Origin of the sequence: Micromonospora sp. NPDC126480, from assembly GCF_040302465.1 — a bacterium.
Lineage (GTDB): Bacteria > Actinomycetota > Actinomycetes > Mycobacteriales > Micromonosporaceae > Micromonospora.
This window is the reverse complement of the sequence record NZ_JBEORU010000012.1, coordinates 54889-168879: the sequence shown is the minus strand read 5'-3', so window position 1 is coordinate 168879 and position 113991 is coordinate 54889. Positions and strand designations below refer to the sequence as shown.

106 protein-coding genes, 1 pseudogene and 1 riboswitch (2 of these 108 cut by a window edge) are annotated in these 113991 nt (G+C 73.3%); of the genes and pseudogenes, 48 read left to right on the top strand and 59 right to left on the bottom strand.

Annotated features, from left to right (window positions below; translation table 11 throughout):
• Positions 1 to 42 carry the 3' portion of an ABC transporter ATP-binding protein gene (locus tag ABTW87_RS14295; protein ID WP_350651239.1) on the top strand. 981 nt of this gene lie to the left of the window's left edge, so 42 of the gene's 1023 nt are visible here — the last part of the coding sequence; the start codon falls outside the window, past its left edge; its stop codon occupies positions 40 to 42.
• 55 nt (positions 43 to 97) lie between these two features.
• On the opposite strand, the gene purH is transcribed toward ABTW87_RS14295, so the two are convergent.
• On the bottom strand, positions 98 to 1666 hold the full coding sequence (gene purH / locus ABTW87_RS14290; RefSeq protein WP_350651238.1) for a bifunctional phosphoribosylaminoimidazolecarboxamide formyltransferase/IMP cyclohydrolase: 1569 nt from the start codon (positions 1664 to 1666) through the stop codon (positions 98 to 100).
• The gene (gene purN, locus ABTW87_RS14285; RefSeq protein WP_350651237.1) at positions 1663 to 2283 is read right to left on the bottom strand and encodes a phosphoribosylglycinamide formyltransferase; all 621 of its coding nucleotides are present in this window, start codon (positions 2281 to 2283) and stop codon (positions 1663 to 1665) included. Before purN ends, purH begins: the two co-directional genes overlap by 4 nt.
• Positions 2284 to 2453: 170 nt before the next feature.
• Here purN and ABTW87_RS14280 point away from each other — a divergent pair, with 170 nt between their 5' ends.
• Positions 2454 to 2741 carry a CD225/dispanin family protein gene (locus tag ABTW87_RS14280; RefSeq protein ID WP_350651236.1) on the top strand — a complete coding sequence of 96 codons (288 nt, stop codon included), beginning with the start codon at positions 2454 to 2456 and terminating at the stop codon, positions 2739 to 2741.
• Positions 2742 to 2752: 11 nt separating this feature from the next.
• Entirely contained in the window at positions 2753 to 3274 is a 522-nt protein-coding gene (locus tag ABTW87_RS14275; RefSeq protein ID WP_350651235.1) for a DUF4190 domain-containing protein, read from the top strand.
• Between the two features lie 58 nt (positions 3275 to 3332).
• On the opposite strand, the gene ABTW87_RS14270 is transcribed toward ABTW87_RS14275, so the two are convergent.
• Positions 3333 to 4607 carry a cell division protein PerM gene (locus tag ABTW87_RS14270; protein WP_350651234.1) on the bottom strand — a complete coding sequence of 425 codons (1275 nt, stop codon included), beginning with the start codon at positions 4605 to 4607 and terminating at the stop codon, positions 3333 to 3335.
• Positions 4608 to 4811: 204 nt separating this feature from the next.
• Here ABTW87_RS14270 and ABTW87_RS14265 point away from each other — a divergent pair, with 204 nt between their 5' ends.
• On the top strand, positions 4812 to 5084 hold the full coding sequence (locus ABTW87_RS14265) for a DUF4190 domain-containing protein (protein WP_502891580.1): 273 nt from the start codon (positions 4812 to 4814) through the stop codon (positions 5082 to 5084).
• A 54-nt stretch (positions 5085 to 5138) separates the two neighbouring features.
• Here ABTW87_RS14265 and sucD read toward each other — a convergent pair whose 3' ends face one another.
• The 3 genes from sucD to icmB all read right to left on the bottom strand — a co-directional run bounded on the left by sucD (position 5139) and on the right by icmB (position 8042).
• Positions 5139 to 6026, bottom strand: coding sequence for a succinate--CoA ligase subunit alpha (sucD, locus tag ABTW87_RS14260; protein ID WP_350651233.1), 888 nt, complete (start codon positions 6024 to 6026; stop codon positions 5139 to 5141).
• Positions 6027 to 6029: 3 nt separating this feature from the next.
• A complete protein-coding gene (gene sucC / locus ABTW87_RS14255; protein WP_350651232.1) occupies positions 6030 to 7208 on the bottom strand; it encodes an ADP-forming succinate--CoA ligase subunit beta in 1179 nt (392 codons plus the stop codon).
• Between the two features lie 429 nt (positions 7209 to 7637).
• Entirely contained in the window at positions 7638 to 8042 is a 405-nt protein-coding gene (icmB, locus tag ABTW87_RS14250) for a coenzyme B12-dependent isobutyryl CoA mutase small subunit (RefSeq protein WP_350651231.1), read from the bottom strand.
• Positions 8043 to 8464: 422 nt separating this feature from the next.
• Here icmB and ABTW87_RS14245 point away from each other — a divergent pair, with 422 nt between their 5' ends.
• Positions 8465 to 9175, top strand: a complete 711-nt coding sequence (locus ABTW87_RS14245; RefSeq protein ID WP_350651230.1) for a M23 family metallopeptidase — start codon at positions 8465 to 8467, stop codon at positions 9173 to 9175.
• A gap of 273 nt (positions 9176 to 9448) precedes the next feature.
• Positions 9449 to 10216, top strand: coding sequence for a peptidoglycan DD-metalloendopeptidase family protein (locus tag ABTW87_RS14240; RefSeq protein ID WP_350651229.1), 768 nt, complete (start codon positions 9449 to 9451; stop codon positions 10214 to 10216).
• Positions 10217 to 10271: 55 nt separating this feature from the next.
• On the opposite strand, the gene ABTW87_RS14235 is transcribed toward ABTW87_RS14240, so the two are convergent.
• Entirely contained in the window at positions 10272 to 11183 is a 912-nt protein-coding gene (locus ABTW87_RS14235) for an AraC family transcriptional regulator (RefSeq protein WP_350651228.1), read from the bottom strand.
• An 83-nt stretch (positions 11184 to 11266) separates the two neighbouring features.
• On the opposite strand from ABTW87_RS14235, the gene ABTW87_RS14230 reads away from it, so the two are divergent.
• Positions 11267 to 12238, top strand: a complete 972-nt coding sequence (locus ABTW87_RS14230; RefSeq protein ID WP_350651227.1) for an SDR family NAD(P)-dependent oxidoreductase — start codon at positions 11267 to 11269, stop codon at positions 12236 to 12238.
• 2 nt (positions 12239 to 12240) lie between these two features.
• Here ABTW87_RS14230 and pcrA read toward each other — a convergent pair whose 3' ends face one another.
• Positions 12241 to 14637 carry a DNA helicase PcrA gene (gene pcrA / locus ABTW87_RS14225; protein ID WP_350651226.1) on the bottom strand — a complete coding sequence of 799 codons (2397 nt, stop codon included), beginning with the start codon at positions 14635 to 14637 and terminating at the stop codon, positions 12241 to 12243.
• A gap of 314 nt (positions 14638 to 14951) precedes the next feature.
• On the opposite strand from pcrA, the gene ABTW87_RS14220 reads away from it, so the two are divergent.
• Positions 14952 to 15290 (top strand): chorismate mutase, encoded by a 339-nt coding sequence (locus ABTW87_RS14220; protein ID WP_350651225.1) that lies wholly within the window; start codon positions 14952 to 14954, stop codon positions 15288 to 15290.
• A 158-nt stretch (positions 15291 to 15448) separates the two neighbouring features.
• Here ABTW87_RS14220 and ABTW87_RS14215 read toward each other — a convergent pair whose 3' ends face one another.
• The 5 genes from ABTW87_RS14215 to ABTW87_RS14195 form a co-directional block, all read right to left on the bottom strand.
• The gene (locus ABTW87_RS14215) at positions 15449 to 16459 is read right to left on the bottom strand and encodes an ABC transporter ATP-binding protein (protein WP_350651224.1); all 1011 of its coding nucleotides are present in this window, start codon (positions 16457 to 16459) and stop codon (positions 15449 to 15451) included.
• On the bottom strand, positions 16452 to 17489 hold the full coding sequence (locus tag ABTW87_RS14210; protein ID WP_350651223.1) for an ABC transporter ATP-binding protein: 1038 nt from the start codon (positions 17487 to 17489) through the stop codon (positions 16452 to 16454). Before ABTW87_RS14210 ends, ABTW87_RS14215 begins: the two co-directional genes overlap by 8 nt.
• Before the next feature lie 5 nt (positions 17490 to 17494).
• A complete protein-coding gene (locus ABTW87_RS14205) occupies positions 17495 to 18436 on the bottom strand; it encodes an ABC transporter permease (protein ID WP_350651222.1) in 942 nt (313 codons plus the stop codon).
• 75 nt (positions 18437 to 18511) lie between these two features.
• The gene (locus ABTW87_RS14200) at positions 18512 to 19522 is read right to left on the bottom strand and encodes an ABC transporter permease (protein WP_350651221.1); all 1011 of its coding nucleotides are present in this window, start codon (positions 19520 to 19522) and stop codon (positions 18512 to 18514) included.
• 100 nt (positions 19523 to 19622) lie between these two features.
• A complete protein-coding gene (locus tag ABTW87_RS14195) occupies positions 19623 to 21260 on the bottom strand; it encodes a peptide ABC transporter substrate-binding protein (RefSeq protein ID WP_350651220.1) in 1638 nt (545 codons plus the stop codon).
• 221 nt (positions 21261 to 21481) lie between these two features.
• Here ABTW87_RS14195 and ABTW87_RS14190 point away from each other — a divergent pair, with 221 nt between their 5' ends.
• Positions 21482 to 22216 carry a PIG-L deacetylase family protein gene (locus ABTW87_RS14190; RefSeq protein WP_350651219.1) on the top strand — a complete coding sequence of 245 codons (735 nt, stop codon included), beginning with the start codon at positions 21482 to 21484 and terminating at the stop codon, positions 22214 to 22216.
• Positions 22217 to 22252: 36 nt separating this feature from the next.
• Here ABTW87_RS14190 and ABTW87_RS14185 read toward each other — a convergent pair whose 3' ends face one another.
• Together ABTW87_RS14185 and ABTW87_RS14180 are read right to left on the bottom strand one after the other, a co-directional pair.
• Positions 22253 to 22942, bottom strand: coding sequence for a response regulator (locus tag ABTW87_RS14185; RefSeq protein WP_502891579.1), 690 nt, complete (start codon positions 22940 to 22942; stop codon positions 22253 to 22255).
• A complete protein-coding gene (locus ABTW87_RS14180; protein ID WP_350651217.1) occupies positions 22939 to 24204 on the bottom strand; it encodes a PspC domain-containing protein in 1266 nt (421 codons plus the stop codon). The genes ABTW87_RS14185 and ABTW87_RS14180 overlap by 4 nt, the downstream gene beginning before the upstream one ends.
• 172 nt (positions 24205 to 24376) lie before the next feature.
• Between ABTW87_RS14180 and ABTW87_RS14175 the strand changes: the two genes are divergently transcribed.
• The 3 genes and pseudogenes from ABTW87_RS14175 to ABTW87_RS14165 all read left to right on the top strand — a co-directional run bounded on the left by ABTW87_RS14175 (position 24377) and on the right by ABTW87_RS14165 (position 28020).
• Positions 24377 to 25993, top strand: coding sequence for a PspC domain-containing protein (locus ABTW87_RS14175; RefSeq protein WP_350651216.1), 1617 nt, complete (start codon positions 24377 to 24379; stop codon positions 25991 to 25993).
• Positions 25990 to 26235 (top strand): annotated as a pseudogene (locus tag ABTW87_RS14170) (hypothetical protein); the annotation flags it as partial. The gene ABTW87_RS14175 and the pseudogene ABTW87_RS14170, both read left to right, overlap by 4 nt.
• 531 nt (positions 26236 to 26766) lie before the next feature.
• Positions 26767 to 28020 (top strand): phosphatidylserine decarboxylase, encoded by a 1254-nt coding sequence (locus ABTW87_RS14165; protein ID WP_350651215.1) that lies wholly within the window; start codon positions 26767 to 26769, stop codon positions 28018 to 28020.
• A 90-nt stretch (positions 28021 to 28110) separates the two neighbouring features.
• Here the strand turns inward: ABTW87_RS14165 and ABTW87_RS14160 are convergent, their stop codons facing one another.
• The 3 genes from ABTW87_RS14160 to ABTW87_RS14150 form a co-directional block, all read right to left on the bottom strand.
• A complete protein-coding gene (locus tag ABTW87_RS14160; protein WP_350651250.1) occupies positions 28111 to 29013 on the bottom strand; it encodes a CDP-alcohol phosphatidyltransferase family protein in 903 nt (300 codons plus the stop codon).
• A gap of 376 nt (positions 29014 to 29389) precedes the next feature.
• The gene (locus ABTW87_RS14155; RefSeq protein WP_350651214.1) at positions 29390 to 30298 is read right to left on the bottom strand and encodes an NUDIX hydrolase; all 909 of its coding nucleotides are present in this window, start codon (positions 30296 to 30298) and stop codon (positions 29390 to 29392) included.
• 111 nt (positions 30299 to 30409) lie between these two features.
• Entirely contained in the window at positions 30410 to 31357 is a 948-nt protein-coding gene (locus ABTW87_RS14150; protein ID WP_350651213.1) for an NUDIX domain-containing protein, read from the bottom strand.
• 144 nt (positions 31358 to 31501) lie between these two features.
• Here ABTW87_RS14150 and ABTW87_RS14145 point away from each other — a divergent pair, with 144 nt between their 5' ends.
• Positions 31502 to 31810 (top strand): PspC domain-containing protein, encoded by a 309-nt coding sequence (locus tag ABTW87_RS14145; protein ID WP_350651212.1) that lies wholly within the window; start codon positions 31502 to 31504, stop codon positions 31808 to 31810.
• Between the two features lie 7 nt (positions 31811 to 31817).
• Here the strand turns inward: ABTW87_RS14145 and guaA are convergent, their stop codons facing one another.
• Both guaA and ABTW87_RS14135 read right to left on the bottom strand, forming a co-directional pair.
• Positions 31818 to 33371 carry a glutamine-hydrolyzing GMP synthase gene (guaA, locus tag ABTW87_RS14140; protein WP_350651211.1) on the bottom strand — a complete coding sequence of 518 codons (1554 nt, stop codon included), beginning with the start codon at positions 33369 to 33371 and terminating at the stop codon, positions 31818 to 31820.
• Between the two features lie 11 nt (positions 33372 to 33382).
• Complete coding sequence (locus ABTW87_RS14135) at positions 33383 to 34261, bottom strand: bacteriorhodopsin (protein ID WP_350651210.1); 879 nt, start codon at positions 34259 to 34261, stop codon at positions 33383 to 33385.
• Positions 34262 to 34424: 163 nt separating this feature from the next.
• Here ABTW87_RS14135 and ABTW87_RS14130 point away from each other — a divergent pair, with 163 nt between their 5' ends.
• Positions 34425 to 35132, top strand: a complete 708-nt coding sequence (locus ABTW87_RS14130; RefSeq protein WP_350651209.1) for a bacteriorhodopsin — start codon at positions 34425 to 34427, stop codon at positions 35130 to 35132.
• Positions 35129 to 36178, top strand: coding sequence for a Brp/Blh family beta-carotene 15,15'-dioxygenase (locus tag ABTW87_RS14125; protein ID WP_350651208.1), 1050 nt, complete (start codon positions 35129 to 35131; stop codon positions 36176 to 36178). Before ABTW87_RS14130 ends, ABTW87_RS14125 begins: the two co-directional genes overlap by 4 nt.
• 12 nt (positions 36179 to 36190) lie before the next feature.
• On the opposite strand, the gene ABTW87_RS14120 is transcribed toward ABTW87_RS14125, so the two are convergent.
• A complete protein-coding gene (locus ABTW87_RS14120) occupies positions 36191 to 37885 on the bottom strand; it encodes an FAD-dependent oxidoreductase (protein WP_350651207.1) in 1695 nt (564 codons plus the stop codon).
• A 147-nt stretch (positions 37886 to 38032) separates the two neighbouring features.
• On the opposite strand from ABTW87_RS14120, the gene ABTW87_RS14115 reads away from it, so the two are divergent.
• Entirely contained in the window at positions 38033 to 39151 is a 1119-nt protein-coding gene (locus ABTW87_RS14115) for an LCP family protein (protein ID WP_350651206.1), read from the top strand.
• A gap of 15 nt (positions 39152 to 39166) precedes the next feature.
• On the opposite strand, the gene ABTW87_RS14110 is transcribed toward ABTW87_RS14115, so the two are convergent.
• The 4 genes from ABTW87_RS14110 to guaB form a co-directional block, all read right to left on the bottom strand.
• A complete protein-coding gene (locus ABTW87_RS14110) occupies positions 39167 to 40627 on the bottom strand; it encodes a M1 family metallopeptidase (protein ID WP_350651205.1) in 1461 nt (486 codons plus the stop codon).
• Positions 40628 to 40722: 95 nt separating this feature from the next.
• The gene (locus ABTW87_RS14105) at positions 40723 to 42087 is read right to left on the bottom strand and encodes a M1 family metallopeptidase (RefSeq protein ID WP_350651249.1); all 1365 of its coding nucleotides are present in this window, start codon (positions 42085 to 42087) and stop codon (positions 40723 to 40725) included.
• A 57-nt stretch (positions 42088 to 42144) separates the two neighbouring features.
• Positions 42145 to 43263, bottom strand: coding sequence for a GuaB3 family IMP dehydrogenase-related protein (locus ABTW87_RS14100; protein ID WP_350651204.1), 1119 nt, complete (start codon positions 43261 to 43263; stop codon positions 42145 to 42147).
• A gap of 31 nt (positions 43264 to 43294) precedes the next feature.
• Positions 43295 to 44857, bottom strand: a complete 1563-nt coding sequence (guaB, locus tag ABTW87_RS14095) for an IMP dehydrogenase (protein WP_350651203.1) — start codon at positions 44855 to 44857, stop codon at positions 43295 to 43297.
• 184 nt (positions 44858 to 45041) lie between these two features.
• Between guaB and ABTW87_RS14090 the strand changes: the two genes are divergently transcribed.
• Positions 45042 to 45449, top strand: a complete 408-nt coding sequence (locus tag ABTW87_RS14090) for a DUF5319 domain-containing protein (protein ID WP_350651202.1) — start codon at positions 45042 to 45044, stop codon at positions 45447 to 45449.
• A 30-nt stretch (positions 45450 to 45479) separates the two neighbouring features.
• On the opposite strand, the gene ABTW87_RS14085 is transcribed toward ABTW87_RS14090, so the two are convergent.
• Positions 45480 to 46298, bottom strand: coding sequence for a helix-turn-helix transcriptional regulator (locus ABTW87_RS14085; protein ID WP_350651201.1), 819 nt, complete (start codon positions 46296 to 46298; stop codon positions 45480 to 45482).
• 242 nt (positions 46299 to 46540) lie between these two features.
• On the opposite strand from ABTW87_RS14085, the gene ABTW87_RS14080 reads away from it, so the two are divergent.
• A complete protein-coding gene (locus ABTW87_RS14080; RefSeq protein ID WP_350651200.1) occupies positions 46541 to 46924 on the top strand; it encodes a WhiB family transcriptional regulator in 384 nt (127 codons plus the stop codon).
• 234 nt (positions 46925 to 47158) lie between these two features.
• Here ABTW87_RS14080 and ABTW87_RS14075 read toward each other — a convergent pair whose 3' ends face one another.
• The 3 genes from ABTW87_RS14075 to groES all read right to left on the bottom strand — a co-directional run bounded on the left by ABTW87_RS14075 (position 47159) and on the right by groES (position 50881).
• Positions 47159 to 48727 (bottom strand): sulfite oxidase, encoded by a 1569-nt coding sequence (locus tag ABTW87_RS14075; RefSeq protein WP_350651199.1) that lies wholly within the window; start codon positions 48725 to 48727, stop codon positions 47159 to 47161.
• Positions 48728 to 48852: 125 nt separating this feature from the next.
• On the bottom strand, positions 48853 to 50502 hold the full coding sequence (groL, locus tag ABTW87_RS14070) for a chaperonin GroEL (protein ID WP_350651198.1): 1650 nt from the start codon (positions 50500 to 50502) through the stop codon (positions 48853 to 48855).
• A 70-nt stretch (positions 50503 to 50572) separates the two neighbouring features.
• Positions 50573 to 50881 carry a co-chaperone GroES gene (groES, locus tag ABTW87_RS14065; RefSeq protein ID WP_502891578.1) on the bottom strand — a complete coding sequence of 103 codons (309 nt, stop codon included), beginning with the start codon at positions 50879 to 50881 and terminating at the stop codon, positions 50573 to 50575.
• A 335-nt stretch (positions 50882 to 51216) separates the two neighbouring features.
• Between groES and ABTW87_RS14060 the strand changes: the two genes are divergently transcribed.
• The 14 genes from ABTW87_RS14060 (at position 51217) to ABTW87_RS13995 (ending at position 63545) form a co-directional block, all read left to right on the top strand.
• Positions 51217 to 52017 (top strand): helix-turn-helix domain-containing protein, encoded by an 801-nt coding sequence (locus tag ABTW87_RS14060; protein WP_350651196.1) that lies wholly within the window; start codon positions 51217 to 51219, stop codon positions 52015 to 52017.
• Positions 52008 to 52199 (top strand): DUF397 domain-containing protein, encoded by a 192-nt coding sequence (locus ABTW87_RS14055; protein WP_350651195.1) that lies wholly within the window; start codon positions 52008 to 52010, stop codon positions 52197 to 52199. The genes ABTW87_RS14060 and ABTW87_RS14055 overlap by 10 nt, the downstream gene beginning before the upstream one ends.
• 166 nt (positions 52200 to 52365) lie before the next feature.
• Positions 52366 to 53598 (top strand): THUMP-like domain-containing protein, encoded by a 1233-nt coding sequence (locus ABTW87_RS14050; protein ID WP_350651194.1) that lies wholly within the window; start codon positions 52366 to 52368, stop codon positions 53596 to 53598.
• 77 nt (positions 53599 to 53675) lie between these two features.
• Positions 53676 to 54185, top strand: coding sequence for a Cys-tRNA(Pro) deacylase (gene ybaK / locus ABTW87_RS14045; protein WP_350651193.1), 510 nt, complete (start codon positions 53676 to 53678; stop codon positions 54183 to 54185).
• A 147-nt stretch (positions 54186 to 54332) separates the two neighbouring features.
• Entirely contained in the window at positions 54333 to 55433 is a 1101-nt protein-coding gene (locus tag ABTW87_RS14040) for a sugar ABC transporter substrate-binding protein (protein ID WP_350651192.1), read from the top strand.
• A 108-nt stretch (positions 55434 to 55541) separates the two neighbouring features.
• Positions 55542 to 56366, top strand: coding sequence for an ATP-binding cassette domain-containing protein (locus ABTW87_RS14035; protein ID WP_350651191.1), 825 nt, complete (start codon positions 55542 to 55544; stop codon positions 56364 to 56366).
• Positions 56363 to 57622 carry a sugar ABC transporter permease gene (locus ABTW87_RS14030; RefSeq protein WP_350651190.1) on the top strand — a complete coding sequence of 420 codons (1260 nt, stop codon included), beginning with the start codon at positions 56363 to 56365 and terminating at the stop codon, positions 57620 to 57622. Before ABTW87_RS14035 ends, ABTW87_RS14030 begins: the two co-directional genes overlap by 4 nt.
• A 28-nt stretch (positions 57623 to 57650) precedes the next feature.
• Positions 57651 to 58832: an ROK family protein gene (locus ABTW87_RS14025; protein WP_350651189.1), complete on the top strand. Its 1182-nt coding sequence runs from the start codon at positions 57651 to 57653 to the stop codon at positions 58830 to 58832.
• A 121-nt stretch (positions 58833 to 58953) separates the two neighbouring features.
• Entirely contained in the window at positions 58954 to 59688 is a 735-nt protein-coding gene (locus tag ABTW87_RS14020; RefSeq protein WP_350651188.1) for a DUF4142 domain-containing protein, read from the top strand.
• 23 nt (positions 59689 to 59711) lie between these two features.
• Positions 59712 to 61382, top strand: a complete 1671-nt coding sequence (locus tag ABTW87_RS14015; RefSeq protein ID WP_350651187.1) for a copper resistance CopC/CopD family protein — start codon at positions 59712 to 59714, stop codon at positions 61380 to 61382.
• A 101-nt stretch (positions 61383 to 61483) separates the two neighbouring features.
• A complete protein-coding gene (locus tag ABTW87_RS14010; protein WP_350651186.1) occupies positions 61484 to 61846 on the top strand; it encodes a YbaB/EbfC family nucleoid-associated protein in 363 nt (120 codons plus the stop codon).
• Positions 61847 to 61860: 14 nt separating this feature from the next.
• Positions 61861 to 62181 carry a hypothetical protein gene (locus ABTW87_RS14005; RefSeq protein ID WP_350651185.1) on the top strand — a complete coding sequence of 107 codons (321 nt, stop codon included), beginning with the start codon at positions 61861 to 61863 and terminating at the stop codon, positions 62179 to 62181.
• A gap of 3 nt (positions 62182 to 62184) precedes the next feature.
• A complete protein-coding gene (locus ABTW87_RS14000; RefSeq protein WP_350651184.1) occupies positions 62185 to 63237 on the top strand; it encodes a toxin glutamine deamidase domain-containing protein in 1053 nt (350 codons plus the stop codon).
• Between the two features lie 11 nt (positions 63238 to 63248).
• Complete coding sequence (locus ABTW87_RS13995; protein WP_350651183.1) at positions 63249 to 63545, top strand: hypothetical protein; 297 nt, start codon at positions 63249 to 63251, stop codon at positions 63543 to 63545.
• Positions 63546 to 63552: 7 nt separating this feature from the next.
• On the opposite strand, the gene ABTW87_RS13990 is transcribed toward ABTW87_RS13995, so the two are convergent.
• From ABTW87_RS13990 to tsaB, 4 genes are read right to left on the bottom strand one after another with little or no spacing between them, the layout of a single operon-like run.
• Positions 63553 to 63807, bottom strand: a complete 255-nt coding sequence (locus ABTW87_RS13990; protein ID WP_350651182.1) for a hypothetical protein — start codon at positions 63805 to 63807, stop codon at positions 63553 to 63555.
• Positions 63804 to 64868: a tRNA (adenosine(37)-N6)-threonylcarbamoyltransferase complex transferase subunit TsaD gene (gene tsaD, locus ABTW87_RS13985; RefSeq protein ID WP_350651181.1), complete on the bottom strand. Its 1065-nt coding sequence runs from the start codon at positions 64866 to 64868 to the stop codon at positions 63804 to 63806. The genes ABTW87_RS13990 and tsaD overlap by 4 nt, the downstream gene beginning before the upstream one ends.
• Positions 64861 to 65325, bottom strand: a complete 465-nt coding sequence (rimI, locus tag ABTW87_RS13980) for a ribosomal protein S18-alanine N-acetyltransferase (RefSeq protein ID WP_350651180.1) — start codon at positions 65323 to 65325, stop codon at positions 64861 to 64863. The genes tsaD and rimI overlap by 8 nt, the downstream gene beginning before the upstream one ends.
• Positions 65322 to 65999: a tRNA (adenosine(37)-N6)-threonylcarbamoyltransferase complex dimerization subunit type 1 TsaB gene (tsaB, locus tag ABTW87_RS13975; protein WP_350651179.1), complete on the bottom strand. Its 678-nt coding sequence runs from the start codon at positions 65997 to 65999 to the stop codon at positions 65322 to 65324. The genes rimI and tsaB overlap by 4 nt, the downstream gene beginning before the upstream one ends.
• A 198-nt stretch (positions 66000 to 66197) precedes the next feature.
• On the opposite strand from tsaB, the gene ABTW87_RS13970 reads away from it, so the two are divergent.
• Positions 66198 to 66899 carry a helix-turn-helix domain-containing protein gene (locus ABTW87_RS13970; RefSeq protein WP_350651178.1) on the top strand — a complete coding sequence of 234 codons (702 nt, stop codon included), beginning with the start codon at positions 66198 to 66200 and terminating at the stop codon, positions 66897 to 66899.
• Here the strand turns inward: ABTW87_RS13970 and ung are convergent.
• The 6 genes from ung to ABTW87_RS13940 form a co-directional block, all read right to left on the bottom strand.
• Positions 66893 to 67594: a uracil-DNA glycosylase gene (ung, locus tag ABTW87_RS13965; RefSeq protein WP_350651177.1), complete on the bottom strand. Its 702-nt coding sequence runs from the start codon at positions 67592 to 67594 to the stop codon at positions 66893 to 66895. The two genes, ABTW87_RS13970 and ung, sit on opposite strands and share 7 nt — an antisense overlap.
• A gap of 63 nt (positions 67595 to 67657) precedes the next feature.
• A complete protein-coding gene (gene tsaE / locus ABTW87_RS13960) occupies positions 67658 to 68134 on the bottom strand; it encodes a tRNA (adenosine(37)-N6)-threonylcarbamoyltransferase complex ATPase subunit type 1 TsaE (RefSeq protein ID WP_350651176.1) in 477 nt (158 codons plus the stop codon).
• On the bottom strand, positions 68131 to 69225 hold the full coding sequence (locus tag ABTW87_RS13955; RefSeq protein ID WP_350651175.1) for an alpha/beta fold hydrolase: 1095 nt from the start codon (positions 69223 to 69225) through the stop codon (positions 68131 to 68133). Before ABTW87_RS13955 ends, tsaE begins: the two co-directional genes overlap by 4 nt.
• Positions 69222 to 70340, bottom strand: coding sequence for an alanine racemase (gene alr, locus ABTW87_RS13950; protein ID WP_350651174.1), 1119 nt, complete (start codon positions 70338 to 70340; stop codon positions 69222 to 69224). Before alr ends, ABTW87_RS13955 begins: the two co-directional genes overlap by 4 nt.
• Positions 70341 to 70385: 45 nt before the next feature.
• On the bottom strand, positions 70386 to 71855 hold the full coding sequence (locus ABTW87_RS13945) for an NAD(P)H-hydrate dehydratase (protein WP_350651173.1): 1470 nt from the start codon (positions 71853 to 71855) through the stop codon (positions 70386 to 70388).
• 45 nt (positions 71856 to 71900) lie between these two features.
• Positions 71901 to 72269, bottom strand: a complete 369-nt coding sequence (locus ABTW87_RS13940; protein WP_350651172.1) for a holo-ACP synthase — start codon at positions 72267 to 72269, stop codon at positions 71901 to 71903.
• A 174-nt stretch (positions 72270 to 72443) separates the two neighbouring features.
• Between ABTW87_RS13940 and ABTW87_RS13935 the strand changes: the two genes are divergently transcribed.
• Complete coding sequence (locus ABTW87_RS13935) at positions 72444 to 72740, top strand: hypothetical protein (protein ID WP_350651171.1); 297 nt, start codon at positions 72444 to 72446, stop codon at positions 72738 to 72740.
• Positions 72737 to 74341, top strand: coding sequence for an alpha/beta hydrolase (locus ABTW87_RS13930; RefSeq protein WP_350651170.1), 1605 nt, complete (start codon positions 72737 to 72739; stop codon positions 74339 to 74341). Before ABTW87_RS13935 ends, ABTW87_RS13930 begins: the two co-directional genes overlap by 4 nt.
• Positions 74342 to 74390: 49 nt before the next feature.
• On the opposite strand, the gene glmS is transcribed toward ABTW87_RS13930, so the two are convergent.
• Positions 74391 to 76304, bottom strand: coding sequence for a glutamine--fructose-6-phosphate transaminase (isomerizing) (glmS, locus tag ABTW87_RS13925; protein WP_350651169.1), 1914 nt, complete (start codon positions 76302 to 76304; stop codon positions 74391 to 74393).
• A 162-nt stretch (positions 76305 to 76466) separates the two neighbouring features.
• On the opposite strand from glmS, the gene ABTW87_RS13920 reads away from it, so the two are divergent.
• Complete coding sequence (locus ABTW87_RS13920; RefSeq protein ID WP_350651168.1) at positions 76467 to 77660, top strand: pyridoxal phosphate-dependent aminotransferase; 1194 nt, start codon at positions 76467 to 76469, stop codon at positions 77658 to 77660.
• On the top strand, positions 77657 to 78766 hold the full coding sequence (locus tag ABTW87_RS13915) for a threonine aldolase family protein (protein ID WP_350651167.1): 1110 nt from the start codon (positions 77657 to 77659) through the stop codon (positions 78764 to 78766). The genes ABTW87_RS13920 and ABTW87_RS13915 overlap by 4 nt, the downstream gene beginning before the upstream one ends.
• A gap of 80 nt (positions 78767 to 78846) precedes the next feature.
• On the opposite strand, the gene glmM is transcribed toward ABTW87_RS13915, so the two are convergent.
• The 6 genes from glmM to ABTW87_RS13885 form a co-directional block, all read right to left on the bottom strand.
• Positions 78847 to 80202, bottom strand: coding sequence for a phosphoglucosamine mutase (gene glmM / locus ABTW87_RS13910; protein ID WP_350651166.1), 1356 nt, complete (start codon positions 80200 to 80202; stop codon positions 78847 to 78849).
• A 111-nt stretch (positions 80203 to 80313) separates the two neighbouring features.
• The gene (gene rpsI, locus ABTW87_RS13905; RefSeq protein WP_018784602.1) at positions 80314 to 80778 is read right to left on the bottom strand and encodes a 30S ribosomal protein S9; all 465 of its coding nucleotides are present in this window, start codon (positions 80776 to 80778) and stop codon (positions 80314 to 80316) included.
• Positions 80779 to 80798: 20 nt separating this feature from the next.
• The gene (gene rplM, locus ABTW87_RS13900; RefSeq protein ID WP_018720634.1) at positions 80799 to 81242 is read right to left on the bottom strand and encodes a 50S ribosomal protein L13; all 444 of its coding nucleotides are present in this window, start codon (positions 81240 to 81242) and stop codon (positions 80799 to 80801) included.
• Positions 81243 to 81448: 206 nt separating this feature from the next.
• A complete protein-coding gene (locus ABTW87_RS13895) occupies positions 81449 to 82816 on the bottom strand; it encodes a NarK family nitrate/nitrite MFS transporter (RefSeq protein WP_350651165.1) in 1368 nt (455 codons plus the stop codon).
• Positions 82817 to 82992: 176 nt separating this feature from the next.
• On the bottom strand, positions 82993 to 83286 hold the full coding sequence (locus ABTW87_RS13890) for a type II toxin-antitoxin system PemK/MazF family toxin (protein WP_350651164.1): 294 nt from the start codon (positions 83284 to 83286) through the stop codon (positions 82993 to 82995).
• Positions 83276 to 83533, bottom strand: coding sequence for a DUF6364 family protein (locus ABTW87_RS13885; RefSeq protein WP_350651163.1), 258 nt, complete (start codon positions 83531 to 83533; stop codon positions 83276 to 83278). Before ABTW87_RS13885 ends, ABTW87_RS13890 begins: the two co-directional genes overlap by 11 nt.
• Before the next feature lie 256 nt (positions 83534 to 83789).
• On the opposite strand from ABTW87_RS13885, the gene ABTW87_RS13880 reads away from it, so the two are divergent.
• Genes ABTW87_RS13880 through ABTW87_RS13860 form a run of 5 tightly spaced genes read left to right on the top strand, consistent with a single transcriptional unit; the run spans position 83790 to position 91391 of the window.
• Positions 83790 to 85940 carry a molybdopterin oxidoreductase family protein gene (locus ABTW87_RS13880; protein WP_350651162.1) on the top strand — a complete coding sequence of 717 codons (2151 nt, stop codon included), beginning with the start codon at positions 83790 to 83792 and terminating at the stop codon, positions 85938 to 85940.
• On the top strand, positions 85937 to 87376 hold the full coding sequence (locus ABTW87_RS13875) for an FAD-dependent oxidoreductase (protein WP_350651161.1): 1440 nt from the start codon (positions 85937 to 85939) through the stop codon (positions 87374 to 87376). Before ABTW87_RS13880 ends, ABTW87_RS13875 begins: the two co-directional genes overlap by 4 nt.
• Positions 87373 to 89892 carry a nitrite reductase large subunit NirB gene (nirB, locus tag ABTW87_RS13870; protein WP_350651160.1) on the top strand — a complete coding sequence of 840 codons (2520 nt, stop codon included), beginning with the start codon at positions 87373 to 87375 and terminating at the stop codon, positions 89890 to 89892. The genes ABTW87_RS13875 and nirB overlap by 4 nt, the downstream gene beginning before the upstream one ends.
• Before the next feature lie 26 nt (positions 89893 to 89918).
• Positions 89919 to 90296, top strand: coding sequence for a nitrite reductase small subunit NirD (gene nirD, locus ABTW87_RS13865; RefSeq protein WP_350651159.1), 378 nt, complete (start codon positions 89919 to 89921; stop codon positions 90294 to 90296).
• Positions 90297 to 91391, top strand: coding sequence for a uroporphyrinogen-III synthase (locus ABTW87_RS13860; protein ID WP_350651158.1), 1095 nt, complete (start codon positions 90297 to 90299; stop codon positions 91389 to 91391).
• A 70-nt stretch (positions 91392 to 91461) separates the two neighbouring features.
• Here ABTW87_RS13860 and ABTW87_RS13855 read toward each other — a convergent pair whose 3' ends face one another.
• The 4 genes from ABTW87_RS13855 to ABTW87_RS13840 all read right to left on the bottom strand — a co-directional run bounded on the left by ABTW87_RS13855 (position 91462) and on the right by ABTW87_RS13840 (position 96043).
• Entirely contained in the window at positions 91462 to 92085 is a 624-nt protein-coding gene (locus ABTW87_RS13855) for a GTP-binding protein (protein WP_350651157.1), read from the bottom strand.
• Positions 92066 to 92431, bottom strand: a complete 366-nt coding sequence (locus tag ABTW87_RS13850; protein ID WP_350651156.1) for a DUF742 domain-containing protein — start codon at positions 92429 to 92431, stop codon at positions 92066 to 92068. Before ABTW87_RS13850 ends, ABTW87_RS13855 begins: the two co-directional genes overlap by 20 nt.
• 91 nt (positions 92432 to 92522) lie before the next feature.
• The gene (locus ABTW87_RS13845) at positions 92523 to 92930 is read right to left on the bottom strand and encodes a roadblock/LC7 domain-containing protein (RefSeq protein ID WP_030329975.1); all 408 of its coding nucleotides are present in this window, start codon (positions 92928 to 92930) and stop codon (positions 92523 to 92525) included.
• The gene (locus ABTW87_RS13840; RefSeq protein WP_350651155.1) at positions 92927 to 96043 is read right to left on the bottom strand and encodes a sensor histidine kinase; all 3117 of its coding nucleotides are present in this window, start codon (positions 96041 to 96043) and stop codon (positions 92927 to 92929) included. The genes ABTW87_RS13845 and ABTW87_RS13840 overlap by 4 nt, the downstream gene beginning before the upstream one ends.
• A 433-nt stretch (positions 96044 to 96476) precedes the next feature.
• Here ABTW87_RS13840 and ABTW87_RS13835 point away from each other — a divergent pair, with 433 nt between their 5' ends.
• On the top strand, positions 96477 to 97658 hold the full coding sequence (locus ABTW87_RS13835; protein ID WP_350651154.1) for an ABC transporter substrate-binding protein: 1182 nt from the start codon (positions 96477 to 96479) through the stop codon (positions 97656 to 97658).
• Between the two features lie 106 nt (positions 97659 to 97764).
• Here the strand turns inward: ABTW87_RS13835 and ABTW87_RS13830 are convergent, their stop codons facing one another.
• The gene (locus ABTW87_RS13830; RefSeq protein ID WP_350651153.1) at positions 97765 to 98640 is read right to left on the bottom strand and encodes an ABC transporter permease; all 876 of its coding nucleotides are present in this window, start codon (positions 98638 to 98640) and stop codon (positions 97765 to 97767) included.
• An 89-nt stretch (positions 98641 to 98729) separates the two neighbouring features.
• On the bottom strand, positions 98730 to 99761 hold the full coding sequence (locus ABTW87_RS13825; RefSeq protein WP_350651152.1) for an ABC transporter substrate-binding protein: 1032 nt from the start codon (positions 99759 to 99761) through the stop codon (positions 98730 to 98732).
• Between the two features lie 267 nt (positions 99762 to 100028).
• Here ABTW87_RS13825 and ABTW87_RS13820 point away from each other — a divergent pair, with 267 nt between their 5' ends.
• From ABTW87_RS13820 to ABTW87_RS13805, 4 genes are all read left to right on the top strand, one after another.
• A complete protein-coding gene (locus tag ABTW87_RS13820; RefSeq protein WP_350651151.1) occupies positions 100029 to 100808 on the top strand; it encodes an ABC transporter ATP-binding protein in 780 nt (259 codons plus the stop codon).
• A 2-nt stretch (positions 100809 to 100810) separates the two neighbouring features.
• On the top strand, positions 100811 to 101761 hold the full coding sequence (locus ABTW87_RS13815) for an LLM class F420-dependent oxidoreductase (protein ID WP_350651150.1): 951 nt from the start codon (positions 100811 to 100813) through the stop codon (positions 101759 to 101761).
• On the top strand, positions 101758 to 102060 hold the full coding sequence (locus ABTW87_RS13810) for a cupin domain-containing protein (RefSeq protein ID WP_130320408.1): 303 nt from the start codon (positions 101758 to 101760) through the stop codon (positions 102058 to 102060). Before ABTW87_RS13815 ends, ABTW87_RS13810 begins: the two co-directional genes overlap by 4 nt.
• Positions 102061 to 102137: 77 nt before the next feature.
• A complete protein-coding gene (locus ABTW87_RS13805; RefSeq protein ID WP_350651149.1) occupies positions 102138 to 104852 on the top strand; it encodes a hypothetical protein in 2715 nt (904 codons plus the stop codon).
• 134 nt (positions 104853 to 104986) lie between these two features.
• Here the strand turns inward: ABTW87_RS13805 and thiC are convergent, their stop codons facing one another.
• From thiC to thiE, 7 genes are all read right to left on the bottom strand, one after another.
• A complete protein-coding gene (gene thiC, locus ABTW87_RS13800; RefSeq protein ID WP_350651148.1) occupies positions 104987 to 106579 on the bottom strand; it encodes a phosphomethylpyrimidine synthase ThiC in 1593 nt (530 codons plus the stop codon).
• A gap of 17 nt (positions 106580 to 106596) precedes the next feature.
• A complete protein-coding gene (gene thiD / locus ABTW87_RS13795) occupies positions 106597 to 107385 on the bottom strand; it encodes a bifunctional hydroxymethylpyrimidine kinase/phosphomethylpyrimidine kinase (RefSeq protein WP_350651147.1) in 789 nt (262 codons plus the stop codon).
• Positions 107382 to 108020 carry a thiamine phosphate synthase gene (locus ABTW87_RS13790; protein ID WP_350651146.1) on the bottom strand — a complete coding sequence of 213 codons (639 nt, stop codon included), beginning with the start codon at positions 108018 to 108020 and terminating at the stop codon, positions 107382 to 107384. The genes thiD and ABTW87_RS13790 overlap by 4 nt, the downstream gene beginning before the upstream one ends.
• Positions 108017 to 108796, bottom strand: coding sequence for a thiazole synthase (locus ABTW87_RS13785; RefSeq protein WP_350651145.1), 780 nt, complete (start codon positions 108794 to 108796; stop codon positions 108017 to 108019). Before ABTW87_RS13785 ends, ABTW87_RS13790 begins: the two co-directional genes overlap by 4 nt.
• Positions 108793 to 108993: a sulfur carrier protein ThiS gene (gene thiS / locus ABTW87_RS13780; RefSeq protein WP_350651144.1), complete on the bottom strand. Its 201-nt coding sequence runs from the start codon at positions 108991 to 108993 to the stop codon at positions 108793 to 108795. Before thiS ends, ABTW87_RS13785 begins: the two co-directional genes overlap by 4 nt.
• A complete protein-coding gene (thiO, locus tag ABTW87_RS13775; protein ID WP_350651143.1) occupies positions 108977 to 110122 on the bottom strand; it encodes a glycine oxidase ThiO in 1146 nt (381 codons plus the stop codon). Before thiO ends, thiS begins: the two co-directional genes overlap by 17 nt.
• Positions 110116 to 110742: a thiamine phosphate synthase gene (thiE, locus tag ABTW87_RS13770; RefSeq protein ID WP_350651142.1), complete on the bottom strand. Its 627-nt coding sequence runs from the start codon at positions 110740 to 110742 to the stop codon at positions 110116 to 110118. The genes thiO and thiE overlap by 7 nt, the downstream gene beginning before the upstream one ends.
• Positions 110736 to 110845, bottom strand: a riboswitch (TPP riboswitch). (Overlaps the previous gene by 7 nt.)
• Before the next feature lie 273 nt (positions 110846 to 111118).
• Between thiE and ABTW87_RS13765 the strand changes: the two genes are divergently transcribed.
• Positions 111119 to 113991, top strand: partial view of a ThuA domain-containing protein gene (locus ABTW87_RS13765; protein ID WP_350651141.1) — the 5' end (the start) only. Its footprint extends 2950 nt past the window's final position; the window shows 2873 of its 5823 coding nt (coding positions 1-2873); it begins with the start codon at positions 111119 to 111121; its stop codon lies beyond the right edge, outside the window.

The following is a 113991-nucleotide window of genomic DNA, read 5'->3' as shown; positions in this document are numbered from 1 at the left end:
CCGCACCCGTCCGCCTGCCACTTCGCCGAACTCCGCGCGTAAGGAAGGGCCCCTTCTTAACGCCTCGCGTTGTAGAAGGGGCCCCTCTTAACAAGAGTCAGTGGAAGAAGTGGCGGGTCCCGGTCAGGTACATGGTCACGCCGGCCTCCTTGCAGGCCGCGATGGTCTCCTCGTCCCGGATCGAGCCGCCGGGCTGCACGATCGCCCGCACACCCGCGTCGATGAGGATCTTCGGGCCGTCGGCGAACGGGAAGAACGCGTCGGAGGCGCACACCGCCCCGCGCGCCCGCTCGGCGCCGGCCCGCTCCACCGCCAGGCGGGCCGAGTCCACCCGGTTGACCTGGCCCATGCCGACGCCGACGGTCGCACCTTCCCTGGCGAGCAGGATCGCGTTGCTCTTCACCGCCCGGACCGCCCGCCAGGCGAAGGCGAGGTCGTGCAGGGTCGCCTCGTCGGCCGCCTCGCCGGTGGCCAGGCGCCAGGTCGCCGGGTCGTCGCCCGCGGCGTCGACCCGGTCCCGCATCTGCACCAGCACGCCGCCGGTGACCTGCCGCCACTCGGCCGGCAGCGGGGCGTACGCGGGTGCCCGCAGCAGCCGGATGTTCTTCTTCCCCTGGAGGATCTCGGCGGCCCCGGGCTCGAACTCCGGCGCGACGACCACCTCGGTGAAGATCTCCGCCACCTGCCCGGCCAGCTCCACGCTGACCGGGCGGTTCACGGCGATCACGCCGCCGAACGCGGACACCGGGTCGCATGCGTGCGCCTTGCGGTGCGCCTCGGCCACGTCCGCGCCGACCGCGATGCCGCACGGGTTCGCGTGCTTGATGATCGCCACCGCCGGCTGGTCGGCGAAGTCGTTCGCGGCCCGCCACGCGGCGTCGGCGTCGAGGTAGTTGTTGTACGACATCTCCTTGCCGTGCAGCTGCTCGGCCTGGGCGAGACCGGCCGGGCTGGACGGGTCGGCGTAGAGCGCGGCCGGCTGGTGCGGGTTCTCCCCGTACCGCAGCACCGCCTGCCGGCGCAGCGCCAGCCCGGCGAACTCCGGCCAGTCGGCGTCGGCGACCAGTTCCCGGGCGCACCACTCGGCGACCGCCACGTCGTAGTCGGCGATCGCCGCGAAGGCGCGGGCCGCCAGCACCTTGCGCTGCGCCAGCGTGCAACCGCCGGCCCGCACGGCCTCCACCAGCAACGGGTACGCGGACGGGTCGGTCACCACGGCGACGGAGGCGTGGTTCTTGGCGGCGGCCCGGACCATCGCGGGCCCGCCGATGTCGATCTGCTCGACGCACTCGTCCTGGCTCGCGCCGGACGCGACGGTCTCCTGGAACGGGTACAGGTTGGACACCAGCAGGTCGATGCCGGCGATGCCGTGCTCGGCCAGCTGCTCCGCGTGCGACTCCTTGCGCAGGTCGGCGAGGAGGCCCCCGTGGATCTTCGGGTGCAGCGTCTTGACCCGGCCGTCGAGGATCTCCGGGAAGCCGGTCACCGACTCCACCGCGGTCACCGGCACGCCGGCGCCGGCGATGGCGGCCGCGGTGCTCCCGGTCGAGACGATCTCCACGCCGGCGTCGTGCAACGCCCGGGCCAGTTCGACCAGACCGGCCTTGTCGTAGACGCTGACCAGCGCCCGCCGGATCGGGCGGCGCTCGTCCTGACTGGAACTCACGGGACCGTGACCTTTCTTCCGGTGATCGTCCAACCTTCGCGGACCAGGCGACCCACCTGCTCGACGAGCTGGCGCCGCTCGGCCTCCTTGATGCGCTCGGTGAGCGCCTCCTCGTCGTCGTCGTCGAGCACCGGCACGGCGACCTGCGCGACGATCGGGCCGGTGTCCATGCCGGCGTCGACGAAGAAGAGGGTGGCCCCGGTGATCTTCACGCCGTAGGCGAGCGCGTCGCGAGGCCCGTGGATGCCGGGGAACGCCGGCAGCAGGGTGTTGTGCGTATTGAGGTAGCGGTCGCCGAAGGCGGCGAGGAAGTGCGGGCCGACCAGCTTGAGGAACCCGGCGGAGATGACCAGGTCCGGCTTGTGCTCGGCGACCCGCGCGGTCAGCGCGGCGTCCCACTCCTCCCGGGTCGGGTGGTCCCTGACCCGCTCGACGAAGGTGGGCACCCCCACGGCCGCGGCCCGGTCCAGCCCGGCGATGCCGTCCCGGTCCGCGCCGACCGCGACCACCCGCGCCCCGTACGCCTCGTCGGCGCACGCGTCGAGCAGGGCCTGAAGGTTGCTGCCGGAGCCGGAGACGAGGACGACGATGCGGGCGACGGACGCGGGCTCGGTCACCGGACAACCCTATCGGGACGGTCGCCCAGCCCATCCGCTGGGCGGCACGCCGGTCACCCACGCCCGGACTGGCACGAACCGGGTACGCTGCCGCTCCGGCCGGCGAATGCCCGGCCCCACCCGTCAACGACCGACGCAGCGCGTCGCCCCCTTCGAGGAGTAGCGAAGAGATGCAGCCCGGATACCCGCCCCAGCCGCCCCGGATCGACAACAACATGACGATGTCGATCGTCGCCATCTTCCTGTTCTGGCCGCTCGCCATTCCGGCGATCATCAACGCCAGCAAGGTCAACACGCTGCTCCAGCAGGGCGACTACGCCGGCGCCCAGGCGGCGTCCGCCGAGTCCAAGAAGTGGTCCAAGTGGGCGCTCATCATCGGCCTCGTCCTGTGGGCCGTCAGCATCCTGTGCTGCATCGCCTCGTTCGCACTGAGCGCCAGCTCGACGAACACCCTCTGACCTGGAGCGCCGTGCAGCCCAACCCGGATCCGTACGGCCAGCATCCGTCGGACCCGACCGCACCGCCACCGCCGCCGCCGGCCGACCCGTACGCGTCGCCGTACGGGTCGGGACCCGGCCAGCCGTACGACCCGTACGCGCCGCAGCCCGATCCGTACGCCGGCCAGCCGTACCCGACGCCGCCCGGCCAGCCCTACGGCCCGCCGCCGGCACAGCCGTACCAGGATCCGTACGGCGGGACGCCGATGTACCCGAACGCCGGGCCCCCCTTCCCGCAGGGCCAGCAGAACACCCTCGGGTTGGTCGCCATGATCCTCGGGATCGCGTCCGTACCACTGGTCTGCTGTCACCTCGGCCTGCCGCTGGGCGTCGCCGCGGTCGTCACCGGGTGGCTCGGCAAGCAGAAGGCCGACCAGGGTCTCGCGGGCAACGGCGGCCAGGCGCTGGCCGGGCTCGTCTGCGGCGCGATCGGCGCGGTGCTGGGGTTGGGCTGGGGCGGTCTCGCGCTCGTCCGGTTCGTCTTCGGCGGCTGACCGGACCCGCGTCGGAACGCGCGAGGGGCGCCCGGATCCGTCCGGGCGCTCCGGCGCGTCAGGGGCGCGACAGCATCCGGGCGGCCGTGGCGCCGATCAGCACACCGACCGCGGTCACCGCGGTCGCCACCGCCGCAACCTGCCAGGGCACCGGCCCGACCTCGGCCAACCGGCCACCGCCCAGCGGCCCTCCCGAGGCTGCCGCGACGACACCCAGAAGCAGGCCCGCGACAGGGCCGGCGAGCACGGCCGGGCGCAGCAGCGGCGCCCAGCGCACCGGCGCCTTGTCGTCGGTGGCGAGCCGGAGCACCCGGCGGGCCAACAGCCAGCCCGCCACCATCGCCACGAGGACCGGCACCCCGAGCAGCACCGCGCCGAGCCCGTCCACCGGACCGCCGGGGAGGCCGGCCACCAGCGGTACGGCCGGTAGCGCACCCACCGACACCTCGCTGGTCCGTACGGCGGTGTCGGTGCCGACGGCGAACCCGGGGCCGAGCAGGTAGCTGGCCGACCAGACGGCGACGTTCGGGGCGTACGCCAGGCTGACCAGGGTGATGCCGGCCTGCCCGGCCACCCCGGTGCGGTACGCGCCGATCAGGTCTGCGGCGTCCCCGCCGCGGGTCGCCACCGCGAGGCCGGCCGCGCCGGCCCCCGCCGCCAGCAGCAGCAGTCCGGCGACCAGGCCGGCCCGGATCCCCTCCCGCACCGGCAGCGGCGCCCGCTCGGCGAGCACGTCGGTGACCCCGGTCGTACGCGCCGCACCGACCAGGGCGGCGAGCGCGCCGACCACCGCGAGGGTCAGACCCGCCCGCACCACGGACACGTCGGGCCCGCCGGCGGCGACCAGCAGCGCGGCGAGCACGCCGAGGATCGCGTACGCGACGCCGACCGCCCCGGCGGCGACGAGCGCCCGGCGCGGCGAGCGGCTGTCGCGGGCGCCGATGGCCCGGGTGGCGTGCACGCCGGCCCGGGCCAGCCGCCAGACGACGAGCAGGGTCAACGCCAGCGGCACCAGCCCGAGCGGGCCGGCGTCGGTCGCCAGCGGGACGCCGTGCCCGAGCAGCCAGCCGGCGAGCCCGGCGCGGATCGCGCCCGCCACCGTCGCCGTGCCCTCGCTGAGCTGGAAGAGCCAGAGCACCAACGCCACCGGCAGCCACGAGGTGATCGCGGCCCCGACCGCGGCGACCCCGGCGGCGACGGCGAGCGGCGGGCGGCGACGCACCGGCTCGCCCGCGCGCGGCGCGGGGACCCGTCGTGCCGGCCCGGGTCGCCCGGGCGGGCGTGCGCCCGCCGCCGCGGGACGGCTGGGCTGATCGGGGGTGACGAACGACATCGGGTCTACTCTGGCACGCCGCACCGGCGACGGCAGGCCGATAAGCCCCCCGGGCGGCGGCGAGTTCCGTGATCCACCGTCTCCCACCTCCGATCCGGTCTAGCCTCGGCCACAGGACGCGACCGCGGCCGGCTGACGTTAAGAAGGGACCCTTCCGCTACCGGAGGCGTTAACAGGGGGCCCTTCCTTACCCGTGGAGGCACCGTGAACGCTCCCTATCCACCGCCTCCGCCGCCGCCGGGAGCGGCCGGCGGCGGCCAGGACCGGACGATGCTGTGGGGCGTGCTCGGCATCATCCTCGGCCTGCTGTGCTGCGGCCTCCTGGGCATCATCTTCGGCTACCTGTCGATCCGCGACGCCAAGCGGTACGGCCAGTCCCCGGTGCTCGGCTGGCTGGCCATCGCGTTCGGCGTGCTGAACATCGTCGGGAGCGCGTTCCTGCGGGCGAGCGGCAACTACCCGTTCTGGAACGACTGACGGCGAGGGGGCCGACCGCAAGCGGTCGGCCCCCTCGGTACGTCCCGGAGCGGTTCAGCCCGCGGACATGATCTCCCGCATCAGCTTGGCCGTCTCGGTCGGGGTCTTGCCGACCTTGACACCGACCGCCTCCAGCGCCGACTTCTTCGCCTCGGCGGTGCCGGCCGAGCCGGAGATGATCGCGCCGGCGTGACCCATCGTCTTGCCGGGCGGCGCGGTGAAGCCGGCGATGTAGCCGACCACCGGCTTGGTGACGTTCGCCTTGATGAACTCGGCGGCCCGCTCCTCGGCGTCGCCGCCGATCTCACCGATCATGACGATCGCGTCGGTGTCCGGGTCGGCCTCGAACGCGGCGAGCGCGTCGATGTGGGTGGTGCCGATGATCGGGTCACCGCCGATGCCGACGCAGGTGGAGAAGCCGATGTCGCGCAGCTCGTACATCATCTGGTAGGTCAGCGTGCCGCTCTTGCTGACCAGGCCGATGCGGCCGGTGCCGGTGATGTCGGCCGGGATGATGCCGGCGTTGGAGGCGCCCGGCGAGGCGATGCCGGGGCAGTTCGGCCCGATGATCCGGGTCCGCTCCCCCTGCGCCACGTTGTACGCCCAGAAGGCGGCGGTGTCGTGCACCGGCACGCCCTCGGTGATCACCACGGCCAGCGGGATGCCGGCGTCGATCGCCTCGATCACCGCGCCCTTGGTGAACTGCGGCGGCACGAAGATGACCGTCACGTCGGCGCCGGTCTCCTTCATGGCGTCCGCGACGCTCGCGAAGACCGGCAGTTCGGTGCCGTCGAAGTCGACAGTGGTGCCCGCCTTCCGCGGGTTCACGCCACCGACGACGTTCGTGCCCGCGGCCAGCATCCGGCGGGTGTGCTTGGAACCCTCGGAACCGGTCATCCCCTGGACGATGACCTTCGAGTCCTTGGTCAGCCAGATAGCCATGTGTCAGACCCCCGCAGCGGCCAGCTCGGCGGCCCGCTCGGCCGCGCCGTCCATCGTGTCGACCCGCTGGATCAGCGGGTTGTTCGCGCCGTCGAGGATCGCCCGACCGGCCTCGGCGTTGTTGCCGTCCAGGCGGACGACCAGCGGCTTGGTGACCTTCTCGCCACGCTGCTCGAGCAGGGCGAGCGCCTGCACGATGCCGTTGGCGACCGCGTCGCAGGCGGTGATGCCGCCGAAGACGTTCACGAAGACGCTCTTCACCGACGGGTCGGAGAGCACGATCTCCAGGCCGTTCGCCATCACCGCGGCGCTCGCGCCGCCGCCGATGTCGAGGAAGTTGGCCGGCTTGACGCCGCCGTGCCGCTCCCCGGCGTACGCGACCACGTCGAGAGTCGACATGACCAGACCCGCGCCGTTGCCGATGATGCCGACCTCGCCGTCGAGCTTGACGTAGTTGAGGTCCTTCTCCTTGGCGGCCTGCTCCAGCGGGTCCACGGCGGCCTGGTCGACGAGCGCCTCGTGGTCCGGGTGCCGGAACCCGGCGTTCTCGTCGAGGCTGACCTTGGCGTCGAGCAGCAGCAGCTTGCCGTCGCCGGTCTTGGCCAGCGGGTTCACCTCGACAAGCGTCGCGTCCTCGGCGACGAAGGCCTGCCACAGGCCCACCGCGACCTCGACGACCTGCTCGGCCACCTCGGCGGGGAAGCCGGCGGCGGAGACGATCTCGCGCGCCTTGGCCTCGTCGACACCGGTGTTCGCGTCGATCGGGGCCTTGACGACCTTCTCCGGGGTCTCGGCGGCCACCTGCTCGATGTCCATGCCGCCGGCGACGCTGGCAATGCAGAGGAAGGTGCGGTTCGCCCGGTCCAGAAGGTAGGAGAAGTAGTACTCCTCGGCCACGTCCGCGGTCACGGTGATCATGACCTTGTGGACGGTGTGGCCCTTGATGTCCATGCCGAGGATGTCGGTGGCCCGGGCCACCGTCTCCTCCGCGCCCTCGGCCAGCTTCACACCGCCGGCCTTGCCGCGGCCGCCGACCTTCACCTGCGCCTTGACGACCACCCGACCGCCGAGGCGTTCGGCGATCGCGCGGGCCTCCTCCGGGGTCGTGGCGACGCCGCCGGCCAGCACGGGCAACCCGTGCCGCTCGAACAGGTCCCGCCCCTGGTACTCGTACAGGTCCACGATTGCGCGTCCCGTCCCGTCTCCGCGGCGCGCCGTCGCGCCGCCACCAGCGTTATGGAAAACAGTTTGACGCCTGTCATCAGTTGAAGCAGGCCGTTGGGCGCAGCCTAGCGAGGTCGGCACCGCCGGCAACCGAGCGGGTGCGCGGTGTGCGGTAATGCACAACCGGCGGGTCGGGACCCGGCCGTCCGGCGGCCGTCAGCCTTCCGGGCGATGTTCAGAGGGGCGCGTAACCACCGGGAAGGGGCGTCGTTGAGTCAGGTGTCGGCGCGCTGGTTCGGCGCGGCGGCGGGAGACGGCCGATGCCCTGTCGGTCGAGGGGTGGCGGCGGGGCATCGTGCATAGAGGGGCCGGACGTGTGAGGGGTGCGTCCGGCCCCTCCCCCTGTCCGGGACCGCCCCGCCGGCTCCCCGCAGCCGGGGAAGCGGGTCAGCCGACGGGCTGCGCGACGTTCTGCCGGACCCACTCCACGATCGACTGCGTGGTGGCACCCGGCGTGAAGATCTTGGCGACGCCGATCTTCTCCAGCTCGGGGATGTCGGCGTCCGGGATGATGCCGCCGCCGAACACGACGATGTCCCGGGCGTCCCGCTCGGCGAGCAGTTCGAGGACCCGGCGGAAGAGCGTCATGTGCGCCCCGGAGAGGACGGAGAGCCCGACGGCGTCGGCGTCCTCCTGGATCGCGGTCTCCACGATCTGCTCCGGGGTCTGGTGCAGACCGGTGTAGATGACCTCCATGCCGGCGTCCCGGAGGGCACGCGCGACAACCTTGGCGCCGCGGTCGTGGCCGTCCAGGCCCGGCTTGGCGACGACGACCCGAACACGAGAGCTCATCTGCGCATCCCTTTCACCGGCTCCGCGGCTTCACCTGAACGAACGGTAACCCGCCCGGCCCGGGCCCGGAAATCCGGGCCGCGTCACACTCCACGGAGGGAGGACGCCGTGCGTGGTGACGCGATGACGGAAACGGTCTCGGTCGTCAAGCCGGACGACTCCGCCGTTCGGTCACGGTGCGCGACGAACGGTCGATATCGGGGGCACTTCCACCGGGCCACGAGGCATGACAATCAGGTACGCAATCGGACAGAACGCAACACCAATTCGGCGATGCGGCTTGTGACGGACGTGGCAGTTGGCTAACGTGTCCACGGTTGTCATCAGGTCCATGGACGGGTGGCGACGCGGTCAGCGGACGTTCATCGCAGCGTCACAAACGCCCGGGGACCGCTTCGATACCCCGACAACGGAGGGTGTGCGTGCGCCAGCGCCTGTCGTCTGAGCCCGATCGATATCGCGGCCGCCGTCGCGTACCCACCCCGCCGCGGAGCCGCTACGCCGCCGTCGTCACCACCGCGTTCGTCGGTGCCGGCGGGGTCGCACTCCTGGCCGGCGCCCTGCCGGACGCCAAGAGCGTCAACCCGTCGGTCCTCGACGAGTTGAAGGCCGCGTCCACGCTCAGCCAGGACGCCGCCGACCGTGCCAACGCCGGCGAGCGCGCGTCGCGCGGAGACGAGCGCGGCGTCGCCGACGCCGAGTCCGAGGTCTGGCTGCTCCCCCTCCAGGGTTACGACTTCAACTCCCCGTACGGCGTGCGCTGGGGCAAGCTGCACACCGGCGTCGACCTGGTCGCCCCGGAGGGCACTCCCTACGTCGCCATCCACGACGGCACGGTGGAGAAGGCCGGCTGGTTCGGCGGCTACGGCTACACGGTGATCGTCCGCCACGCCGACGGCAGCGAGGCGATCTACGGCCACTCCTCGGCGGTGACCGTGAAGGAGGGCCAGCAGGTCAAGGCCGGCGACCAGCTCGGCCTGGTCGGCAACACCGGCCACTCGTACGGCTCCCACCTGCACCTGGAGATCCATGTCAAGGGCGAACCGCTCGACCCGGTGCCCTGGCTGATGGAGCGCGGAGTGGACATCAAGCTGCAAGTCGAGACGTACTACAACGAGGTAGCCGCCTCCTGACGTTGGGTAACGCCCGTTGACCGCCCGGATCGCACGATCCGGGCGGTTTTCGTTTGCCGTCTGGCCAACAAAGTGACCCGGACCACACCGGGGATTGTGAGCGGACCCACAGCCGGCCGTGATCACTTATGCCGCCAAAGGCGGACGAAGGAGGGCATAGCGCCCGGGACCACATCGGACCCGTCCCGGCCGGCAGGTCCCCCGTACCCGCTCTGACCTGCGCCGACACCACTATTTCCAGGTCACGTGCCCCTCGATCAGTGAAGGTCCGTAGTGCAGGACGACAGCTTCATCCCGAACGAGAACATCGCACCCGTCCGGCACCGGCGGCGGGCCAGCACCCGTACCCGGCTGCTGGTGACCGCCGCGGTCGCGGTGGCCGGGCTCGGCCTCGGCGGCGTCGCGGTCGCCGCCGCCGGAACCGACGACGACGGAACCCCACCGGCCGCCGCCGAGTTCGACGCCCAGGCGCGCGCCGAGGCCGCCAGCCGGGCCGACCGCTCCGCCCGCGACTCGGCCACCCCCACTCCCGCCAGCCCGAGCCCCAGCGTGTCGGCGAGCCCCACCGCGAAGCCCACGGCCAGCGCCAAGCCGAAGGCGACGACCAAGCCGAAGCCGAAGAAGACCACCAAGCCGAAGCCGACCTGGGTGAACCCGATGAAGGGCGCGACGATCACGTCCTGCTACGGCCCCCGCTGGGGCGTGCTGCACGCCGGCATCGACTTCGCCATGCCCGCCGGCACCCCGGTCCGCGCCGCCTTCGGCGGCACCGTGGAGAAGGCCGGTGACGTCGGCGACGGGTACGGCATCTCGGTCGTGGTCAACCACGGCAACGGATACCTGACCCACTACGCGCACCTGAGCACCGCCAAGGTGGGCGTGGGCGACAAGGTCGCCGCCGGCGAGACCATCGGCCTGGAGGGCTCCACCGGTGACTCCACCGGCCCGCACCTGCACTTCGAGGTGCACCAGGGGCAGCTGTGGAACCAGATCGACCCGGCGCCGTTCCTGCGCGCCCGGGGCATCGACGTGGCCTGCTGACGCCCCGGTACGGCGGGTCCGCCGACGGACGGTGCGGCGGCCTGCCGCCCGCGAGTCAGCCCGTCGGGGCGGCTCGGCGGCGGTACGCGCGCGGCGACAGGCCGGTGGTGCGTTTGAACGCCACGCTCAGCGCGCTCTCCGAGCCGTACCCGACTGCCCGGGCGATGCTGGACAGCGTGTCGTCGCCCCGGCGGACCCGGTCGGCGGCGAGTTCGATCCGCCAGCGGGTGAGGTACTCCAGCGGGCCCTGGCCCACGACCTCCCGGAACCGGGCGGCCAGCGTGGACCGGGAGACCGCCGCGACCCGGGCCAGCTCGGCCACGGTCCAGGGGTGGGCCGGGCGGGCGTGCATCGCCCGCAGCGCGGGGGCGAGCACCGGATCGGCCAGGCCGGCCAGCCAGCCGACGCCGCCGCCCCGGGCGAGGTGCAGGCGCAGGATCCGGATCAGCATGACCAGGGCGAGGTGCTCGGCGACCAGCGTGCCACCCAGCGGCACCGCCCGCAGCTCGCTGTCGATCTCGCTGATCGCCCAGCGCACCGTCGCGGCTTCCGGCGTCGTGGCGGGCACGTGGATGACCGGCGGCAGGCCGTCCAGCAGCAGGGCGCGGGCGCGCTCGGTGAAGGTGAACGCGCCGCCGATGAGGAACACGTCGTCGCCGGCCCCGGCCCGGGCCACCCCGTCGACGGCCGCCGTGAAGATGGGCCCGGCCGGTACGGGCGGCGTGTCCGGATCGCTGGCCAGGGTGAAGGCCAGGGGGCGGGTCAGCAGGAAGCAGTCGCCCTCGGCCAGGTCGACCGGCTCGGGCACGCCGTCCACGCGCAGCAGGCAACTGCCGCGTCGGACAGCGTTGAACTTGACGCCGGCCGGCGGGTCGAAGCGGAGCGCCCAGCGACCGCCGGCCGCCATGGCCGTGGACAGGCGGCTGGTCGCGCCGACGAGCGCGAGCACGTCCTCCAACGGATCCACAGCCCTCCCCCTTGGACGCCTACTGAAGAATGCCGGACTCCAGATTACGGAAAGTCCAGGGCAACCGCTATAGCGTGAGGGTCATGACAGACCGCAGCCGCGTCAGCACCCCGTTCACCGCCCGCGCCACCGCCGCCGAGGTCCTCGACGGCGTCGACCTCACCGGTCGCCGGATGATCGTCACCGGCGGCGCCTCCGGCATCGGCGCGGAGACCGTACGGGCCCTGGCCGGGGCCGGGGCCGAGCTCACCGTGGCCACCCGCGACCCGGCGAGCGCCGACGCCCTGGTCGCGGAGTTCGCCGCACCCGGCCCCGGCACCGTACGGGCCGCCGCCCTCGACCTGGCCGACCTCGCCTCGGTCGACGCCTTCGTCGCCGCCTGGACCGGGCCGCTGCACGCGCTGGTCGCCAACGCCGGGATCATGGCGCTCCCGACCCGGCAGCTCACCGCTGAGGGCTGGGAACTTCAGCTCGGCACCAACTACCTCGGCCACTTCGCGCTCGCCAGTGGGCTGCACCCCAACCTGCGCGCCGCCGGAACCGCCCGGGTGGTGGTCGTCAGCTCCGGAGCACACCTGGCGGAGGCGTTCGACTTCGACGACCCGCAGTTCGAGCGGCAGCCGTACGACCCGTGGTCGGCGTACGGCCGGTCGAAGACCGCTGACGTCCTGCTCGCCGTTGGCATCGCCCGGCGCTGGGCCGCCGACGGCGTCACCGCCAACGCGCTCAACCCCGGCTACATCAACACCAACCTGCAGCGTCACCTGGACGACGACGCCTTGCGGGCGTTCGGAGTGCTGGACGAGGCGGGCAACCGCATCGACCTGCCGTACTACAAGACGCCCGCCCAGGGCGCCGCCACCACCGTGCTGCTGGCGGCGTCGCCACTGGTCGAGGGGGTCACCGGTCGGTACTTCGAGGACAACCAGGAGCTCGAGGTGGTGGCCGGGCCGGACGCCACCGGCGGGGTCGGCGCGCACGCGGTCGACCCGGCCGCCGCCGATCGCCTCTGGGCGTACGCGGCACAGGCCCTGGCGTCGCGCGACCGCGGCTGATCTCAGAGCTTGTCGATCGGGGCGTGCCGCAGGACCAGCCACATGGTCTGGTCGCCGAAGTTGATCTGAGCCCGGGCGCCCGGCCCGTGCCCCTCCACGGCGAGCACCCGGCCCAGCCCGTACCGCTGGTGGTTGACCCGGTCCCCGACCGCCACCTTGGGTGCCTGCGGCAGCTCGCTGGCGGTGGCCAACCGGCTGCCGTCGACGCCGAGCCGGCGGGCGAGCTGCGCCGCCTTCGGCGTACCACCGGTGAAGCCGCCGCGCCCGCGGTCGGCCCGGTCCGCGCGGCCGCCCACGCCACCACCGCCGCCGGCCCACGACGTGTACGAGCCCTCGGTGCGCTCCCAGCGCACCAGCTCCGTGGGCAGCTCCTCCAGGAAGCGGGACGGCGCGTTGTAGGCCGGTTGTCCCCACGCCGAGCGGGTCACCGCCCGGGACAGGTAGAGGCGCTGCCGGGCCCGCGTGATCCCCACGTAGGCCAGGCGCCGCTCCTCCTCCAGCTCGTGGTTGTCGCCGAACGTGCGGGCGTGCGGAAAGACGCCGTCCTCCATGCCGGTCAGGAACACCACCGGGAACTCCAGGCCCTTGGCGGTGTGCAGGGTCATCAGCGTGACCACGCCCTGGTGCTCGGGATCGTCGCTGGGCACCTGGTCGGCGTCGGCCACAAGCGCGACCTGCTCCAGGAAGCCGGCGAGGGTCGCCCGCTCCCCCTCGGCGCCCAGCGCCTCGACCCGCTCCGTGTACTCCCGGGCGACGCTGACCAGCTCCTGGAGGTTGTCGACCCGGCCGGCGTCCTGCGGATCGAGGCTCTCCTCCAGCTCGGCCAGGTAGCCCGAGCGGGTCAGCAACGCCTCCAGGACCTCCTCCGGGGTACCGGTCTCGGCCAGCTCCCGGGCACCGTCGAGCAGCGCGACGAACTCGGCGATGCCGTTGGCGGCCCGGGTGGAGATCCCCGGCGCGTCCTTGGCGCGACGCAGGGCCGCCCCGAACGAGATCCGGTCCCGGCCGGCGAGCGCCTCGACGCACGCCTCGGCCCGTTCGCCGATACCCCGGCGGGGGGTGTTCAGGATCCGGCGGAGGCTGACCGTGTCGTCGTCGTTGACCACCGCCCGCAGGTACGCGAGGGCGTCGCGGACCTCCTTGCGCTCGTAGAAGCGCACCCCGCCGACCACCTTGTACGGCAGGCCGACCCGGATGAACACCTCCTCGAAGACCCGGGACTGGGCGTTGGTGCGGTAGAAGACGGCCACGTCCCCGGGACGGGTGTCGCCCTCGTCGACCAGCCGGTCGATCTCCCGGGCCACCCAGTCCGCCTCGGCGTGCTCGGTGTCGGCGACGTAGCCCACGATCGGGTCGCCGGACCCGGCCTCGCTCCACAACCGCTTCGGCTTGCGCGACGTGTTGCGGTCGATGACGGCGTTTGCCGCGTTCAGGATGGTCTGGGTGGAGCGGTAGTTCTGCTCCAGCAGGATCGTCCGGGCGTCGGTGAAGTCCCGCTCGAACTCCAGGATGTTGCGGATGGTCGCGCCGCGGAACGCGTAGATCGACTGGTCCGCGTCGCCCACCACGCACAGCTCGGCCGGGTCGAGCCCCGGGGTGCCCGACACCAACTCCTTGATCAGCACGTACTGCGCGTGGTTGGTGTCCTGGTACTCGTCGACAAGCACGTGCCGGAAGCGGCGGCGGTAGGTCTCCGCGACGTGCGGGTGCGACTGGAGCAGGTGCACCGTCGTCATGATCAGGTCGTCGAAGTCCAGCGCGTGGGCCTCCCGGAGCCTCCGCTGGTACAGCGTGTACGCCTCGGCGAGCGCCCGCTCGTTCGGCCCCTTGGCGCGGGCGGCGAACGCCTCCGGGTCGACCAGCTCGTTCTTCAGGTTGGAGACCTGCGCGGCCAGCCCGCGCGCCGGGTAGCGCTTGGGGTCGAGGTCCAGCTCGCGGGCGACCAGCTGCATGAGGCGGCGCGAGTCGTCCGCGTCGTAGATGGAGAAGGTCGACTTGAGGCCGGCGTGCTCGTGCTCGGCCCGCAGGATGCGGACGCAGGCGGAGTGGAACGTCGACACCCACATCAGCCGGGCGCGCGGCCCGACCAGCTGGGCCACCCGGTCCTTCATCTCACCGGCGGCCTTGTTCGTGAAGGTGATCGCGATGATCTCGCCGGGATGCACGTCGCGTGCCGCGAGCAGGTAGGCGATCCGGTGGGTGAGCACCCGGGTCTTGCCCGACCCGGCGCCGGCGACGATGAGCAGCGGCGACCCGGCGTGGGTGACCGCGTCCCGCTGCGGGCCGTTCAGCCCGTCGAGCAGCGCCTGCGGGTCGAGGCGCGCGGCGGCGGGCCGGCGCGGCGGGGCAGGCTCGGACGGCGCGGGCGAGGACACGGGGATGTCGAAGAGAGGATGCATCGCACGGCGAGTCTATGCCGCCACCCCGACGAATCCCGCCACGCACGGCTGAGGTGTAAGGAAGGGCCCCTTCTTAACGCCCTCGGTAGTAGAAGGGTCCCTTGTTAACAGCTTTCCTTGCGCCGGTCCCGGCACCCACGGCATACTCGACGGCGTGTTCGGTCAGCGCTTCTACTTTTACTACGGCTCCGGGAGTCCGGCAGCCGTAGGTCGCGCCTGATCAACCAGACCTACGAAAGCCCCGGGCTCGGAGAGCCCGGGGCTTTCTCGTCCCGGGATCCGGGCACCGGGCCCGACACCCGAGGGGTACGGCGATGATGACAGACGTGGCGGAGCAGAACGGGAGTTCGTCCGGAGCGGGCGGGGCGGGCGATTCCGTCGATCCCCGCACCGGCACACGGGAGCCGTTGGCCGCCGCCCGGATCGCGGAGATCCGGCAGCGGATCGACGAGATCGACCGGTCGCTGATCGAGCTCTGGCAGGAGCGGGCCCAGCTCTCCCAGCAGATCGGCGCGACCCGGATGGCGTCCGGCGGCACCCGGCTGGTGCTCTCCCGCGAGCAGGAGATCCTGGAGCGGTTCCGGGCCGCGCTCGGCGCGGACGGCACCCAGTTCGCCCTGCTGCTGCTCCGCGCCGGCCGCGGCCCGCTCTGAGCCGCTGAACGCCCCGGCCGGACCGGTCGGGACGGGGTGCCCGGGCACGTACAGGACCGGGGCGCCAGCCGTGGTGCGGCCGGCGCCCCGGATCACTGAGGAGGCACTACCTTCACCGCCGGTCCGGTCAGGGTAGCCGGGCGACGGCGTCTCCGCGGCTACTCGTGCGCGTGCACCACGTCGCGTACCTCAGCGAAGTGGCAGGCGCTCGGGTGCGCCGACTTCTCCCGCACGGCCAGGGCCGGCTCCTGCTGGGCGCAGATGTCCTGGGCCTTCCAGCACCGGGTACGGAACCGGCAGCCGGACGGCGGGTTGGCCGGCGACGGGACGTCACCGGTCAGGACGATCTGGTCCCGCAGGCCGCGCAGCTTCGGGTCCGGCACCGGCACCGCCGACAGCAGCGCCTGGGTGTACGGGTGGGTCGGGTTGTCGTAGATCTGGTCCTCGTTGCCGATCTCGACGATCTTGCCGAGGTACATCACCGCGACCCGGTCGGCGATGTGCCGGACGACGGACAGGTCGTGGGCGATGAAGATGTACGACAGGCCCAGCTCCTTCTGGAGCTTCTCCAGCAGGTTGATCACCTGCGCCTGGATCGACACGTCCAGAGCGGAGACCGGCTCGTCGCACAGGATGATCTCCGGGTTGAGCGCGAGCGCACGGGCGATGCCGATGCGCTGGCGCTGGCCGCCGGAGAACTGGTGCGGGTACCGGTTGATGTGGTCGGGGTTGAGACCGACCAGCTCCAGCAGCTCCTGGACCCGGGCTCGCCGCCTCGACTTCGGCAGCACGTCGGGGTGCACCTCGAAGGGCTCACCGACGATGTCACCGACCGTCATCCGCGGGTTGAGCGAGGTGTACGGGTCCTGCATGACCAGCTGGATGTTGCGCCGGCCGCGGCGCCGCTCGGTGGCGCTGACCCGGGACATGTTCCGGCCCTGGACGAACAGGTCACCGGAGGTGGGGGTCTCCAGGCCCACCAGCATCCGGGCCAGGGTGGACTTGCCGCAGCCGGACTCGCCGACGACCCCGAGCGTCTCACCCCGGCGCAGCTGCAGGTTGATCCCGTCGACCGCCCGGACCGCGCCGATCTGCTTCTTGAAGAGGATCCCCTGGGTCAGCGGGAAGTGCTTCACCAGATCGCGGGTCTCCAGCACGATGTCAGACATCGGCCTTGACCTCCTTCCAGAAGTGGCAGGCGGCGGTCCGGTAGGGCGACACCTGGTACAGCGGCGGCGGCGGGTCCTGACGGCAGACGTCCTGGGCGTACCGGCACCGCGGGTTGAACGCACAACCCTTTGGGATGTTGGTCAGAGCCGGCGGCAGCCCCTTGATGGCGGCGAGCTCCTGGCCCTTGAGGTCGAGGCGCGGGATCGACTCCAGCAGCCCCTTGGTGTACGGGTGGGCGGGGGTCTCGTAGATGTCCCCGACCGGGGCCTCCTCGATGACCCGGCCGGCGTACATCACCGAGATCCGGTCCGCCACGTCGGCGACCACGCCCATGTCGTGTGTGATCAGCAGCAGGCTCATGTTCCGCTCGCGCTGGAGCTCGGCGAGCAGCGCCATGATCTGGGCCTGCACGGTGACGTCCAGCGCGGTGGTCGGCTCGTCGGCGATCAGCACCTCCGGGTCGAGCGCGAGCGCCATCGCGATCATGACGCGCTGGCGCATGCCGCCGGAGAACTGGTGCGGGTAGTCGTTCACCCGCTGCTTCGCCGCCGGGATCCGGACCAGGTCGAGCAGCTCGACGGCGCGCGCCTTGCCCTCGGCCCGGGACATGCCCCGGTGCTTGCGGAACAGCTCACCGAGCTGGAAGCCGACCGTGAAGACCGGGTTCAGCGCGGAGAGGGCGTCCTGGAAGATCATCGCGATCCGGTTGGCCCGGACCTTGCGCCGCTGCGCCTCCGGCAGTTTGAGCAGGTCGACGCCGCGATAGAGGATCTGGCCGCCGGTGACGAACCCGGGCGGGCTGTCCAGGATGCCCATGATCGCCTGGGCGGTGACGCTCTTGCCGCAGCCGGACTCGCCGAGGATCGCCCGGGTCTCGCCCGGCCGCAGGTCGAAGCTCACGCCGTTGACCGCGCGGGCGGTGCCGATGCGGGTGCGGAACTCGACGTGGAGGTCCTTGACCTGAAGCGGCATGGCATTCGGGTCGAGGCCCGGCAGGGCGTCCAGTTTGACGTTCACATCAGTGCTCATGGCGCTCACCGGAACTTCGGGTCGAGGGCGTCACGCAGGGCGTCACCCATGAGGATGAAGGACAGCACTGTGCCGACCAGCAGCCCGCAGGGGAAGAGCAGCAGCCACGGGTCCTCCAGGAAGTAAACCTGGTGGGCCGAGATCATGATGCCCCAGGACTGCGTTGGCGGCTGGAGCCCGACACCGAGGAAGGTCAGCGTGGCCTCCGCGGTGACGAACGCGCCGAGCACGATGGTGGCGTACACCAGCATCGGCGCGATCGCGTTCGGCAGGATGTGCCGGAACATCAACCGGCCGTTGGTGGCGCCCACCGCCTTGGCGGCGTGCACGTAGTCCAGGTCCTTCGAGGAGATGACGCTACCGCGCATGATCCGGGCGATCGTCGGCCAGCTCAGCAGGAAGAGCACCCCGGCGATGGTCCAGATGTTCTGCCGCTTGATGACAGTGAGGAACACGATCGCGCCGAGCAGGAACGGCAGCGAGAAGAAGATGTCCATCAGCCGGGAGATGATCGTGTCGGTCCAGCCGCCGTAGTAGCCGGCGAGCATGCCGAGCACGCCGCCGACGATCACCATGGCGCCGGTGGCCATGATCGCGATGGTCATCGAGGGGCGGGCACCGTAGATGGCGTGCGAGTAGTAGTCGCAGCCCAGCGTGTCGAAGCCGAACGGGTGGTCCCAGCTCGGGGGGATCCGGGACCGGTCGGTGGTGCAGTCCCGCGGGTCCTGGCTGGTCCACAGCTTCGGGAAGGCCGCCATCGAGCCGACCACGAGGACGTACAGGAACGCGATCACGAAGACCGGGTCACGCACCAGCTGCCGGCGGGCGTCCGCCCACAGGCTCGCGCTGCGCTCCTTTCCGCCCGTGGCCGCGGTGTCCGCGCCCGGGCCGTGACCGCCGATGGGGGCGCCGCCGACCGCGGTGCCGGCGCTCGTCAGGTCACTCATGTCCACACCTCGTTTCGCATCGCCCTGCCGTGGGCCGCCGGGGTCGCCGGCGGCCGGTTCCTGACCACGGTGCCGTCACTCATAGCGGATCCTCGGGTCGAGGACGGCGTACAGGAGGTCGACCAGCAGGTTGGCGACCAGGACGACAAGCACCAGCATGGTCACCACGCCGATGACCACGGACGACTCACCGGTACGGGCCGACAGCGTCACCAGCCGGCCGATGCCGGGCACGTTGAAGATCGTCTCGGTGACCACCGCGCCGGCCATGGCCGAGCCGATGTCGACACCGAGGAAGGTGATCACCGGGATCAGCGAGTTGCGCAGCGTGTGTACGCCGATGACCCGCTTGTTCGCCAGGCCCTTGGCCCGCGCCGTCCGGACGTAGTCGGCCCGGATGTTCTCCATGATGCTGGTCCGGGTCAGCCGGGCCGTGGTGGCCAGTGAGACCGCGCCCAGCACCATGCCCGGGATCACCAGGCTGGCGAAGGGATAGTCGGGCTTGAAGCCCGGACTGAAGACGCCGTTCGAGAGGACCTCGGGGATCCACGTCTGGTCACGCAGGACGTTGCCGAACTTGACCCCGACGAACTCCCGCACCACCACACCCAGCACGAAGATCGGCACGGAGATCACGAAGACGGTGCTGATCTTCACCAGGTTGTCCGCGAAGCTCCCACCCCGCAGGCCCGCCCACACACCGGCGGCGATGCCGACGACCGCCTCGAAGACGATCGCGATCACCAGCAGCTTCAAGGTGTACGGGATGGCATCGGCCACCAGGTCGGTGACCTCCCGCTGGCGCAGGTTGATGCCGAAGTCGAACTGGAAGAACACGCCGGTCACCCGGTCGGCGAACAGACCCAGGCAGGGGTTGAACCTCTGGTCGAGGCAGGGGTCGGCGTACCCCAGCCGCTCGGTGACCGCTTCGAGCAGGGCCGGCGGCGGGGTCCGGTCGCCGAACAGCGCCCGGACCGGGTTTCCGCTGAACTGGATCGCCAGCGAGGTGATGTAGTGGAGCAGGAACATGGTGCCCAGCACGGTCGGGATGAACTGGAGCAACCGTCGAATGACGTAGCGCCCCATGTCGGGGTCTCCTCTCGGCGCTGACGTGGCGGCAACGATCACCCTGGTGGGGAGACCGTTGCCGCCACGTCGTGTTACGGCTGGATCAGGATCCTGAAGCTCAGTTCTGCTTCAGCGAGGTCGCACCGTAGTCGGCGTCCGAGACGGCGTTCCAGACGAACTTGTCCACGTTCTCACCGTAGACCGCACCGACCTTGTTGAACCACATCGGGATGACCGGGAGCTCCTCGACCAGGATGTCCTCCGCCTTCTGGTAGAAGGGGATCGCCTCCTCGACGGTCTTGGCCGCGTCACCCTGCTTCAGCAGGCTGTCGAACTCGGGGTTGCTGAAGGTGGAGTTGTTGCTGTCGGCACCGGTGCTGTACAGCGGAGCCAGGTAGGTCTCCAGGAACGGGTAGTCCGGGCCCCAGCCGAGGCGGAACGGACCGGTGAACTTCTTGCTGTCCGCGGTCTCCAGGTACTCGGCGAACTGCAGGTTGACCTTCAGCTCGTAGTCGATGCCCAGAGCGGCCTTGATCTGGTCGCCGACCGCCTGCAGCCACTGGTCGTGACCCGCACCGGCGTTCGCCCACAGGATCAGCTTCTTGCCCGCCGGCCAGCCGCCGGCCTCGGCCAGGAGCTGCTTGGCCTTCTCGACGTCCTTCTTGCAGTACTGGCAGACGTTCTCGCGGGCGCCCTGGAAGGTCGGCGCGACGTAGCCGGTGGCCGGGGTGAACCGGCCGTCGAAGACGGCGTCGATGATGGACTGCCGGTCGATCGACAGCGAGAGCGCCTGGCGGATCCGCTTGTCCTTGAACTCCGGCTGGTACATCGGCATGCCGACGTAGGTGAAGCTGTCACCCGGCTGCTCGTAGAGGCGGTCGCCGTAGGTGGACTTCGCCTCCTTGTACCGGGCCGGCGGCAGGGTGTAGAGCACGTCCAGCTCGCCGGCCTGGAAGGCGGCGTAACCGGCGTCGATGTCAGCGAAAATCCGGTAGGTGATCTTGTCGGGCTTGCCCGGGTCACCCTTCCAGGTGTCGCTGCGGACCAGGTTGATGGCGACGTTGTGCTGCCAGCTGCCCTCGATCTTGTAAGGGCCGTTGCCGATCGGGGTCTCGTTGCACTTGTCCGCGTCGTCGACACAGGCCTGGGCCATCGGGAAGAAGCCCGAGTAGCCGATGGTGGTCGGGAAGCCGGAGAAGGGCTCGCTCAGCTCGACGGTGAAGGTCAGGTCGTCGACCTTCTTCAGGCCGGAGAGCTCCTTGGCCTTCGGCTCCGGGGCCTTCTTCGGGCCCTCGCCGTCCGGGTCCTCCGACGAGACGTCCTTGATGCCGGCGATCCGCTTCATGAAGTAGCCGTTGTTCTGGGCGTTCGGCCCGTAAGCGGCGTAGTTCCACGACCGGATGAAGGCGTCGGCGTTGACCGGCTCACCGTTGTCGAAGGTGTAGCCGCTCTTGATCTTGATCGTCCAGAGCTTCTGGTCGTCCGAGGTGATCGACTCGGCCAGGTCGTTCTCCGGCGCGGCGGTCTCCGCGTTGTACCTGACCAGACCACGGTAGAGCTGACGGATCACGTAGATCGACGGCTCGTCGTCACCGGCGGAGGGCAGCAGGAACGCCGGCTCCGCGTTGTAGACCCGGAGCTCGCCGCCGGCCTGGCCGGCAGCGTCGTCCGGGTTGTCACCGCCGCCGCTGCAGGCGGTGGCCAACATGGCGGTGGCGGTCGCCGCGACCGCCACCTTCAGGAATTTCCCGCGCATGGGAGTGCCTCCTCAGGGCGCTCGGCTCACGAGGGGGTTGTGAGGTGCCTGCCACTGTGACACCCGATGCGCGCTGGCGGGAAGGCGTGTTATCAAGCCGATACCCGGCCGGGACGGTGCGTACACCCACCCGGAGGCGGCTCCACCGCGCCCAGGAAGGCATGGTAGGAGCTGCGGGAACGCTCCCCCCGGCCGCTCCGCGGCCGTAGGCTCGAGCCACGATGACCTTCCCGCCCTCCGCCGCTCCCCTGGCCGACGTCCGCCGGATCCTCGCCATTTTCGCCCATCCGGACGATGTCGACTTCGGCTGTGCGGGCACGGTGGCGGCCTGGACGGACGCCGGGATCGACGTCGCATACCTCCTGGTCACGCTCGGTGACGCCGGAGGCTGCGGCGACACGCCCCGGCCGGACCTCGTCCAACTGCGCGAGGAGGAGCAGCGCGCGGCGGCAGCCGCCGTCGGCGTCCGCCAGGTCGACATGCTTACCGGGTACGCCGACGGGACGCTCGCGCCGACGCCGCGGCTTCGCCGCGACCTCACCGCCGCCATCCGGCGGTTCCGCCCGGACCGGGTCCTGACCAGTTCGCCGCTTCGCCGCTGGGAGCACATCGCCGGCCCCGGACACCCGGATCACCAGGCCGTCGGCGAGGCGGCGACGTGTGCGGTCTACCCGGACGCCCGCAACCCGTCCGCCTTCCCGGACCTGCTCGCGGCCGGGCTGGAGCCGTGGGTGGTTCGGGAGGTCTGGTACGCCGGCGGCCCGTCGCCCGACCACGCCGTCGACGTCACTGAGAGTTACGAACGCAAGGTCGAGGCGATGCGGGCCCACCGGTCGCAGACGGCCCACCTGGACGTGCCCGCCTTCGTACGCGACCAGCTGGGCGCGATCGGGGCGGACGCCGGTCTGCCGCCGGGCCGACTCGCCGAGGCGTTCACCGTCCTACGGACGGAGTGAACGGCCGCCGCACGGCCCGGACGGCGTCGCCGCCCCTCAGACCAGCCGCCGGTCGGCCGCCCAGCGGGACAGCTCGTAGCGGTTGGACATCTGGAGCTTGCGGAGCACGTTCGACACGTGCGTCTCGACCGTCTTGATCGAGATGTACAGCTCCTTGGCGATCTCCTTGTACGCGTACCCCCGGGCGAGCAGGCGCAGCACCTCCCGCTCCCGGTTGGTGAGCTGGTCCAGCTCGGGATCGGACACCGGCGCGTCCGGGCGGGCGGCGAAGGCGTCCAGCACGAACCCGGCCAGCCGGGGACTGAACACCGCGTCGCCGTCGGCCACCCGACGGATCGCCGCCGCCAGCTCGTCCGGCGAGATCGTCTTGGTGACGTAGCCCCGGGCACCGGCCCGGATCAACCCGATCACGTCCTCGGCGGCGTCCGACACGCTGAGCGCCAGGAACCGCACGTGCGGGTGCGAACGCCGCATCGCCTCGAGCACCGCGCGGCCGCCGCCGTCGGGCATGTGCACGTCGAGGAGTACCACGTCGGGTTCGGTGGCGGCGATCCGGCTGACCGCCTCGGCCACCGTGCTCGCCTCGCCCACCACCTCGACGTGCACGCCCAGCTCGGCACGGACACCGGCCCGGAACATCGCGTGGTCATCGACGAGGAACACCCGCAGCCGCTCCGGGGCCCCGCCCGCTTCCTCGACCGGCTCCGTCGTCTGGTCCGCCATCATCTGTCCCTTTCCGCCGTGGACGTGTCGCGGGAGATCGGCAGGATCAACCGGACCTCGGTCCCCTCCCCCGGCTCGGACCGGATCTCCGCCCGGCCACCGTGCCGCTTCATCCGCCCGATGATCGAGCCCCGGACACCGTGCCGGTGGTCCTCCACCGTATCCGGATCGAAGCCCTTCCCCCGGTCCCGGACGAAGACGCTGACCTGTTCGGGCTCCACCTCGGCGTAGAGCGAGACGGTCTGCACCCCGGCGTGCCGGGCCGCGTTGACCAGGGCCTCCCGGGCCGCGGCCACCAGCGCGCCGACCCGCTCGTCGGTGTCCCGGTCACCGACCACCACCGTCTCCACGGTGATCGCGAACGTGTCCTCCACCTCGGCGGCCGCCTGTTCCAGTGCGGCGGCGAAGCGCTCGGCGGGCGAGGCGGTCGGCTTGTAGAGCCAGTTGCGCAGCGAGCGCTCCTGGCCGCGGGCGAGCCGCGTCACCGTCTTCACGTCCCCGGCGTTGCGCTGGATCAGCGCGAGGGTGTGCAGCACCTGGTCGTGCACCATCGCGGCCAGCTCGGCCCGCTCCTGCTCCCGGATGCGCCCCTCGCGCTCCGACCGGAGCTGGTTCCACGTCCGCCACAGCACCGGCGCGGCGACCACCCCGACGCCGGCCAGGCCGACCAGCGCGAAGATCACGCCGTTGAGCACCGCGTCGAAGTTCTGCGCCGGGGAGTAGACCGCCGCGACGCCGATGATGCCCACCGCGACCAGCAGCCCACCGCCGATGAACCGGAGCACGAACGCCCGCCGGTCGCTCTCCTCGACCACCGCGCTCAGCCAGGGCACCGGCATCGCCTCGCCCCACTGCCGCCGCCGCTCGGGCGCGGACTGGTGCCAGATCAGCCCGGCGCCGACCGCGATGATCGCGACGAGCCAGCTGGCGGTGCCGGCGGCGCCCACCGAGTTGAAGAGGGCCATCTGGAGCATCAGCACCACGAGGCCGATCGCCACGAACGGCAGGAGCTGGGCCACGTCCCGGCGCGGCGGTACCGTCGTGTCGCCGGGCCGCAGCGGCACCACGGCCCAGAAGGCGGCGTAGAGCAGCAGGCCGAGACCGCTGAGGCCGAGCAGCACCATGAAGGCGACCCGGACACGGAGCACCGAGACGCCGAGGTGCTCGGCGATGCCCGCGGCGACCCCGGCGGCCATCCGGTGCTCGGGGGCGCGGTAGAGGCGAGGGGGCTGGGTCACGGAACTGATCGGTGGCTCCCTGGTCACGAAGGGTACGGTGTGGGCGACGGTCCGCTGCCGGCGCCGGTTCGATCGTCACACGGCGCACCGCCGCAGGGCCACGGGGACGCCCCGGACATCCGCCCACCCGGGATCTCAGGGTGGGGTCAGGGTCTCCTCCTGAGGTCGTCGGCGCCCCGCCGGGAGCAGGATCGAGGACATGACCGAGGAAGCCGCCCAGCGCCCGACACCCGGGCCGACGCCGCCACCGGCGGCGTCCGCGCCGGCCGGCGGGCCGAACCCGCCGTGGGATCCGACCGGGGTGCCGCCGTACGCGGCGGCCACCGCCCCGCCTCCGCCGGGCGGTGGCACCAGCTTCACCTCCCGGTACGGGCTGGTGCGCCCGCACGACGGCCGCTACCTGGCCGGCGTCTGCGCGGCGATCGGCCGCGCGACAAACACCGACCCGGTGCTCTGGCGGGTGCTGCTCGCGGTGCTGGGCTTCTTCGGCGGCATCGGCATCCTGGTGTACGTCTCCGCCTGGCTGATCATCCCCGGGGAGGGTGACACCGCCTCACCGGTCGAGTCGATGCTGGGCCGGGGCCGGTCCAGCATGTCCCCCGTCACCGTGATCGTGCTCAGCATCCTGGTTGCGGTCAGCTTCGCCTTCATCGTCACCGACGCGTTCCGGGCCGTGCTGCTCGGCGCGGCGATCCTGATCTGCGGGGCGTTGCTGTTGAACCGGGACCGCCCCGGCGGGTCGCCGGTCGGCCCCACACCACCCGGTCCGGCCGGCGCGCCACCCGGTCCGGCCGCCACGCCGGCCGCCCCACCGCCCGGGCCGGTGCCGCCGGTGAGCTACCCGGCCCCGACCGTGCCCCCGACGACCGGTGCCGCCGAGCCGCGGCCCTTCGGCGCGGCGCCGGCCGAGCCCACCCTCGAGATGCCGCCCGCCCCGGCACCGGTGGAGCCGACCGCGGAGCTGCCCCGGCCGGACGCGCCGCCCACCGTTCCGGCGCCGACCGCCTGGCCGGCCACGCCGGCGTGGGCGCCGCCGCCGAGCACGCCGGCGATGCCCTCCGCCGCGCCGCTGCCGGGCGGCTACCGCCCGCCGTTCGCCCCGCACGGCCCGTACGCCGGGTCGGCCGTGCCGGCCGCCGCACCGCCGGTGCCGGCGAAGCCACCGCGCGCGCCGAAGCGGCCGCGCGAACGGTCCGCGCTCGGCGCCGTGACCTTCTCGCTGATCTTCCTCGTCCTCGGTCTGGTGGCCGTCCTCGACCTGGCGGGCGTGTTCCCGGTCGGCGCTTCCGCGTACTTCGCGGCGGCCCTGGCCACCACCGGACTCGGCCTGCTCGTCGGCACCTGGTTCGGCCGGGCCCGCTGGCTCATCGCGCTCGGCCTGGTCACGGCCGCCGCGCTGACGGTGGCGACCGTCGCCGAGTCGTACGACCGGATCCGGGGCGTGGACGGTGCGGTGACCTGGGCACCGGCCAGCCACGCCGAGCTCGCCAACCGGTACGAGAACAGCTTCGGCGACACCGTGCTCGACCTGCGTTCGGTCGATTTCGCCGGTAAGGACACCCAGATCACGCTCGCGGTGAACTTCGGCAACGCGACGGTGGTGGTGCCCCCGGAGGTCGACGTGACGACGGTGTCCGACGTCAACGCCGGTCACGCGATCGTGTTCGGACACCGGTCGGGAACCCTTGACGACCGCGCGGGTGGCCTGGACGGTCCGCTCCGCGATCGCACCGACCTGGGCGCGGACGGCCCGGGCGGCGGGAAACTGCAGCTCTACATCCACGTCAACGCCGGCAACCTGGAGGTGACCCGGTGAGGGCGCACCGCACCGATCTCGTGTCCCTGGCGTTCGGGCTGCTCTTCGTGGGCCTCGCCACCTGGTGGCTGGTCGCCCGGCTGCTCGGGTTCGTCCTTCCGCCGGTCGGCTGGTTCCTGGCCGGGGCGCTGCTGCTGATCGGTGTGCTCGGGCTCGTGGGCGCACTCCGGGCGGCCCGGTCGGCCGGCCCGTCGGAGGCGCCGGCCGGCGCGCCGGAGGGGGCGACCGGAGCCGGGCTGGCGGCCACCGGAGCCGCCCCGGCGGTGCCGGACGCGACCACGCCGGCGGTGTCCGTCCCGCCGGCCGCGTTCGGGGGGTTCGACCGGCGGGAGTGGGACGTGTCCGCCCCGGTGTCGGGTACGCCCGGCACCGGGCCTGCGGAGACCGGACAGCGGCCCGGGGCCACCGGGGCCGGCCGCCGGGACGAGGCTGACGAGTGGCCGGGCGCTCCCACCACCGGCGACGGGCGGGAGGAGGCCGACGAGTGGCCCACCGACGCGGTCACCGACCGCGTCGCCGAGGCCGCCGAGGACCGGCCGGCGGACGTGGCCGCGGATGTCCCGCCGGCACCGCCGGCAGGGGGCGCCCCTCGCTGAGCACGGCTGTGCGCAGCCGGCGCGGCGGCGCATATGCTGACCGGTGGAGCCCGTCCCGGCCGGCCCGCCCCGGGTCTGCCGGCTCGCCCCGCACCCGCCGGCCGGCCCGCGGCCCGCGCCGGCCGTGTCGGATTCCGCCGCACCCGTCGTCCCGACCCTGTCAGGAGCCCGCCCGACATGACCCAGTCCCCCGCCGTGCGCCCCTCCGGCCGGTCCGGTCCGGTCCGCATCGGCGAGCGCGCCGCCCGTACCCTCGTCGCCGAGTTCGCCCGGATCAACGACCCGAAGGCCGCCCTGCTGGTCGGTGCCAGCCCGGAGTCCCCGGTGCTGGCCGCCGCAATCGAGGCGCTGCTGCCCGGCGACACGCTCACCGTCGTGCCGGCCGCGTCGTCGAGTGCCGCGCTGCTGCGCGAGCACGTCATCGCGCAGGGCCGCTGGGTCGCCGACCGGGTCCGGGTCGTCGACGCGCTGGCCGAGGCCGAGGTCGCGGCGGTGGCGATCGCCGGCGAGCCGTTCACCGGAACCGCCGAGGAGACCCGCGCCACGATCGACGGGCTCGGGAAGTACCTCGCCGACGGTGCGGTGCTCAGCGTCGCCGCGCCCGCCACGCCGGGACGCACCGCCGGGGCCGCCGACGAGTTGGACCGCCAGGGCGCCCTGCACGGTGTCGGGAGTGACCTGGTGCTCCGCAACAGTCCGCCGCTGCGGGTGCACCGGCTGCGGTTCACGCCGGCCGACGCCGCGGCGGCCACCGTGCTGGCACCGGCGTACCGGCCCTCCAGCGTGCCGCTGACCCGCACCATGCACATCGACTCCAACGGGGTGGCCGCCGTGGGCATCACGCTCGGCCTGGCGGCGCTGGCCCGGCTGACCCGCCCGACGTCGAAGCTGTGGCTGCTGCCCGCCCTGGCCGCCGCGCCGGTCGCGGCCTTCTTCCGCGACCCGGAGCGGGACGTGCCGGAGGACCCGTCGGCCGTGGTCGCGGCCGCCGACGGCCAGGTGCTCTCCGTGCAGCGGCTGCACGACGAGCGCTTCGGCGACGGCGAGTGGCTGCGGGTCGCGGTCTTCCTGTCGGTGCTCGACGTGCACGTCAACCGCTCCCCGGTGGCCGGGAAGGTGGTCGACTACTTCGTGGCCGACGGCGGCTTCGCGAACGCGATGAAGCCCGAGGCGGAGCACAACGTCGCCGCGTACACGGTGCTGGACACGACGCACGGCACGGTGGTCGTGGCGCAGCGCACCGGGCTGATCGCCCGGCGGATCGTGCAGCGGGCGCCGATCGGGGCGCTGCTGGCGAGGGGCGAGCGGTTCGGGTTGATCCGGTTCGGCTCCCGCACCGACGTCTACCTGCCGGCCGCGGCGGCGGATCCGCTGGTCGGGCCCGGCGACAAGGTGGTCGGGGGGTCGAGCGTCATCGCCCGCTGGCGGTGACCGCGGCAACGGCAACGGGCCGCGGATCTCCGCGGCGAGAACGGGAAGGGGCGCCGCGGAGATCCGCGGCGCCCCTTCGCTCGTACGGGGTCAGACGGTGCGGCGCTGCCGCAGCCAGAGCACCGGCCCGCTGAGCAGGTAGCCCACCACGATCAGGGCGAAGGTGAGCCGGATGTCGACAAGCGCGCCGACCACCGGAGCCAGCCAGACCCACGGCGGCAGCTTCACCAGCCGGGCGAGCTTCGCGTACGGGAAGCTGGAGACCATCGCGAAGGCGAGCAACGCCACGCCGCCCAGCAGCACCTTCCCGGAGACCGGCAGCTCGATCGCGACCGTCAGGGCGAGCACGGCGGCGGCCATGGTCGTCGGCACGCCGCAGAAGAAGCGGCCGTCCTTCGGTGACACGTTGAACCGGGCGAGCCGGATCGCGGCGCAGGCCGCGACGAGAGCGCACGCCACGGCGGCGGCGGCCGGCGGTACCGTGCCGGCCAGTGAGGCGTAGACCACGACCGGGGCGGCGAGCCCGAAGGAGCACATGTCGGCCAGCGAGTCCATCTGGGCGCCGAACGGGCTGGCGACGTTGAGCTTGCGGGCGAGGGCGCCGTCGAGCCCGTCGAACGCGACGCAGGCGATCAGGCAGAGGGCGGCCATCCGGACCTCGCCCTGCATGGCGAGGAAGATCGCCAGCATGCCGAGCATGAGGCTGGCCAGTGTGCAGGCGTTGACCAGCGCGAACTTCATCCGTCGGGTCATCGTCCGCTCGCCGGGGAGCAGCGGGATCGACATCGCCGCCGGCTCGTCGAGCGGGCCCGCCGGGGCGAGCGCGGGACTCACCGGGACGATCGCCTCGATCTCGGCGTCGTACCGGCGGTAGCGGCGGTCCGCGTACGGGTGCTCGACGAGCGACACGTCGGTGCCGGTGCGGAGGTCACCGTCGCGGCGACCCACCCGGACCAGCAGCACCTGGCGGGCGAACGTGCCGCTGCGGCGCAGCCGGCCCGCCCATCGACGCCCTGCGGGGCGCGGACTGTCTGTCGTACGACGCCGGCGCCATGGGGCTCTCGGCACGTTTCCTCCATCACCGGATCGACTCACCGCCTCGGCGGCGGGTGTCCGGCTGTCTCGTGCCGGACCTTGCTGGACCGGCAGCCGTTTTGCGGAGTACACCATCGCATAGGGGAACGGGAGTTGGCGATAGTTGCCGGCGGTAGTTATATCTCCCTTAAACCGCGCGAACCACTCGCTTATTCCCATCACGGGCTGCATCGCCCGTTTCATCGTCAACTCCCATACTCGAATGTACCGGACCCCGCCCATACCGTCGCGGCGAGCGATCTGTCCCGAGGTACGGCCGGGCGGGGCCGACGGTTCAGCGGAGCCGTCCACCGATCGCCCGACCGGCGACGTCGGTGAGCCGGAGCCCGGCCGTCTCGGCCATGGTGAACCAGCCCGCCCGGGCGGTCGACCCACCCGCCAGCTCGGTCACCCGCGGCTCGGTGGGTTCGTCGACCGCCACCCGGTAGACCACCCGGACGGTGTGCCAGTCCAGCGGACGGCCCTCCGGGCCGAGCGCGGCCGGGTTGTGCAGGCTGTCCACGCCGATCAGCTCGACGACCCGCCCCAACTGGCCGGATTCCTCCACCAGTTCACGAAGCAGCGCCGGCTCGGGCGCCTCGCCGTGGTCGGTGCCACCGCCGGGCAGGTGCCAGCTCCCGGCGCCCGGGTAGCCCTCCGCGATCTGGGTCAGCAGCACCCGCCCGTCCGGGTCGCGCACCAGCCCGTACGCCCCGAAGCGCTGCCGCCGGTCGGGCGGGGGCGGGGCGGCCTCGGCGGCCGGCAGGGCGGTGGGCAGCCCGGGCGGCAGGGGGGTGGCGGCCAGGCCGAGCAGTTCGGCGGTGAAGGGCATCAGCGGCACGGTCGCCGGCGCCGCGGGAGCGAACCACCGCAGCTCGTCGCTGCCGCCGGACGGTTCCGGCCGGAGCGCGCCGCCAGGCGCGGTCACGTCGAAGATCAGCCGGTCGGTGTGCACGGCGACACCGGCGAACGCGGCCACGTCGGCCACCGCCGCCCGGACCCCGGTCACCGCCACGACCAGCCCGGTCTCCCCGGCGACCTCGCGGACGACCGCGTCGGCGGGGTGCTCGGCGTGCGCCAGGCCGCCGCCCGGCAGCCGCCAGATCCCCGGGTACGGGCACGCGGCCGAGCCCCGGACGAGCAGCACCCGCCCGTCGGTGTCCCGCAGGACCCCGTACGCCGCCACCCGCCGCCGCTGCTCCACCGGCCAGCTCCCCCGCCCGTCTTCGGTCGATCATGAAGTTATCGCCGTCGACACCGGCGTGTCCCGACAATAACTTCATGATCACCCGTGGCGCGGGCGGGTGGGTGGTGGTCAGGTGAGGCGGGCGGCCTGGACGGCTTCGGCGGTCACCTCGGTCAGGCGGTCTGTCGGGAGAGCACCCAACTCCTCCTTGGCGAACCAGCGGGCCTCACAGGTGGAGCCGCCGACGTCGGCGACCGTGGGCGGGGCGGGCTTGTCGACCACGACCCGGTAGAAGGCACGGACGCCGTGCCAGTCGATCGGGTAGCCCTCCGGGCCGAGCGAGGCCGCATCCCGGTGGCTCGCCACCCCGAGCAGCTCGACCAGGCGCCCGGTCTGCCCGGTCTCCTCGACCAGTTCCCGGATGAGGGCCGCGCCCGGCTGCTCGCCGTAGTCGGTGCCGCCGCCGGGCAGGTGCCAGCAGCCCGCGCCCGGGTACCCGTCGGACACACGGGTGAGCAGCACCCGCCCGTCCGGGTCGGTGACGACCGCGTACGCGGCGAAGCGCTGAGCACGGTGCAGGCCGTCCGGCCCGGGGACCGCGTAGAAGGAGGGGAACTCGGGCGGCTCGTCCGGCACGATGTCCGCCGAGGAGGCCGGCAGGCCGAGGGCCCGCGCGGTGAACGACCGCAGGGGCAGCTCACGGGCCTCCGCGAGGGTGACCCAGCGGGCCAGGTCGGTGGGCCGGTCGACCCGGTCGGTGAGCGTCCCGCCCCGGACCGACACCTGGTAGATCAGGCGGTCGGTGTGGATGGTGATGCCCCGCTCGGGCAGCGCCCGCATGTCGGCAAGCACGTCCTTGAGGCCGGCGACGCTGACCGAGAGCCCGGTCTCGGCCGCGGTCTCCCGGACGACGGTGTGCTGCGGATCCTCACCGTGGTCGACCGCGCCCCCGGGCAGCGACCACGTGCCGGGGGTGCCGGAGCGCTCCGATGCGCGGACCAGCAGGACCCGACCGACTGAATCAGTGGAAACTGCGTATGCCGCGATCCTGCGCAGCGGCTCCAGCATGGTGGTCACGGAGCCAAATTCTCCCTGCAACGGGTTACCGGCATCGAAAAGAGTCGGATTCCTGACTCAATGCTCCCGCATCAGGGGCAGGTCAGGGTATGGATCCGGGCGGTCACCGAGGTCGATCGAACGCCGGGCGTGGACCGTGGAGGTATGACAACCACCGGTATTCCCCAGGCCCCGTACAAGCAGCTCCGCCGCCCCGTCACCGACCGGATGGTCGCCGGGGTGGCCAGTGGAGTCGGTCGCTACTTCGGCGTCGACCCCACCCTGGTCCGGGTGATCTTCGCGGTCGCCGGACTGCTCACCGGCGGGCTCGCGCTGCTCGCGTACCCGATCATGTGGTTCCTGATGCCGGAGGAGCCCGCCAGCGCGCCCGCCTGGCCGCACCCGACGGCGCAGCCGACGCCGGAGGCGACAATCGCGCCGGAGACCCGGACGCCGGAGAGCCCGACCGCGTGAGCCCGGCTCACTCCCACTCGATGGTGCCCGGCGGCTTGCTGGTCACGTCCAGGACCACCCGGTTCACCTCGGCGACCTCGTTGGTGATCCGGGTGGAGATCCGGGCGATCAGCTCGTACGGCAGCCGGGACCAGTCGGCGGTCATCGCGTCCTCGCTGGAGACCGGGCGCAGCACCACGGGATGCCCGTAGCTGCGCCCGTCTCCCTGCACGCCCACGCTGCGCACGTCCGCCAGGAGCACCACCGGGAACTGCCACACCCCCCGGTCCAGGCCGGCGGCGCTCAGCTCCTGCCGGGCGATGAAGTCGGCCCGGCGCAGCACGTCGAGCCGCTCCCGGTCGACCGCGCCGATGATCCGGATGGCGAGGCCGGGCCCCGGGAACGGGTGCCGCCAGACCATCGCCTCGGGCAGGCCGAGCTGGAGGCCGAGCGTGCGGACCTCGTCCTTGAAGAGCGTGCGCAGCGGCTCGACCAGGGCGAACCTCAGGTCCTCCGGAAGGCCGCCGACGTTGTGGTGGCTCTTGATGTTGGCGGTGCCGGTGCCGCCGCCGGACTCGACCACGTCCGGGTAGAGAGTGCCCTGCACCAGGAACTCGACGTCGCCGTGCGCGGCGATCTCCCGGGCGGCGGCCTCGAAGACCCGGATGAACTCCCGGCCGATGATCTTGCGCTTCTGCTCCGGGTCGGTCACGCCGGCCAGCGCCTCGAGGAACCGGTCGGCCGCGTCGACCACCTTGAGCTTGATGCCGGTCGCGGCGACGTAGTCCTTCTCCACCTGCTCGGCCTCGCCCGCGCGCAACAGGCCGTGATCGACGAAGACGCAGGTCAGCTGGTCACCGACGGCCTTGTGCACGAGCGCCGCGGCGACCGCGGAGTCGACGCCGCCGGAGAGGCCGCAGATGATCTCCTTGTCGCCGACCTGCTCGCGGATGCGGGCCACCTGCTCGTCGATGATGTTCTCGGGCGTCCAGGTGGGCTCGATGCCGGCGATGTCGTACAGGAAGCGGGTCAGCATCTCCTGGCCGCGCGCCGTGTGCCCGACCTCGGGGTGGAACTGGACGCCGGCACGGCGGCCGGCGACGTCCTCGAAGGCGGCGACCGGCGCGCCCGCCGACTCGGCGGTCACCGTGAAGCCGGCCGGGGCCTCGGTCACACAGTCGCCGTGACTCATCCAGACCGGCAGGTCGTCGGGGAGGTCACGGAGCAGCACGCCGGCGTCCGCCCGGGGGTGCAGCGGGGTGCCTCCGTACTCCCGGCTGCCCGTCCTGGCGACCGTGCCGCCGAGGGCCTGGGCCATCGCCTGGAAGCCGTAGCAGATGCCGAAGACCGGAACACCCGCCTGGAACATCCCCGCGTCGATCTGCGGGGCGTCCGGGGCGTAGACGCTGGACGGGCCGCCGGACAGGATGATCGCGGCCGGCTCCTTCGCCAGCATCTCGGCGACCGGCATCGTGTGCGGAACGATCTCCGAGTAGACCTTCGCCTCGCGCACCCGGCGCGCGATGAGCTGGGCGTACTGGGCTCCGAAGTCCACCACCAGGACGGGGCGAGGCGTGCTCATGCTCGAGAATCCTACCGACCGGGACCGGCCGGGCCGCGCCGCCCGCCCCCTCCGCGACGGCCCGTGACGCCGCCGGCGTCCGTCATGCCGCCACGGGGTGCGGCCACCTCGTCATCGCCGGCGGGCCCGTACCCCTCGGCCACACTCACCTGCCGCGCGATGATCCCCAGGAGCACCCCGTAGACCACCTTCGAGACGATGTCGGCCACCGTGTAGGTGATCTGTCGGGCCACCACGCCGTCGGCCGAGTCCCACAGAGCCGGCATCAGGTACGCCCCGGGGTACAGCAGCCAGGAGATCAGCACCAGCCACCACACCGCCCGGGCGGTCCCGCGGGCCGATTCGGGCAGCCGGGCCAGGTTGCCGAAGATGATCCGTGCCACCAGGACGAGCAGCAGCCCGAAGAAGGCCGTGCTGACCAGGCCCCACACCCAGTACGGTGCGTCCCGTTCGACCTCGTGGAACTGCCCGACGTACCCGGTGTAGATCATGGCGAGGCCGCCGGCCACGAACGCCACCCAGGCCCGGTGGAACCTACGGCCGGTGACTCCCATGACGACAAGCAGCTGGATCAGCAGCACCGGCACGTCGATGGACCAGTTGACGTACCGGTACCCGTTCGAGAAGAGGGTGCCGGCCTGGACGAAGGCGGTGCCGTCCCAACGGAAGGCGCTGATCCAGCGCTGGTAGAGCAGGAACAGCTCGAAGAAGGCGGAGACCATCACGACGGCGGAGAGCACCGAGGTGAGCCGGTACCGGGGGGCGATGGTGCCGCGGGTGACCAGGAAGTAGACCAGCCCGGCGGCCATCACGGCGAAGCCCAGGCTCAGGACGTGGGAGATCAGGGTGTACTGATCCACGTTGTACGAGAAGGTGTTCTCGAAGTTCACATCCACCTCCGACAGCCATACCGCTTGAGGCAACTTTGCCCCTTAGATCCGTTTACCGTATGTGGTGACAGCCGGGACGCGACCGCGATCGCACATCTGCGACCCGGGCGGCGACGGGTCGGCACCCGTCCGGACACACAGCGGACCGGTGAGGGGCGGGGGCATGACCGGCTGGTGGCAGTGGGGCTACGTCGCCGCCATGGCGGCCGGCGTACTCCTCTTCCTGCGCCTGTGGGCCGACCCGAGAGGCGTGCCGACGGTGGAGTACCTGGTGGCGCTCGCCGTCCCGCTCTGGTCCGGCCTCTGGTACACGTTGCTGTCCCTCGGCGGCGGCCGCGCCGACGGCGGCGACCACACGGTCTACTGGGCGCGGTACGCCGACTGGGCGGTGAGCGCCTCCCTACTGCTCACCGCGCTGGCCCTCACCGCGACGCACGCCCTGCCCCACCGGCACCCCCGGCTGCTGACGGCCCTGGTCGGCGCGAACCTGGCGATGATCCTCAGCGGTCTCCTCGGTGACTTCGCCGCCGAGCCGTGGCCCCGGTACCTGTTTTTCAGCCTCGGCGCCCTGGCCCTGCTCGCCATCTTCGCCGTGATCTACGGACCGCTGCGTGCCATCGCCCGCCGCCAGCCCACCGCGCTGTACCGGGCCTACCGGGAGGCGGCCCTGCTGCTCGGCGTGCTCTGGGTCGGGTATCCCGTGTTCTGGCTGCTCGGACCGTCCGGAGTCGGGCTGCTCGGCGCCACCACCGACACCGCCCTGTTCGTTCTGCTGTCCATCGCGTCGAAGGTGGGCTGGGGCGCCCTCGACCTCGCCCGGCTCCGGGAGTTGGTTGGCCGGGGCGAACTCCCGCTCGGAAACCCCGGGTGACCGCCCCGGCCGCCGACGACGCCACCCGGCCGGAGCCCGGTGTCACCTGCCCACCGGCGGCAGGGCCACCGGACCGGGGCGGCTCGCCACGCCACCCGGCCGGCCGGGTGCTGGCCCGGGTCGGCACGGCGTCCGTGCTTGTCGCGCTCGCCCTGCTCGTGCTGGTCCCGGTCCTGCGCCGGTACGGCCTGGACGACTTCACCCCGTTCCTGGTCGCCGGGCTGCTCCTCGGCGTTCCCCACGGCGCGGTCGACCACCTGGTGCCCGCCTGGCTGTCGACCCGGGCCCGTCCGCTGTCCGTCCGGCTGGCGACCCTGCTCGGCTACGCCATGGTCGCCGGTGCCGCCCTGGTGGCCTTCCACGCCGTGCCGGCCCCGGCCCTGCTCGCCTTCCTCGTCCTGTCGGTCGCCCACTTCGGTGCCGCCGACGAGGCATTCCATGCCGAGCTGGCCGGGCGCCGGATCCGGTACCCGGTCGTCGGGGTGCTCGCCCGCGGCGGCCCGCCGGTGGTCGTACCCCTGCTGCTGTGGCCCGACACGGTCGACCCGCTGCTCGCGTCGGTTGCCCCCGGCGTTCCGGTCCTGCTCACCGCCGAGATCCGGCTGCTGGCGGCGGCCTGCCTGCTCGCGGCCGTCGCGACGACCGCCGTACGGGGACTGCGGGCGTCCCGGGTGACCGAGGCGGTGGAGCCGATCCTCCTGGTCCTGGTGTTCGCCACGGTGCCGCCCACGCTGGCCGTCGGCACCTACTTCGCCACCTGGCACTCCGGACGGCACATCGCCCGGTTGCTGCACGGCGACCCCGCCAACCGGGCCGACCTGGCCGCCGGCCGTCTCGGGCCGCCGTCGCGCCGCTTCGCCCGGCGTGCGGCGCTGCCCACCCTCGCCGCGGTCGCCGTCCTGACGGCGTTGGTCGGCTGGCCGGGCGGGCCGGTCGATCCGCTGCCCGCCACCGTCGCCGTACTGGCGGCGCTCACCGTCCCGCACGCCGCGCTGGTGGCCTGGATGGACCGCGTCGCACCGCCGGCACCCGGCCCGGACCGGTGACGGCCCGGCCGGTCAGCGGAGCGCACCCGGGGCGTCCGCCGGCACCGCCGGGTTGCGCGGGGGCACCGGGTCCAACCGGCGGTACGCCGAGCCGACCGGCGGGCGGGGGTCCTCGTCGCCCTTGTTGGGCCAGAAGGACATGGCGCGTTCGGCCTGGGCGGTGATGGTCAGGCTCGGGTTCACGCCGAGGTTGGCCGAGATCGCCGCGCCGTCGACGACGTGCAGCCCCGGGTGGCCGTACACCCGGTGCCAGGGGTCGACGACGCCCTCGTCGGCGGTCGCGCCGATCGCCGCGCCGCCCAGGATGTGCGCGGTCACCGGGACGTTGAACGGCTCGGTGACCGAACCGCCGGGCACCCCGCCGATCTCCTCGGCGAGCAGCCGCACCGCCTGGTTCCCGGCCGGGATCCAGGTCGGGTTCGGCGCGCCGTGGCCGGGGCCGGAGACGAGCCGCCGGCCGAACAGCCCCCGCCGCACGCGGGTGGTCAGCGAGTTGTCCACCGACTGCATGACCAGGGCGATCACCGTACGCTCCGACCAGTTGCGGACCGAGAGCATCCGGGCCGCCACGACCGGTTGCCGGGCGATGGCGGCGAGCCAGCGGCGCAACCGTCGCGGCCCGCCGTCGACCAGCAGGGACTGGAGCAGGCCCATGGCGTTCGAGCCCCGCCCGTAGCGGACCGGCTCGATGTGCGTCTGTGGGTCGGGGTGGAACGAGCTGGTGATCGCCACGCCCTCGGTGAAGTCGAGCCGCTCCGCCCGCGCCCGTGGGCGGGGCACCGCCGCACCGAGGATGGCCTCCGAGTTGGTCCGGGTCAGCTCGCCCAGGCGGGACGAGAGCCGCGGCAGCGCCCCGGTCGCCTTCATCTCGTGCAGCAGCCGCTGGGTGCCCAGCGCGCCGGCCGCGAAGACCACCTGGTCGGCGTGGAGCACCTGGCGCCGCTTGCGCAGCCAGGCGCCGGTGCGGACGGTGTGCACGGCGTACCCGCCGCCGTCGACCGGCCGCACGGCGGTCACGGTGGTCAGCGGGTGCACCTCGACGCCGAGCTTCTCGGCCAGCCACAGGTAGTTCTTCACAAGCGTGTTCTTCGCCCCCCGCCGGCAGCCCGTCATGCAGGCGCCGCAGTGGGTGCAGCCGGTGCGCTCGGGGCCGGCTCCGCCGAAGTACGGGTCCGCCGCCCGCTGCCCCGGCCGCCCGATGTACACCCCGACCGGGGTGGCGTGGAAGGTGTGCCCGACCCCCATCCGGTCGGCCACCGCGCGCATCGCCCGGTCCGCTCCGGTGGTGCGGGGGTACGTGGTGACGCCGAGCATCCGCTTCGCCTGGGCGTAGTGGCGGGCCAGTTCGTCCCGCCAGTCGGTGATGTCCCGCCACTGGGGGTCGGCGTAGAAGGCGTCGAGCGGTTCGTAGAGGGTGTTGGCGTAGACGAGCGAACCGCCGCCCACCCCGGTGCCGGAGAGCACCAGGACGCCGCCGCCGGACCGCCGGTCCGCCGCCCGCAGCAGGGTGATCCGCTGGAGGCCGTAACAGCCCAGGCGGGGCGCCCAGAGGAAGCGGCGCAACCGCCACGACGTCTCCGGGAACTCGTCGTCGGCGAAGCGCCGGCCCGCCTCCAGGACACCGACCCGGTAGCCCTTCTCGGCGAGTCGCAGCGCGGTGACGCTGCCGCCGAAGCCGGACCCGATGACGAGCACGTCGTACCGCATGAAGGCATCATTACCGGCCGGTAGCCATCGCGCCAGGGCCAGTTTTACCGCGATCATGGACACCCATCGACGGACCGCCGTGCATCGGGAGCAACCCGACGCCCCGGTCAGCGCGTCCCGTCGGGGAACACGGGGAGGGGTGGCCGGATGGTCGACGGATTGCACGGGCGGCACCGATGGCGGTGGGCGCTGATCATGTCCACCGTCGCCGTCCTGCTGACCGCGAGCGCCGTGACGGTGGTCCGCGCGCTCACCGAGGGCGGGCCGGAGCGGACGGTCACCGCGACCGGCGGCACCCCGGCGCCCAGCGCCACACCCTCGCCCAGCCCGAGCGGCCCGCCGCCGGGAGCGAACCTCACCGGGCCGCTGAACCTCCTGCTGGTGGGGGTGGACACCCGGGTCAGCGTGCCCGGGTGGAAACCGCACGCGGACGCCGTCCTCCTCCTGCACGTGCCGCCGGGGCTGGACCGGGCGTACCTCTTCGCGCTCCCCCGCGACCTGCTTGTCGACATCCCGGCGTTCCCGGCGGCCGGCTACCGGGGCGGCCGCACCAAGCTGACCCACGCGATGAGCTACGGCAGCCGGGTGCCGGACGCGCCGAAGCGGCCCGACACCGCCCAGGGGTACGAGCTGCTGCGGGCCACGGTCGCCGGCTACACCGGCCTGAGGATCGACGCCGGCGCGGTGATCACGTTCGGCGGCTTCGACCGGCTGGTGGACACCCTCGGCGGCGTCGACCTGCGGATCGACCAGCGGGTGGTGTCGCAGCACCGCCGGCCCGACGGCCGACACCGCGAACTGAGGCCGGGCGGCGGCGGATACCTCGGCCCGCAGATGGTGTACGAACCGGGCGTGCGCCACCTCAACGGCTGGCAGGCGCTTGACTACGCCCGGCAGCGCTACCTCAGCGGCGGGGCCTACTCCCGCCAGCGCCACCAGCAGCAGCTCCTCAAGGCGCTCGCGACGAAGATCCTCGACGAGGGGCTGGCCCGCGACCCGGACCGCGTCGAGCAGGTGGTGGCCGCGCTCGGGGACACGCTGATCCACGTCGGCGGGCCACGCATCGTGGACATCGCGTACGCCCTCGGCGGCCTGGACCCGGAGCGGCTGGTGCTGGTCGGTCTGCCCGGCGCCTCGGTCGGCCGGGGCAGCGGCTACCGGGGCGAGCAGCTCACCCGGGTCGGCCGGGGATTCCTCACCGAGCTGCGGGCCGGGCGGGTCGAGGCGTACCTCGCCGCCCACCCCGAGCTGCGGTTGGCGAGCTGACCCGGGCCGACCGGCTCAGAGCGGCTCGGGCGCCGCCGGCTTCTCGGTCCCGTACAACCAGGCGTCGAAGAGCTTGTCGAGCTGCCGGCCGGAGATCCGCTCGGCCAGCTCCACGAACTCCGCGGTGGTGCCCGTGGCGTTGCGCTGCTCCTGCGCCCACGTCTTGAGGATCCGGAAGAAGGCCTGGTCGCCGACCGACACCCGAAGCGCGTGCACGGTCATGGCACCGCGCTCGTAGACCGACTCGCTGAACAGGTTCGCCACACCGGGCCGGCCCGGCGGGGTCCGCCACACCGACGCCGGCACCCGCGCCCTCGCCCGGTCGAACGCCGCCTCGGCCGTGCCGTCGCCGCTGTGCTCGGCCCACAGCCACTCCGCGTACGTGGACAGCCCCTCGTTGAGCCAGATGTCCGCCCACTTCTCCAGCGCGACGCTGTTGCCGAACCACTGGTGCGCCAGTTCGTGCGCGACCACGCCGGTGTTCTCGCCCTGCCGGAAGAAGCCCGCCGAGTAGACCGGGCGGCTCTGCGTCTCCAGCGCGTACCGGATGCGGTCGTCCGAGACCACCACGCCGCCGTACGCCTCCACCGGGTACGGGCCGAACACGCTCTCCAGGTAGTCCGCCACCTCGACGGTCCGGGCGATCGACGCGTCGGCGGCGCCCTTGGCCACCTTCGTGGTCACCGCGTGGAACACCGGGCGGCCCTTGTGTTCGCCCTGGGTCAGCCGGAACTTCCCGATCGCCACGGTGCTCAGGTAGCTGGCCATCGGCGTGTTCTCGGCCCACTTCCAGGTGGTCCAGCCACCGGTGCTGCTCTTTCCGCCCGGCACCCCGTTGCTGACCGCGGTCAGGCCGTCCGGGACGGTGATCTCGAACTGGTAGGTGGCCTTGTCCGAAGGGTGGTCGTTGACCGGGAACCAGGTGCTCGCCGACTCCGGCTGCCCCAGCGCGATGGCGCCGTCGCCGGTGTGCAGCCACCCGCCCTCGCCGAGCACCTCGTTCTTCAGCGCCTTCGGCACGCCCGCGTAGGTGATCTCGGCGACGAACCCGTTGCCCGACACCAGCCCGGCGGCCGGCGTCACGACCAGCTCGTTCTTCTCCCGCCGGTGCTTCGCGGCGGCGCCGTCGACCGTCACCTCGCTGACCGTCAGCCCGGCCAGGTCCAGATTGAACGACGACAGGTCCGTCGTGGCGGTGGCCCGCACGGTCGTCACGCCGCTGAGCCGGTCCTTCGCCGGGTCGTAGCGGACCTTCACGGTGTACGCCGTGACGTCGTACCCGCCGTTGCCGTAGCTGGGGAAGTACTCGTCGCCGACCCCGGCCGCCCCGGGCTTGAAGCTCCGCGCCGACGTCGCCACCGCCGGTGAGTCGAGGGGTGCCGCCTCCGGGGTGGACGATTCACAGGCGACCAGACCCAGTGAGCCCACCATCAGCAGGCCGAGGGCCAATCCCGTACCTGGACGCACGCGTACCATCCCTAGTCCTCTCCCCCGCGCTGGACCGGCGGGCCGACACCCGGTGTCGGGACCGGTCGCAGGCCGGAGCCTACCGATCGACGATCACGACCCCGTCACGGGCGCGCGGGAGCGGTGGCTCCGGTGAGCCAGGCGTCGAAGAAGGCCCTCAGCGGCTTCCCGGAAACCCGCTCGGCGAGCGCCACGAAATCGTCGGTGGTGGCGTTCCCGCCCCGCCGCTCGGCCGTCCAGGTGCGCAGGATGGTGAAGAAGGCGTCGTCGCCGACGGTACGCCGCAACGCGTGCACGGCCAGCGCCCCGCGCTGGTAGACGGCGTCGCCGAACATGCGGTCGCGCCCCGGGTCCAGCGTCGGCCGCGACCAGTCCGTCGCCGCGTACCGGAGGTCGAAGGTGCGCTGCGCCGTCCGACCGCCCTCGTGCTCCTCCCACAGCCACTCCGCGTACGTCGCGAACCCCTCGTTCAGCCAGATGTCCCGCCAGCGGTGCACCGCCACGGTGTTGCCGAACCACTGGTGCGCCAGCTCGTGGGCCACCACGGCGAGGTTGGGCCGCCCGCCTCGGAAGAAGCCGGGACCGTACACCGGGCGCGACTGCGTCTCCAGCGCGTACCCCACCCGCCGGTCGGTGACCACGACCCCGCCGTAGGAGTCGAACGGGTACGGCCCGAAGCGGCTGGCCAGGAAGTCGGCGATCTCGCCGGTGCGGGCCAGTGAGGCGGCCTCCGGGCCGGTCGGCGCCAGCCGCTGCGGGACCGCGGTGACCATCGGCTTCCCGCCGTGGCTGCCGGTCTCCACACGGTAGCGTCCGATCACGAGCATGCTCAGGTAGCTGGCCATCGGGGCGCGCTCGGTCCAGCGCCACGTGGTCCGGCCGCCGGCGCTGGTCCGCTCGCCCGGCACTCCGTTGCTGAGCGCGGCGAGCCCGTCCGGGACGGTGACCTCGATGTCGTACGTGGCCTTGTCGCTGGGGTGGTCGTTGACCGGGAACCAGGTGGCGGCCGAGTACGGCTGCCCGAGCGCGATCGCGCCGTCCTCGGTGTGCAGGAAACCGCCGCTGCCCAGCTGGCCGTCCGGGCGGGCGGACGGGATGCCCGCGTACTCCACCGTGACGTTGAACCGGCGGCCCCGGTCGAGCCCTCGCTCCGGGGTCACCACCAGCTCGTCGCCGTCGTGGCGGTGCCGGGCCCGGTCGCCGTCGACGGTCACCGCGCCCACGTCGAGGCCGCTCAGGTCCAGGTTGAAGCGGGACAGCGGCTGGGTGGCGGTGGCGGAGACCACCGCCCGGCCGGAGAGCCGGTCGCCGGCCGGGTCGTAGTCGACGGCGAGCCGGTAGTTGTCCACGTCGTACCCGCCGTTGCCGGCGCCCGGCACGTACGGGTCACCCGCGTCGGCCGCACCCGGACGGAAGCCGCCGGTGTCCCCGGTGCAGCCGGCGACGACAAGCACGGCGAGAGCCGCCACGCAGGCCGGCCCGCGCCGCCACCCAACCCACCGCACCCGCCGAGCCTAGTCCGCAGGTCAGCGGTCCAGGACCAAACCGACCTTCTGGAACTCCTTCAGGTCGCGGTAGCCGCACTTGGCCATCGCGCGGCGCAGCCCGCCGAACAGGTTGAGCTGGCCGTCGGGCTCGTCGGCCGGGCCGAAGAGGAGCTGCTCCATCGAGCCGAGCGGCTCGCCGGCCACCTCGAAGGCGCCGCGGGGCAGGGAGGGGTGGCTGGCGGCCGAGTGCCACCAGGCGCCCCCGGCCGGCGCCTCCGCGCACAGCGACAGCGGCTCGCCCAGCATGACCGCGTCCGCGCCGCAGCCGAGCGCCTTGGCGATGTCGCCCGACGTCTGCATGTCGCCGTCGGCGATGAGGTGCACGTACCGGCCGCCGGTCTCGTCCAGGTAGTCACGGCGGGCGGCGGCCGCGTCGGCGATCGCGGTGGCCATCGGCACCCGGATGCCGAGCACCGACTCGGTCGTCGACCAGTCGTCGCCGCCGATGCCGACGATCACCCCGGCGGCGCCGGTGCGCATCAGGTGCAGGGCGGTCTTGTAGTCGGTGCAGCCGCCGACGATGACCGGCAGGTCGAGGTCCGCGATGAACTCCTTGAGGTTCAGCGGCTCGTCGGTGGTGGAGACGTGCTCGGCGGAGACGATCGTGCCCTGGATGACCAGGATGTCGACGCCGGCGTCGAGGATGACCGGGGCGAGCGCCAGGGTGTGCTGCGGGGAGACCCGCACAGCCACCGTGCCGCCGCCGGCACGCAGCTCGCGGACCCGCTCGGCGATCAGGTCCGGGCGGATCGGCTCGGCGTACACCTCCTGGAGCCGCTTGGTGTGGCGCGCGTCCTCGTCGAGGCCGGCCAGCTCCTCCAGCACCTTTGCCGGGTTCTCGTAGCGGGTCCACAGACCCTCCACGTTGAGCACGCCGAGGCCGCCGAGCTGGCTGAGCCGCACCGCCGAGGACGGGCTCATCGTCGCGTCGGAGGGGTGGCCGACGCAGGGGATGTCGAATTGGTACGCGTCGAGCTGCCAGGCCGTGGAGACGTCGTCGACGTCCCGGGTACGGCGACTCGGCACGATCGCGATGTCGTCCAGGTGGTAACCGCGCTGCGCGGTCTTGCCCAGCCCGATCTCGACCACGTCACGCATGGGGGACTCCAGGTGGTTTGGGGGTGGTGGGTCAGCGGGTGTGGTAGTTGGGCGCCTCGACGGTCATCTGGATGTCGTGCGGGTGGCTCTCCTTGAGCCCGGCCGCGGTGATCCGGATGAGCTGGCCGCGCTGGTGCAGCTCGGCGATGCTCTCCGCACCGGCGTACCCCATGGCGAGCCGCAGCCCGCCGACCAGCTGGTGGGCGACCCGGGCCAACGGGCCGCGGTACGGCACCTGACCCTCGACGCCCTCGGGGACCAGCTTCTCGTCGCTTGTCACGTCCTGCTGGAAGTAGCGGTCCTTCGAGTACGACTTGGCCTGGCCACGGGACTGCATGGCGCCCAGCGAGCCCATCCCCCGGTAGGCCTTGAACTGCTTGCCGTTGACGAAGATCAGCTCGCCCGGGCTCTCCTCGCAGCCGGCCAGCAGGCTGCCCAGCATCACCGTGTCGGCGCCGGCGACGAGGGCCTTGGCGATGTCGCCCGAGTACTGGATGCCGCCGTCCCCGATGACCGGGACGCCGGCCGGCCGCGCCGCCCGGGCGGCCTCCATGATCGCGGTGATCTGCGGTACGCCGACCCCGGCCACGATGCGCGTGGTGCAGATCGCGCCCGGGCCGACGCCGACCTTGACGCCGTCCGCCCCGGCGTCGACGAGCGCCTTCGCCCCGGCGTACGTGGCGATGTTGCCGCCGACGATGTCGACGGAGGTGTCCTTCTTCAGCCGGGCGACCATCTCCAGCACGGCCCGCTGGTGCCCGTGCGCGGTGTCCACGATCAGCACGTCCACGCCGGCGTCCACCAGGGTGCGCGCCCGCTTGTACGAGTCCTCCCCGACGCCGATCGCGGCGGCGACGCGGAGCCGGCCCGCCGGGTCCTTGGTGGCGTCCGGGTACTGCTCGCTCTTGGTGAAGTCCTTGACGGTGATGAGCCCGCGCAGCTTGCCGGAGCCGTCGACGATCGGCAGCTTCTCCACCTTGTGCTGGCGCAGCAGGCCCAGCGCCTCCTCCTTGCTGACCCCGACGGGCGCGGTGACCAGCGGGGTCCGCGTCATGATCTCGCGGACCGGGGTGGCCGGGTCGGACACGAAGCGCATGTCGCGGTTGGTGACGATGCCGACCAGTTCACCGGCGCCGTCCACCACCGGCACGCCCGAGATGCGGTACCGCCCGCAGAGCGCGTCGACATCCCGCAGGGTGTCGTCCGGGCTCGCCGTGACCGGGTTGGTGATCATGCCGGACTCGGAGCGCTTCACCAGGTCGACCTGGAGCGCCTGGTCCTCCACCGAGAGGTTGCGGTGCAGCACGCCGATGCCGCCCTGGCGGGCCATCGCGATCGCCATCCGCGCCTCGGTCACCGTGTCCATCGCGCTGGACAGCAGGGGGATGCTCAGCTCGATCGAGCGGGTCAGCTTCGTGCGGGTGTTCACCCGGCTCGGCACCACGTCCGACTCGCCCGGCTGGAGCAGCACGTCGTCGAAGGTGAGCCCGAGCGGCACCACCCGGGCGGAGCCGGCGGGCAGCTCCGGCAGGTGACCGCCCAGCTCGCCGTTGTCGGCGCCGGTCGGCTGAGCGGTGCTGGGCGAAATTTCCACGATTGCTCCCCTGAGCTGCTCGGACGGGCTTCAGCGAGGTGGCGCGGGCGGGCACCGGCGCACGCCGGGTGACGGCGTGTCGCCCCATCGTACCCAGTGGCCCGCCTCGCCCCCGCTGGTGGCGGGGCAGGTCACGCACGCCCGGGGGCGGGCGTCGGCGAGGCGTTGGGTCTACGGTGAGGGGGTGCACGACGAGCCCATCGACCCCTTCAACGGTGACCCGGCCGATCCGGCAGCGGGCCTGCACGATTCCGGCGACGCGTCGCTCGACCCACTGACTGACGTCGAGCGGCAGGACGTGCTGGAGGACCTCGCCGACCTGGAGATCTACCAGGCGCTGCTGGCGCCGATCGGGGTCCGCGGGTTGGTGATCGAGTGCGAGGACTGCCGGGAGCCCCACTACTTCGACTGGGACCTGCTCCGGGGCAACCTGCGCCACCTGCTCAGCTCGGGCCGCCCCCGGGTCCACGAGCCGGCGTACGACCCGGACCCGGACCACTACGTCACGTGGGACTACGCGCGGGGTTACGCCGACGGGGTGCACGACACGCTGAGTGAGGGCTCGGACGAGGAGCCGAGCGCCGAGCGCTGACCCGGGCCGCCGGCACCGTACCGGTGAGGGTCAGGCGACCAACCCGGCGCGGAAGCCGGCGGCGACGGCGTGGGCCCGGTCCCGGGCGCCGAGCTTGCGGAACAGCCGCCGGGCGTGGGTCTTGACCGTGTCCTCGGACACGAACAGCTCCCGCCCGATCTCGGCGTTGCTCTTGCCCTCGGCCATGCCCAGCAGCACCTGCAGTTCGCGCTCGGTCAGCCCGACGGGCGGCCGGCCGTCCCGCCCGGGCGTCGCCGCGCGCTGGCCCGTGACCGCGGCCTCCGGCTCCCCGGTCGGCTCGGCGGGGTCGTCGCCGCGCTGCACCGGCACCATCGCCGGATGTCCCGAACCGTCGGCGGCGCCGGCCGGCCAGGCCGGTGCCGGGTCGGCGGGAGCCCGGCCAGCCGGTGTGGAGCGGACCGGACCGCCCACGGAGGCGGCGTCCCGCGCCGGGTCGGTCACCCGGTGCCGGTTGGCCCGCCCGGGGGCGGAGAGCAGCAGCAGGGCCTTCGCCACCGCGCTGGTCAGGTCGTGGTCGGTGCCCTGGATGAGACCCCGGGCGCCGGCGCTGATCGTCGCGGCGGCGGCCTCGGACTCCTCGGCGCCGAGCAGCACCACCGCGGCCTGTGGCGCCCGGGCGAGCACCCGGCGGACGAACCCGGCGCTGTCCGGCCGGGTGAGCGCCGTGTCGGCGAGCACCACGTCGGCGGGACGCTCCGCCAGCCGCAACATCACCTCGGGATCGGAGACGGCGGTGCGCACCGCCCCGGACAGTCCAAGCCGCGCTGCCGCGGAGGTCAGGTGCTGGGCCGCCAAGGGCGTCCGAACGCACACGAGAACCGTACGCACTGTGGTCTCCTCTCCGCCAACGAGCAGACCATGACGGGGTCCCGTCGGGAGGAGGTTCCGCCCAATCCTTCGAACTTTTCCGACAGTTGGGGCATATGCCGCGAGTTGTCCGACGTTTTCGATCACAGACGTGTGAGTCGCGCCGAGCCCGGGTACCGGTGACCTCGAGCCGGACACGGCGCGCCAGCGCGGACGCCGGTAACACAGGAACTCCGCGGTGCCGCGCGGAAGGAGGGGTGCTGATGTCGAACGTACGCAGACTTCCCGGACCTATCGTCGACCTCTGGGACTGGCAGCGCCTGGGCGCCTGCCGAGGTCGGGACAGCGCCCAGTTCTTCCACCCGGACGGCGAGCGGGGTTCGTCCCGGCTGCGCCGGGAGTCGGGCGCCAAGGCGGTCTGCCGCACCTGCCCGGTCCGCGCCGAGTGCGCGGCGCACGCGCTCTCCGTCCGCGAGCCGTACGGCGTGTGGGGCGGCTTCAGCGAGTCGGAGCGGCTGCGGCTGCTGGCCATGGGCTGGGAGGACCTGGCCGACCGCCGGAAGAGCCGGGTGGACGTGGCGCGCCTGGAGGCCCGCCTGGGCCGTCCGCACAAGTCCGCCGTGCCCGAGCAACGCAAGATCGCCTGACCAGGCCGTACGACTTCATCGTGACGCCGCGCCCCCTGTTGCGGGGCGCGGCGTCACGCGTCGGGGGACCCCGCCCGCTACCCGCGTCTCGGTACCCGCAGGGACCTCCGCGATCCCCTTTGCTCTGCTTCAACGGACGCACCGGAACAGCGTCGGAATCGTTGCGTGGGTTGAAGCAGAGCAAAGGGGAGCCGGCACAGGTGGCGGCGTGGTGAGGTGGGGCGGGCCGTTCGGTCAGCGGACGGTCACGCGTACCGTGTGCCAGCCGGTCGCGCCGTCCGGGGCCACCGCCGTCCGCCGGGCCGGCTGGGTCGCACCGGTCGAGTCGGTGGCCCGGACCTGGAGCGTGTGCTCCCCCGGCGTCGCGTCCCACCGCCACGACCACTGCACCCAGGTGTCCACCGAGACGGCCGGCGCGAGGACCACCTCCCGCCAGGGGCCCTCGTCCACGCGGACCTCCACCCGGCGGATGCCGCGGTGCTGCGCCCAGGCCACCCCGGCGACGACCACCTGGCCGGCGCTCAGCCGGTTGCGGGGGCGCGGCGTGTCGATCCGCGACTGCGTCTTCACCGGGCCCTGCGCCGACCAGCCGCGCGGCACCCAGTACGCGTCGAAGTCCGCGAAGCTCGTCAGCTCCAGCTCGGTCACCCACTTGCAGGCCGACACGTAGCCGTACAGCCCCGGCACCACCACCCGGGCCGGGAAGCCGTGCTCGACCGGCAGCGGCTCACCGTTCATACCCACCGCCAGCAGCGCGTCCCGCCCGTCCCGCAGCACCGTGGTGGGGGTGCCGCAGGTCCAGCCGTCGACCGACCGCCCGACCACCTGGTCCGCGCCCTCCTCCGGATCCGCCTCGTCCAGCAGGTCCTTGAGCGGCACGCCGAGCCAGCGCGCGTTGCCGATCAGGTCACCGCCGACCTCGTTGGAGACGCAGGCCAGGGTGACGTACCGCTCCACCAGTGGCCGGGCCAGCAGGTCGTCGAAAGTGAGCGTGACCGGGTTGCGGACCCGGCCGTGAATGCGCAGCCGCCAGGTGGCGGGGTCCACCTGCGGCACCACCAGGGCGGTGTCGATCCGGTAGAAGCCGGAGTTCGGCGTGACGTAGGGGGCGAGCTGCGGCACGTTCAGGTCGGCGCCCGGCGGGACGGCGGGCGCCGGAGAGGCCGGGGGCGGCAGTGCGATCGCGTCGCGGGCCGCCGAGACGCCGCGCCGGCCGGCCAGCCACCGGCCGCCGAGGCCGGCCACGCCGGCCGCCCCGAGCAGCAGCCCGCTCGCGGCGAGGAACCGCCGCCGCGACTCCGGGTCCGGGCCGGTCGCCTCCTCGTCGTGCTCCGGCTCCGGCGTGGGTGACCGCCAGGGCCAGGGGTCCAGCTCCAGCGGGCCGGCGATGAACGCCCACAGCACAAGCGCGCCGAGGCCACCGCCGACCAGCGCCGGCAGGGCGTCGCCGGCGTCCGCGCCGGCCCGGGTCAGCGCCGCGGCGATCCCCAGGGCCGTGAAGGCCGCGACGCCGGCCAGACCGTACGTCATCCGGCGCCGGGACAGGACACCGAGCAGCGCGGCGAACGCGGCCAGCAGCAGCGCCGTGCCCACCAGCAGAGCGATCTTGTCGTACGTGCCGAAGAGCGCGATGCCGAGCTGCTTGAGCGGCTCGGGCACGGTGTCGACCACCAGCCCTCCGACGGCCACCAGCGGCGCGGATCGCGGACCGCTCAGCACCGCCACCAGTTCGGCCGAGCCGATCGCCACGGCGGCGGCGGTCACCCCGGCCAGGGCAGCGTGGCGGCGCGTCGTGGTGGTCACGCGGACCAGTCTTTCCGATCGGGGCGGGAGCCGGTAGGCACGTCAGAGTTCCGTAAGCACCCGGGAATGCGTCGGGGCGCACCGCCGCGTACGACGGTGCGCCCCGGACGGGCCTGCGGCGTGGGTCAGAAGCCCGGGCCGTGCTGGTGGCTGTGGCCGTGGCCGTGCGAGTGACCGTGGCCGCCCGCGGCCGGCTCCGGCTCCGCCGGCTTCTCCACCACGAGGCTCTCCGTGGTGAGCAGCAGGCCGGCGATGGACGCGGCGTTGGCGACCGCGTTGCGGGTCACCTTCACCGGGTCGAGGATGCCGGACTTGGCCAGGTCCACGTACTCGCCGGTGGCCGCGTCGAGGCCGTGGCCCCAGTCCTTGCCGACGACCTTCTGCACCACCACGTAGCCGTCGTGGCCGGCGTTCTGCGCGATCCAGCGCAGCGGCTCGACAAGTGCCTTGCGCACGATCGAGACGCCCACCTTCTCGTCACCGGTGAAGCCGAGGTCGTCGTCGAGCACCGGCAGGATCTGGGCCAGGGCGGCACCGCCGCCGGGGACCGTACCCTCCTCGACCGCTGCCTTGGTCGCGGCGATCGCGTCCTCGATGCGGTGCTTGCGCTCCTTCATCTCGACCTCGGTCGCGGCGCCCACCTTGATGACGGCAACGCCGCCGGAGAGCTTGGCCAGCCGCTCGGAGAGCTTCTCCCGGTCCCACTCGGAGTCCGAGGCCTCGATCTCCTTGCGGATCTGGGCGACCCGGTCGGTGACGTCGGAAGCCTGGCCGCCGCCTTCGACGATCGTGGTGTTCTCCTTGTCGACCACCACGCGCCGGGCGGTGCCGAGCACCTCCAGGCCGACCTGGTCGAGCTTGTAGCCCAGCTCGGGCGCGACCAGCTCCGCGCCGGTGAGGATCGCCATGTCCTGCAGCATCGCCTTGCGGCGGTCCCCGAAGCCCGGGGCCTTCACCGCGCAGACCTTGATGGTCTTGCGGAGCGAGTTGACCACCAGGGTGGACAGGGCCTGACCCTCGACGTCCTCGGCGATGATGAGCAGCGGCTTGCTGTTCTGCAGGACCTTCTCCAGCAGCGGCAGCAGCTCCTCGATCGCCGAGATCTTCTGCGTGGTGATCAGGATGTACGGGTCCTCCAGGACCGCCTCCTGCGCCTCCACGTCGGTGACGAAGTTCGGCGAGATGAAGCCCTTGTCGAACTGGAGACCCTCGGTCACGTCCAGCTCGGTGGCGAGGGTGGAGCCCTCCTCGACGGTGATGACGCCGTCGCGGCCGACCTTCTCCATCGCCTCGGCGATCAGCTCGCCGATCGTCGCGTCCTGCGCGGAGACGGTCGCCACGTGCGCGATCGCCGCCTTGTCGGACACCTCGACGGCCTTGCCGAGCAGCGCCTCGGAGACCTTCGCGGCCGCCGAGTCGATGCCCCGCTTGAGGCCGGTCGGGTTGGCGCCGGCCGCGACGTTGCGCAGGCCCTCGCGGACCATCGCCTGGGCCAGCACGGTCGCGGTGGTGGTCCCGTCGCCGGCGACGTCGTTGGTCTTGGTCGCCACCTCCTTGACCAGCTGCGCGCCGAGGTTCTCGTACGGGTTGGTGAGCTCGATCTCCTTGGCGATGGTCACGCCGTCGTTGGTGATCGTGGGCGCACCAAACTTCTTGTCCAGGACGACGTTGCGCCCGCGGGGGCCGAGGGTGACCTTGACCGCGTCCGCGAGGGCGTTGACACCGTGCTCCAGCAGGTGCCGCGCGTCGTCCGAGAAGCTCAGGATCTTCGCCATGAATGTCCCTTCGAAGCGACGTCGCCCCGGCCCGGCGAGCCGGACCGGGGCAACGACACTGCTCGGTTGCTTACTTCTCGATGACCGCGAGGACGTCGCGGGCGGAGAGCACCAGGTACTCCTCGCCGGCGTACTTGACCTCGGTGCCGCCGTACTTCGAGTAGAGGACGGTGTCGCCGACGGCTACGTCGAGCGGCACGCGGTTGCCCTTGTCGTCGATCCGGCCCGGGCCGACAGCGAGGACGGTGCCCTCCTGCGGCTTCTCCTTGGCGGTGTCGGGGATCACGATGCCCGACGCCGTGGTGGTCTCAGCCTCGTTCGCCTGGACCACGATCCGGTCCTCGAGCGGCTTGATCGCAACCTTGGTCGCGGTAGTCACGGGCATACCCTCCTGGGGTACTGGTTTCGTTACCGGCCGGGCGTGCCGACCAGCGTCAATCTGCCACATGCCACCGGGCGGGGCCGTCGTCGCGGGTGCCGGTCCGCCTGGCGTCAACCCCCGGACGCCAACGCCCGGAGATTGGCACCCTCAGGGTGAGAGTGCTAATCGCAGGTTATTCCTCGGCTAGCACTCCGTCAAGGAGAGTGCCAACGGGACACCCCGGCGCGTCGCCACTCTTCCGCCAGGGATTACCGCAACACGCCGGCACTCACTTCCCCGCCGACCGGCCGGCCCTTACTGTCCGGCGCCAACACATCACGGAGGGCGGACGGATGGCCGAGGTACCAACCCTTGAGTTCCTGCGCGACCAGCTGCGCCGGGCCCGCAAGACGCGCGGGCTCAGCCAGGAGGAGCTGGGCAGGTTGCTCAACTATTCAGCGTCGTCGGTGAGCGCGATGGAGATCGGCCCGCACCAGCTCAGCGCCGACTACCTGGCCCGGTTCGACAAGGTGCTGGAGACCGGTGGCCTCTTCGTCGGGCTGCTCGAGTTGATCCGGCAGCAGGCCGAGCCGGACTGGTTCCGGCCGTGGGGCGAGATCGAGCGGGAGGCCGTCGCGCTGCGCTGGTACGACCCGGCCGTCGTGCCGGGACTGCTCCAGACCGAGGCGTACGCGCGGGCGATGCTCCAGGCCGGTCCGCCGCTGGCCGAGGCGCAGATCGAGAAGCGGGTGCTGGCCCGGATGGCCCGGCAGGAGATTCTCGCCCGCGAGGAGCCGCCGCAACTGGTCGCGGTGCTCGACGAGCAGGTGCTGCGCCGGCAGGTCGGCGACCGGGCCACCATGCACGGGCAGGTGGAGCACCTGCGTGGCCTTGCCGACCATTCGCACGTGCAGGTGCGGATCGTGCCGGCCGAGACCCCGTGGTACGGCGGGCTCGCCGGCCCGTTCGTGCTGGCCCGGCTCGCCGAGGGCACCGAGGTGGCCCACCTGGACAACCAGCTCCGGGGGCACACCGTGGACGGCCCGAACGACCTTGCCAGCCTCGGGCGGCGTTGGGAGACTGTGGCCGGTGAGGCGCTGCCGCGCCGGCAGTCCGCCCGCCTGATCGAGGAAGTGGCGAAGTCATGGATTTGACCCGCGCCGCCTGGCGCAAGTCCTCCCGCAGCAACCAGAATGGCGGCGCCTGCGTCGAGGTGGCCGACAACCTGCCCGGCGTGGTCGCCGTCCGGGACAGCAAGGACCCCGCCGGGCCGGTTCTCGCCTTCACCCCGGCGAGCTGGCGGGCGTTCGTCGCCGCCTGCCCGACACCACGCTGACGCCGCGCACCCGAACGCCCGGTGTGGCGTTGCCACTCAGTTTCATTGATGTCGGGGTGTCCGGGCGGGCGGGACACCCCGAGTTCATGAATCTCGAGTCGATCAGGCAAGGGTCGCCGGGCTCCCCCGGCCCGTCCGGTCCGGCACCGGCCGGAAGAATGGCCGGGTGGACCTGGAGAAGCTGGCGGAGCTGCGTACCCCCGAGGGGTCGGCGGCGCTCGCCGCGGCGGCCGAGGTGGCCGGCGGCGATCCGCTGGCCGCGGCGGCGGCGCTCCGCTCCGCCGGGGTGCCGGCCGGGCTGGCCGCGGCGGCGCTGACGCAGGCCGAACTGCGGCGGCGGGCGGTCGGCAAGTTCGGTCCGGTGGCGGCCGGGATGTTCTTCACCCGGGCCGGCCTCGAGCAGGCCACCCGGGGAGTGGTGGCGCGGCGCCGGGCCGACCGGCTCCGCACCGCCGGCGTCACGACCCTGGCCGATCTCGGCTGCGGCCTCGGCGCCGACGCGCTCGCCGCCGCTCGGGCGGGCAGCCGGGTGTACGGGGTGGAGGCCGACCCGTTGACCGCCGCGATGGCCGCCGCGAACGCCGAGGCCAACGGGCTGGCCGACCGGTTCACGGTGGAGTGCGGTGACGCGACCGCGTTCGACGTGAGCCGGGTCGACGGCGTCTTCTGCGACCCCGCGCGCCGGGCGTCCGGCCGGCGGATCTTCGACCCGAACGCCTACTCGCCCCCGTGGGACTTCGTGGTCGGGCTGGCGGAACGCGTGCCGCGCACGGTGGTGAAGGTCGCGCCCGGCCTGGACCACGGGCTGATCCCGGCGGGCGCCGAGGCGGAGTGGGTGAGTGTCGACGGCGACCTGGTCGAGGCCGCCCTGTGGTGCGGCGAGCTGGCGCAGGTCCCCCGCCGCGCCACCGTGCTGAAGGAAGGGCCCCTTGTTAACGCCTCCGGTAGAGAAGGGTTCCCTTCTCACACCGTGACCGCACACGAGCTGACCGGCTCCGGCGGGCTTGAGGCGCCGGTCGGGCCGGTACGGCGGTACGTGTACGACCCGGACCCGGCCGTGGTGCGCGCGCACTTCGTCGCCGAGCTGGCCGGCGAACTCGAAGCGAACCTGGCCGACCCGACGATCGCCTACCTGTACGCCGACACGCGGTCGCCGACCCCCTTCGCGCGCTGCCTGGAGATCACCGACGTGCTGCCGTTCTCCCTGAAGCGGCTGCGCGCGCTGCTGCGCGAACGCCGCGTCGGCCGGGTCGAGATCCTCAAACGCGGCTCCGCCCTCGAGCCGGAGAAGCTCCGCCGCGACCTGAAGCTGACCGGCGACGAGCCGGCCAGCGTCGTGCTGACCCGGGTGGCCGGATCCCCGACGGTCCTGATCGCCCGCCCGGTCACACCCGCCTGATCCCGTCGACCGGGTGCGGCGCGGGCGGCCGACTGAACCGGCTGGCCCGGGCGGGATGGGGCGGCTAGCGTGGCGGCGTGGCGGGACAGGGGACTCCGGCGACCGCGTTGCTGGCCAAGCGGAAGGTCGCGCACCGCACCCATCCGTACGACGTCTCCCCCGATGCCCCGAACTACGGTGCCCTGGTGGCGGAGGCGCTCGGCGTGCCCCCGGAGCGCGTGTTCAAGTCGCTGGTGACCGAGGTCGACGGCACGCTCACCGTGGCGGTCGTTCCGGTGACCGGTGAGCTGGACCTGAAGGCCCTCGCCGCGGCGGTGGGCGGCAAGCGGGCCGCGCTGGCCGACCGGGCGTCCGCGGAGCGCGCCACCGGCTACGTGCGGGGCGGGATCAGCCCGCTCGGCCAGCGACGCCGCCTGCCCACCGTGCTCGACGAGACGGCGCTGCGGCACGACACCGTGTACGTCTCGGCCGGCCGCCGGGGCCTGCAGGTCGAACTGTCTCCGCGTGACCTCGTCATCCTCACCGACGCCGCGACCGCACGGATCGCCGCGGTCCGACCCGCGCCGCGCTCGGTTGCTGGCGGGTGACGGCGGGACTTCGGTGGCGTTGCCGAATTGTTACTGCCCACAACAAACTCGCGACCTCGGTGGTCTTGTGCCGGCGGTGAAGCGCGGAATACGTTGCCGGGCACAACAAAACAACACCATCCCCCACCTTCCGAAAGGACCCTGCACATGCGCAAGGGCTTCCTCGCCGCCGCCGCCGCGGGCCTGCTGGCCACCGGCAGCATGGCGGCCTGTGGTGACAACTCCGGCGGCGGCGACCAGGCCGGCGGCAGCGACAAGAAGCCGAAGATCGGCGTGATCCTGCCGGACAGCAAGTCCTCCGCCCGCTGGGAGGGCGCGGACCGCAAGTTCCTGGAGGAGGCCTTCAAGGCCGCCGACGTCGACTACGACATCCAGAACGCCCAGGGCGACAAGTCCCAGTTCCAGACCATCGCCGACCAGATGATCACGCAGGGCGTCACCGCCCTGATGATCGTCAACCTCGACTCCGGCACCGGCAAGGCCGTCCTCGACAAGGCCAAGTCGCAGGGTGTCGCCACCATCGACTACGACCGCCTCACCCTCGGCGGCTCGGCCGAGTACTACGTCAGCTTCGACAACGAGGCCGTCGGCAAGCTCCAGGGCGAGGGCCTGAGCAAGTGCCTCACCGACAAGGGTGTGAAGAACCCGGTCGTGGCGTACCTGAACGGCTCCCCCACCGACAACAACGCCACCCTGTTCAAGAACGGGTACGACTCGATCCTCAAGCCGAAGTTCGACGCGGGCGAGTACACGAAGGGCCCGGACCAGGCCGTGCCGGACTGGGACAACGCCCAGGCCGCCACGATCTTCGAGCAGATGCTGACCCAGACCGGCGGCAAGATCGACGGCGTGCTCGCGGCGAACGACGGCCTCGGCAACGCGGCGATCTCGGTGCTGAAGAAGAACAAGCTCAACGGCAAGGTCCCGGTGACCGGCCAGGACGCGACCCCGCAGGGCCTGCAGAACATCCTCGCCGGTGACCAGTGCATGACCGTCTACAAGGCGATCAAGGAGGAGGCCAAGGCGGCCGCCGACCTGGCCATCGCACTCGCCAAGGGCGAGCGCAAGGAGACCGGCCAGACCGTCAAGGACCCGGAGGGTGGCCGCGACGTGGACGCCGTCCTGCTCACCCCGAAGGCGATCTACAAGGAGAACGTCAAGGACGTCATCGCCGACGGCTTCGTGACCAAGGAAGAGGTCTGCACCGACGCGTACGCCAAGCTCTGCGCGGACGCCGGCATCAGCTGAAACCCGCCGAGGTGAACGCCGCCCGGCACGGGCCGACCCCGTGCCGGGCGGCGTGCCGCCGCCACCGACGGCTGGCGGGACCTCCCGTTCCTGCGTAAGGAGACCTCCGTGTCCGCGACCCCTCTGCTGGAGCTACGCGGGATCGACAAGAGCTTCGGTCCCGTCCAGGTCCTGCGCGACGTCGCCTTCGCCGCCTACCCGGGCGAGGTGACCGCGCTTGTCGGCGACAACGGCGCCGGCAAGTCCACCCTGGTCAAGTGCATCAGCGGCATCTACCCGACCGACGCCGGGGAGTTCCTCTTCGACGGCCGCCCGGTGACCATCCACAGCCCGCGCGACGCCGCCGCGCTCGGCATCGAGGTCGTCTACCAGGATCTCGCGCTCTGCGACAACCTGGACATCGTCCAGAACATGTTCCTCGGCCGGGAGAAGCGCAGCGGGATCGTGCTCGACGAGCCGACCATGGAGCAGATGGCGGCGGAGACGCTCGCCGGGCTCTCCGTCCGCACGGTGAAGTCCCTGCGCCAGCACGTCTCCAGCCTCTCCGGCGGCCAGCGCCAGACGGTGGCGATCGCCAAGGCCGTGCTCTGGAACAGCAAGGTGGTCATCCTCGACGAGCCCACCGCCGCGCTCGGCGTCGCCCAGACCGCCCAGGTGCTCGAACTGGTCCGCCGGCTGGCCGACAACGGTCTGGCCGTCGTCCTCATCTCGCACAACATGAACGACGTCTTCGCCGTCTCCGACCGGGTCGCCGCGCTCTACCTCGGCCAGATGGTCGCCCAGGTGAAGACCACCGACATCACCCACGCCCAGGTGGTCGAGCTGATCACCGCCGGTCGGTCCGGCGGGCTCGGACTCGCCGCCGAACCGGCCAACGGCGGCAACGGTAACGGCGCGGAGCCGGCCGACAGCACAACAGGAGGGGTCCGATGACCACCACCGCCGTCCAACAGGAAGGTCCCGCCGCAGTCGCCCCGACGCCGACGGCCGCCAGCCACCTCCGCGACTACTGGCGCCGCGTCCGAGGGGGCGACATCGGCTCCCTGCCCGCAGTGGCCATGCTGGTCGTGCTCTGCATCGGCTTTGCGGTCGTCCGCCCGTCGTTCTTCTCGGCCGCCAACTTCGCCAACCTGTTCACCCAGGGGGCGGCGGTCACGCTGATCGCCATGGGCCTGGTCTTCGTCCTGCTGCTCGGCGAGATCGATCTGTCCGCCGGTTTCGCCAGCGGCGTCTGCGCCGCGGTGCTCGCCAACGTGGTGACCGTGCTCGGCCACCCCTGGTACGTCGCGGTCCTCGCCGCCGTCGCGACCGGCATGTTGATCGGCACGACGCTCGGTTTCCTGGTCGCCAAGGTCGGCATCCCGTCGTTCGTGGTCACTCTCGCAGCCTTCCTCGCGTTCCAGGGCGTGGTGCTGCTGCTGATGGAAGAGGGAACCAACATCTCGGTGCGCGACTCGGTGCTGGTCGCGATCGCCAACCGCAACCTGCCCCCGGCGCTCGGCTGGGCGCTGGCCGCGCTCGCCGTCGGCGGGTTCACCGCCGTTCAACTGGTGCGTCACCGCAAACGAGCGGCACGGGGCCTGGTCAACGATCCGCTCGCCGTGGTGCTGGCCCGGATCGGCGTCTTGGCGCTGGTTCTCGGCGCCGCCGTCTACGTGCTCAATCTGGAGCGCAGCTTCAACGTCCTGATCAACTCGCTCAAGGGCGTGCCGATCGTGGTGCCGATCATCGGCATTCTCCTGGTGGTCTGGACCTTCGTGCTGCAACGCACCAGCTACGGCCGGCACATCTACGCGGTCGGCGGCAACCGGGAGGCGGCCCGCCGGGCGGGCATCAACGTCGACCGGATCCGCATCTCGGTCTTCGTGATCTGCTCCTCGATGGCCGCGATCGGCGGCATCGTGGCCGCCAGCCGGGCCAACTCGGTCGACCCCAACACCGGTGGCAGTAACGTACTGCTCTACGCCGTCGGGGCCGCGGTCATCGGCGGCACGAGCCTCTTCGGCGGCAAGGGCCGGGTGCTCGACGCGGTGATCGGTGGTGCGGTGGTGGCGGTGATCGACAACGGCATGGGGCTGATGGGCTTCAGCGCAGGTGAGAAGTACGTGGCCACCGGTCTCATCCTGCTGTTCGCAGCCACCATTGACGCGTTGCTGTCCCGGCGCCGTGCCGCCAGCGGAAGCCGTTGACGCTCCGCCCGGGGAGCAGCACACCGCCATGCGCGTAGGACCGAGCCAGGACGAGATCCGCCGGCAGAACCTCGGGGCGCTGCTGCGGTACGTCCACGTACGCGGCGCCACGTCCCGCGCGGAGCTGACCAACGCGCTCGGGTTGAACCGCAGCACCATCGGCGCACTCACCACCGACCTCGCCGCGGCCGGCCTGGTGAGCGAGGGGGCGCCGAAGGAAACCGGCCGGGCCGGACGACCCTCGCTGGTCGTCCGGCCCGAGTCGGCCCGGATCTACGCGTACGCGTACAGCATCGAGGTGGACCGGCTGCGGGCCGCACGGATCGGGCTCGGCGGTGAGGTGCTCGACCGCCGGGAACTGGAGCGGCCCCGCGGGATTACGGCCGCGGAGGCCGCACCGCTGCTGGCCGGCGTCGCCAAGCGGATGCACGAGGCGGTACCGGACGACGCGATCTGCGTCGGCGCGGGCGTCGCCGTCTGCGGCATGGTGCGCCGCGACGACGGGCTGGTCCGGCTCGGCCCGACGATGGGCTGGGTGGACGAGCCGATCGGCGCGGCGCTCCGCGCCGAGCTGGGCACCAACGCGCGGATCGCGGTCGGCAACGTCGCCGACGTGGCGGCCTTCGCCGAGCACGCCCGGGGCGCCGCGGCCGGCTGCGACAACGTGATCTACCTGTACGGGGACGTCGGCGTGGGTGCCGGCATCATCGCCGGTGGGCGACGGCTGACCGGGCACGGCGGGTACAGCGGCGAGGTCGGGCACATGGTGGTGGTCCCCGACGGCACCCGCTGCGAGTGCGGCTCCCGGGGCTGCTGGGAGACCGAGATCGGCGAGTACGGCCTGCTGCGGGCCGCCGGCCGGTCCGACGCCCGCGGCCGGGAGGCGCTGCTGGCCGTCTTCGACGCCGCGGACCGGGGCGACGCCCGGGCGCAGACGGCGGTACGCAAGGCCGGCGACTGGCTCGGCTTCGGCGTGGCCAACCTGGTCAACATCTTCAACCCGGAGATGGTCATCTTCGGCGGCACGATGCGTGACCTGTACCTGGCGGCGGCGGCCCAGGTCCGCAGCCGGCTCAACTCCATCGCGCTGCCGGCCTGCGTGGAGCACGTCCGGCTGCGCACGCCGAAGCTCGGCGAGGACGCCGCCCTGATCGGCGCCGCCGAGCTGGCCTTCGAACGCCTCCTCGCCGATCCGCTGGACGTCGGCTGATTCGCGATTCCCGGTGAACTGATCCGGCGCTCAATCCGTACCTGAGAGCGGACGGGCGGCCGGCGGGGTGCGGCCACCCGGCCCAGACGTACCGGCCCGGACCTCAGGAGGCACCGCAGACATGGCACCGCGCAGATCCGCCCGTCGCCAGGGCCACCGGACCCGTCGTTTGGCGGTCCTGCTCATCGCGTTCGTCGCCGGGCTCGGTGTGCTGCCCGGCGTCGCCCTCGCCGCCCCGGCCGGCCAGCAGCTCAACGCCGCCGACGCCGCGCTGCTGGCCGGTGTCCGGCTGGCCGGGCTGTGGGAGATGCCCGCCGGCCAGATGGCCGCCGAGAAGGGACGGTCGCCGCGGGTACGGGAGATCGGCGCGGAGATCGCCAAGCAGCACGAGGAGCTGGACCGGCTGACCGTCGAGGCGGCGAACAAGCTCGGCGCGACCATCCCCACCGACCCGACCCCGGAGCAGAAGGGGTGGCTGACGGAGATGAAGAACGCGCGTGGGACGCAGTTCGACCAGATCTTCGTCACCCGGCTACGGGTCGCCCACGGCAACATCTTCCCGGTGATCGGCGCGGTGCGGGCCACCACTCGCGACCCGATCATCCGGGAACTCGCCGAGGCGGCCAACACGTTCGTCAACGACCACATGGCCATGCTGGAGAGCACCGGCCTGGTCCGTTGGGCCGAGCTGCCGCCGGCCGCACTGCCCGCGCCGGGCGACGACGGCCTGCTCGCCGCCGCCTCGGCCAACACCGCGCCGAGCTTCGGGGTCAGCAGCGCGCTGGTCTGGCTGGTGTTCCTCGGTGCCCTCGCCACCGGCGGCATCGCCACCTGGCGCATGGTCCGCCGCACCTGAAGCCGGTCGAGCCCGGACCCGTCATGCGGACGACGACGTCCTCCGCCGGACCGCGACCGCCGCACGGGCGTACCCGTGCGGCGGTCCTTTTCGGGCTGCTCGTGGGGGCGCTGTTCGCCGCCGTGGCCCCGGCGGCCCCGGCGGCCGCGCACGCCGTCGTGGTCGCCACGACCCCGCAGCGCGACGGGGTGGTCGGCTACGCGCCCCGCGAGGTGGTGATCACCTTCAGTGAACCCGTGGCACCGGTCCCCGGCCGGGTCCAGGTGCTCGCCCCGGACGGCCGACGGATCACCGCCGGGGAGCCGCAGATGCGGGGCACCACGATGCGCATCCCGGTCCGCGTGCCCGCCCGGCCGCTCGGCACGTACCTGGTCAGCTACCGGGTCGTCTCCGCGGACAGCCACCCGGTCGCCGGCAGCTTCACCTACTCCGCGGGCGCGCCCTCAGTCGCCCCGCCGCAACCCGCCGCCGACGAGGCGGCACCCGGTGGGCCGCTGGTCCCGGCCGCCAAGTACGCCGGCTACCTGGGACTTGTCGCGGCGGTGGGTCCGCCACTGCTCGCGGTCACGATGTGGCCCCGTCGGCGGTCCCGCCGCGGTGTCCTCGTCGTGGCGTGGGCCGGGCTCGGCCTGGTCGCCGCCGCCACGGTCGCGACGTGGGTCGGGCAGGCCGCCGAGGCGGTCGGCGTACCGGTCGGTGAGCTGACCGTCGCGGACCTGTCGGCGGCGGGCGGTGTCAGCACGGTGTTCGCCGTGCGGCTGGCGCTGGTCTGCGCCGCCGCGGCGCTGCTGCCGGCCGTCCTCCGCCCGGCTCCCGGCCGGTGGCGCGTCGCGGCGCTGGCGCTGGTGGGGCTCGCGGGGCTGGCCACCTGGCCGTTCGCCGGGCACCCGGTCGCCTCTCCCCTGCCGCCGGTGAGCGTCGCGCTGGGCACCATCCACGTCGCCGGCGTGACCGTCTGGCTCGGTGGGCTGCTCGCCCTGACGGCGTTCCTCCTGCCCCGGACCCACCCACGGGTCCTCGCCCGGATCCTCCCCGCCTGGTCCCGGTGCGCCACTCTCGCCGTGTGCTGGCTCGTCGTCGCCGGCCTGGGCCAGGCCGCGATCGAACTCGGCCGGCCGTCGGCGCTGCTGGCCAGCCCGTACGGGCGGTTGCTGTGCGCGAAGGCCGCTCTGCTCACCGTCGTCCTCGCGGTCGCCGCCGGACAGCGTCACCTCGTGCGGGCCCGGCTGGCCGCCGGCCGTCCCCGCTGGGTGTCCCGCGCGGCCGGCGTCGAGCTGGCGGTGACCGCGGTCGTGCTGGCCCTCACCGCGGCGCTCGTGCAGACCCCGCCGGGCCGCACCGCCGGGACGGAGGCCGCCGCGGCGACCCGGGAGGGGGTCGCCCGCTCCGTCGACACCGACCTGCTGACCGTGCAGTTCGACGTCTATCCCGCACGCGCCGGCGAGCTGAACAGCCTGCACGCCTACGTCTACACACCGGCCGGAAAGCCGCTACCGGTGGTCGAGTGGACCGTCACCGCCGCCCTCCCGGCCGCCGGCGTCGAGCCGATCGCCGTCCCGGTCGAGACACCGGAGCCGCACCACGGCAGCGCCGCGCTGCGCTTTCCGGTCCCCGGCGACTGGCTGCTGCGCATCACGACGCGGATCTCCGACATCGACCAGTCCACCGTCACCGCCACCGTGACCGTCCGCTGAGCGCGGCCGGGGCCGACGCGGGTGGCGGCGGGTCGTTAAGCTGCTCCGGACTGTGGATCACCCCGCGCTCCACAGCGGACGAACGGAATCGAGGTGTCCGGGTGACCGACCTGCCCAGCCAGTTCCTCGGCCGGTTCACCGGCACCCGGGCCACCGCCGAGGCGGCGGACGGGCTGGTGCGCCTCGTGGTCGACGGCACCGGCGACCTGCTCGAGCTGGACCTCGACCCGCGTGCGATGCGGCTGCCCGCGGTGGATCTGGCCGCGGCGATCCGGGCGGCGTTCGCGACCGCCCGGGCCGAGGTGCAGGCCGCCCTCCAGGAGCAGCTCGCCGCGGCGCCGCCGGCGCTCCCGGACGGGCTCGGCCCGCTGCTCGACGAGGTCGGCACCGGCGCGCAGCGCCGGCTCGACGATCTCACCGCCACCGCCCAGCAGCTGGCCGACCGGCTGAACCGCCTCGGCTGAGGGGAGACGACGGCATGCAGCCGATGCAGACCGAGCCGGAGGTGCTGGCCGGCGCCGCCCAGCAGATCGCGGGCGTCGCGGTGGAGCTGGACGACGGTCTCACCGCCCTGACCGCCACGGTCACCACCGACAACCCGTGGGGCGCCGACGAACCGGGGACCGTGTTCGGTGCCGCGTACACCGAGGTGCTCTCGCACGCCCTCGAGACGTACGGATCGCACGTGCAGCAGCTGTTGACGGCGGCGGAGAACCTGGCCGGCTGGGCCCGGGAGGTGGTGGAGGCGGACGAACGCTCGGACGCGCTCTTCCGTTCCATCGGCGGGTCGGGCGGCTGACGGATGGGTCTGGAACTTCCCGCCGAGCTGACCGAGCCGCTCAGCTGGATCGGCCTGGAGTGGCCACAGGCCGACGAGGAGCTGCTCTTCGCCGCCGGCCAGCAGTGGCTGGCCTTCGGTGGCCGGCTGCAGGCCGCCGCCGACCGCGCCAACGGCGCCGCCGACGCGGTCCGCCGGCACAACGCCGGCGCCACCGTCGACGCCTTCGAGCAGTGGTGGAACCGGGACGACGGCCCACGTACGCGGTTGCTGGAAGACGCCATCGCCGCCCAGCTCATCGGCACGGTGCTGATCATCTTCGCGGCGATGACACTCGCGCTGAAGATCGCCTTCATCGTCCAGCTGATCATCCTGCTGGTGCAGGTCACCATCGCGATCGCGTCCGCCGTGGCCACCTTCGGCGCGTCCACCGCGACCGTGCCCGGCTTCATCGCCGCCACCCGGATCGTCTGCCAACGCCTCGTCAAACAGATCGTCAAGCAGGTCCAGACCCTGCTCAAGCAGATCCTCGAACAGGCGAAGAAGCTGCTCAAGCTGGTCCGTACGGCCGGCGCGAAGCGGGCCGCCCGCAAGGTCGAGAAGCAGATCGCGGCCGACCTGAGGCGGGTCAACCCGAAGTTCGACACCAGCACCCCGCACTACTCCGCCAACTGCACCCACTGCGTGCAGGCGTACGAGTTGCGCCGCCGGGGCATCGACGTCGAGGCGACCGCCCTGCCCGACAAGTTCCACCCGTGGCGGGGCCGTCCCCTCGCCGACGTCGAGAACACGTGGGGGCGACGGTTCAGCGACGGCAGCCAGGCCGACATCGAGAAGGCGTTCGACGGGTACGGCCCCGGTTCCCGTGGTGTCGTCTACATCGAGTGGCAGAACGGTCAGGGCGCCCACGTGTTCAATGTGGAGAACGTGGGCGGCAAGGTCCGCTTCATCGACGGCCAGAACGCCGGCCGGGACGTGGCCGACTACTTCGGCCAGGGGCAGAACACGTCCTTCCTCCGCCTGGACGACATACCGATGCCCGGAGGGCTCACCGAGTTCGTCCGGCCGCCCGGATAGGATCACCCGCCATGGCTGTGAGCTACGAGCAGGCCCGCGAGATCGTCCGTCGCGCCACCGAGCCGGACTGGCCGGTGGGCACCTACTGCCTGGACGACCGGCAGATCACCGAGAACGACACCGTCTACGTCTTCCGGGTCGGTGCCCGGGAGCACATCGTCGACGGCGACAAGTCGTACTCGATGATCGGCTCGGTGCCGGTGGTGCACAAGGCGGACGGCCGGCTCGAGTGGGTGCCGTCGTTCCAGATCGGCACCGACCGGTCGTTCCGCAACCGGGCGAACCCCGCGCCGACGCTTCGGGTGTGAGCCCGGATCAGCGGTCGACCTGGGTGAAGTCCCAGGAGTGCGGCGGGCGGGCGACAAGGGTCACCGGCGGGTCGGGCAGGGGTCGGGGGTTGCCCCGCCACTTGGAGATCACCACGACCCGGTGGTCGGTGGAGGAGAAGACCTCGCTGGACAGGTGCAGCGGGTCGTGGTCGAACTCGGGCAGCGCGGTGTCGCACACCCAGGTGATCAGGTCGGCCACCCCGTACGGCTCGGCCCGCACCTCCCACATCCGGACGATCACGCCGCCTCCTCCCCCGACACGCTGACCGTGGTGAGCGGCATCGCGGAGTCGGCGGGCAGGTCCAGCCGGCTCGGCGCGACACCCGAGGCGACCAGGTGCGAGCCGAGCGCCGCGACCATCGCCCCGTTGTCGGTGCACAACTTCGGTCGCGGCATCCGCACCCGGATCCCGTGCTTCGCGGCGCGCTCTACGGCCATCGCCCGCAGCCGCGAGTTGGCCGCCACGCCCCCGCCGATCACCAGCGTCTCCACCCCGTTCGTCCGGCAGGCGTCCAGCGCCTTCGCGACCAGCACGTCGCAGACCGCCTCCTGGAAGGACGCGGCGACGTCCGCCACCGGGACCGTCTCGCCGGCCCGCTGCCGCGCCTCCACCCAGCGGGCCACCGCCGTCTTCAGGCCGGAGAAGGAGAAGTCGTAGCGGTGCGCGGCCAGGTCCTTGGGGGCGGTCAGCCCGCGCGGGAACCCGATGGCCCCCGGGTCGCCCGCCCGGGCCTCGCGGTCGATGTACGGGCCGCCGGGGAAGGGCAGGCCCAGCAGCCGGGCCACCTTGTCGAACGCCTCGCCCGCCGCGTCGTCGATCGTGGCGCCGAGTGGGGTGACACCCCGGGCCAGGTCGTCGACCAGCAGCAGCGACGAGTGCCCGCCGGACACCAGCAGGGCGACCGCCGGTTCGGGCAGCGGCCCGTGCTCCAGGGTGTCCACCGCGACGTGGGCGGCGAGGTGGTTGACGCCGTACACCGGCTTCTCGGCGGCGAGCGCGTACCCCTTGGCGGCGGCGACACCGACAAGCAGCGCACCGGCCAGTCCGGGGCCGGAGGTGACCGCGATGGCGTCGACGTCGGCGAGCGTCACGCCCGCCTCCGTCAGCGCCCGGTCCATCGTGGGCACGATCGCCTCCAGGTGGGCGCGGCTGGCCACCTCGGGCACCACGCCGCCGAACCGGGCGTGCTGCTCGACGCTGCTGGCCAGCGCGTCGGCGAGCAGCGTGTGACCGCGTACGATGCCCACCCCGGTCTCGTCACAGGAGGTCTCGATCCCGAGTACCAGGGGTTCGTCAGCCATCACCCAACTCCTCGTACCGCTGCATGACCAGCGCGTCGACGTTGCGCGGCTGGTAGTAGCCGCGCCGCACACCGATCACCTCGAAGCCGTACGCCGCGTAGAGCTTCTGCGCCGGGGCGTTGTCCGCGGCCACCTCGAGCAGGGTGCTCCGGACGCGCAGCCGCGCCGCCTCGGCCAGCAGGGCCTCCAGGAGCAGTCGCCCGACGCCCCGCCGCTGCGCGTCCCGGCGGACGGCGATGTTCTGCACCCACGCCTCCTCCGGCGGCGCGGCCAGGAGCCCCGCGTAGCCGAGCAGGCTCCCGTCGCCGTCGGTCGCGACGAGGTAGTGGTGCCCGTTGGCCAGTTCGTTCCAGAACATCGCGGCGGACCACCGCTCGGCGCCGAACAGGTCCGCCTCGAGCGGCAGCACCTCGTCGATGTGCCACCAGCGGAACCGCTCCAGCCGTACTCCGTTCACGGTAGGACCGGCTTGCGGGCCGTCGCCGCGACGGCATCGGGCCGCCGCAGGTAGAGCGGGGTGAGCGGCTCGCTCGCGGCCCCGGCCCGGATCCGCTCCGCCGCAAGCGTCGCCAGGACCGCCGCCTCCGGGTAGCGGGGCTCGTCCCGGACCGGCAGGGCCAGCGTCTGCGCGTACCGGTGCGCGCCGTCGCCGACCGCGACGGTGACCGCGAGGTCGCGGGCGCGCTCGGCGGCGACCGCCGGGGCCGACACCTCGGGCCCGACGATCCGCTGGCCGGCGCCGTCGTAGACCGCCCAGTAGATCTCCCGGCGTCGCGCGTCGCTCGCGGCCAGCACCGGTTCGCCGGCGGCCGCCGGGTGGCCGATCCCGTCCAGCGAGCAGACACCGTACGTGGGGACGCCGAGCACCTGCCCCATCGTGGCGGCGGTGACCAGCCCGACCCGCAGCCCGGTGAACGGGCCGGGGCCGAGACCCGCGACGATCGCCGCGAGGTCGGCCGGGCGGGCGTCCGCGTCGGCGAGGACCGCGTCCACCTGCGGCGCGAGCAGTTCCCCGTGGGCGCGGGCGTCGACGGTGCTGCGGTGCGCCCGGGGCTCGACGCCGGCCGCCGAGACCTCCACCAGCGCGGCGGTCACCGCGGGCGTGGAGCTGTCCACCACGAGTACGAGCACGGTGAACCAGCGTAGCCGCCCACCCGTCACCCGCCGTCACGCCCCGCCCCCGCCCGACCTGTCGCGCCGAGGCGGCCGAGCCGCGCCGGCCCGGCGTGTCGCGCGCCGGAGGCATACTCGCCGATGAGCCATATTCCTGACAGGCATGAATATGACTGAGCGGCATACCGCTCTTCGCCGAGTTGCCATCCTCGGCCGGTGACCGAGAGTCGTCTCGCCCAGCAGATCGCCGCGACGCTCCGCCGGGAACGGACCACCCGGCTCCTGACCCAGACCGCCCTCGCCGAGCTGGCCGGCATCAGTCAGGGCGCCGTCGCCCGCATCGAGCGCGGCCACCGGGTGCCGAGCATCCCGCTCGTCGAGCGGGTGTTCGCCGCGCTTGGTCTCCAGCTGTGCGTCTCGGTGGAGCGGCTCGACGCCCACCTGGACGCCCAGCTCGACGACCTCGCCGCGCGGCCGCTGGCCGACCGGCTGCTCGACCTGCCGCTGGACCGGATCCAGCAACGGCTCGGCGACCTGCCGCACCTGCTGACCGGCGGCACCGCCGCGCTGCTCCAGGGCGCTCCGGTGCCCACGGACGCCGTCGAGATCGCCGTCCGCTGGCGCGACTCGACCCGGTTCACCGACTGGCTCGAGGCCGCCTACGGGCAGCGGTGGAACGAGCGCTGGGGTGACTACGGCGGGCTGCGGTTGGAACCGGAGGAGCCCGGGGAGCACCGTTGGCGTACCCGGTACGGCGAGATCCGGGCCCACATGTGCGACGAACTGCCGGAGGCCGTCGAGGTGCGGCACGGCGACCGGAGCTACCGGGTGGTGCCCCTGGCGCAGGTGGAGCTGACCGATCCGCGGACCGCCGCGCTGCTGACCCGGTGGCGTGCCCGGGCCGGTGCCCGTCAGTGAGCCGTGCGCTCCCAGTCGATCATCGGCAGGCCGGCGTCGGCGAGGGCCTTGTTGGCCGCGCTGAACGGGCGGCTGCCGAGGAAACCGCGCGGGTTCATCGGGCTGGGATGACCGGCCTCCAGCACCACGTGGCGTGGGTTGGTCACCAGGGCGGCCTTCTTGCGCGCGTACCCGCCCCAGAGCAGGAAGACCACGCGGCTGTCCAGCGCGTCCAGCGCACGGATCGTGGCGTCGGTGAACTCCTCCCAGCCGGAGTTGGCGTGCGAGCCCGGGCTGGCCTGGCGGACGGTCAGCACCGCGTTGAGCAGCAGCACACCCTGCGCGGCCCAGCCGCTGAGGTTGCCGCCCGCCGGCTTCGGCACGCCCAGATCCTCACCCAGCTCCTTGAAGACGTTGCGCAGCGACGGCGGCACCGCCACCCCGTCCCGGACGCTGAAGCTCAGCCCGTGCGCCTGCCCCACCCGGTGGTACGGATCCTGCCCGAGGATGAGCACCCGGCAGTCCGCGGGCGCGCAGAGCCGGTAGGCCGAGAAGAGATCCTCGATCGGCGGGAAGACGGTCTGCGTGGCGTACTCCCGGGCGACGAAACGGGCGAGCGCGGCGGTGCGGGCCGGGTCGAGGTGCGGGGTGAGCACGCCACGCCACTCCTCCGGCAGCAGCGCCAGCAGGTCCAGGGTGGGAACGTCGTCGGGCATGGGCCGCCTTTCCGGTCGGGTCGGTCCCGCGCACTCTAGGCCGCCGGTCCGACAGATCCCGCGTCAGCCCAGCGCGGCCAGCCGGGTCGCCCAGTCGCCGCCGACCGGCTCCAGGTCGACCACCCGGGTGTCGTCGTCCCGGCGGTCGATGCGGATCCGCAGGTGCGCGTCGACCAGCTGCTCGACCAGCCCCTCCCCCCACTCGACCACGGTCACCGACTCGTCCACCGACGCGTCCAGGTCCAGGTCGTCGATCTCGGCGCGCGGGTCGGCCGCGTCGCCGAGCCGGTACGCGTCGGCGTGCACGAGCGCCACCCGGCCGCCCAGGATCTGGTCCGGCCGGTGGACGCGGGCGATGACGAACGTGGGCGAGGTGACGTCCCCGGTGACGCCGAGCCCCGCCCCGATGCCCTGGGTCAGCGCCGTCTTGCCGGCCCCCAGCGGGCCCGTCAGCAGCAACAGGTCCCCGGCGCGCAGCACGCCGGCCAGCCGCCGGCCGAACGCGTGGGTGTCCTCGACGGTCGCCAGGGTGACCCTCACAGCTCCTCCAGGAACCGGACGAGCGCGGCGTTGACCTCGTCGGCGTGCTCCAGCATCACGACGTGCCCGCTGTCCGGGACCTGCACGAACTCGGCGTGCGGCAGCCGGCGGACGATCTCCTCCGAGTGCGTCACCGGCGTGATCATGTCCTTGTCGCCGACGATCACCAGCACCGGCGTGCCGCTGAGCGCGGCAAGCGCCGGAAAACGCGAGTGGGTGGCGAGGGTCCGCAGGTACCGGGTCACCGTGTCAGCGGAGGTCCGCGAGTTCATGTCCTCCACGTACGACACCAGAGCCGGGCTGGGGCGGCGGGTGCCGAATCCGTACTTGCGGGTGAGCAGCCAGGCGACGTTGGTGGTGGACTTCCGCGCTCGGTCGATCACCGTGCCGCCATAGCGGGTGGCGTTGCTCATCATGTAGAGCACCGGCGCGCCCACCCGACCCAGGAGGGCCGGCGCGACCAGCTTGGTCTCCGCCAGCAGGCCGCCCGAGGTGGCCATCAGCACGGTGCCCACCACCCGGTTCCCGAACAACTCGGGGAACAGCTCCGCGAACGCCATGATGGTCATGCCGCCCATCGAGTGGCCGACCAGCACCAGCGGGCCCTCCGGTGCGGTGCGGTCGATCACCGCGCGCAGCGTGCGGCCGAGCGCGGTCAGGTCGTACTCGCCGGTCTCCAGCCGGCCGGAGCGGCCGTGTCCGGGCTGGTCGTACGCCACAATTCGGTGCTCGCCCCGCTCGGCGAGCAGCTTGCGCTGGAAGTGGAAGGTCCCCATGTCCAGGCAGAACCCGTGCACCAGCACGACCGTCGGGTTCGCCGCGACCGGCCGGGTCGGCTCGACGACCTCGACGTGGATGTCGGTGCCGTCCGGCATCTCCAGGGTCAGCGCCTCGTCGTACCGCTGTTCGCCGAACGCCTCGGCCGCGTACCGGTCGGTCGGGTCGGCCTTCAGGCGGCGGACCAGCGCGCGTTCGGTCGCGACGCCCGCGGCGAGACCGGCGGCGGCGACCCCGACGGCGGCCAGCGCGCCGACGGCGGCCCGGGCCGGGCCGGAGCGGGGCAGAGGGATCCGGGGGCGGGACGACGTCACGGGCGCTCGCCGTCGTAGACGCGGGGCACCCGGGTGCTGCCGAACCGGGTGACGATCTCGTAGTTGATCGTGCCGACCGCCTCGGCCCAGTCGTCCGCGGTGGGCTCTCCGTTCAGGCCGCTGCCGAAGAGGGTGGCCACGTCGCCGGCGGCGACCGGGTCGTCGCCGCAGTCGATGACGAACTGGTCCATGCAGACCCGGCCGGAGATCGTCCGCCGGACGCCGCCGAGCTGCACCGGACCGCTGTTGGAGGCGTGCCGGGGAACCCCGTCGGCGTAGCCGAGCGGGACCACCGCGAGGTTGCTCTCCCGCTGGGTGGTGTACGTGTGACCGTAGGAGACACCGGCGCCCGCCGGCACCCGCTTGGTGAGCATGACCCGGGCGCGGGCGGTCATCGCCGGGCGCAACCCGTAGCTCTCGCCGGCCACCGGGGAGAGACCGTAGACGGCGAGCCCAGGTCGGACCAGGTCGAAGTGAGCGTCCGGCCGGGTCAGCGTGGCCGCCGAGTTGGCCAGGTGGCGGTGCCGCGGGCGCAGTCCCGCCTTCTCCACCATGCCCAGCCCCTCATGGAAGACGGCGAGCTGGCGGTCGATGGTCGGGTGGCCGGGCGAGTCGGCGTACGCGAAATGACTCCACACCCCGACCACCTCGACCAAACCGTCGGCCTGTGCCTTGGCCGCGGCGTCGAGCAGGGCCGGCCAGTCGGCGACGGTCGCACCGCCCCGGGACAGGCCCGTGTCGATCTTGAGGTGCAGCCGGGCCGGCCGCCCGGCCGCCCGGCCCGCCTCGATCATCTCGTCGAGCTGCGGCAGGCTGGCCGCGCCGAGGTCGACCCCGGCCGTCACACCCTCGTGCAGCGGCAGGCCCGGTGCGAGCAGCCAGGCCAGCACCGGCACGGTGATCCCCGCCCGGCGCAGCGTGAGCGCCTCGTCGAGGGTGCAGACGCCGAGCCAGTCGGCGCCCCCGTCCAGCGCGGCACGGGCGGCCGGAACCATCCCGTGGCCGTACCCGTCGCCCTTGACCACCGCCATCAGCTCGGCGGTGGTGCCGGACCTCAGCCGGCTCACGTTCTCGCGGATCGCGTCAAGGTCGACGCGCACCTCGGCCTGCCACATACCCCCAGCCTACTGAGCTGATCACCGGACCCGGCGGCGCACCGCTCAGGGGAGGCGGGCCAGCACCGGGCGCAGCGCGGTCGCCACGTCGGAAGCGGTCACCGGGCCGCCCCGGGCCGCCTCCCGGCCGGCCAGCCCGTGCAGGTACGCGGCCGCGGCGGCGGCCCGTTCCGGGGCGAGGCCCGCCGCGAGCAGCGAGCCGAGCAGCCCGGCCAGCACGTCCCCCGTGCCACCGGTGGCCAGCGCCGGGGTGCCGGTCGGGTTGACGTACGCCCGGCCGTCCGGCGTGCCGATCACCGTACGGTCGCCCTTGAGCAGCACCACCGCGTTCATCCAGGCCGCGAGGCGCAGGGTGGCGGCCACCCGGTCGGCGCCCGGCGTCTCCCCGCAGAGCCGGGTGAACTCCCGGTCGTGCGGCGTGACCACGATCGGGGCGTCCCGCCGCCGGAGCTGCTCGGCGAGCGAGCCGTCCACCAGCAGGGTCAGCGCGTCCGCGTCGAGCACCGCCGGCACCGGCGCCGCCAGCACGGCCCGCAGTTCGGCGGCCGCGCCGTCACCGGTGCCGAGCCCGGAGCCGCAGACCCACGCCTGCACCCGCCCGGCGTCGGCGACCCGGTCGGTGGCGATCACCGACGGGTGGTGGTGCAGCACCTCGGCGCGCGCGCCCCCGGCGTACCGGACCATGCCGGTCGGGCCGGCCAACGCGCCGGCGACCGACAGCACCGCGGCCCCCGGGTAGGTGGCCGAGCCGGTAGCGACGCCGACCACCCCCCGGCTGTACTTCTCCGATGCCGCGCCGAGCCGGGGCCACCAGTCCGCCACGTCCGACCACTCGGTCACCCGCAGCGCGGGGGTCCCGCGCAGCCACGGCTCCAGCCCGATGTCGACCAGCTCGACCTGGCCGGCGAGCGGAGCCGCGGAACCCACCACCAGCGCCGGCTTGAGCGCGCCGAAGGTGACCGTGACGTCGGCGCGGACGGCGGTCGGCCGGCCGGAGGCGGAGAGCGGAACGTGCCCGGTGTCCACGGCCACCCCGCTGGGCACGTCCACCGCGACGACGGTCGCCCGGTCGCCGTCCCGGCCGCAGCGCCCCGCCAGGCTCGCCGCGAGTTGGTCGGCCGTCTCCCGGAGCCCACCGCTGCCGCCGATGCCCACGATGCCGTCGAGCACGAGGTCGACCCGGGCGGGCGGGCGCTCGACCAGCCGGCCGCCGGCGGCCCGGAACGCCGCCAGCCCTTCGGCGTGCGCCCGGCCCGGGCTCAGCAGCACGGCCGACACGGCCGCCCCGCGCCGGGCCAGGCGCGCGCCGGCGAAGAGCGCGTCGCCGCCGTTGTCCCCCGAGCCGACGAGCAACAGCACCTGGGCGCCGTACACGCCGCCACGCTCGTCCAGCAGGAGCGCGCAGCGGCGGGCCAGGCCGGCCGCGGCGCGCTGCATAAGCGTTCCGGGCGGAAGCGTCGCCATCAGGCCCGCCTCCGCGGCTCGTACGTCCGCCACTCGCCACACCGGTCTCATGCCACTCCCGTCCCCGTGCCCCGGCGTGCCCGGCACGCCACCCGATCAGCGTTCCGCGACCACCATCGCCGACGCGATCCCGCCGTCGTGCGACAGCGAGAGGTGCCAGCGGTTCACGCCCCGCTCGGCCGCGGCCGCGGCGACCGTGCCGGACACGGTCAGCCAGGGCCGCCCGTCCGGATCCGGCACGATCTCGCAGTCGTGCCAGCTCAACCCGGCCGGCGCGCCGAGCGCCTTGGCCACCGCCTCCTTGGCGGCGAACCGGGCGGCGAGCGACTCGGGCGAGCGGGGGTTTCCGGAGCGGGTGTACCGCTCGGCCTCGGTGAAGAGCCGGTCGGCGAGCAGCGGCGTCCGGGTCAGCGCGCGGGCGAACCGCTCCACCAGGACCACGTCGATGCCGACCGCGACGATCACGCGCTCACCCTACCGGCGTGGGATGGCGCACATTAGCGGTCGGCGGCGGGCCGGGCAACGGCTGTGGACAACCCGCCGGTCCGGCGGCGGCCGGTCGTCCACAGGGCACCCCCGGCGGCCCCGCCTGCGCCTAGCGTTCCGTCCGGTCGAGGCCCACGGCACCACGGGGTGGAGATGATCGAGGAGATGTTCAGCGTCCGGCCGGACGCGCTGCGCCGCGGCGCGGTCGCGCTCGCCGACGACGCGTACCGGCTGGCGCACGGGTTGGCCGGGTCGTCCGGCCTGGTGGTGGCGGCCCCGGAGTGGGCGGCCGGGGCGGCGCTGGCCGGCTTGGAACGGGCGGTGCACGCCTGGCTCGGCGAGCTGGGGGCGCGGGTGGCGGTGACCGGCGCGGCGGTCCGCGCGGCGGCGGACGCGTACGACGCCGTGGACGACCGGGCGGCCGCCCGGCTCACCGGCGCGCCGCGGTGACCGCTCCCACCCCGTCCGGGATCGGTTACCGGGAGCTGTGGGCGGCGGATCCCGGGGCCTGGCGGCTGGCCGGCACGGCCTGGTCCGGGACGGCCGCCCTGGTGCAGCGGCGGGGCGGCGAGCTGGCGACGGGTGCCGCCGGCCTGCGGGAGGCGTGGTCGGGTCGGGCCGCCGGCACCGCCGACGCCCGCCTCGGCGGGCTGCGCACGGAGCTGCTCGCCGGCCGTCCGGGGCTGATCGAGGCGGACCAGGTGCTCGCCGAGTTCGGCGGCCGGCTCGCCGTGGCCAGGGCCCGGCTCAGCGCGGCGGTCGCGCTTGCCGACCGGTCGGGCGTGCAGGTGGACCGTGGCGGGCGGGTGAGCGCCGGCCCCGCCCGGCCGGCGACGCCCGGCACCGGGCGGGCGGCCGCCGAGGTGGCCGCGGCGATCGGTGCGGCACTCGACGTGGCACGGGCCGCCGACCGGGAGGCGGCCGGGCGGCTCGCCGAGCTGTCCGGCGCGGCCGGAGCCGGTTGGGCCGCCGCGCCCCCGCCCGGGCGGCCCCGCCCCGGTGCCACCCCGGCGGCCGTCCGGTCCTGGTGGGCGGCGCTGACCCCGGCCCAGCGCCGGTGGCTGGTGGCGCACGAGCCGGAGCGGATCGGCTGCCTCGACGGGGTGCCGGTGGCGGCCCGGGACCAGGCCAACCGGCTGCTGCTCGGGCGGCACCGGGAGGAGCTGCTGGGCGCGCGCCGCCGGCTGCTCGGGCGGGTGCCGCCCGGGCCGGTCGAGCTGGTCGGGTTGCGCCGGGTCGAGGCGGCGCTCGCCGGGCTGGACGCGGTGACCGCCCGCCTGGCCGCGCCCGAGGGCCCGCGGGCGTACCTGCTGGGGCTCGCCACGCAGGGCGAGGGCCGGGCCGTGGTGGCGCTCGGCAACCCGGACCGCAGCGGACCCGTGCTGACGTACGTGCCGGGCATGACCGCGGGCCTGGACGACGTGTCCGGGGAGCTGGACCGGGCGGCCCGGGTGCTGTCGCGGTGCGCGAGCCGCGCCCCGGAGGAGGAGGCCGCCGCGGTGCTCTGGCTGGACTACGACGCCCCGGACTTCCTGCACGAGGCCGCGTGGCCGGGGCAGGCGGGCGACGCGGGGCGGGCGCTGCACCGGTTCCAGGAGGGGCTCAGCGTCACCCATGACGGTCCGGACGCGCGGCGGACCGTGCTCGGGCACAGCTACGGGTCGCTGGTCGTGGGCGCCACCGCCCGCGACCACGGGCTGGCCGCCGACGCGCTGGTCTTCCTCGGCTCCCCCGGTGTCGGCGTGGACCACGCCCGCGAGCTGGGGCTGCCGCCGGGCGGGGTGTGGGCGAGCACGGCGCCCGACGACGTGATCCGGCTGGCCCGCTCCCCGGAGGAGCTGCTCCGGCGGCCGCTGCTGGCCGCCTCACCGCTCGGCGCGGCGGTGGCCCTGCTCGACGGGCCGGACCGGCAGCTGTGGTTCGGGCGGGACCCGGCCGACCCGGGATTCGGCGGCCACACGTTCCCCAGCGGCCGGTACGGCCACACCGGCTACTGGCACCCGGACAATCCGGCGCTGGACGGCGTGGCGCGCGTCGTCCTCGGGCGCTGAGACCGGCACCCGCCGGACCGGGAGACGGTCCGGCGGGCACCGGCCCGGTTCACTCGACCGTGACGGACTTCGCCAGGTTGCGGGGCTGGTCGACGTCAAGGCCCCGGGCGGCGGCGATCTCCGCGGCGAGGACCTGCAGCGGCACCGTGGTGACCAGCGGCGCGAGCAACGTCGGCGTACGCGGGACGTAGATGAGGTGGTCGGCGTACCGGACGACCGCCTCGTCCCCCTCCTCGGCGATGACGATGGTCCGGGCGCCGCGCGCGCGGACCTCCTGGATGTTGGAGACGACCTTGTCGTGCAGCATGCCGCGGCCCACCGGCGACGGCACGATGCAGATCACCGGCGTGCCCTTGTCGATGAGCGAGATCGGGCCGTGCTTCAGCTCACCGGCGGCGAAGCCCTCGGCGTGCATGTACGCGAGCTCCTTGAGCTTCAGCGCGCCTTCGAGCGCCACCGGGTAACCCACGTGCCGGCCGATGAACAGCACGGTCGGCTCGGACTTCAGCTCACGGCCCAGCTCGCGGACCGGCTCGATCCGGTCCAGCAGCTCGCGCAGCTTGCCGGGCATCTCCTGGAGCTGGGCCACCACGGCGCCGACCTCGTCGGCGAACTTGATCCCGCGCACCTGGGCCAGGTGCAGCCCGATCAGGTAGCACGCGACGACCTGGGTGAGGAACGCCTTGGTGGACGCGACCGCGATCTCCGGGCCGCCGTGCGTGTACAGCACCGCGTCGGACTCGCGCGGGATGGTCGAGCCGTTGGTGTTGCAGATGGCCAGCACGCGGGCCTTCTGCTCCTTGGCGTGGCGCAGCGCCATAAGCGTGTCCATGGTCTCGCCGGACTGCGAGATCACCACGATCAGGGTGGACCGGTCGAGCACCGGGTCCCGGTAGCGGAACTCGCTGGCCAGCTCCACCTCGCAGGGGATCCGGGTCCAGTGCTCGATGGCGTACTTGGCGACCAGGCCGGCGTGGTAGGACGTGCCGCAGGCCACGATGAAGATCTTGTCGACGTCGCGCAGGTCCTGGTCGCTGAGACGGACCTCGTCGAGCATGATCTCGCCGGACTCGGTGAGCCGGCCGAGCAGCGTGTCCGCGATGGCCTGCGGCTGCTCCTCGATCTCCTTGAGCATGAACCAGTCGTAGCCGCCCTTCTCGGCGGCCGAGGAGTCCCAGTCGATGTGGAAGTCCTTGCCGGTGGCGGGCTGGCCGGCGAAGTCGGTGATCTCGATGGTGTCGCCGGTGATCAGGACGATCTGGTCCTGACCCAGCTCGATCGCGTCCCGGGTGTGCTCGATGAAGGCGGCGACGTCACTGGCGAGGTAGTTCTCGCCGTCACCCCGGCCGACGACCAGGGGCGAGTTGCGCCGCGCGCCGACGACCGCGCCGGGGATGCCGGCGTCGACGGCGAGCAGGGTGAAGGCGCCCTCCAGGCGCTGGCAGACGACGCGCATCCCGGCGGCGAGCAGGTGCGGGCCGTCCGGGTGGCCGGCGGCGCGCAGGTCGGCCAGGGCGGCGGCGAGCAGGTGCGCGGCGCACTCGGTGTCGGTGTCGCTGGCGAAGAGGACGCCGTCGGCCTCCAGCTCGGTGCGCAGCTTCGCGAAGTTCTCGATGATGCCGTTGTGGATCACGGCGACGCGCCCGTCCGGGGAGAGGTGCGGGTGGGCGTTGCGGTCGGTGGGACCGCCGTGGGTGGCCCAGCGGGTGTGGCCGATGCCGGTGGTGCCGTCGCCGATGCCGATCGGGCTGGCGGCGCAGGACTCCGGGTCGTCGGCGGCGCGTTCGGAGAGCACCTTCTCCAGGTTGGCCAGCTTGCCGGCCTTCTTCTCGGTCAGCAGCTCGTCGTCGCAGACGACGGCGACGCCGGCCGAGTCGTAGCCGCGGTACTCCAGCCGCCGCAACCCGTCGAGAACGATGCCGAGCGCCGGGCGCGCGCCGGCGTAACCCACGATTCCACACATGGGTGGCAGCCTAACCCAGTTTCGCTCATCGCGCGTGCTCGGAATACCGGTAAACGATCAGCAACTTTGAGCGAACGGAACGTCCCATGACGCTGAGTGACGAACCGCCGTCGAGGACCGCGCCCGGTTGAACCGGCACGGACAGTCCGTAGGCTGACGGGCGTGACGACCGCCCACGTCGATCCCCTGGTGGCCCGGATGCGCCCGTTCGGGACGACGATCTTCGCCGAGATGTCCGCCCTGGCCGTCCGCACCGGGGCCGTCAACCTGGGCCAGGGCTTTCCGGACACCGACGGCCCGCCGGAGATGCTGGCCGCCGCGGCCGAGGCGCTGCGCAGCGGGCAGAACCAGTACCCGCCCGGCCCGGGCATCCCCGCGCTACGCGCCGCCGTCGCCGCGCACCAGAGCCGGTTCTGGGGCCTGGCGTACGACCCGGACGGCGAGATCGTGGTGACCGCCGGCGCGACCGAGGCGATCGCCGCGGCGATCCTCGCTCTCTGCGAGCCGGGCGACGAGGTGATCTGCTTCGAGCCGTACTACGACTCGTACGCCGCCTCGATCGCGCTCGCCGGCGCGGTCCGCCGACCGGTCACGCTCCGGCCGGGCGCCGACGGCCGGTACGCCTTCGACGGTGACGCGCTGCGCGCCGCGTTCGGGCCGCGTACCCGGCTGGTGCTGCTCAACAGCCCGCACAACCCGACCGGGAAGGTGTTCACCCCGGACGAGCTGGCCCTGATCGCCGAGCTGTGCCAGGAGCACGACGTGTACGCGGTCACCGACGAGGTGTACGAGCACCTGGTGTTCACGGACGCCGCGACCGGTCACGTGCCGCTGGCGACGCTGCCCGGGATGCGGGAGCGGACGCTACGGATCTCCTCGGCGGGCAAGACGTTCTCCTGCACCGGCTGGAAAGTCGGCTGGGCGAGCGGACCGGCGCCCCTGGTCTCCGCCGTACTGCGGGTCAAGCAGTTCCTGACGTTCGCGGGCGCCGCTCCGCTGCAGCCCGCCGTCGCGGTGGCGCTGGGCCTCGGCGACGACTACTTCACCGCGTTCCGCGACGGGATGCAGGCCCGCCGGGACCAACTGGTCGCCGGCCTCGCCGACGCCGGGTTCGAGGTGCTCACGCCGGAGGGCACGTACTTCGTCACCGCCGACGTCACCCCGCTCGGCGGCCGGGACGGGGTGGAGTTCTGCCGGTCGCTGCCGGAGCGCTGCGGCGTGGTGGCGGTACCGACGCAGGTCTTCTACGACGACCCGGAGGCCGGCCGGCGGCTGGTCCGGTTCGCCTTCTGCAAGCGCCCGCAGGTGCTGACCGAGGCGGTCACCCGGCTGCGCGTCCTGGGAGTGCGGCGGTGACCGGCGCGGCGGACGACCGGGCCCGTCGGCTCACCGCCCTGCGGGGCTGCGACGTGATCCTGTCCGGCACGCGTCCGTCGACAGTGGGTGAGCGGCTGGCGGCGATGCGGGCCGCGCTGCCGGACGACGGGCTGCCCGACGTGTACGGCGAGGGCGGCGTCGTCGAGGCCGTCGAGCAGCGGGTCGCCGACCTGCTCGGCAGCGACGCCGCCGTCCTGTTCCCCACCGGCACCATGGCCCAGCAGGTCGCGCTCCGCCACGCCGCCGAGCTGACCGGCCGCGACGTGGTCGCGCTGCACCCGCTCAGCCACCCGCTCGTGCACGAGCGGGACGCGTACGCGGTCCTCACCGGCCTGCGCGCGGCCCGCACCCCGGACGGCACCCGGTGCCCCACCGCCGGGGAGGTCGCCGACCTCGCCGAGCCGTTCGGCACGCTGCTGCTCGAGCTGCCGCTGCGCGACGCCGGGTTCGTCCTGCCCACCTGGGCGGAGCTGACAGCGGTCGTCGCCGCCGCGCGGGAGCGCGGTGCCCGGGTGCACGTCGACGGCGCCCGCCTGTGGGAGTCCACGGTGTACCTGGGTCGGCCGGCCTCGGCGGTCACCGCCCTGGTCGACAGCGTCTACGTCTCGCTCTACAAGTCACTCGGCGGCACCTCGGGAGCGGTGCTGGCCGGCGACCCGGAGCTGGCCCGGTACGCGCGGGCCTGGCGACACCGCTACGGCGGCAACCTCTTCCAGCAGTGGCCCGCGGCGCTGGCCGCGCGGCACGGGCTCGAGCAGGAACTGCCGCGCCTGCCCGGCTACGTCGCCCACGCCCGGCTGGTCGCCGAGGCGCTGGCCACCCTGCCCGGCGCCCGGGTCTTCCCCGCCCCACCGCACACCCACCAGTTCCGGCTCTGGCTGCCGCATGCGGCCGACGCGCTCAACGACGCCGCCCTGGCCCTGGCCGAGGAGGAGAAGGCGTGGTTCGTGGGCCAGTGGCGGGACACCGAGGTACCCGGGCTGGCACTGGCGGAGGTCACCGTGGCCGGCCCGGCGCTGGAGCTGGACGCCGGCCAGGTCATCGACCTGGCCGGCCGCTTCCTGCACCACGTCCGGACCGGCTGACGAGGCGGGCCGGTCGTCCAGGCACGGGGCGGGCGCCAGCAGCACCGGGCCCGCCGCGCACCCGGGCCGACGTGACGGCGTCAGACGACCGGGCTGGCCGTGCGGACCTGCTCGGCGATCCGCTCGGCCACCGACCGGGCGGCCGCCTCCGTGGCGGCCTCGACCATGACCCGGACCAGCGGCTCGGTACCCGACGGGCGCAGCAGCACACGACCGGTCTCGCCCAGCTCCGCCTCGGCCCGCTCGACCTCGGAGCGCACGGCGGGCGCCGCGGCGCCGACCGTACGGTCACCGACCGGCACGTTGATCAGGACCTGGGGCAGCCGGGTGACCACACCGGCCAGGTCGGCCAGGGACTTCCCGGTGGCCGCCATCCGCGACATCAGGTGCAGGCCGGTCAGCACGCCGTCGCCGGTCGTCGCGTACGCGGGCATCACGATGTGCCCGCTCTGCTCGCCGCCCAGCGCCAGGCCGGAGGAGCGCAGCTCCTCCAGCACGTACCGGTCGCCGACCTTGGTCTCGACCAGCCGGATGCCCTCCCGGGACATGGCCAGGCGCAGGCCGAGGTTGCTCATCACCGTGGCGACAAGCGTGTCGCCGGTGAGGGTGCCGGCCTCCCGCATGGCCAGCGCGAGGATCGCCATCACCTGGTCGCCGTCGACCTCGTCGCCGTCGGCGGTCACCGCGACGCACCGGTCGGCGTCCCCGTCATGGGCGATGCCCAGGTGCGCGCCGTGCTCGACGACCGCCTGCCGCAGCGCCTCGATGTGGTTCGAGCCGCACTCGTCGTTGATGTTGAGCCCGTCCGGCTCGGCGTGGATCGCGATTACCTCGGCGCCGGCCTCCCGGTACGCCGCGGGCGCCACCTCGGCGGCCGCACCGTTGGCGCAGTCCACCACGACCTTGATCCCGTCGAGCCGGTGCGGGACCGTACCGACCAGGTGCTGCACGTAGTGGTCCGCTCCGTCGAGCAGGTCGTGGACCCGGCCCACACCGGCGCCGACCGGGCGCTTCCAGGCGGTGGTGGCGTTCGCCTCGACGGCCGCCTCGATCTTCATCTCGATCTCGTCCGGCAGCTTGTGCCCGCCGGCGGCGAAGAGCTTGATGCCGTTGTCCGGCATCGGGTTGTGCGACGCGGAGAGCATCACACCCAGGTCGGCCTTGGCCTCCGCGGTGAGGAACGCCACCGCCGGGGTCGGCAGCACGCCGACCCGGACGACGTTCGCCCCGGCGCTGGTGAGCCCGGCGACCACGGCGGCCTCCAGCATCTCGCCGCTGGCCCGGGTGTCCCGGCCGACGACGGCGAGTGGGGGGTGGCTCCGGTCCGACTCGGCCAGGGTGTGCGCGGCGGCCACCGCCACCGCGAGGGCCAACTCGGGCGTGAGATCCGCGTTCGCCCGCCCGCGTACGCCGTCAGTGCCGAACAACCGGCCCATACGCCAACCTCCGATGGAACTGCCGATGGTGGGAAGCGGAACGGCCGGACCACCTCCCGTCGCGGGGAGGCGGCCCGGCCGTCCGTCAGAAGTACAACGTGCAGCTGAGGGTCAGCGCTTCGAGTACTGGGGAGCCTTGCGGGCCTTCTTGAGGCCGTACTTCTTGCTCTCCTTGACCCGCGCGTCACGGGTGAGGAAGCCGGCCTTCTTCAGGGCCGGGCGGTCGTCCGGCTCGCTGACGATCAGCGCCCGGGCGATGGCCAGGCGGAGCGCGCCGGCCTGACCGGTGGTGCCGCCACCGCGCAGGTTGGCGATCACGTCGAAGGCCTCGGGCTTCTCGGCGGTGACCAGCGGGTCCTTGATGAGCTGCTGGTGCACCTTGCTCGGGAAGTAGGCCTCGAGGTCCCGGCCGTTGCAGGTGATCTTGCCGGTGCCCGGGACGATGCGGACCCGGACGATGGCCTCCTTGCGGCGGCCGACGGTCTGGATCGGCCGGTCACCACGGGGCGCGCGGGCGACGGGCGCCGGCGCCTCGGTGGCCTCGGGGGCGACCTCGGTGGCGGTGATGTCGGTCATGCTGCTTTCCTCGCCCGCGCTCACTGCGCGATCTGCTTGATCTCGAACGGCACCGGCTGCTGCGCGCCGTGCGGGTGCTCGGCACCGGCGTAGACCTTCAGCTTCTTGATGAGCTTACGGCCGAGCTTGTTGTGCGGGAGCATCCCCTTGACGGCCAGCTCGATGGCCCGCTCGGGACGCTTGGTCAGCAGCTCGTCGTACCCGACCTGCTTCAGACCACCGGGGTAGCCGGAGTGGCGGTAGGCGATCTTCTGCTGCCGCTTGTTGCCGGTCAGCGCGACCTTGCCCGCGTTCACGATGACGACGAAGTCGCCCGTGTCGACGTGCGGCGCGAAAGTCGGCTTGTGCTTGCCGCGCAACAGCGTGGCGGCGTGGGTGGCCAGGCGGCCCAGCACGACATCAGAGGCGTCGATGACGTGCCACTGACGCTCGATCTCACCCGGCTTCGGGCTGTACGTACGCACAGGTCTACCTTGTCTCGTCGTCGGTCTGGGGTCTCGCGCCGGGTGACCATGGTGTCCAGGCCGAACCAGCGCGCACGAACGACCAAGCGTACCTCAGGCGGCACGCCACTAGATGTCGCACAACAGCAGGTAACGATACCCAACGCCGCGCCGGGCGGTCAAAACGGGGTCCGGCCAGCGCGCCGGACCCCGTCACGTGGCCCGGCTCACACCCGGGCCCGGGCCATCCGCGCTCCCGGCCGCAGGTACGCGGCCCAGGTCACCACGATCATCACCAGGAAGAACCCGACGTAGAACCGCAGCGCGGGCTGGATGTCGCCGTAGGTCGACTTCGCCCAGGCGTAGCAGATCGGGACGAGGAAGCCGCCGAAGGCGCCGACCGACGAGATGACACCCAGCGCACCGGCGGCCTGGCGGCGCATCAGCAGCATGATCTCCGGCGAGCCGCCGAGGTCCTCCCCCTTGACCTGGAAGATCCGGGAGATCATCCGGTACGTCGAGCCGTTGCCGATGCCGGTCGCGACGAACAGCAGCATGAACGCCAGGAAGAAGACGCCGAGACGGCGCTCCTGCACCGACCACAGGGCCAGGTACGCCCCGCCGGCCATCAGCACGAAGCTGGCGACGGTGACCCGGGCGCCGCCGATCGCGTCGGAGAGGCGGCCGCCGAACGGCCGGCAGACCGAGCCCACCGCCGCGCCGAGGAACGCCCAGGACAACGCGATGTCGGGTCGACCGAAGACCCCGTTGAGGAGGGTCGGGAAGGCCGCCGAGTAGCCGATGAACGAGCCGAAGGTGCCGATGTACAGGAACGACATGACCCAGGTGTCCCGGTGCCGCAGCGAGGACCAGACCGGCCCCACGTCGGCCTTCGCCTCCGCCAGGTTGTCCATGAACAGGTAGGCGCAGACCGCCGCGATGACGGCGAGCGGGATGTACATCAAGCCGGCGCGGGCCAGCGCCAGGCCGGCGCCCAGCACGATCACCTGGGGCACCAGGAACTGCACCACGGCGACACCGATGTTGCCGCCGGCCGCGTTCAGGCCGAGCGCCCAGCCCTTCTCCCGCTCCGGGTAGAAGAACGAGATGTTCGCCATGCTGGAGGCGAAGTTGCCGCCGCCGAGACCGGCCGTGGCGGCGATCAGCAGCAACGGCACGAACCCGATCTCCGGGTGCTGCACCGCCCAGGCCAGCCCCGCGCACGGGACGATCAGCAGCAGGGCGGAGACGACCGTCCAGTTCCGCCCGCCGAAGACCGGGACGGCGAAGGTGTACGGCAGCCGCAGCAGGGCGCCGACGCCACTGGGCACCGCGGTCAGCCACAGCGCCTGGCTGGTGGTCAACTGCCACCCGACGTCGTCCAGCCGGACGACGACGATGCTCCAGAGCAGCCACACCGAGAAGCCGATGTGCTCGGCGAAGATCGACCAGATGAGGTTGCGCCGGGCGATCCGGCGGCCGACGGCCCCCCAGAACCCGGCGTCCTCCGGGGCCCAGTGCCCGATCCACCGGCCGGGCCGGCGTTGCAGGTCGATCTCCTCGGTGGTTCTGCCTGGGACGGTCGTCGTGGTCATCGGGCGCTCCTTCCGGGCCGGGCGGGGGTCGTGATCGCACGCCCCCCGGCCGGCGGGTGTCGAGCGACCACGGCCGAGAAGTTAGGCACCCGCCGTTACCGGAGCGTTCGTCGACGAATTCGGGCAGGCAACGGTGATCGCACCGGGCCACCGGACGGCCGGTGAGAAGAAGCCGCTCAGAGTTGCTGGAGGATCCGCAGCGCCCGGCCCACCCGGTGCATGGTCTCCGTGTCGGCGATGTCCACGCACTCGGTGAACCACTTCTTCATCGGGGAGGAGAGCCGGTCCGGCATCACCACCCGATCACCCATCGGCACCGCGAGGGGCGAGTCGCGCAGCAACGTCGCCTCGACCACCTCCGCGACGATCACGATGGGCACCGCCGTGGAGTTGTAGACATCGGAGCTGATCACCAGCCCCAACCGCTCGCGGGCGCCCGAGATGCGCCAGACCTCACCCCTACGCAGCACGCGGGCGACCGCCGAAGAGCAGGTCGTCGACCATGCCCACCTCGCGGGCGTCGGCGAGGGCGGCGGACTCCAGGTCGAGGCCGGCCCGACCGACGGCGTCGGCGTGCGCGGAGAAGACCTCGCGCAGGGCCTTCTCCCGGGCCGCCTGGTCCATCCACGCGGACAGGGAGAGCCCCTCGCGCTTGGCGAACCGCCGGGCCTCCTCGATCGTCTCGTCCGAGAACGACAGGGTCACCTTGGCAGTCATGCCGGCCAGATTACCCACTGGTATGACCGTCAGTCATCCCGGCTGGCGCCCGTCGGCAAAACGGTCAGGCGATTCTCGATCGACTCGGGATGCGGCAAGCCGCGGCCTCGGCCTGCCCCGACGCCCCCGGACGCGGCGTCCCGCGAACGGGCCCCGCGGACCGGTGCGCTGCCCCGGTGCGGTGTGAACCGCTCTTGACAGGACCGAAACAAACGAGACGCGGACCGGAAACCGCCTGACGGCACGCTTCTCGGACATGACAGACGGTGCACGACCCGCGACTGCACCGGGGCCGGCGCCCCGGGAAGCGGCGACGCACTGCCCGTACTGCGCGCTGCAGTGCGGGATGACGCTGCGCGAGGAGGACGGCCGGGTGGCCGTGCTCCCGCGCCAGTTTCCCACCAACCGCGGCGGCCTCTGCCAGAAGGGCTGGACCGCCGCCGAGCTGCTCGACCACCCCGAGCGGCTCACCACTCCCCTGCTGCGCGACCCGGCCAGCGGCGAGCTGCGCCCGGCCAGCTGGGACGCGGCCCTGAGCCGGGTCGTCGAGGGGATCCGCGCCGTCCAGTCCGGACCCGGCCGCGACGCGGTCGCCGTCTTCGGCGGCGGCGGCCTCACCAACGAGAAGGCGTACGCGCTGGGGAAGTTCGCCCGGGTGGCCCTGCGCACCCGGCACATCGACTACAACGGACGGTTCTGCATGTCGTCGGCGGCGGCGGCCGGGATGCGCGCCTTCGGGGTCGACCGGGGCCTGCCCTTCCCGCTGTCCGACCTGGGCCGCGCCGACACCCTGCTGCTGGTCGGGGCGAACCCGGCCGAGACGATGCCCCCACTGGTGCGGTGGCTGACCGAGCAGCGCCAGCGGGGCGGGAAGCTGATCGTCGTCGACCCCCGCGTCACCGCCACCGCCCGCCAGGCCGACCTGCACCTGCAACCCCTGCCCGGCACGGACCTGGCGGTCGCGAGCGCGCTGCTGCACATCGCGCTCACCGAGGGCCTCGTCGACAAGGACTACGTCGCCGCCCGGACCACCGGCTTCGAGGACGTCCGCCGGGCCGTTGCCGGCTGGTGGCCGGCCCGCGCCGAGGCGCTGTCCGGGGTGCCGGTGGCCGACCTGGAAGCGACCGCCCGCGCACTGGGCACCGCCGAGCGGGCGGTCATCCTCACCGCCCGCGGCGCCGAGCAGCACGCCAAGGGCGTCGACACGGTCACCGGGTACGTGAACCTGGCGCTCGCACTCGGCCTGCCCGGCCGCCCCGGCTCCGGGTACGGCTGCCTGACCGGACAGGGCAACGGCCAGGGCGGGCGGGAACACGGGCAGAAGGCCGACCAGCTCCCCGGCTACCGGCGCATCGACGACCCGGCCGCGCGGGCGCACGTCGCCGGGGTGTGGGGGGTGCCGGCCGAGGACCTGCCCGGTCCCGGGGTGCCCGCGTACCGCCTGCTCGACTCGCTCGGCACCCCGGACGGGCCGAAGGCACTGCTGGTCTTCGGCTCCAACCCGGTGGTCTCCGCGCCCCGGGCGGCCCGGATCGAGGGCCGCCTGCGCGACCTCGACCTGCTGGTGGTCGCCGACTTCCTGCTCTCCGAGACGGCCGCGCTCGCCGACGTGGTGCTGCCGACCGCGCAGTGGGCCGAGGAGGACGGCACCATGACCAACCTGGAGGGCCGGGTACTGCGCCGCCGCGCGCTGCGCGAGCCGCCGCCGGGCGTCCGCACCGACCTGGCGATCCTCGCCGACCTCACCGCCCGCCTGTTAAGAAGGGACCCCGCACAGTCACCAGGCGTTAAGAGGGGGCCCTTCCTTTCACCGGATCCGGCGGTGGTGTTCGAGGAGCTGCGGCGGGCGTCGGCCGGCGGGACCGCCGACTACGCCGGGATCACCTGGGAGCGGATCGACGCGCACGACGGCGCGTACTGGCCCTGCCCGGACCCCGACGGGCCGGACACCCCCCGGCTGTTCGCCGAGCACTTCCCCACGCCGGACGGCCGGGCCCGGTTCCACGCCGTCGAGCACCGGCCCGCCGCCGAGGAGGTCTGCGCGGCGTACCCGCTGCACTTCACCACCGGACGGGTGCTCGCCCAGTACCAGTCGGGCACCCAGACCCGGCGGGTGCCCGCACTGCGCCGGGCCGCCCCGGAAGCCTTCGTCGAGCTGCACCCCGACCTTGCCGACCGGCTCGGGGTGGCCGACGGCGAGCCGGTCCGGGTGGTCTCCCGCCGGGGCGAGATGGTCGCGCCGGCCCGGCTCAGCCCAGCCATCCGTCCGGACACCGTATTCGCGCCGTTCCACTGGGGCGGCGCCGCCCGCGCCAACTCGGTCACCAACGACGCCGTCGACCCGGTCTCCGGAATGCCCGAGTTCAAGATCTGCGCCGTACGAGTGGAGAAGGTGGGACGGTCGTGACCGAGCGGATCGTGATCGTCGGCAACGGGATGGCCGGCGCCCGGCTCGCCAGCGAGCTGCACGCGCGGGGCGGGGACCGGAAGGTCACCGTGCTCGGGGCCGAGCCGCACCGGGCGTACAACCGGATCATGCTGTCCACGCTGCTCGCGGGGAAGATCGGTGAGCCCGACGTGGAGCTGACCGAGGTCGCCGGGCAGGGTGTGGACCTGCGTACCGGCGTGACCGTGACCGGCATCGACCGGGCCGGGCGGATGGTCCGCACCGACGACGGCGACCGGATCCGGTACGACCACCTCGTGCTCGCCACCGGCAGCCGCGCCATCGTGCCGCCGCTGACCGGCCTGGACGGCCCGGAGCTGCCGGAGCGGGTGGTGCCGTTCCGTACCCTCGACGACTGCCGCCGGATCCTCGCCGTCGCCGACCGGGCCCGCCGCGTCCTGGTGCTGGGCGGCGGGCTGCTCGGCCTGGAGGCCGCCCGGGGACTCGCCGCCCGGGGACTCGACGTCGCCGTGGTGCACCCCGTGCCGTACCTGATGGAACGGCAGCTCGACCCGCCCGGCGCCGCGGTGCTCGCGCGGACGCTCGCCGGCCTCGGCGTGACCACCCACCTGGCGGTCTCCGCCACCGGGGTGGTCGCCGACCGGCACGGCGTCCGCCTCGACCTGTCCGACGGCCGGTCCCTCGACGCCGACCTGCTGGTGCTCTCCTGCGGCGTACGCCCCGAGACCGGCCTCGCCGCGGCGGCCGGCCTGGCGGTCGAGCGCGGCGTGCTCGTCGACGACCGGCTGCGGACCAGCGACCGGTGCGTCTCGGCGATCGGCGACTGCGCCCAGCACGACGGCACGCTGACCGGGCTGGTCGCCCCGGCCTGGGCCCAGGCGCGGGTGCTGGCCCAGGTGCTCGGCGGCGCGGACCCGCTGGCCCGGTACCGGCCGAAGCCGGTGGTGACCCGGCTCAAGGCCGCCGGCATCGACCTGGCCGCGATGGGCGATCCCGGCGGCGACGGGCCCGGTGAGGAGCTGACCTTCACCGACCCGGCCCGGGGCACGTACGCCCGGCTGCGCATCCACGACGAGCGGCTGACCGCCGCGATCCTGCTCGGCGACAACCCGGCCGTCGGCACGGTCATCCAGCTGTTCGACCGGGGTCAGCCGGTCCCCGCCGACCGGCGGTCGCTGCTGCTCGGCCGGTCGTTCGGCGCGGCCCCCGCCGAACCGGCCGCGACGCCGGCGCTGATGCCGGACGCCGCGACGGTCTGCCAGTGCAACAACGTCAGCAAGGGGGCGCTGGTGAACTGCTGGCGCTCCGGGGCCCGGACGGTCGACGCCATGGTGGCGGCGACCCGGGCCGGAACCGGCTGCGGCGGGTGCCGGGACGCGGTCACCGGCATCGTCGAGTGGCTGTCCAGCGTGGACACGGTGGAGGTGGCGCGATGAGCGCGGTCAGCGACGGCGGACGGTTGGTCGTCATCGGCAACGGCATGGTCGGGCAGCGGTTCGTGGACGCGTTGCGCGCCCGGGACACGGACGGCCGGTGGCGGGTGACCGTGCTCGGCGAGGAGACCCGGCCCGCGTACGACCGGGTGCGGCTCTCCGCGTACTTCGACGGGGCGACCGAGGACGAGCTGAACCTGCACACCCCCGACGACGGCGTCGAGCTGCGGCTCGGTGAGCCGGTCACCGCGATCGACCGGGCGCGGCGCGTGGTGTCCACCACGGTCGGCGAGTACGCCTACGACGCCCTGGTGCTGGCCACCGGCTCGTACGCCTTCGTCCCGCCGGTCGACGGCACGGACCTGCCCGGGGTGTTCGTCTACCGCACCCTCGACGACCTCGCGGCGATCCGTGCGCACGCGCGGGGCCGGCGTACCGGGGCGGTGATCGGCGGCGGCCTGCTCGGGCTGGAGGCGGCGAACGCGCTGCGGCTGCTCGGCCTCGCCACCAACGTGGTGGAGTTCGCGCCCCGGCTGATGCCGGTGCAGGTGGACACCGCCGGTGGCGCGCTGCTCCGCCGGTACGTCGAGGACCTGGGCGTGACCTGCCACCTCGGGGTGGCCACCAGCGCGCTGCGCCCCGGCCCGGACGGCTCGGTGGCCGCGCTGGAGCTGACCGACGGCGGTCGCGTCGACACCGACCTCGTCGTCGTCGCGGCCGGCATCCGGCCGCGCGACGAGCTGGCCCGCTCCGCCGGCCTGCCGCTCGGGCCCCGCGGCGGGGTGCTGGTCGACGGCACCTGCCGGAGCGCCGACGAGCGGATCTGGGCGGTCGGCGAGTGCGCGGCGGTCGACGGCACCTGCCACGGCCTGGTCGCGCCCGGGTACGCGATGGCCGAGGTGGTGGCCGACCGGCTGGTCGGCGGCGCGGCCACCTTCCCCGGCGCGGACACCGCCACCAAGCTCAAGCTGCTCGGCGTGGACGTCGCCTCGTTCGGCGACGCGCACGGCACCACCGAGGGCTGTCTCGACGTGACGTTCACCGACCCGGCCACCCGGGTGTACGCCAAGCTGGTCCTCTCCGACGACGCCCGCACCCTGCTCGGCGGCGTGCTGGTCGGCGACGCGAGCGCGTACCCGACCCTGCGCGCGAGCGTCGGCGGGCCGCTGCCCGCTCCGCCGCTGGCGCTGCTCGCCCCGGCCGGCGCGGGTGGCGGGGCGACCACGCTGCCCGGCGGCGCCCAGGTCTGTTCGTGCAACGCGGTCACGCGGGACGACATCGACGCGGCGATCGGTGCCGGCGCCTGCGACGTGCCGGCGCTGAAGGCGTGCACCCGGGCCGGTACCAGCTGCGGCTCCTGCGTACCGATGCTCAAGCAGTTGCTCGACGCGGCCGGTGTCCGGCAGTCCACGGCGCTCTGCGAGCACTTCGACGCGAGCCGCCAGGAGCTGTTCGACATCGTGCGGGTACGCGGCATCCGCACCTTCTCGCGGTTGATCGCCGAGCACGGCCGGGGGCGGGGCTGCGACATCTGCAAGCCGGCGGTGGCCTCGATCCTGGCCTCCCTCGGCACCGGGCACATCCTCGACGGCGAGCAGGCGTCGCTGCAGGACACCAACGACCACTTCCTGGCCAACCTGCAGCGGGACGGCAGCTACTCGGTGGTGCCGCGGATACCCGGCGGCGAGATCACCCCGGAGAAGCTGATCGTGATCGGCGAGGTGGCGCGGGACTTCCAGCTCTACACGAAGATCACCGGCGGGCAGCGGATCGACCTGTTCGGCGCGCGGGTCGAGCAGCTGCCGCAGATCTGGCGCCGGCTGGTCGACGCCGGCTTCGAGTCCGGCCACGCGTACGGCAAGGCGCTGCGCACGGTGAAGTCGTGCGTCGGTTCGACCTGGTGCCGGTACGGGGTGCAGGACTCGGTGGGGCTGGCCGTCGCGCTGGAGCTGCGCTACCGCGGCCTCCGCGCCCCACACAAGATCAAGTCAGCGGTGTCGGGCTGCGCGCGGGAGTGCGCCGAGGCCCGCAGCAAGGACTTCGGCATCATCGCCACCGAGACCGGCTGGAACCTCTACGTCGGCGGCAACGGCGGTTTCCGGCCCCGGCACGCCGACCTCTTCGCCTCCGACCTGTCGACCGAAGCGCTGATCCGGCTGATCGACAGGTTCCTGATGTTCTACATCCGCACCGCGGACCGGCTGCAACGCACCGCCGCCTGGATCGAGGCGATGGACGGCGGGCTGGACCACCTCCGCGCGGTCATCGTCGACGACTCGCTCGGGCTCTGCGCCGAGCTGGACGAGGCGATGGCCAAGCACGTGGCGTCGTACTCGGACGAGTGGCGCGACGTGCTCGAGGACCCGGTACGGCTGCGCCGGTTCACCTCGTTCGTCAACGCGCCGGACGTGCCCGACCCGTCCATCCGGTTCACGTCCGAGCGCGGCCAGCCGGTCCCCGCCCGCCCGGCCGACGGGCGGCAGCCGGTGGCGCTCGGGATGCCGGAGGTACGCCGATGAGCACCGCGACCGTAGGAGGTACGCCGATGAGCACCGCGACCATGGGAGCCGGGCGGGCGGGCACCGCGACCCTCCCGGACTGGACCGTCGTCTGCCCGCTGGAGCGCCTGGACCCGGACCGGGGCGTGGCGGCGCTCGTCGACGGCGTGCAGGTGGCCCTGTTCCGCACCGTCGACGGCCTGTTCGCCATCGACAACCGCGACCCGGTCACCGGGGCGTACGTGCTCTCGCGCGGGATCGTGGGCAGCCGCGGCGGCGTGCCGACGGTCGCCTCACCACTGCACAAGCAGGTGTACGACCTGCTTTCCGGGCACTGCCTGGACCTGCCGGGAGTCGCCGTCCGGCGGCACGAGGCGCGCTGCCGGGACGGCCTGGTCGAGGTGCGGCTGCGACAGGAGAGGTGAATGCGCGACGAACTGGCCGGCTTCACCATCGGGGTGACCGCCGACCGGCGCCGGGACGAACTCGCGGCGCTGCTCCAACGGCGGGGCGCCCGGGTGGTGCTCGCCCCCGCCCTGCGGATCGTCCCGCTCGCCGACGACACCGAACTGCGTGAGGCGACGCGGGCCTGCCTGGACCGGCCGCCGGACATCCTGATGGCCAACACCGGCATCGGGATGCGCGGCTGGCTGGAGGCCGCCGAGGGCTGGGGGCTGGCCGAGCCGCTGCGGTCGGTGCTCGCCGAGGCGTACGTGGTGACGCGCGGCCCGAAGGCACGGGGCGCGATCCGCGCCGCCGGTCTGCACGACCAGTGGTCCCCGGCCTCGGAGAGCTGCGACGAGGTGGTCGAGCACCTGCGCCGGCGCGGCGTGGCCGGGCAGGTCATCGCCATGCAGCTGCACGGCGAGCGGCAGCCCGAGTGCACGATGGCACTGGAGGCGGCCGGGGCGACCGTCATCGAGGTGCCGGTGTACCGGTGGGCCCCGCCGACCGATCCGGCGCCCCTGCACCGACTGATCGACCTGGTCGCGAGCCGCCTCGTCGACGCGGTGACGTTCACCTCCGCGCCGGCCGCCGAGGCGCTGCTGCGGGCCGCCGGGGACCGTACCGACGCGCTGCTCGACGCGTTCCGTGGCGACGTGCTGGCCAGCTGCGTGGGCGCGGTGACCGCCGAGCCGCTGCTGCGGCGCGGCGTGCCGGTCAGCGCCCCGAACCGGGCGCGGCTGGGTGCCCTGGTCCGCACGATCGTGGACGAGCTGCCCCGCCGTACGGTCACGCTGAAGGTGGCCGGCCACCTGCTCACCCTGCGCGGTCACGCGGCCGTGGTCGACGGTGAGCTGCGCCCGCTGGCCCCCGCCCCGATGGCGGTGCTGCGGGCGCTGGCGGCGTCCCCCGGTCGGGTGCTGTCCCGCACGGCCCTGCTCCGTACGCTGCCGCGCGGCGCGGACGAGCACGCGGTGGAGATGGCGGTGGCGCGGCTGCGCGCCGGCCTGAAGGCCCCCCGGGTGGTGCAGACGGTGGTGAAGCGCGGCTACCGCCTCCGCACCGATGAGGTGTAAGGAGGGGCCCCTTCTTAACGCCTCCGGTAGAGGAAGGGCCCCTTCTTAACACCTGCTGGGCCGCGCGCCCTCAGCCGACCGGCGCCGGGAAGCCCCGGTCGTGCTCGGCCTGCAGGCGCGCCATGGCGTGCTCGACGACCGTCACCAGCACCTGCTTGACCGCGTCCCGCCGGCGCGCGTCGGTGAGTACGAGCGGCACGTCCGCCGGGATGGCGAGCGCCTCGCGTATCTCCTCGAGCTCGTAGTCCGGGGAGCCGTCGAACTTGTTCAGCGCCACCACGTACGGCAGCTTGCGGTTCTCGAAGTAGTCCAGCGGCGCGAAAGCGTCGGTGATCCGCCGGGTGTCCACCAGGACGGCCGCGCCCACCGCACCCCGGATGATCTCGTCCCACATGAACCAGAACCGGGTCTGTCCGGGGGTGCCGAACAGGTACAGGATCAGGTCCTGCGCCATCGTGATCCGGCCGAAGTCCATGGCGACCGTGGTGGTCTCCTTGCCGGGCACCTTGGACGGGTCGTCGATCCCCACGCCGGCTGCGGTCATGACCGCCTCGGTGGTCAGCGGGGTGATCTCCGAGATCGCGCCGACCAGCGTCGTCTTGCCCACGCCGAAACCGCCCGCGATCACGATCTTCGCGGAGATGATCTCCCGGCTGCGGTTCGCCCCGGCGGGGTCATAGTTCGCGAAGTCCACTTAGCACCCTTCCAAGCAGGTTCATCCGCTCCACGTAACCGGTGGCGGGAGCGGCGGTGTGTAGCGTCAGCAGGCCCTCGGCCACCATGTCGGCGACCAGCACCCGGGTGACGCCCAGCGGCATCCGGGTGTACGCGGCGATCTCGGCAAGCGACTGCGCCCGGCCCTCGCAGATCGTCGCGATGCGGTGCTTGTCGTGTCCCGCGAAGCGCGATTCGGCGACCGCGGTGGCACTCGCGGACAGCACCGCCTCCAAGGCGATGTCCTGCCGCGGCTCGGTCCGGCCCCGGGTGACCGCGTACGGGCGCACCAGTTCCCCACGCGGGTCCGCACGCCGTTGTTCCATCCGCGGTCACCTCCTCTCTGCCCGACCGGTGCCCTTCCGGTACCGGATCACGTGTCCCTGGTCGGCGCCGGCCTGAGCGCCGCGCCGGGGGTTACGAACGCACCGCGTCCCGGGGCAGCGGCACAAGTGCCGCGCCGACCCGTTCCACCAGGAGCGCCATCTCGTAACCCACCTGACCGACGTCGCAGCTACGGGCCGCGAGCACGGCCATCGACGACCCGTCGCTGATCGACATCAGGAACAGGTAGCCGCTGTCCATCTCGATGACCGTCTGGAGCACACCGCCGGCGCTGAACATGCGGGCCGCGCCCTCGGTCAGGCTCACCACACCCGAGGTGATCGCCGCGAGCTGGTCCGCCCGGTCCGCCGGCAGGTCCCGGGAGGAGGCGAGCAGGAGCCCGTCGGCGGACACCGCCACGACGTGGGCGATGCCCGCGACGCTGTCGGCGAAGTTGGTGAGCAGCCAACCCATGTCCTGCATGGCCGCTGGCCTGTTCATCGGCTCGTCTCCTTGCTCGAGGTGCTGTTCAGGTCCGTGCCGGCCGACCGACCGCGCTGCACGCCACGGTGGTAGGCCGACAACAGACCGCGGACGTCGTCCGGCGTCCGGCGGGTGCGTTCCCGAACGCCCCGGGTCTCGATGCCGCCGGGGACGAGCTGTGCCTGCGGAACCCGCTTCGGCAGGCCGGAACGGGTGGTGCCGTCGGTGGCCGGCTCCGCGGCCCGGCTGGCCCGGCTCCAGCCCTCGTCCGCGGCGGTCCGCCACGCCTCGGCGTCGCCGGCCGGTGCCTCCGGTGCGGCCGGCGACGGCGCGCTGGAGGACGCGGCCGGCGACGGCCCGCTCGACGTCGTGCTCGGCGACGGCGCGCTCGGCGACGCGGCCGGCGGAGGCGCGCTCGGGGCCGGCGCCGCGTCCGGCGTCGGCGGCGGGCTGTACGACGGGGGTGGCGGCTGGGCGGGCGGCGGGGCCGCGGCGGTGCCCGGAACCCGGGTCGGCAGCTTCGGCCGGGCCGCAGCCTCCGTCGGAGCGGGACGGGCCGGCGCCGAATCGCCGAAGTCCGGCCGGGCGAAGATGGCCGTGGCGTCGTTCCCGTGCGACCGGAACCAGACCGCCTCCATCTCGCGGAAGATCGGCGCCTCCGCCGGCAGGTCGACCGGCGGTGTGATCGGTGGCGTGGGCGCCAGCGACGCGGTCGCGGCCAGGTTCGCTCCGAGCCCGCCGGAGAACGTGCCGCCCGCCGACGGCACCCCGCCGGCGGCGGGCCCGGGGGAAGCCTCGGTGGCGGGGGCACGCCGGGGCAGCGGCGGTGGGTACGCGGCGGCGGGGAGCCCGTTGCCGCCGGAGGTGGGCTGCGCCGGCGTGGTCGTCGGCGGCGCTCCGGTCAGCCCGTTGGTCGCCATCGGCGCCGGCACGTCCCAGCCCGGCACCGTGTCCCGGGCCTGCACCGTCGCGGTGGTGTCCCGGGCCTGCTCCGGCGCCTGCCACGGGGCGGGCGGGGCCTGGTCGGTCCGCCACTGGTCGGGCAGGGTGGCGGTCCGCGTCGCGCCGGCCAGCGGTTCACCGAAGCCGGCCGAGCTGAGCGGGGTCTGCTCCACCGCGAGCGGCTGGCGCGGTCGGGTGATCGGCGCCTGCCCCCGGCCGGCGGGCAGGACGACCGTGGCGGTCGGCAGGGTCACCTGGGCGACCGTGCCGCCCTCGACGTTGCGGCGCAGCTCGACCCGGATGCCGTAGCGGGCGGCGAGCCGGCTCACCACGGCCAGGCCCATCAGCCGGAACGCGGCGACGTCCACGCTCGGCGGCTCGGCGAGCCGGCGGTTGAGCGAGTCGAGCTGCTCGTCGGAGAGACCGAGACCGCGGTCCTCGACCTGGATGAGCACGTAGTCGCGGATCCGCCGGCCGTCGGCCACGACCGTGGTGTTCGGCGGCGAGAACCGGGTGGCGTTGTCGAGCAGTTCGGCGACAAGTCGCACGACGTCGTTGACCGCGTGGGCGGCCACCGACACGTCGGTGTCGACCGTCCCGAACTCGATCCGGTTGTACAGCTCCACCTCGGACTGCGCCGCGCGTAGCACGTCCACCAGCAGCGCGTCCTCACGCCGGGGCACGGCCGAGTCGGCGCCCGCCAGGACCAGCAGGTTCTCGTCGTTGCGCCGCATCCGGGTGGCCAGGTGGTCCAACTCGAACAGCCGGGCCAGCCGCTTCGGGTCCTCCTCGCCGCGCTCGATCGCGTCCAGCTCACCGATCATGCGGTCGACAAGCGTCTGGCTGCGCCGGGCCAGGTTGAGGAACATCGCCGAGACGCTGGTCCGCAGGGCCGCCTGCTCGGCCGCCACCCGGACCGCCTCGCGGTGCACGACGTTGAAGGCGAGGGCGACCTGGCCGACCTCGTCCCGGTTGGGCAGCTTGATCGGGTCCCGTACCTGCCGGACGATGTCGTCGACGCCGCCTTCGCCGACGGTCTCCATGCTCTGCAGCCGGCGCACCGCCTCCGGCAGGTCGTGGTTGGCCACCGCCAGGGCGCCCTCGCGCAGCCGGTGCAGCGAGTGGTTCAGCGAGCGGGCCAGCACCACGGCCAGGGTGACCGCGATGACCAGGGTGAGCAGCACCAGCAGCGACTCGATGAGCGCCTGCCGCAGGACGTCCGACCGGGCCTGCTCGGCCTGCGCGAGCAGCTCGTCCTGCAGGCGGATCTCGGCCCAGCGCATCAGGTCGTTGACCGCGCCGATGGCGGCGCTGGCGTCCCCGGCGCTCACCAGTGGCCGCTGCCCGACCGAGCGGGTGAGGTCCCCGGCGACCCGGTCGGCCAGCGTGACCGCGTCGCCGGAGACGGTGCTGTCGACAAGCGCGCGCTGCGTCGGGTCGGCCGCGAGCGAGAAGGCGAGCAGCGCCTCCTGCTGACTGGTCAGGGTGGCGACGAAGGCGGAGAACTGCTCCTCGTCGAGTTGGCCGGCGCTGAGCGCGGTGTAGGCGACCGCCTCCTCCTCGGCGACCGCCGCTTTGGCGCGGGCGAACGCGGCGACCGCGCGCCGGGCGTCGGCCAGCTGCTCCTCGCCGGGCAGCTGGGCGAGTCCGTCGCCGTACCCGACCAGGTCGGTCAGGATGACGCCGTAGCGCAGGACCGCCTCGGCGACCGCCATCTGCCGGCGGTCGAGCACCTGCTGCCGGGTCGCGTCGAGAGTCTGGAGGTGCTCGTCGATGGCGGCCAGCCGGTCCCGCACGGCGGCCGGCACGTCACCGACCCGTCCACGCTCCTCGCGGTACGCCTGCACCCGCTCGTCGGTGCTGCGCACGCGCAGGTTGTACGCGTCGACACCCGGCTGCCGCGCGGCCAGGTAGGCGGCCGCCGCCATGCGTTCGGCGTGCACGTCCTGGGCGAGCGCGGAGACGTCGATGTAGAGCTCGGTGAGCGCCTTGGCGCGCGTCGCGTCGTACGCGCCCTCGCCGACCGCAACCAGGCGGACCGTCGCCAGCGCGATGACCGCGGCCACCGGCACGACCAGGATCAGCGCGAGCTTGGAGCGGATCCGGGCGTCGCGGAGCCGGGGCAGTTGGCGGCGCTTCGGGCGGGCAGTGTCGCCGCCTGCGGGCAGGGTCGTCGGTCCGGTGCTCACGACATCGCCTCCGTCGTTTCATCCACGCCTGAACCGCCGACCCGTGCCTGGTGCAGCGGAGAACCCACGCGCGGCACGGCCGCGATTTCATCAGACGGGATCACATTTGGGAAGCCGCAGTGAGGCAGGAAACGGTCGGACGGCACGCAACCGATGCGGCGGTCTTCTAATGCCACCAATTCACCAACGCTCTGAACAGGCAATGTAGACGGTCAGTGGTCGGATGAACCGAATACGTGACCGTTTGCAAACTTTGTGTTACCCCATCATGTGGGATTCGCGTCCCGAAACGCCTCTGCACTGCCCGCTTGACCACAGCGCCCGACATTGGCAAGGTTTTGCAGGCTTTCGCGCACACCGTACGGCAGAAGTGCTCGGTGCTCCACCGAGGACAGACGATCCGTCGGTTCCCGTGCCGCATCTGGAGGACAAGTTGAGCCCCATCCGCTCCGCAACCGTCGCGGCGCTCGCCTCGGCAGTCCTGGCCACCACCCTCACCGCCTGCCAGTTCGGCACCGACGACCAGGACGACAGCCCCATCGTCATCGCCGCGGACCTCGAACTGTCCGGGGCCGCCGCGACGGTGGGCAGGGCGTACCAGCGCGCCCTCGAACTGAAGGTCGAGCAGTTGAACTCCTCCGGCGCGCTGAACGGGCGCCGCGTGGAGCTCCGGGTCAAGGACAACCGCTCCGACGCGAGCGAGTCCCTGCGGAACATCAACGACTTCAGTGGGGACTCCCAGGTCAGCGCGATCATCATGGGCGGCTGCAACGAGTGCGCGGTGGGCGCCGTGAGCACCATCGACGAGCGGCGTGTGCCGACCGTGGCGCTGGCCTCCGCGGGCGCCATCACCAGTCCGGTCGCCCAGCGCCGGTACGTGTTCAAGCTGGCCCCGAACGCACCCGACAACGCCGCCGCCCTCACCACCGAGCTGCAGCGCAGCCGGGTCCGCGAGGTCGGCGTGCTGCACAGCGACGACGACTACGGCCGGGAGGGGCTCGCCGCCCTCCGCAGCGCGCTGGACAAGGTGGGCATCGACGTGCAGCGCGCGGAGACGGTTCGTGCCACCGACACCGACGTCACCCGCCAGGTCGCCGCGTTGGCCGAGGACGAGCCCGACGCCCTCGTGCTCTGGACGCCCGCGGAGCAGGCCAGCCTCGCCGCCGTCGCCGCGCAGGAGGCCCGCTACGAGGGCTCGCTCTACCTCGACGCCTCGGCCGCCGGAGACCTCTTCCTCGGCACGGCGGCGCGGGCCACCGAGCGCGCCACGCTGGTCTTCACGCAGACCATGGTGATCGACGACGTCATCGCCACCACCCCGGCGAAGGCGGCCCGGCGGCAGTGGTTCCAGGACTACACCGCCCGTTTCGGCGGTTACCACGGCTCGTCCTCGTTCGCCGCGGACGCCGTCCAGCTCATCGCGGACGCGGCCGTGCGCTCGGGTGGTGAGCCCGGCCAGGTCAACCGGGACGGCATCCGCGACGTGCTCGAGACCTCCCAGTTGGACGGTCTCTCCGGCCCCATCCGGATGACCCCGGACAACCACTCGGGTCTGATGCCGCAGGCGCTGACCACCCTGGTCGCCCGCAACGGCCGCTGGCGGCTCGCCAGCTGACCGGCCCCGGGGGCGAACCGGGCGGAGCCCGGCCGGCCCGGGGCGCGAACCGGGCCGACTCCGGCCGGCCCGCGCGCCCGGGGGCCGGCCGGAGTCGCCGGTCAGGTCAGCGGGCCGACGTGGTGGCGCGGACCCACGGCAGCGCGAGCCGCTCGACGAGGGAGAGCGCCGCGTAGAGCGCGATGCTCATCGCGGCGATCAGTACGATCGCCGCCCACGCCGTGGCGGTGTCGCCCACCCCGTTGTACTGCAGGATCTGGTAGCCCAGCCCCGGCTTGTCCGAGTAGAACTCACCGATGACGGCGCCGATGGCGGCCAGCGGCATCGCCACCTTGAGCCCGACGAAGACCTGCGGCAGCGCGGCCGGGAAGCGCACCTTCCGGAACGACTGCCACCACGAGGCGTTCAGCGACCGGGCCAGTTCGGCCAGGTCAGCCGGCGTGGTGGTGAGACCGGTCGCCGTGGAGAGCACGATCGGGAAGAAGCAGAGCAGGAACACCATGGTCAGGATCGGCTTCTCACCCCAGCCGACGGAGACCACGAGCAGCGGGCCGAGCGCGATCTTCGGGACCGCGTTGACCGCCACCAGCAGCGGGGCGAACATCCGCTCGGCGCGCCGCGACGCGGCCAGGGCCATCCCGATCAGCACTCCGGCGACCGTCGAGATCAGGAAGCCGAGCACCGTCATCAGGGTGGTGACACCCAGAGCCGGCAGCAGAACGTCGCTCGACAGCGTCAGGGAGTCCCAGACGGCCTGCGGCGGCGGAAGCGAGGCCGGGTGCACGAGACTGAGCCCCGAGGTCACCAGCCACCAGAAGGCCAGCGCGATCACCACACCGAGCAGGGGCAGACCTACGCTTCCCGGTCGTCCCCCGCGCCAGCGGCGGGTGGTCGACGGTGCACCGGGGACGGTCGTCGCGGGAGCGTCCGCCGCTTCCGCCGGGGGCCGCTGCCCCGCCCGCGTACCGGTCGCCTCGGTCACGGGATCCTCCTCTCCTGCCGGCTGCCGCCGGCACGCGGCGGGGGTGCGGCCCCGGCAGGTCCCGCGGCCACACCCCCGACCGGTGGCGATCAGGCCTTCGGCGCGAGGCCGAAGTCGATGATCTGGTCGGGCGTGATGTTCTGCTTGAGGGCGCCGGCGCCCTGCAGGATCGCGATGCTCTTGGCCACCCGGCCGCTGTCCAGCGTGCCGATCGCGGCGCCGCTGTTGTTGGACCGGACGTACCCGGCCATCAGCTCCAGCTCGGCCTTCGAGGCCGGGACATTCGCCGCGTCCACGTTCTTCTTGAGCAGTTCGGCCGCCTCCTGCGGGTTGGTAAGCGCGTACTCCAGGCCCTTCAGCAGGGCCCCGGTGAACCGCTTGACCATGTCCGGGTTCTCCTTGGCGATCTTCGTGGAGGTGATCAGCACGTTGCCGTAGAGGTCCTGCATGTACTCGCTGTACGGCAGCAGGATCGCCTTCTTCTTGGTCACCGTCTCGATGGTGGGCTGGCCCACCACGAACTGCCCGATGCCGTCGACCGCGCCGGACGCCAGGGTGCCCATCAGGGTCTGCGCCTCGCCGTTGACCCAGGTCACCTTGTTCACGTCGACGCCGGCCAGCTTCGCGTACGTCGGGAAGAGGTTGCGGACCACCGAGCCGGGGGTGTCGGCCAGCTTCTTGCCCTCGAGGTCCTTCGGCGAGGCGATGTTCTTGCCCTCCACCGTGGCGATCGCGGCCATCGTGCGCTGCTGGATCGCGGCCACCGCGACGAAGTCCTTGGCCTGCCCGTTGGCGAACTGAAGCAGGCCACCGGTGAGGTCGATCGGGCCGAACTGCGCCTGCCCCCCGACGATCGTCTGGATGACGGCGTTGGTGCCCTGGCCCGCCTTGATCTCGACGTCGAAGCCGGCCTCGCGGAAGAAGCCCTTCTCCTTCGCGACCCAGGCGTAGGAGTCACGACCGAAGTTGCCGAACGAAGTGAGGTACGTCACCTTCTCCAAGGCCGCGCCCTCACCCCCCTTGGGCTCCTCGGTGGAGTCCGAACCGCTGCTGCAGGCCGCGACCAGGGCCAGGGCGGCGGCCATCGTGGCCGCGGCGACCGTACGGGTCAGCCTTCTCATCAATGCACCTTGTCCTTTCCGTCCGGGGCCGCCGGGCCTCCGGAAGGGGGTTGTCGGGCGGTGTCGGCGGGAGGGGCGTAGCCGACACCACCGTCGTGAGGGGACTCTTCGCGGGCACAGCGTACGAGAAACCCACAGTTGCGACGCCAGGCGTATCGGGTTGCGGAACGGAAACAACCGACGTCCACCCCGGACGGTGCGATTGGGGCACGAGACGGATACCCTGTCCCGCGGATTGCTGACCGCCGGCTCAGGGAGGCCCACGGGATGATTCGTCTGTCCGGGGTGTCCCGTACCTTCGACGGCCGGTCCGGCCGGGTCGAGGCGCTACGCGGCATCGACCTCGACGTCACCGAGGGTGAGTTCGTGGCGGTTGTCGGCCGCTCCGGATGCGGCAAGTCCACCCTCCTGCGGCTGATCGCCGGGCTGCTCCCGGTGACCGCCGGGGAAGTCACCGTCGCCGGGGCGCCGGTCACCCGACCCCGGCAGGACGTCGCGATGCTCTTCCAGCGCCCCGCGCTGCTGCCCTGGCGCACCGTGCTGGACAACGTCCTGCTCCCGGTGGAGATCTTCGGTTGGAAACGGGCGAAGCACCGCGACCGGGCCCGCCAGCTGCTGGAGCTGACCGGCCTCGGCGGCTTCGAGAAGCGGCTGCCGCACGAGCTGTCCGGCGGCATGCAGCAGCGGGTCTCGCTGTGCCGCTCGTTGATCGGCGAGCCCCGCGTGATGCTGATGGACGAGCCGTTCTCGGCGCTCGACGCGCTCACCCGGGAGGAACTCTCCGGTGAGCTCCAGCGGGTACACATGGAGACCTCGGCGACCGTCGTCTTCGTCACCCACTCGATCGACGAGGCCGTCCTGCTGGCCGACCGCGTGGTGGTGCTCAGTCCCCGCCCCGGCCGGATCCGCAGCATCGTCGACGTCACCATCCCCCGGCCCCGGACGCTCGGCCGCAACGCGCACCTGGCGGACGTCGCACGGGTCAGCGCCGACCTGCACGAGCTGCTGATGGAGAGGGAACCGCCGGCGCGAGCGGGAGGGCACTGACGATGCGCGTGTCGGTGTTCACCGAGCCGCACCGCGGGGCCAGCTACGACGACCAGCTCCGGTTCGCACGCCTCGCCGAGAGCTGCGGCTACGAGGGCTTCCTCCGCGCCGACCACTACCGCGCGATGGGCGATGAGCCGGCGCCGCCCGGACCCACCGACGCCTGGCTGACGCTTGCCGCGCTGGCCCGCGAGACCAGCCGGATCCGCCTCGGCACGCTGGTCACCTCGGCCACCTTCCGGCTGCCCGGCCCGCTCGCCCTGATGGTGGCCCAGGTCGACCAGATGAGCGGCGGCCGCGTCGAACTGGGCATCGGCGCCGGCTGGTACGAGCGCGAGCACACCGCGTACGGCATCCCGTTCCCGGGTGTCGGCGAACGCTTCGACCGGCTGGCCGAGCAGCTGGAGATCGTCACCGGGCTGTGGCGCACCCCGTCCGGGGCGACGTTCAACCACACTGGCGACCACTACCGACTGGTCGACGCTCCGGCGCTGCCGAAGCCGGTGCAGGTGCCCGGCCCGCCGGTCATCGTGGGCGGCCGCGGCCCGAAGCGCACCCCCGAACTCGCCGCCCGGTACGCCGACGAGTTCAACATGCCGTTCACGTCGGTCGCGCAGACCGCCGCCGCGTACGAGCGGGTCCGGGAGGCGTGCGACCGGGTCGGCCGGACCGGATCCGGCCGGCCGCCCCTGGTGTTCTCGGCGGGGATCGTCGTGGCCATCGGCCGCACCGACGCCGAGGCCCGACACCGGGCCGCCCCCCTGCACGTGCCCAGCGCCCTGCCGCCCGAGGACCCGGTCGTCGGCTCGCCGGCGCGGCTCGTCGAACGCATCGGCGAGTTCGCCGCCGTCGGCACCACCCGCGTCCACCTGCGCCTCATCGACCTCGCCGACCTCGATCACCTGGAGCTCATCGCCGCCGAGGTGCTCCCCCAACTGGACGGAATCCGATGACCGACACCGACCTCGAACTCGGCCCGGTGGGCCAGGAGATCGTGTACGAGAACGACCGGGTACGCGTCTGGCACATCAAGCTGGAGCCGGGTGAACGGCAGCCGCTGCACCGGCACGACCACCCGTACCTGGTGGTGGCGATCCAGGGCGCGAAGAACGTCGTGCAGACCGTCGACGGCACACGGATCGACGCCGACGAGCCCACCGGCGGGGTCGTCTACCGGGATCCGGGGGCGGTGCACATGCTGACCAACGTCGGCGACACGACGTACCTGGCCCGGCTGGTCGAACTCAAGTAGACCTGCCGCCGGCAGGGCCGGCCCGCCGCACGGCGTGCCGGTGGCGATCGGGCGCGACGGACCGTAACGTGCCCGGCATGGCCTTTCGGACCTGGGGCAGACCGCTGCTCACGGCGCTCGGGGCGAGCCTGTTGGCCGGAGCGGGCCAGCTCGGCATCGCGTTCGGCTTCGGCGTCGTCCGGCTCACCGGTTCCTTCACCGGGGGCACCGTCAACCAGTGGCCGGCCCAGCTCGCCTGGGTCGGGTGGTTCGCGGCGAACGCCGCAGTCGTCGGAGCCGTCCTCACCGAACGCCTGGCCCGCCGGGACGGGCCGCTGACCGGCACCGGCAGGCAGCTCGCCGTCGCGGGCGCCGCCGCGCTGGGTGCCACGATCGTCGCGCCGCTCTGCATGCAACCGGCCCGGGCCGCCGACCTGATCTCGGTCGACCCGGTCTGGGCGGTCGCCATCTGCGCCACCCTCGGCGCGGTGGTCGGTGCGGGAGCCGCGCTGGCCGTCCTGGTCCGGCCCCCGCTCGGCTGGAACATGGCGATCTTCGCGGGCGCCGTCTGGCTGCTCGCCCTGGTGTCGGTCGCCCCGTCGCTGGCGGCCACCGGGCCGCTGACCACCGTACGCCTCGGGGTGCTGGAGCCGTCGGGGCTGGACGCCACGGTGACGCAGCGCCTCGCCCTGCTGGTCCTGCCCCTGGTGGCGCTCGTGACCGGCGCCGTCACGGGTGCCCTCGCCCGCTGGCATGGTCAGCCACCGCTGATCGGCGGCCTGACCGGGGTGACCGGGCCGGTGCTCGTGGCGTTCGCGTACCTGACCGCCGGTCCCGGCGACGGGGTCGACCGGTACCAGGCCACGCCGTACTACGGTGCGCTGCTCGCGGTGGCCGCCGGTGCGCTCGGTTCGGCCGCCGCCGCGCTGCTGCGCTGGCCGCTCGTCGAGCGCCCGGCCGGTTCCACGGACAGCGACCGTGACCGGGCGATCGAGCCCACTGACATCCTGCGCCCGTTGCCGGCGGGTCCCGCCCTGCCGGCAACGGGAACGTCCGCAGCACCCACCGGCCCCGGCGACCGCGCCGGGCCGGCCGCATCCGTTACCGCCCTCGACTCGCCCATCGGCGAACCGCCCGCGACCACTGCCGCTGCCCCCGTCGCCGCCGCCGGTAGCGGTTCGGCCGACGTCGATTCCGCCGCCGGAGCGCCGTCGGCATCCGGCGCGCCGTCCCGCGGGTATGTCGGACCGGCCCACTGGGACTGGCCGGCCCCCGGCGGTACGCGGTCCGAACGGCGGTCCGATCCAGCCGGAGGGGTCGCGCCGGTCGGGCCGGGAAACCGGGCCGAGGCGGCAGCGCCCGACGGCACCGGCACCGCACCGGGCGGTGCCGGCCTCACCACGCCCCCGGGCGACGCCGCTCTCAGCCCACCCCGGGGCGACGCCGCTCTCAGCCCACCCCGGGGCGACGCCGTGAACACCACGGCGGGTGACGGTGCCCGAGCCACTGGGACGCCGGACCACGCCAGCAGGACCCCGGGCGACGCCGGAAACACCGCCGAGCCGGGCGGAACCGGGACGCCCGCAACGCCGCCGGTCGGCTCGGCGGCCGGCCAGCCGACCCCGCGACCCCGCCGTACCCGGCGCGCCAAGGCCACCCCGGCCAAGGCGGCCGGCTCCACCGCCCCCGGGCCGGAACCGGCGACCGCTTCCGCAGCCGCAGCGGTGGAACCGGCGGCTGAGGACGCTGCCGGCCGACCGGCCGAGGCGCCCTCCGGCCGGGCCACGAGCGACTCCGGGTCGACTCCGGACACCGCGGATTCCGCTTCCGACGGCCCGACGGAGCGCCCCGGCCCGCGGGGTTCGGTCCCGGGCGACCCGGCACCGGACACCGCCGACGACCGCACCCGGCAGGATCCGACTCCGGTCGCGAGCACCGGTTCGCCGGCACCGCCCCGATCCACGCCCACACACGATCCGGCTCCGGCCGCGAGCACCGGCCCGCCGGCACCCCGATCCACGCCCACACACGATCCGGCTCCGGCCGCGAGCACCGGCCCACCGACACCGCCCCGATCGGCGCCCACGCCCGCCACGCCGGCCCGGCCTTCGCCGACGCCGGTCGGGCCGGGCGCGTCCACCGCCGATCCGGTACCGGTCACGCCGCCACGCCCGACGCCCAGCCGGCTCGGGCCGGAGCCGTTCCCGGTGTTCCCACCGGCGCCCACCCCGATGACACCGGCACCGCCGGCACCGCGTCCCGCCGCGTCCGACCCGTTCAGCGCACCGACGAGTCCGTCCACCGAGGGCCCCGCCCGCGACGCCACGCCCCGGCCCCGGCACCGGGCGGCGCTGCCCGACCTGACCAGCCCCGGAACCTGGAACGCCTTCGGCACCGTCCACCGCACCGGCCCGGCCGACGCGAGGCCCGCGGACGTGCGGTTCAGCGGAACCGGAGCGGACGCCGACGGCGGTGCGACGAACGCGCCGGAGGCCGGCACCGCCGACCGCCGGAGTGAGCCGGGCGTCACCGAGCCCACCGCGACGGACGGCACCGCTGCCGTACCGCCAAACGGGCAGGCCTCCGGCGGGAAGGCCGCTGCGACCGAACCTCGCCGACGGGGCCTGTTCCGGCGCAGCCGTTCCCGTGCCGGAGAGGCCGAGGGCGCCGCGGAGACAGAGCAACTGCCGGCACAGGACGAGGAGTTCGTCGACTGGGTCGCCGGGCTGGCCAAGCCCCTGCCCGACAACGAACCCGAGCAGGAGAGCGGCCGCCGCTCCCTCCGCTCCACCGGCCGCCACCACGCCGACTGACCGCCCACCCCGCCCACCCCGCCCCACCCACCCCGTGTTGATCAAGAAGTTTTCGGCACGACACGCCGTTGCAACTGCCGAAAACCTCTTGATCAACGAGCGCCACCCGCCCGGGGTGGGTGGGTGGGTAGGGGTCAGGCTAGGGGGAGGTAGACGCGGCTGCCGGAGGCCACGAACTCCTCGGACTTGTCCCGCATGCCCCGGGCCGCGTACTCCTTGAGCTCCTGGGTGATCTTCATGGAGCAGAACTTCGGCCCGCACATCGAGCAGAAGTGCGCGGTCTTCGCCGGCTCGGCGGGCAGCGTCGCGTCGTGGTACGACCGCGCCGTCTCCGGGTCCAGCGAGAGGTTGAACTGGTCCTCCCAGCGGAACTCGAACCGTGCCTTGGAGAGCGCGTCGTCCCACGCCTGCGCGCCGGGGTGCCCCTTGGCCAGGTCCGCCGCGTGTGCCGCGATCTTGTACGCGATCACCCCGGCCTTCACGTCGTCGCGGTCCGGCAGCCCGAGGTGCTCCTTGGGGGTGACGTAGCAGAGCATCGCCGTGCCGAACATGCCGATCATCGCCGCGCCGATGGCCGAGGTGATGTGGTCGTACGCGGGGGCGATGTCCGTCGTCAACGGACCGAGCGTGTAGAACGGGGCCTCGTGGCACCACTCCTGCTGGAGGTCCACGTTCTCCTTGATCTTGTGCATCGGCACGTGCCCCGGGCCCTCGATCATCACCTGGACGTCGTACTCCCAGGCGATCTTCGTCAGCTCACCGAGCGTACGAAGCTCGGCGAACTGCGCCTCGTCGTTGGCGTCGGCGATGGAACCCGGGCGCAAGCCGTCGCCGAGCGAGAACGTCACGTCGTACTTCGCGAGCAGCGAACACAGCTCCCGGAAGTTCGTGTAGAGGAAGTTCTCCTCGTGGTGGGCCAGGCACCAGGCCGCCATGATCGAACCGCCCCGGGACACGATCCCGGTCACCCGGTCGACGGCCAGCGGCACGTACGGCAGCAGCACCCCGGCGTGCACCGTCATGTAGTCGACGCCCTGCTCGGCCTGTTCGACGACGGTGTCCCGGAACACCTCCCAACTCAGCTTGACCGGGTCGCCGCCGACCTTCTCCAGCGCCTGGTAGATCGGCACGGTCCCGATCGGCACCGGCGAGTTCCGCACGATCGCCTCGCGCGTCTCGTGGATCCGCTTGCCGGTCGACAGGTCCATCACGGTGTCCGCGCCCCACCGGGTCGCCCAGGTCAGCTTCTCCACCTCCTCGGCGATCGACGAGGTGACCGCTGACGTGCCGATGTTGGCGTTGACCTTCACCAGGAACGCCTTGCCGATGATCGCCGGCTCGCATTCGGGGTGGTTGACGTTCAACGGCAGCACCGCCCGCCCGGCCGCGATCTCGTCGCGGACGAACTCGGGTGCCACTCCCTCCCGGATGGCCACGAACTCCATCTCCGGCGTGACCACGCCGGAGCGGGCGTACGCGAGCTGCGTCGGCCGCTTCCCGTCCGCACCGGCCAGCGGCGTGCCCGCTCCCCGCGTCGGAGCGACGTCACCACGGGAAGCGATCCACGGTCCGCGCAGCGGCGGCAGCCCCACCTCCGGGTCGGATCCGGGGCCGGACGTGTCGTAGAGCCGCACCGGCGGGTTGTCGCCGGTGAGGTCGACCTCCGCGAACGGTACCCGGATGTCCGGTCGCGACCCCTCGACGTAGACCTTGCGACGTGCCTGCATGACAGCCTCCCTGTCGATCAAGCGGACCAACCGAAGTGGTCGAGCGGCCCGCGTCCCGCGCCCAACTCCCAGTCCCGGGCGCCGGTCAGCGCCCGGGTGACGTACTCCTTCGCCGTGGCGACGGCCACCGGCACCGGGTCGCCCGACGCGAGCCGGACGGTGATGGCCGCCGAGAAGGAACAGCCGGTCCCGTGGTTGTGCCGGGTCGGCACCCGGGGCGCGCGGAGCAGGGTGGTGACCCCGCCGCCGTGCAGCACGTCAACCGCCTCGCCGTCCGCGTCCACGTCGCCGCCGGTGACCACCACGTGCTCCGGGCCGCCCGCTGCCAGGGCCTCCGCGGCGGCCACCATCTCCTCGACGGTGGTCACCGGGCGTCCGGTGATGGCCGCGGCCTCCGCGCAGTTCGGCGTCGCCACCAGCGCGTACGGCAGCAGCCGCTCCACCGCCGCGACCACGCCCAGCGCGTGCCCGCTGGTGGCGACCAGCACCGGGTCGACGACGAGGTGCGGCAGCCGGCCGTCCTTCGCCGCGTCGGCGACCGCGTCGGCGACCGCCGGGGTGCCGAGCATGCCGGTCTTCACGGCCCGGACCGTGAAGTCGGCGAGCACGCTGTCCAGCTGGTCGGTGACCGTGCGCGGGGGTAGCGGCAGCACCGCGTCGACGCCGCGCGTGTTCTGGGCGGTGACTGCCGTGATGACGCTGGTCCCGTAGGCACCGAGCGCGGCGAAGACCTTCAGGTCGGCCTGAATGCCGGCGCCCGCCCCGGAGTCGGATCCGGCGATGGTGAGGACTGTCGGCGGCGTCATGCTCCTCCCCCGGTTGTCGCGAACGCGGGCTGGGTGGCCTGGTTGAAGCCGTTCGTGAGGCGGGCCGCTGTCCCGGTGGGGTCCGCGGACCGCATGACGGAACCGAGCACCGCCACGCCGGCGGCTCCGGCCGCCACGCACGCCGCTACCTGTTCGGCTGTCTCGATGCCGCCGAGGGCGAGGACCGGGACCGGGCTGAGCCGGATCAGCGCGCGCAGCCCGTCGGCGCCCAGGGGTGGGCCGTAGCCGGGTTTGGTTCTCGTGGGGTGGACGGGCGACAGGGTGGCGTAGTCCTCGGTGGTGAGGCGGGCCAGCTCGGCCGCGTCGTGGCAGGAGCGGCCGACCAGGCCCAGGCGCGGTGGCGGGTACGGGCCGGCGGCGGGCAGGTGCACGGCGTCACCGCACAGCGGGTCGGGGCCGGCGACGATAAGCGTGCCGCCGCTGTCGGCGAGGACCGCGCGCAGGTCGGCGGCGAGCGCGGCGCGCTCGCCGCGGGACAGGTCCTTCTCCCGCAGCACCACCCACCGCACGCCCCCGGCCACCGCACCGGCGACGACGTCGACGAGCGGGCGCCGGGCGGTCCGCCGGTCGGTCAGCACGACGACCCCGGTCGGTCCGGCTGCCCGGCCGGTCACAGCTCCGGCCTGCCCTCGTCCGGGGTGGACGCGAGGGCGTGGAAGCGGCGCGGGATCCGGCCGGCCCCGTACGCGAGCCGGCCCGCCTCGACCGCGTACCGCATCGCGGTGGCCATCGCCACCGGGTCGGCGGCCCGGGTCACCGCGCTTGCCAGCAGCACCGCGTCGCAGCCCAGCTCCATGGCGAGCGCCGCGTCGGAGGCGGTGCCGATCCCGGCGTCCAGGATCACCGGCACGTCCACGCTCTGCCGGATGAGCCGGATGTGGTTCGGGTTGGACACCCCCAACCCGGACCCGATCGGTGCTCCGGCCGGCATCACGGCCGCGCAGCCGACGTCCGCGAGCCGGCGCGCCAGGACCGGGTCGTCCGACGTGTACGGCAGCACGGTGAACCCGTCGGCGACCAGTTCCTCCGCGGCGCGCAGCAGCTCGACGCCGTCCGGCAGCAGGGTCCGCTCGTCGCCGATCACCTCAAGCTTCACCCAGTCGGTGCCGAACGCCTCCCGCGCGAGGTGGGCCACTTTCACGGCCTCACCCGCCGTGTAGCAACCGGCGGTGTTGGGCAGCAGCCGTACCCCGCAGCGGTCGAGCAGGTCGAGCAGGCCCCCCGAGCCGCCCGGGGTGGTGTCGACGCGCCGCAGGGCAAGGGTGATCAGCCCGGTGCCGGACGCCCGGACGGCCTGCTCCAGGACGTGCAGGTTGGCGGCCCCGCCGGTGCCGAGTACCAGCCGCGAGGTGAACGTCACGCCGCCCAGCTCGAAGGTCACCGTGCTCACCCGCCCTGCGCTGCGCTGAGCACCTCGACCCGGTCGCCGGCGCGCAGCACGGTCGCCGGCCAGCCGCCGCGCGGCACCACCTCGCCGTTGACGGCGACGGCCAGGCCGCGCTCCTGCGGGGTGACCGCGCGGACCAGGTCGGCGACGGTCGAGCCGTCGGCCAGGGTCCGCCCGGCGCCGTTAACGGTCACGTCCATGGCTGTCCTCCTCGGCTGCGAACCGGTCCGGTGCGAAGGGAGCCAGCAGCGGGTCCGGCGTCCCGGTGACGATCAGGTCCGCGATCAGGTCGGCGGTGAGCGGGGTGAGCACGATCCCGTGCCGGTGGTGCCCGGTGGCGGCGAGCACGTCCGCCCGGCCGGGCAGCGGGCCGAGGATCGGCGCGTTGTCGGGGGTGCCGGGGCGCATCCCGGCGAGCGTCTCCACCAGGTCGTACTCGGCCAGTTCGGGCACCAGGTCGACGGCGGCCCGGAGCAGCCGCAGCACGGCGCCGGCGGTCACCGTGGGGTCGGTGCGCTCCTCGACGGTCGCCCCGACGACTACCTCACCGCTGTCCCGGGGGACGAGGTAGACGTGCTCGCCGTCCGCGTACCCCCGGATGACGTGCCGGAAGCACGGCGCGCCGGCGCCGGGCGCGCGGAGCCGGAGCACCTGGCCCTTCACCGGGCGGACCGGCATCCCGGTCAACGCGGCGGCACCGCAGCCGGCCGCCACCACCGTGACGCCCGCGTCCACGTCGGACAGCCGCTCGACGAGCGTGGGCAGCAGCGTGACGCCGGCCGCGGTGGCCGCGGCGCGCAGCGCGGGAACGAGCCGCCGCGGGTCCACCTGGTGGTCGGTGGCCGCGACCGCGCCGCCGCGCACGCGGGGCGCCAGCGCCGGCTCGCGGTCGCGGAGCTCGGAGGGACGCGAGGGGGTCACCGGCAGGCCGAGCCCCTGCTGGTACGCCCACAGCCGGCGCGCCTCGGCGAGGTCGTCGGCGGTGAGCCCGACCAGGAGCGTGCCCTCGGTCCGGTACCCCAGGTCGGCGCCGGACGCCTCGGCCAGCTCTTCGGCGAACGCCGGCCAGCGGGCGGCCGACTCGGTGAGCAGCCGGGTCAGCTCCTGCTCACCGAAGTACGCCTCGGCGACCGGCGCGAGCATCCCGGCCGCGACGTGCGAGGCGCCCGACCCGGGATCGGGGTCGTGCACGACGACCCGCAGCCCCCGTGCCGCGCACCGCCAGGCAATGGCCAGCCCGATCGGCCCCGCCCCCACCACCGCCACATCCGGTGCAAGGAAGGGCCCCTTCTTAACGCCTCCGGTAGAGGAAGGGTCCCTTGTTAACACGACAGCGCCCCGAGCAGCTCGGCGGCGGCGCGGGCGGGGTCGGCGGCCCCGGAGAGCGCGCCGACCACCGCCACCCCGTACGCGCCGGCGGCCCGCAACGCGGGCACGTCCTCCGCCGTCACTCCCCCGATGGCGATCACCGGGACGTCCACCGCCCCGGCCACCGCCCGGACGCCGTCGGCACCGATCGCCGCTGGAAGCCCGTCCTTCGTCGACGTGGGCCGGTACGGCCCGACCCCCAGGTAGCTGGCCCCCGCGGCGACCGCCTCGGCGGCGGCTCCCGGGTCGCGTGCGGTGGCCCCCAGGACGGCGGTGGAGCCGAGCACGGCGCGGGCCGCCCCGACCGGCAGGTCGTCGGCGCCCACGTGCCCACCGGCGGCACCCACGGCCAGGGCCACGTGCAGGCGGTCGTTCACCAGGCAGGCCGCCCCGTACCGCGCGCAGAGCGCGACCACCCGGCGGGCCAGGTCGTACGCCTCCCGGTCGGTCGCGTCGTCGGTTACCCGGACCTGTACGACCAGCTCGGTGCGGGCCACCGGCAGGGCGGCCCGGACCACGGCGAGCGGATCCCGCCCGGGTCGGGTGTCGGTGATGAGATGCAGTCGCCCGAGGGACGGCACGGCAAACTCCTCCCTGCGCCGGCATTACCCGGATCAGGTTCGACGGTCGGGGGCTCACAGCCCCCCTCTCAGCCCGGTCCACCGGGCTCCCGTGGGTCACTTGCGTGTCACCGTACGACAGATACGCCGGGCTGCCAAGGCGCGGCACCCGGGACCGCACGCTTTGCACTGTCCGGGGCGGTATGTCGCCGACCGTTGCCGAAACGTTACCCATCGAGAACTTGCCATGGATCGATGTAACGGGACTAATTTGTTCAGCGAGTCGACAAAATGCCGGACGGGCGCCCCGGCAAGGCGTTCGGACCGGCTCCACCTGGGACGGTCTTCGGCGAGCCGGCCCCCGTGACCCCTGTCCAGCAGGACAAAGGAGACACGAGTGTCCCAACCGCGCCGTGCCCACGTACCCCTCACCGCCGCCCTGCTCACCCTCGGCCTCGCCGCGACCGCTCTCGTCGCAGCGCCCGCGGCCCAAGCCGCCCGGACCGTCCCCGCCGCCCAGGCCGCACCCGCCGCGGCCCCCGCGCCGGCCGCCGCCGAAGACGAGCCGTTCTCGATCCTGGTCTTCTCGAAGACCGCCGGCTTCCGGCACGACTCCATCCCCACCGGGATCGCCGCGATCCAGCAGCTCGGCGCCGACAACGGCTTCAACGTCGACACCACCGAGGACGGTGCCGCCTTCACCGACGAGAACCTCGCCCGCTACCGGGCGGTCGTCTGGCTCTCCACCACCGGCGACGTGCTCAACGCGGACCAGCAGGCGGCGTTCGAGCGCTACATCCGGGCCGGTGGCGGGTACGCCGGCGTCCACGCCGCCTCCGACACCGAGTACAGCTGGGCCTGGTACGGGGACCTGGTGGGCGCGTACTTCGCCAGCCACCCGGCCAACCAGCAGGCCACGGTCAAGGTGGAGGACCAGGCACACCCGTCCACGGCCGACCTGCCGGAACGCTGGTCCCGCTTCGACGAGTGGTACAACTACCAGTCCAACCCGCGCGGTGACGTGCACGTCCTGGCCACCCTCGACGAGACCAGCTACGCACCCGGCGCGGGCGCGATGGGCCACGACCACCCCATCGCCTGGTGTCAGGACTTCGACGGCGGCCGCGCCTGGTACACCGGCGGCGGGCACACCCGCGAGTCGTACGCCGAGCCGGAGTTCCTCGCCCACCTGCTCGGCGGCATCCGGACCGCTGCCGGTGTGCAGGACGCCGACTGCGGTGCCTCGCTGACCGAGAGCTTCGAGAAGGTGACGCTGGACAGCAACACCAGCAACCCGATGGAGCTGGACGTCGCCCCCGACGGCCGGGTCTTCTACATCGAGCGCGACGGTCGCGTGCAGATCGTCAAGCCGGACACCGGCAACACCGTCACCGCCCTCGACCTCGACGTCTTCACCGGCAACGAGGACGGCCTGATCGGCATCCGCCTCGACCCGGACTTCGCCACCAACGGGTGGGTCTACCTCTACTACGCGCCGAACGACGGCGTGGCCCGCAACCTGCTGTCCCGGTTCACCGTGGCCGGCGACACGATCGACCCGGCCAGCGAGAAGCAGGTGCTGCGGGTCGACACCCAGCGCAACACCTGCTGCCACGCCGGCGGCAGCATGACCTTCGACTCCGCCGGCAACCTCTACCTGGCCACCGGGGACAACACCAACCCGTTCTCCTCCGACGCGTACACGCCCATCGACGAGCGCCCGGGGCGGGTCGACTACGACGCGCAGCGCACCTCCGGCAACACCAACGACCTGCGCGGCAAGGTGCTCCGGATCCACCCGGAGGACGACGGGACGTACACCGTCCCGGACGGCAACCTCTTCCCGGCGGGGACGGCGAAGACCCGGCCGGAGATCTACGCGATGGGCTTCCGCAACCCGTTCCGGATCGGCATCGACCCCGCCACCGACACCCTCTACGTCGCCGACTACGGGCCGGACGCGGCCTCGGACAACCCGAACCGCGGCCCCGAGGGCCTGGTGGAGTGGAACATCGTCGCCGCCCCCGGCAACTACGGCTGGCCGTACTGCACCGGGACCAACGAGGCGTACAACGACTACCAGTTCCCGTCCGGGCCGAGCGGGGCGAAGTTCAACTGCGCCGCCCCGGTGAACGACTCGCCGAACAACACCGGCCTGACCGACCTGCCGCCGGCCGTCCCGGCCACCGTCGACTACGGCTACGGCGGCGACCCGCGCTACCCGGAGATCGGTGGCGGCGGCGCGCCGATGGGCGGCCCGGTCTACCGGTACGACCCGGACCTTGACTCGGACCGCAAGTGGCCGGCGTACTACGACGGCAAGGCGATGTTCGGCGAGTGGAACCAGTCGAAGATGTACGCGCTGCAGGTCACCGCGGACGGCAGGTCGCTTGTCGACATCAACCAGTTGCTCACCGGGATGAGCCTCATCCGGCCGATGGACTTCGAGTTCGGGCCGGACGGCGCGCTCTACCTGATCGAGTGGGGCAGCGGCTTCGGCGGCAACAACGACAACTCCGGGGTCTACCGGATCGACTACATCGCCGGTCACCGGGCCCCGATCGCGGTGGCCGCCGCCGAACCGACCTCCGGCCCGGCGCCGCTGACCGTGGCGTTCTCCAGCGCCGGGTCGCGCGACCCGGACGGCGGCACCCTGACGTACGCCTGGGCGTTCGGCGACGGCGCGACGTCCACCGAGCCGAACCCCACCCACACGTACGCGACCGCCGGCAACTACACCGCCCAGCTCACCGTCACGAACCCGAAGGGGCGCACGGCGGTGGCGAACGTGCCGGTCACGGTGGGCAACACCGCGCCGACGGTCCAGATCGAGTTCCCGCCGGACGGCGGCTTCTTCGACTGGGGCGACCAGGTCCGCTACACGATCACGGTCACCGACCCGGAGGACGGCACGATCGACTGCGCCAGGGTCCGGCTCCAGGTCCTGCTCGGTCACGACGAGCACGCCCACCCGCTGGAGCAGCACACCGGCTGCTCCGGCACCGTCCAGACGTCGCTCGCCTCCGGGCACGGCGCCGAGGCGAACGTGTTCACCGTCTTCGAGGCCACCTACACCGACGGGGGCGGCACGGGCGGGGCGGCGCCGCTGACCGGCCGGGACATCGAACAGCTCCAACCCAAGCGCAAGCAGGCCGAGTACTACACGGCCACCGGCCGGACGCCGGTCAGCACCGGCGGCGGTGACCCCGGCGTGCAGACGGAGACCACCGGCGACACCGCCGGCGGCGGTGCGAACATCGGCTTCATCGA

Coding starts and splice junctions, on each gene's coding strand:
- nirB (WP_350651160.1), top strand. CDS start 87,373: ATGAGCGCGGTCAGCGACGGCGGACGGTTGGTCGTCATCGGCAACGGC.
- pcrA (WP_350651226.1), bottom strand. CDS start 14,637: ATGCATCCTCTCTTCGACATCCCCGTGTCCTCGCCCGCGCCGTCCGAG.
- ABTW87_RS13805 (WP_350651149.1), top strand. CDS start 102,138: ATGGCCTTTCGGACCTGGGGCAGACCGCTGCTCACGGCGCTCGGGGCG.
- ABTW87_RS14270 (WP_350651234.1), bottom strand. CDS start 4,607: ATGTCGTTCGTCACCCCCGATCAGCCCAGCCGTCCCGCGGCGGCGGGC.
- ABTW87_RS13825 (WP_350651152.1), bottom strand. CDS start 99,761: ATGAGAAGGCTGACCCGTACGGTCGCCGCGGCCACGATGGCCGCCGCC.
- ABTW87_RS13810 (WP_130320408.1), top strand. CDS start 101,758: ATGACCGACACCGACCTCGAACTCGGCCCGGTGGGCCAGGAGATCGTG.
- ABTW87_RS14040 (WP_350651192.1), top strand. CDS start 54,333: ATGCGCAAGGGCTTCCTCGCCGCCGCCGCCGCGGGCCTGCTGGCCACC.
- ABTW87_RS14200 (WP_350651221.1), bottom strand. CDS start 19,522: ATGGGGCGCTACGTCATTCGACGGTTGCTCCAGTTCATCCCGACCGTG.
- ABTW87_RS14000 (WP_350651184.1), top strand. CDS start 62,185: ATGGGTCTGGAACTTCCCGCCGAGCTGACCGAGCCGCTCAGCTGGATC.
- ABTW87_RS14185 (WP_502891579.1), bottom strand. CDS start 22,942: ATGATGGCGGACCAGACGACGGAGCCGGTCGAGGAAGCGGGCGGGGCC.
- ABTW87_RS14190 (WP_350651219.1), top strand. CDS start 21,482: ATGACCTTCCCGCCCTCCGCCGCTCCCCTGGCCGACGTCCGCCGGATC.
- ABTW87_RS14110 (WP_350651205.1), bottom strand. CDS start 40,627: ATGGTACGCGTGCGTCCAGGTACGGGATTGGCCCTCGGCCTGCTGATG.
- ABTW87_RS13815 (WP_350651150.1), top strand. CDS start 100,811: ATGCGCGTGTCGGTGTTCACCGAGCCGCACCGCGGGGCCAGCTACGAC.
- ABTW87_RS14005 (WP_350651185.1), top strand. CDS start 61,861: ATGCAGCCGATGCAGACCGAGCCGGAGGTGCTGGCCGGCGCCGCCCAG.
- ABTW87_RS14120 (WP_350651207.1), bottom strand. CDS start 37,885: ATGCGGTACGACGTGCTCGTCATCGGGTCCGGCTTCGGCGGCAGCGTC.
- ABTW87_RS13895 (WP_350651165.1), bottom strand. CDS start 82,816: ATGACCACGACGACCGTCCCAGGCAGAACCACCGAGGAGATCGACCTG.
- ABTW87_RS13935 (WP_350651171.1), top strand. CDS start 72,444: ATGATCGAGGAGATGTTCAGCGTCCGGCCGGACGCGCTGCGCCGCGGC.
- ABTW87_RS14175 (WP_350651216.1), top strand. CDS start 24,377: ATGACCGAGGAAGCCGCCCAGCGCCCGACACCCGGGCCGACGCCGCCA.
- ABTW87_RS14115 (WP_350651206.1), top strand. CDS start 38,033: ATGGTCGACGGATTGCACGGGCGGCACCGATGGCGGTGGGCGCTGATC.
- thiC (WP_350651148.1), bottom strand. CDS start 106,579: ATGCAGGCACGTCGCAAGGTCTACGTCGAGGGGTCGCGACCGGACATC.
- ABTW87_RS13995 (WP_350651183.1), top strand. CDS start 63,249: ATGGCTGTGAGCTACGAGCAGGCCCGCGAGATCGTCCGTCGCGCCACC.
- glmS (WP_350651169.1), bottom strand. CDS start 76,304: ATGTGTGGAATCGTGGGTTACGCCGGCGCGCGCCCGGCGCTCGGCATC.
- ABTW87_RS14165 (WP_350651215.1), top strand. CDS start 26,767: ATGACCCAGTCCCCCGCCGTGCGCCCCTCCGGCCGGTCCGGTCCGGTC.
- ABTW87_RS14100 (WP_350651204.1), bottom strand. CDS start 43,263: ATGCGTGACGTGGTCGAGATCGGGCTGGGCAAGACCGCGCAGCGCGGT.
- ABTW87_RS13860 (WP_350651158.1), top strand. CDS start 90,297: ATGCGCGACGAACTGGCCGGCTTCACCATCGGGGTGACCGCCGACCGG.
- ung (WP_350651177.1), bottom strand. CDS start 67,594: ATGCCCGACGACGTTCCCACCCTGGACCTGCTGGCGCTGCTGCCGGAG.
- ABTW87_RS13850 (WP_350651156.1), bottom strand. CDS start 92,431: ATGGAACAACGGCGTGCGGACCCGCGTGGGGAACTGGTGCGCCCGTAC.
- ABTW87_RS14205 (WP_350651222.1), bottom strand. CDS start 18,436: ATGAGTGACCTGACGAGCGCCGGCACCGCGGTCGGCGGCGCCCCCATC.
- ABTW87_RS13880 (WP_350651162.1), top strand. CDS start 83,790: ATGACAGACGGTGCACGACCCGCGACTGCACCGGGGCCGGCGCCCCGG.
- ABTW87_RS13885 (WP_350651163.1), bottom strand. CDS start 83,533: ATGACTGCCAAGGTGACCCTGTCGTTCTCGGACGAGACGATCGAGGAG.
- ABTW87_RS13945 (WP_350651173.1), bottom strand. CDS start 71,855: ATGAGACCGGTGTGGCGAGTGGCGGACGTACGAGCCGCGGAGGCGGGC.
- sucD (WP_350651233.1), bottom strand. CDS start 6,026: ATGGCTATCTGGCTGACCAAGGACTCGAAGGTCATCGTCCAGGGGATG.
- ABTW87_RS14195 (WP_350651220.1), bottom strand. CDS start 21,260: ATGCGCGGGAAATTCCTGAAGGTGGCGGTCGCGGCGACCGCCACCGCC.
- ABTW87_RS14210 (WP_350651223.1), bottom strand. CDS start 17,489: ATGAGCACTGATGTGAACGTCAAACTGGACGCCCTGCCGGGCCTCGAC.
- tsaD (WP_350651181.1), bottom strand. CDS start 64,868: ATGGCTGACGAACCCCTGGTACTCGGGATCGAGACCTCCTGTGACGAG.
- ABTW87_RS14145 (WP_350651212.1), top strand. CDS start 31,502: ATGACAACCACCGGTATTCCCCAGGCCCCGTACAAGCAGCTCCGCCGC.
- thiS (WP_350651144.1), bottom strand. CDS start 108,993: ATGGACGTGACCGTTAACGGCGCCGGGCGGACCCTGGCCGACGGCTCG.
- ABTW87_RS14060 (WP_350651196.1), top strand. CDS start 51,217: ATGGCCGAGGTACCAACCCTTGAGTTCCTGCGCGACCAGCTGCGCCGG.
- nirD (WP_350651159.1), top strand. CDS start 89,919: ATGAGCACCGCGACCATGGGAGCCGGGCGGGCGGGCACCGCGACCCTC.
- ABTW87_RS14055 (WP_350651195.1), top strand. CDS start 52,008: ATGGATTTGACCCGCGCCGCCTGGCGCAAGTCCTCCCGCAGCAACCAG.
- ABTW87_RS14020 (WP_350651188.1), top strand. CDS start 58,954: ATGGCACCGCGCAGATCCGCCCGTCGCCAGGGCCACCGGACCCGTCGT.
- ABTW87_RS13820 (WP_350651151.1), top strand. CDS start 100,029: ATGATTCGTCTGTCCGGGGTGTCCCGTACCTTCGACGGCCGGTCCGGC.
- ABTW87_RS13845 (WP_030329975.1), bottom strand. CDS start 92,930: ATGAACAGGCCAGCGGCCATGCAGGACATGGGTTGGCTGCTCACCAAC.
- thiD (WP_350651147.1), bottom strand. CDS start 107,385: ATGACGCCGCCGACAGTCCTCACCATCGCCGGATCCGACTCCGGGGCG.
- icmB (WP_350651231.1), bottom strand. CDS start 8,042: ATGAGCTCTCGTGTTCGGGTCGTCGTCGCCAAGCCGGGCCTGGACGGC.
- guaA (WP_350651211.1), bottom strand. CDS start 33,371: ATGAGCACGCCTCGCCCCGTCCTGGTGGTGGACTTCGGAGCCCAGTAC.
- ABTW87_RS14015 (WP_350651187.1), top strand. CDS start 59,712: ATGCGGACGACGACGTCCTCCGCCGGACCGCGACCGCCGCACGGGCGT.
- ABTW87_RS14220 (WP_350651225.1), top strand. CDS start 14,952: ATGATGACAGACGTGGCGGAGCAGAACGGGAGTTCGTCCGGAGCGGGC.
- alr (WP_350651174.1), bottom strand. CDS start 70,340: ATGTGGCAGGCCGAGGTGCGCGTCGACCTTGACGCGATCCGCGAGAAC.
- groL (WP_350651198.1), bottom strand. CDS start 50,502: ATGGCGAAGATCCTGAGCTTCTCGGACGACGCGCGGCACCTGCTGGAG.
- ABTW87_RS14280 (WP_350651236.1), top strand. CDS start 2,454: ATGCAGCCCGGATACCCGCCCCAGCCGCCCCGGATCGACAACAACATG.
- ABTW87_RS14230 (WP_350651227.1), top strand. CDS start 11,267: ATGACAGACCGCAGCCGCGTCAGCACCCCGTTCACCGCCCGCGCCACC.
- rpsI (WP_018784602.1), bottom strand. CDS start 80,778: ATGACCGACATCACCGCCACCGAGGTCGCCCCCGAGGCCACCGAGGCG.
- ABTW87_RS14130 (WP_350651209.1), top strand. CDS start 34,425: ATGACCGGCTGGTGGCAGTGGGGCTACGTCGCCGCCATGGCGGCCGGC.
- ABTW87_RS14030 (WP_350651190.1), top strand. CDS start 56,363: ATGACCACCACCGCCGTCCAACAGGAAGGTCCCGCCGCAGTCGCCCCG.
- ABTW87_RS14215 (WP_350651224.1), bottom strand. CDS start 16,459: ATGTCTGACATCGTGCTGGAGACCCGCGATCTGGTGAAGCACTTCCCG.
- ABTW87_RS14080 (WP_350651200.1), top strand. CDS start 46,541: ATGTCGAACGTACGCAGACTTCCCGGACCTATCGTCGACCTCTGGGAC.
- glmM (WP_350651166.1), bottom strand. CDS start 80,202: ATGGGCCGGTTGTTCGGCACTGACGGCGTACGCGGGCGGGCGAACGCG.
- ABTW87_RS14025 (WP_350651189.1), top strand. CDS start 57,651: ATGCGCGTAGGACCGAGCCAGGACGAGATCCGCCGGCAGAACCTCGGG.